At 47.8% G+C, this 115,343-nt stretch carries 102 protein-coding genes (2 of these 102 cut by a window edge); 41 read left to right on the top strand and 61 right to left on the bottom strand.

Annotated features, from left to right (window positions below):
* On the bottom strand, positions 1-593 hold the 5' portion of the coding sequence (locus OEU88_RS07915) for a CPBP family intramembrane glutamic endopeptidase (RefSeq protein ID WP_262694610.1). The gene continues 115 nt to the left of window position 1, outside the view; the window shows 593 of its 708 coding nt (coding positions 1-593); it begins with the start codon at positions 591-593; its stop codon lies beyond the left edge, outside the window.
* A 739-nt stretch (positions 594-1,332) separates the two neighbouring features.
* Here OEU88_RS07915 and OEU88_RS07910 point away from each other — a divergent pair.
* Positions 1,333-1,848 carry a hypothetical protein gene (locus tag OEU88_RS07910; protein WP_262694609.1) on the top strand — a complete coding sequence of 172 codons (516 nt, stop codon included), beginning with the start codon at positions 1,333-1,335 and terminating at the stop codon, positions 1,846-1,848.
* 41 nt (positions 1,849-1,889) lie between these two features.
* Entirely contained in the window at positions 1,890-2,204 is a 315-nt protein-coding gene (locus tag OEU88_RS07905; RefSeq protein WP_262694608.1) for a hypothetical protein, read from the top strand.
* A 227-nt stretch (positions 2,205-2,431) separates the two neighbouring features.
* Here the strand turns inward: OEU88_RS07905 and OEU88_RS07900 are convergent, their stop codons facing one another.
* Positions 2,432-3,094, bottom strand: coding sequence for a hypothetical protein (locus OEU88_RS07900; protein WP_262694607.1), 663 nt, complete (start codon positions 3,092-3,094; stop codon positions 2,432-2,434).
* Between the two features lie 384 nt (positions 3,095-3,478).
* Between OEU88_RS07900 and OEU88_RS07895 the strand changes: the two genes are divergently transcribed.
* The 3 genes from OEU88_RS07895 to ychF all read left to right on the top strand — a co-directional run bounded on the left by OEU88_RS07895 (position 3,479) and on the right by ychF (position 6,060).
* On the top strand, positions 3,479-4,144 hold the full coding sequence (locus OEU88_RS07895) for a 50S ribosomal protein L25/general stress protein Ctc (RefSeq protein ID WP_262694606.1): 666 nt from the start codon (positions 3,479-3,481) through the stop codon (positions 4,142-4,144).
* Between the two features lie 93 nt (positions 4,145-4,237).
* A complete protein-coding gene (pth, locus tag OEU88_RS07890) occupies positions 4,238-4,957 on the top strand; it encodes an aminoacyl-tRNA hydrolase (RefSeq protein ID WP_262694605.1) in 720 nt (239 codons plus the stop codon).
* Entirely contained in the window at positions 4,957-6,060 is a 1,104-nt protein-coding gene (gene ychF, locus OEU88_RS07885; RefSeq protein ID WP_262694604.1) for a redox-regulated ATPase YchF, read from the top strand. The genes pth and ychF overlap by 1 nt, the downstream gene beginning before the upstream one ends.
* Positions 6,061-6,084: 24 nt before the next feature.
* Here ychF and OEU88_RS07880 read toward each other — a convergent pair whose 3' ends face one another.
* The 8 genes from OEU88_RS07880 to OEU88_RS07845 all read right to left on the bottom strand — a co-directional run bounded on the left by OEU88_RS07880 (position 6,085) and on the right by OEU88_RS07845 (position 13,359).
* Positions 6,085-7,485 (bottom strand): MATE family efflux transporter, encoded by a 1,401-nt coding sequence (locus tag OEU88_RS07880; RefSeq protein WP_262694603.1) that lies wholly within the window; start codon positions 7,483-7,485, stop codon positions 6,085-6,087.
* 106 nt (positions 7,486-7,591) lie between these two features.
* Complete coding sequence (locus OEU88_RS07875) at positions 7,592-8,215, bottom strand: hypothetical protein (protein WP_262694602.1); 624 nt, start codon at positions 8,213-8,215, stop codon at positions 7,592-7,594.
* Between the two features lie 189 nt (positions 8,216-8,404).
* Positions 8,405-9,007, bottom strand: a complete 603-nt coding sequence (locus OEU88_RS07870; protein WP_262694601.1) for a hypothetical protein — start codon at positions 9,005-9,007, stop codon at positions 8,405-8,407.
* Positions 8,994-9,623, bottom strand: coding sequence for a hypothetical protein (locus OEU88_RS07865; protein ID WP_262694600.1), 630 nt, complete (start codon positions 9,621-9,623; stop codon positions 8,994-8,996). The genes OEU88_RS07870 and OEU88_RS07865 overlap by 14 nt, the downstream gene beginning before the upstream one ends.
* Before the next feature lie 72 nt (positions 9,624-9,695).
* The gene (locus OEU88_RS07860) at positions 9,696-11,006 is read right to left on the bottom strand and encodes a metal-dependent hydrolase family protein (RefSeq protein WP_262694599.1); all 1,311 of its coding nucleotides are present in this window, start codon (positions 11,004-11,006) and stop codon (positions 9,696-9,698) included.
* A gap of 326 nt (positions 11,007-11,332) precedes the next feature.
* Positions 11,333-12,259 (bottom strand): DUF3108 domain-containing protein, encoded by a 927-nt coding sequence (locus OEU88_RS07855; RefSeq protein ID WP_262694598.1) that lies wholly within the window; start codon positions 12,257-12,259, stop codon positions 11,333-11,335.
* A 40-nt stretch (positions 12,260-12,299) separates the two neighbouring features.
* Entirely contained in the window at positions 12,300-12,980 is a 681-nt protein-coding gene (locus OEU88_RS07850; RefSeq protein WP_262694597.1) for an LrgB family protein, read from the bottom strand.
* On the bottom strand, positions 12,973-13,359 hold the full coding sequence (locus OEU88_RS07845) for a CidA/LrgA family protein (RefSeq protein ID WP_262694596.1): 387 nt from the start codon (positions 13,357-13,359) through the stop codon (positions 12,973-12,975). The genes OEU88_RS07850 and OEU88_RS07845 overlap by 8 nt, the downstream gene beginning before the upstream one ends.
* 120 nt (positions 13,360-13,479) lie before the next feature.
* Here OEU88_RS07845 and OEU88_RS07840 point away from each other — a divergent pair, with 120 nt between their 5' ends.
* Positions 13,480-13,932 (top strand): MaoC family dehydratase, encoded by a 453-nt coding sequence (locus tag OEU88_RS07840; RefSeq protein ID WP_262694595.1) that lies wholly within the window; start codon positions 13,480-13,482, stop codon positions 13,930-13,932.
* On the opposite strand, the gene OEU88_RS07835 is transcribed toward OEU88_RS07840, so the two are convergent.
* Positions 13,929-14,567: a protein-methionine-sulfoxide reductase heme-binding subunit MsrQ gene (locus tag OEU88_RS07835; protein WP_262694594.1), complete on the bottom strand. Its 639-nt coding sequence runs from the start codon at positions 14,565-14,567 to the stop codon at positions 13,929-13,931. The genes OEU88_RS07840 and OEU88_RS07835 overlap by 4 nt on opposite strands.
* A gap of 45 nt (positions 14,568-14,612) precedes the next feature.
* Entirely contained in the window at positions 14,613-15,560 is a 948-nt protein-coding gene (gene msrP, locus OEU88_RS07830; protein ID WP_394805244.1) for a protein-methionine-sulfoxide reductase catalytic subunit MsrP, read from the bottom strand.
* A gap of 207 nt (positions 15,561-15,767) precedes the next feature.
* Here msrP and OEU88_RS07825 point away from each other — a divergent pair, with 207 nt between their 5' ends.
* Positions 15,768-16,334 carry a PAS domain-containing protein gene (locus OEU88_RS07825; RefSeq protein WP_262694592.1) on the top strand — a complete coding sequence of 189 codons (567 nt, stop codon included), beginning with the start codon at positions 15,768-15,770 and terminating at the stop codon, positions 16,332-16,334.
* A 49-nt stretch (positions 16,335-16,383) separates the two neighbouring features.
* Here the strand turns inward: OEU88_RS07825 and astB are convergent, their stop codons facing one another.
* From astB to OEU88_RS07805, 4 genes are all read right to left on the bottom strand, one after another.
* The gene (astB, locus tag OEU88_RS07820) at positions 16,384-17,718 is read right to left on the bottom strand and encodes an N-succinylarginine dihydrolase (RefSeq protein WP_262694591.1); all 1,335 of its coding nucleotides are present in this window, start codon (positions 17,716-17,718) and stop codon (positions 16,384-16,386) included.
* A complete protein-coding gene (gene astD / locus OEU88_RS07815) occupies positions 17,715-19,193 on the bottom strand; it encodes a succinylglutamate-semialdehyde dehydrogenase (protein ID WP_262694590.1) in 1,479 nt (492 codons plus the stop codon). Before astD ends, astB begins: the two co-directional genes overlap by 4 nt.
* Entirely contained in the window at positions 19,190-20,263 is a 1,074-nt protein-coding gene (locus OEU88_RS07810; protein WP_262694589.1) for an arginine N-succinyltransferase, read from the bottom strand. Before OEU88_RS07810 ends, astD begins: the two co-directional genes overlap by 4 nt.
* A 90-nt stretch (positions 20,264-20,353) precedes the next feature.
* Positions 20,354-21,625 (bottom strand): hydrolase, encoded by a 1,272-nt coding sequence (locus tag OEU88_RS07805; RefSeq protein ID WP_262694588.1) that lies wholly within the window; start codon positions 21,623-21,625, stop codon positions 20,354-20,356.
* 407 nt (positions 21,626-22,032) lie between these two features.
* On the opposite strand from OEU88_RS07805, the gene OEU88_RS07800 reads away from it, so the two are divergent.
* The 4 genes from OEU88_RS07800 to OEU88_RS07785 all read left to right on the top strand — a co-directional run bounded on the left by OEU88_RS07800 (position 22,033) and on the right by OEU88_RS07785 (position 24,194).
* Complete coding sequence (locus tag OEU88_RS07800) at positions 22,033-22,755, top strand: response regulator transcription factor (protein ID WP_262694587.1); 723 nt, start codon at positions 22,033-22,035, stop codon at positions 22,753-22,755.
* Positions 22,756-22,925: 170 nt separating this feature from the next.
* Entirely contained in the window at positions 22,926-23,273 is a 348-nt protein-coding gene (locus tag OEU88_RS07795) for an ArsR/SmtB family transcription factor (protein ID WP_262694586.1), read from the top strand.
* 14 nt (positions 23,274-23,287) lie between these two features.
* The gene (locus OEU88_RS07790; RefSeq protein ID WP_262694585.1) at positions 23,288-23,764 is read left to right on the top strand and encodes an SRPBCC family protein; all 477 of its coding nucleotides are present in this window, start codon (positions 23,288-23,290) and stop codon (positions 23,762-23,764) included.
* Between the two features lie 40 nt (positions 23,765-23,804).
* The gene (locus tag OEU88_RS07785; RefSeq protein WP_262694584.1) at positions 23,805-24,194 is read left to right on the top strand and encodes a hypothetical protein; all 390 of its coding nucleotides are present in this window, start codon (positions 23,805-23,807) and stop codon (positions 24,192-24,194) included.
* A 2-nt stretch (positions 24,195-24,196) separates the two neighbouring features.
* On the opposite strand, the gene OEU88_RS07780 is transcribed toward OEU88_RS07785, so the two are convergent.
* The 6 genes from OEU88_RS07780 to OEU88_RS07755 all read right to left on the bottom strand — a co-directional run bounded on the left by OEU88_RS07780 (position 24,197) and on the right by OEU88_RS07755 (position 32,365).
* Positions 24,197-24,637 (bottom strand): SRPBCC family protein, encoded by a 441-nt coding sequence (locus tag OEU88_RS07780; RefSeq protein ID WP_262694583.1) that lies wholly within the window; start codon positions 24,635-24,637, stop codon positions 24,197-24,199.
* Positions 24,638-24,693: 56 nt separating this feature from the next.
* Complete coding sequence (gene mmsB, locus OEU88_RS07775) at positions 24,694-25,575, bottom strand: 3-hydroxyisobutyrate dehydrogenase (protein ID WP_262694582.1); 882 nt, start codon at positions 25,573-25,575, stop codon at positions 24,694-24,696.
* 28 nt (positions 25,576-25,603) lie between these two features.
* Positions 25,604-26,671, bottom strand: coding sequence for an enoyl-CoA hydratase/isomerase family protein (locus tag OEU88_RS07770; protein ID WP_262694581.1), 1,068 nt, complete (start codon positions 26,669-26,671; stop codon positions 25,604-25,606).
* A gap of 3 nt (positions 26,672-26,674) precedes the next feature.
* Positions 26,675-27,814 (bottom strand): acyl-CoA dehydrogenase family protein, encoded by a 1,140-nt coding sequence (locus OEU88_RS07765; protein ID WP_262694580.1) that lies wholly within the window; start codon positions 27,812-27,814, stop codon positions 26,675-26,677.
* A gap of 104 nt (positions 27,815-27,918) precedes the next feature.
* Entirely contained in the window at positions 27,919-30,708 is a 2,790-nt protein-coding gene (locus tag OEU88_RS07760) for a M16 family metallopeptidase (RefSeq protein WP_262694579.1), read from the bottom strand.
* Positions 30,709-30,859: 151 nt separating this feature from the next.
* Complete coding sequence (locus OEU88_RS07755) at positions 30,860-32,365, bottom strand: CoA-acylating methylmalonate-semialdehyde dehydrogenase (RefSeq protein WP_262694578.1); 1,506 nt, start codon at positions 32,363-32,365, stop codon at positions 30,860-30,862.
* 186 nt (positions 32,366-32,551) lie between these two features.
* On the opposite strand from OEU88_RS07755, the gene OEU88_RS07750 reads away from it, so the two are divergent.
* Positions 32,552-33,448, top strand: coding sequence for a LysR family transcriptional regulator (locus tag OEU88_RS07750; RefSeq protein ID WP_262694577.1), 897 nt, complete (start codon positions 32,552-32,554; stop codon positions 33,446-33,448).
* Positions 33,449-33,518: 70 nt separating this feature from the next.
* Positions 33,519-35,045 carry a S10 family peptidase gene (locus OEU88_RS07745; RefSeq protein ID WP_262694576.1) on the top strand — a complete coding sequence of 509 codons (1,527 nt, stop codon included), beginning with the start codon at positions 33,519-33,521 and terminating at the stop codon, positions 35,043-35,045.
* A gap of 81 nt (positions 35,046-35,126) precedes the next feature.
* Here the strand turns inward: OEU88_RS07745 and OEU88_RS07740 are convergent, their stop codons facing one another.
* A complete protein-coding gene (locus tag OEU88_RS07740; RefSeq protein ID WP_262694575.1) occupies positions 35,127-36,296 on the bottom strand; it encodes a sensor histidine kinase in 1,170 nt (389 codons plus the stop codon).
* Between the two features lie 499 nt (positions 36,297-36,795).
* Between OEU88_RS07740 and OEU88_RS07735 the strand changes: the two genes are divergently transcribed.
* The 3 genes from OEU88_RS07735 to glmS all read left to right on the top strand — a co-directional run bounded on the left by OEU88_RS07735 (position 36,796) and on the right by glmS (position 41,175).
* Entirely contained in the window at positions 36,796-37,842 is a 1,047-nt protein-coding gene (locus OEU88_RS07735) for a phytanoyl-CoA dioxygenase family protein (protein ID WP_262694574.1), read from the top strand.
* A 144-nt stretch (positions 37,843-37,986) separates the two neighbouring features.
* Positions 37,987-39,354, top strand: a complete 1,368-nt coding sequence (gene glmU, locus OEU88_RS07730; protein WP_262694573.1) for a bifunctional UDP-N-acetylglucosamine diphosphorylase/glucosamine-1-phosphate N-acetyltransferase GlmU — start codon at positions 37,987-37,989, stop codon at positions 39,352-39,354.
* 3 nt (positions 39,355-39,357) lie between these two features.
* The gene (glmS, locus tag OEU88_RS07725) at positions 39,358-41,175 is read left to right on the top strand and encodes a glutamine--fructose-6-phosphate transaminase (isomerizing) (RefSeq protein WP_262694572.1); all 1,818 of its coding nucleotides are present in this window, start codon (positions 39,358-39,360) and stop codon (positions 41,173-41,175) included.
* Between the two features lie 48 nt (positions 41,176-41,223).
* Here the strand turns inward: glmS and OEU88_RS07720 are convergent, their stop codons facing one another.
* On the bottom strand, positions 41,224-42,156 hold the full coding sequence (locus OEU88_RS07720) for an alpha/beta fold hydrolase (protein WP_262694570.1): 933 nt from the start codon (positions 42,154-42,156) through the stop codon (positions 41,224-41,226).
* Entirely contained in the window at positions 42,153-43,382 is a 1,230-nt protein-coding gene (locus OEU88_RS07715) for a serine hydrolase domain-containing protein (protein WP_262694569.1), read from the bottom strand. Before OEU88_RS07715 ends, OEU88_RS07720 begins: the two co-directional genes overlap by 4 nt.
* Before the next feature lie 307 nt (positions 43,383-43,689).
* On the opposite strand from OEU88_RS07715, the gene OEU88_RS07710 reads away from it, so the two are divergent.
* Entirely contained in the window at positions 43,690-45,153 is a 1,464-nt protein-coding gene (locus OEU88_RS07710; RefSeq protein ID WP_262694568.1) for a serine hydrolase domain-containing protein, read from the top strand.
* Between the two features lie 42 nt (positions 45,154-45,195).
* On the opposite strand, the gene OEU88_RS07705 is transcribed toward OEU88_RS07710, so the two are convergent.
* Positions 45,196-45,561: a YHS domain-containing (seleno)protein gene (locus OEU88_RS07705; RefSeq protein ID WP_262694567.1), complete on the bottom strand. Its 366-nt coding sequence runs from the start codon at positions 45,559-45,561 to the stop codon at positions 45,196-45,198.
* A gap of 562 nt (positions 45,562-46,123) precedes the next feature.
* On the opposite strand from OEU88_RS07705, the gene OEU88_RS07700 reads away from it, so the two are divergent.
* From OEU88_RS07700 to OEU88_RS07680, 5 genes are all read left to right on the top strand, one after another.
* Positions 46,124-46,555: a hypothetical protein gene (locus tag OEU88_RS07700; protein ID WP_262694566.1), complete on the top strand. Its 432-nt coding sequence runs from the start codon at positions 46,124-46,126 to the stop codon at positions 46,553-46,555.
* 130 nt (positions 46,556-46,685) lie between these two features.
* Complete coding sequence (locus OEU88_RS07695) at positions 46,686-48,257, top strand: phytoene desaturase family protein (protein ID WP_262694565.1); 1,572 nt, start codon at positions 46,686-46,688, stop codon at positions 48,255-48,257.
* A gap of 333 nt (positions 48,258-48,590) precedes the next feature.
* Positions 48,591-49,361, top strand: a complete 771-nt coding sequence (locus tag OEU88_RS07690) for a hypothetical protein (RefSeq protein ID WP_262694564.1) — start codon at positions 48,591-48,593, stop codon at positions 49,359-49,361.
* A gap of 85 nt (positions 49,362-49,446) precedes the next feature.
* Complete coding sequence (locus OEU88_RS07685; protein ID WP_262694563.1) at positions 49,447-50,436, top strand: amidohydrolase family protein; 990 nt, start codon at positions 49,447-49,449, stop codon at positions 50,434-50,436.
* Between the two features lie 15 nt (positions 50,437-50,451).
* The gene (locus OEU88_RS07680; RefSeq protein WP_262694562.1) at positions 50,452-50,850 is read left to right on the top strand and encodes a hypothetical protein; all 399 of its coding nucleotides are present in this window, start codon (positions 50,452-50,454) and stop codon (positions 50,848-50,850) included.
* Between the two features lie 5 nt (positions 50,851-50,855).
* Here OEU88_RS07680 and OEU88_RS07675 read toward each other — a convergent pair whose 3' ends face one another.
* Complete coding sequence (locus OEU88_RS07675; protein ID WP_262694561.1) at positions 50,856-50,996, bottom strand: hypothetical protein; 141 nt, start codon at positions 50,994-50,996, stop codon at positions 50,856-50,858.
* A gap of 51 nt (positions 50,997-51,047) precedes the next feature.
* Here OEU88_RS07675 and OEU88_RS07670 point away from each other — a divergent pair, with 51 nt between their 5' ends.
* Positions 51,048-52,571, top strand: a complete 1,524-nt coding sequence (locus tag OEU88_RS07670; RefSeq protein WP_262694560.1) for a DEAD/DEAH box helicase — start codon at positions 51,048-51,050, stop codon at positions 52,569-52,571.
* A gap of 62 nt (positions 52,572-52,633) precedes the next feature.
* Here OEU88_RS07670 and OEU88_RS07665 read toward each other — a convergent pair whose 3' ends face one another.
* On the bottom strand, positions 52,634-54,346 hold the full coding sequence (locus OEU88_RS07665) for a Type 1 glutamine amidotransferase-like domain-containing protein (protein ID WP_262694559.1): 1,713 nt from the start codon (positions 54,344-54,346) through the stop codon (positions 52,634-52,636).
* Between the two features lie 214 nt (positions 54,347-54,560).
* On the opposite strand from OEU88_RS07665, the gene OEU88_RS07660 reads away from it, so the two are divergent.
* Both OEU88_RS07660 and OEU88_RS07655 read left to right on the top strand, forming a co-directional pair.
* Positions 54,561-55,292, top strand: a complete 732-nt coding sequence (locus tag OEU88_RS07660; protein WP_262694558.1) for an alpha/beta hydrolase — start codon at positions 54,561-54,563, stop codon at positions 55,290-55,292.
* 228 nt (positions 55,293-55,520) lie between these two features.
* Positions 55,521-57,077, top strand: coding sequence for an MATE family efflux transporter (locus OEU88_RS07655; protein WP_262694557.1), 1,557 nt, complete (start codon positions 55,521-55,523; stop codon positions 57,075-57,077).
* Here the strand turns inward: OEU88_RS07655 and OEU88_RS07650 are convergent.
* Positions 57,074-57,658, bottom strand: a complete 585-nt coding sequence (locus OEU88_RS07650) for a methyltransferase family protein (protein ID WP_262694556.1) — start codon at positions 57,656-57,658, stop codon at positions 57,074-57,076. The two genes, OEU88_RS07655 and OEU88_RS07650, sit on opposite strands and share 4 nt — an antisense overlap.
* Before the next feature lie 62 nt (positions 57,659-57,720).
* Entirely contained in the window at positions 57,721-58,176 is a 456-nt protein-coding gene (locus OEU88_RS07645) for a hypothetical protein (protein WP_262694555.1), read from the bottom strand.
* Between the two features lie 335 nt (positions 58,177-58,511).
* On the opposite strand from OEU88_RS07645, the gene OEU88_RS07640 reads away from it, so the two are divergent.
* The 4 genes from OEU88_RS07640 (at position 58,512) to OEU88_RS07625 (ending at position 62,082) form a co-directional block, all read left to right on the top strand.
* Entirely contained in the window at positions 58,512-59,171 is a 660-nt protein-coding gene (locus OEU88_RS07640; RefSeq protein ID WP_262694554.1) for a 2OG-Fe(II) oxygenase, read from the top strand.
* A 139-nt stretch (positions 59,172-59,310) separates the two neighbouring features.
* Entirely contained in the window at positions 59,311-60,606 is a 1,296-nt protein-coding gene (locus OEU88_RS07635) for a hypothetical protein (protein ID WP_262694553.1), read from the top strand.
* Positions 60,606-61,472, top strand: coding sequence for a UTP--glucose-1-phosphate uridylyltransferase GalU (gene galU, locus OEU88_RS07630; protein WP_262694552.1), 867 nt, complete (start codon positions 60,606-60,608; stop codon positions 61,470-61,472). Before OEU88_RS07635 ends, galU begins: the two co-directional genes overlap by 1 nt.
* Before the next feature lie 46 nt (positions 61,473-61,518).
* The gene (locus tag OEU88_RS07625) at positions 61,519-62,082 is read left to right on the top strand and encodes a hypothetical protein (protein ID WP_262694551.1); all 564 of its coding nucleotides are present in this window, start codon (positions 61,519-61,521) and stop codon (positions 62,080-62,082) included.
* A 13-nt stretch (positions 62,083-62,095) separates the two neighbouring features.
* Here OEU88_RS07625 and OEU88_RS07620 read toward each other — a convergent pair whose 3' ends face one another.
* From OEU88_RS07620 to OEU88_RS07605, 4 genes are all read right to left on the bottom strand, one after another.
* Positions 62,096-62,539, bottom strand: a complete 444-nt coding sequence (locus tag OEU88_RS07620) for a VOC family protein (RefSeq protein WP_262694550.1) — start codon at positions 62,537-62,539, stop codon at positions 62,096-62,098.
* Positions 62,540-62,561: 22 nt separating this feature from the next.
* Positions 62,562-63,995 (bottom strand): mannose-1-phosphate guanylyltransferase/mannose-6-phosphate isomerase, encoded by a 1,434-nt coding sequence (locus tag OEU88_RS07615; RefSeq protein ID WP_262694549.1) that lies wholly within the window; start codon positions 63,993-63,995, stop codon positions 62,562-62,564.
* 96 nt (positions 63,996-64,091) lie between these two features.
* Entirely contained in the window at positions 64,092-65,141 is a 1,050-nt protein-coding gene (locus tag OEU88_RS07610) for a hypothetical protein (protein ID WP_262694548.1), read from the bottom strand.
* Positions 65,138-66,280, bottom strand: coding sequence for a glycosyltransferase (locus tag OEU88_RS07605; RefSeq protein ID WP_262694547.1), 1,143 nt, complete (start codon positions 66,278-66,280; stop codon positions 65,138-65,140). Before OEU88_RS07605 ends, OEU88_RS07610 begins: the two co-directional genes overlap by 4 nt.
* A gap of 137 nt (positions 66,281-66,417) precedes the next feature.
* On the opposite strand from OEU88_RS07605, the gene rfbC reads away from it, so the two are divergent.
* From rfbC to OEU88_RS07575, 6 genes are all read left to right on the top strand, one after another.
* Positions 66,418-66,990, top strand: a complete 573-nt coding sequence (gene rfbC / locus OEU88_RS07600; RefSeq protein ID WP_262694546.1) for a dTDP-4-dehydrorhamnose 3,5-epimerase — start codon at positions 66,418-66,420, stop codon at positions 66,988-66,990.
* A complete protein-coding gene (gene rfbB / locus OEU88_RS07595; RefSeq protein ID WP_262694545.1) occupies positions 66,990-68,036 on the top strand; it encodes a dTDP-glucose 4,6-dehydratase in 1,047 nt (348 codons plus the stop codon). Before rfbC ends, rfbB begins: the two co-directional genes overlap by 1 nt.
* Entirely contained in the window at positions 68,033-68,947 is a 915-nt protein-coding gene (rfbD, locus tag OEU88_RS07590; protein WP_262694544.1) for a dTDP-4-dehydrorhamnose reductase, read from the top strand. The genes rfbB and rfbD overlap by 4 nt, the downstream gene beginning before the upstream one ends.
* Before the next feature lie 55 nt (positions 68,948-69,002).
* Positions 69,003-69,881, top strand: coding sequence for a glucose-1-phosphate thymidylyltransferase RfbA (rfbA, locus tag OEU88_RS07585; RefSeq protein ID WP_262694543.1), 879 nt, complete (start codon positions 69,003-69,005; stop codon positions 69,879-69,881).
* Between the two features lie 108 nt (positions 69,882-69,989).
* The gene (locus OEU88_RS07580; RefSeq protein ID WP_262694542.1) at positions 69,990-72,242 is read left to right on the top strand and encodes a glycosyltransferase; all 2,253 of its coding nucleotides are present in this window, start codon (positions 69,990-69,992) and stop codon (positions 72,240-72,242) included.
* Between the two features lie 123 nt (positions 72,243-72,365).
* Positions 72,366-75,299: a rhamnosyltransferase WsaF family glycosyltransferase gene (locus OEU88_RS07575; protein WP_262694541.1), complete on the top strand. Its 2,934-nt coding sequence runs from the start codon at positions 72,366-72,368 to the stop codon at positions 75,297-75,299.
* 13 nt (positions 75,300-75,312) lie between these two features.
* Here the strand turns inward: OEU88_RS07575 and OEU88_RS07570 are convergent, their stop codons facing one another.
* From OEU88_RS07570 to OEU88_RS07530, 7 genes are all read right to left on the bottom strand, one after another.
* Positions 75,313-75,993, bottom strand: coding sequence for a sulfotransferase (locus OEU88_RS07570; RefSeq protein WP_262694540.1), 681 nt, complete (start codon positions 75,991-75,993; stop codon positions 75,313-75,315).
* Positions 75,990-77,987 carry a glycosyltransferase family 2 protein gene (locus tag OEU88_RS07565; RefSeq protein WP_262694539.1) on the bottom strand — a complete coding sequence of 666 codons (1,998 nt, stop codon included), beginning with the start codon at positions 77,985-77,987 and terminating at the stop codon, positions 75,990-75,992. The genes OEU88_RS07570 and OEU88_RS07565 overlap by 4 nt, the downstream gene beginning before the upstream one ends.
* Positions 77,984-80,140, bottom strand: coding sequence for a DUF6212 domain-containing protein (locus tag OEU88_RS07560; RefSeq protein ID WP_262694538.1), 2,157 nt, complete (start codon positions 80,138-80,140; stop codon positions 77,984-77,986). The genes OEU88_RS07565 and OEU88_RS07560 overlap by 4 nt, the downstream gene beginning before the upstream one ends.
* Before the next feature lie 31 nt (positions 80,141-80,171).
* On the bottom strand, positions 80,172-81,545 hold the full coding sequence (locus tag OEU88_RS07555) for an HlyD family type I secretion periplasmic adaptor subunit (protein ID WP_262694537.1): 1,374 nt from the start codon (positions 81,543-81,545) through the stop codon (positions 80,172-80,174).
* A complete protein-coding gene (locus tag OEU88_RS07550) occupies positions 81,545-83,326 on the bottom strand; it encodes a type I secretion system permease/ATPase (protein ID WP_262694536.1) in 1,782 nt (593 codons plus the stop codon). The genes OEU88_RS07555 and OEU88_RS07550 overlap by 1 nt, the downstream gene beginning before the upstream one ends.
* A gap of 215 nt (positions 83,327-83,541) precedes the next feature.
* Entirely contained in the window at positions 83,542-87,138 is a 3,597-nt protein-coding gene (locus OEU88_RS07535; protein ID WP_317279129.1) for a beta strand repeat-containing protein, read from the bottom strand.
* 235 nt (positions 87,139-87,373) lie between these two features.
* A complete protein-coding gene (locus tag OEU88_RS07530) occupies positions 87,374-88,615 on the bottom strand; it encodes a glycosyltransferase (protein ID WP_262694535.1) in 1,242 nt (413 codons plus the stop codon).
* Between the two features lie 156 nt (positions 88,616-88,771).
* On the opposite strand from OEU88_RS07530, the gene galE reads away from it, so the two are divergent.
* Genes galE through OEU88_RS07510 form a run of 4 tightly spaced genes read left to right on the top strand, consistent with a single transcriptional unit; the run spans position 88,772 to position 93,411 of the window.
* Positions 88,772-89,770 carry a UDP-glucose 4-epimerase GalE gene (galE, locus tag OEU88_RS07525; protein ID WP_262694534.1) on the top strand — a complete coding sequence of 333 codons (999 nt, stop codon included), beginning with the start codon at positions 88,772-88,774 and terminating at the stop codon, positions 89,768-89,770.
* A 35-nt stretch (positions 89,771-89,805) separates the two neighbouring features.
* Entirely contained in the window at positions 89,806-90,957 is a 1,152-nt protein-coding gene (locus tag OEU88_RS07520; protein WP_262694533.1) for a glycosyltransferase, read from the top strand.
* On the top strand, positions 90,954-92,837 hold the full coding sequence (locus OEU88_RS07515; RefSeq protein ID WP_262694532.1) for a hypothetical protein: 1,884 nt from the start codon (positions 90,954-90,956) through the stop codon (positions 92,835-92,837). The genes OEU88_RS07520 and OEU88_RS07515 overlap by 4 nt, the downstream gene beginning before the upstream one ends.
* Entirely contained in the window at positions 92,830-93,411 is a 582-nt protein-coding gene (locus OEU88_RS07510) for a hypothetical protein (protein ID WP_262694531.1), read from the top strand. The genes OEU88_RS07515 and OEU88_RS07510 overlap by 8 nt, the downstream gene beginning before the upstream one ends.
* Here OEU88_RS07510 and OEU88_RS07505 read toward each other — a convergent pair.
* The 13 genes from OEU88_RS07505 to OEU88_RS07445 form a co-directional block, all read right to left on the bottom strand.
* Entirely contained in the window at positions 93,408-94,529 is a 1,122-nt protein-coding gene (locus OEU88_RS07505) for a hypothetical protein (protein ID WP_262694530.1), read from the bottom strand. The genes OEU88_RS07510 and OEU88_RS07505 overlap by 4 nt on opposite strands.
* On the bottom strand, positions 94,530-95,561 hold the full coding sequence (locus tag OEU88_RS07500) for a glycosyltransferase family 2 protein (RefSeq protein WP_262694529.1): 1,032 nt from the start codon (positions 95,559-95,561) through the stop codon (positions 94,530-94,532).
* 13 nt (positions 95,562-95,574) lie between these two features.
* Positions 95,575-97,239, bottom strand: a complete 1,665-nt coding sequence (locus OEU88_RS07495; RefSeq protein ID WP_262694528.1) for a polysaccharide biosynthesis/export family protein — start codon at positions 97,237-97,239, stop codon at positions 95,575-95,577.
* Positions 97,232-98,389, bottom strand: coding sequence for a hypothetical protein (locus OEU88_RS07490; RefSeq protein ID WP_262694527.1), 1,158 nt, complete (start codon positions 98,387-98,389; stop codon positions 97,232-97,234). The genes OEU88_RS07495 and OEU88_RS07490 overlap by 8 nt, the downstream gene beginning before the upstream one ends.
* 39 nt (positions 98,390-98,428) lie before the next feature.
* On the bottom strand, positions 98,429-99,079 hold the full coding sequence (locus OEU88_RS07485) for an ABC transporter ATP-binding protein (RefSeq protein WP_262694526.1): 651 nt from the start codon (positions 99,077-99,079) through the stop codon (positions 98,429-98,431).
* Complete coding sequence (locus OEU88_RS07480; protein ID WP_262694525.1) at positions 99,076-99,858, bottom strand: ABC transporter permease; 783 nt, start codon at positions 99,856-99,858, stop codon at positions 99,076-99,078. The genes OEU88_RS07485 and OEU88_RS07480 overlap by 4 nt, the downstream gene beginning before the upstream one ends.
* A 50-nt stretch (positions 99,859-99,908) precedes the next feature.
* Entirely contained in the window at positions 99,909-100,928 is a 1,020-nt protein-coding gene (locus OEU88_RS07475) for a KpsF/GutQ family sugar-phosphate isomerase (RefSeq protein ID WP_262694524.1), read from the bottom strand.
* 414 nt (positions 100,929-101,342) lie between these two features.
* Complete coding sequence (locus OEU88_RS07470; protein ID WP_262694523.1) at positions 101,343-102,539, bottom strand: capsular biosynthesis protein; 1,197 nt, start codon at positions 102,537-102,539, stop codon at positions 101,343-101,345.
* A gap of 267 nt (positions 102,540-102,806) precedes the next feature.
* A complete protein-coding gene (locus OEU88_RS07465) occupies positions 102,807-103,448 on the bottom strand; it encodes a hypothetical protein (protein ID WP_262694522.1) in 642 nt (213 codons plus the stop codon).
* A gap of 121 nt (positions 103,449-103,569) precedes the next feature.
* Positions 103,570-104,286, bottom strand: a complete 717-nt coding sequence (locus OEU88_RS07460; protein WP_262694521.1) for a LytR/AlgR family response regulator transcription factor — start codon at positions 104,284-104,286, stop codon at positions 103,570-103,572.
* Positions 104,283-105,392: a sensor histidine kinase gene (locus tag OEU88_RS07455; protein WP_262694520.1), complete on the bottom strand. Its 1,110-nt coding sequence runs from the start codon at positions 105,390-105,392 to the stop codon at positions 104,283-104,285. Before OEU88_RS07455 ends, OEU88_RS07460 begins: the two co-directional genes overlap by 4 nt.
* A gap of 432 nt (positions 105,393-105,824) precedes the next feature.
* Positions 105,825-106,310 (bottom strand): YybH family protein, encoded by a 486-nt coding sequence (locus OEU88_RS07450; protein WP_262694519.1) that lies wholly within the window; start codon positions 106,308-106,310, stop codon positions 105,825-105,827.
* A 30-nt stretch (positions 106,311-106,340) separates the two neighbouring features.
* Complete coding sequence (locus OEU88_RS07445) at positions 106,341-106,769, bottom strand: DUF805 domain-containing protein (protein WP_262694518.1); 429 nt, start codon at positions 106,767-106,769, stop codon at positions 106,341-106,343.
* A gap of 174 nt (positions 106,770-106,943) precedes the next feature.
* Here OEU88_RS07445 and OEU88_RS07440 point away from each other — a divergent pair, with 174 nt between their 5' ends.
* Positions 106,944-108,035, top strand: coding sequence for a serine hydrolase domain-containing protein (locus tag OEU88_RS07440; RefSeq protein ID WP_262694517.1), 1,092 nt, complete (start codon positions 106,944-106,946; stop codon positions 108,033-108,035).
* A 6-nt stretch (positions 108,036-108,041) separates the two neighbouring features.
* On the opposite strand, the gene OEU88_RS07435 is transcribed toward OEU88_RS07440, so the two are convergent.
* From OEU88_RS07435 to OEU88_RS17730, 6 genes are all read right to left on the bottom strand, one after another.
* Positions 108,042-108,905 carry an N-acyl homoserine lactonase family protein gene (locus OEU88_RS07435; RefSeq protein ID WP_262694516.1) on the bottom strand — a complete coding sequence of 288 codons (864 nt, stop codon included), beginning with the start codon at positions 108,903-108,905 and terminating at the stop codon, positions 108,042-108,044.
* Between the two features lie 116 nt (positions 108,906-109,021).
* Positions 109,022-109,378 carry a DUF805 domain-containing protein gene (locus tag OEU88_RS07430; protein WP_262694515.1) on the bottom strand — a complete coding sequence of 119 codons (357 nt, stop codon included), beginning with the start codon at positions 109,376-109,378 and terminating at the stop codon, positions 109,022-109,024.
* 117 nt (positions 109,379-109,495) lie between these two features.
* The gene (locus OEU88_RS07425) at positions 109,496-110,137 is read right to left on the bottom strand and encodes a peroxiredoxin-like family protein (RefSeq protein WP_262694514.1); all 642 of its coding nucleotides are present in this window, start codon (positions 110,135-110,137) and stop codon (positions 109,496-109,498) included.
* Positions 110,138-110,299: 162 nt separating this feature from the next.
* Positions 110,300-110,881 (bottom strand): DUF805 domain-containing protein, encoded by a 582-nt coding sequence (locus OEU88_RS07420; protein ID WP_262694513.1) that lies wholly within the window; start codon positions 110,879-110,881, stop codon positions 110,300-110,302.
* Between the two features lie 157 nt (positions 110,882-111,038).
* Positions 111,039-111,329, bottom strand: coding sequence for a hypothetical protein (locus OEU88_RS07415; protein WP_262694512.1), 291 nt, complete (start codon positions 111,327-111,329; stop codon positions 111,039-111,041).
* 3 nt (positions 111,330-111,332) lie between these two features.
* Positions 111,333-111,608, bottom strand: a complete 276-nt coding sequence (locus OEU88_RS17730; protein WP_449543912.1) for a DUF805 domain-containing protein — start codon at positions 111,606-111,608, stop codon at positions 111,333-111,335.
* A 284-nt stretch (positions 111,609-111,892) separates the two neighbouring features.
* On the opposite strand from OEU88_RS17730, the gene OEU88_RS07410 reads away from it, so the two are divergent.
* Complete coding sequence (locus OEU88_RS07410) at positions 111,893-113,440, top strand: class I SAM-dependent methyltransferase (RefSeq protein ID WP_262694511.1); 1,548 nt, start codon at positions 111,893-111,895, stop codon at positions 113,438-113,440.
* Between the two features lie 53 nt (positions 113,441-113,493).
* Here OEU88_RS07410 and cysN read toward each other — a convergent pair whose 3' ends face one another.
* Positions 113,494-115,343 carry the 3' portion of a sulfate adenylyltransferase subunit CysN gene (gene cysN / locus OEU88_RS07405; protein WP_262694510.1) on the bottom strand. 55 nt of this gene lie beyond the right edge of the window, so the window shows 1,850 of its 1,905 coding nt (coding positions 56-1,905); the start codon falls outside the window, past its right edge; the stop codon is at positions 113,494-113,496.

The raw sequence follows: 115,343 nt of genomic DNA, 5'->3' as shown, positions 1-115,343 counted from the left end.
ATCAAACCAATAACACCTGTCACAACAAACCCGAACGGGCCTTGGTAATAGGCATGCCTGTACCCGAAAAACACTGCTGCCAGCGCAACAGACAAGGCGGTTGCCCACATTTCACCGCCTAAAAAGCTTTCAAAACGGTTGATGATAAAAGCACGAAACAGCATCTCTTCAAAAAACGAACCATGTGTCCAGATCAGTACAAGCCAGACGGCAAACATGGGCACATCACCCTTAAGGTCGCCGAAGCGATCAGCGACATAGGCCCTGTCAAAAAAGAGCTCGGCAATCTCGCTACCTACGGCGCCGGCCAGCACAATAGCGGCGAACACACCGCCAGACAGCAGTAATGTTTTCAGAATATTGTCGGGCTTCCTGAACCCCAGCTCAGCCCATGACATGCCCGCGGCACGCAACCGCCATGTGGCAAAGGCCATCGCGGTGAACGTGGAAATGGGGCCAGCATATTTGATGGTGTACAGCAGAAAGAACTGCTTTACCGCCACAAGTACAATGATGATGAGCGCGGCGTCGCCGAATGCGCGCCAGTTAAGCGAACGGGGTTTGCCCGTTTCAGCAGAAGTGTTATTATTCATTTTTTCCTCACGTCGGACAGTGACCTGCCACTCATTATATACGGGCAATTTTTTGCCACTTGTTGTGCAAGAAATGTAGGAAACTCAACGCGGTTTTTCAATCCGCTTTGGTAAGTTAAAATCAAAGTTTCATGCATATTCATTTATTGAACGCACGGCTATGATAGCCGTCACATTGACATTTTCGCATAAAGTGTAATAATAACGCGAAATAGTTGTGTAAGCAGAATTTTATAGAGCTAATCAAATGCATTTTCTTATTCTCGTAGCTATTACTCCGTTCTCCTTTCCAACTACGTCGCAATCAAATATTTGGCAGTGGTTGATTAATGCGCCTGAAAACTAACACCGATATTTACCCATTACTTAGGAAGTTAAGAAAAAATACGAACTAATCGTTGATAAACTAGAGGCGGATGCTGTTGAGGTTATCATTTCAAACTGTCAGTCCACATACATGGTTTTTCACTAGTTGAATAAAACCACACAGTTTGAACGCTTATGTGAAGAAATTGACTCCTATGAGAAGTGGTCTGGGAATACTTTCAAATCCATGAAGATCATTAGCCCGCAAAAAATGGCTGCTATGAGGCTATCACGTAATGGATTAGCAAAGTCATTTACTCGCGGAGAGCTATGGTTGCGCCTGCTGAGTATTGGCTTTGATCTTTCCTATATACTTTGGGGGAATAGGACCCTTAAATAAACCACCAAGGAGATTAAACTAGTGTATTGGGGCATGGATATAGGAGACTGGTTAACTCTGCTTGTTGCTGTTTGTGCGTTAACTCTAACGATGCTGCAAGCTTTCTGGCAGAGGCGGCATGACAGAGGTGCGGTTAGACCTCTGTTAAAGATACACTTAAATTATCAAAATAAAGTTGAGAGTAATCGTGCGTCCATTGAAATTACAGTAACGAATCTGGGATTGGGGCCAGCTATTATAACTTCTTCCATACTCACTAAGGCCAAAAAAGAAACAACATTCAAAGCTATGGCTGAACAAGTTCTTGTAGGAAGAAAAGGGTCAATTATAGATTTTTTTGACATGGATGGAACTAGAGAAGCCATAATAGCTGGTGATACACTCGTCTTATTAAACATGGATTTTCCAGTAGCCGAAGATAAGAGGTTTATTGAGGTTATAGAACAAATGTATGATTTCAACTTGCGTATAAAATACACCTCCATTCTTGGTGATAAGTACAAATCCATCGTTGAAGATGGAGCATCGCTGAGAAAACGTTTCACATAATCTCAATCAATTAAGAAATAAGTCACATGGGAGACACTATAATGAGATTATTAATGCTGTTAACTGTCGTGTTTAGCATAGGCACCGCACACGCCCTTGCCCAAAGCGAGGTAGAAACTCATGACAATCAAATATTAAAAAGCCAAAATGGTCGCTTTGTGTTCGGTCAAATATCAAGATTCAGGCGAGACCAATACATGCTAGATACTCATACTGGTAGGTTATGGCAAATTGTTGAAGATAAACAAAAACAGACATACTTGTCTGAAGTATCCTACCAAGTTTGGGGGGGCGCATTCACAAGCATACCTACTGATGCACAAACAGACAAATCCATAAGAAATATGCTTATATAAAATGCTCTCGATGCTCAAAATCAAGAACCGGCAAAGAAATAGTTAAAAAAACTAATAGTCTACAAGTTCAGACGAATTGTCTCCACTCGAAGTCTTATGCGTCAGAAACATTGGAATCGAAGGTTTCCTCAAGCGCTTTTGCAAGTCCGCGTGAACAATGATCAAAGGCCTAAGCCGAAGCTGAAGCCTTTGATCGCCCAAAGTTTATCCATGTGCCTGATGCCTGTTTAGTTCCGGCGGCGCAGAAAGATTGGGCCCGGCACATCTGCGTCCGGATACAGGTCTTCCATACCCTTCTCAAGGAAGGATGCCAGCATTGGCCCAACGCGCACATTCATCATGTCACGCAGGTATGCGTATTCTTCGCCGTCATAACGGATCACGCTGGAAAACTTTGGCAACAGCGCGGTTACAACCCGCTCGCTGCGCACCACCCTGCCATTTGCGTCAATAATGCTCATGGTGCCTTTCATCCGTGTCGGCCCTTGAGAGTATCGCGCCAGTGAATAATTGCTGACATTGAAATCATCAATTTCAACACGCAGCGTGTGCGCAGGGTTATGGCTCTCAATTTTCGAGAGGTTATATGCCACCATGGCATTTGCCAGCGCCTGAACGGAATAATCATCCACTTCGGGGATCAGCTTTTCATGCGCGAACTTAACGTTCTTGAAATACACCTGATCAGCACGGCCCGGGCGAAAACGCCGCGACCCTTCCTGACGGTACTTGCGGAAAAATTCCTCGCGACGCACCTCAAGCTGGTTCAGGCGGTCCATGTCGCCTTCGATTTGCTCACTAAACACCACTTCCACATCGGCAGACGCCGGCACAGCCAGCATCATTGGCAACGCAGTGGCAGCAACCATCATAAATTTTATCATCTTCATTGGGCCTCTCCTTGAGATCACAGCGCCTATCCCGCTCTTTATAGCTTTTACACATAATAGTTTCTACCTGAACCAACTATGAACAGATACATAAACCAAAGTTTAATATGATATGGCTATCTACCACGTCAAAGCAACAGTTTGGGAGTGCTTTGCCATGCAGGTTTCGCTATGAACATGCGTACATAAAATTCGTTGTTTACTGACACACTTAAAAAGCAGTGAGAACAAGCGCAAAAACCTTGCATTTCCGTCATATTCGGGCTAAACCCCGCCGACTCGTATGAGATCGCTCATATGGGCAACCCGTCCTTGCATCCCTGGAGGAAGAGACGGTCGGTAAATGGATGAGCCATTTAACCGCACAAAGTTTGGAGAAAGTGAATGGCTGACGTCATCACCATCGAAGCAGAAGCACGTGAGCGGATCGGCAAGGGAGCTAGCCGCGCAGCACGTCGCGAAGGCTTCGTACCTGCCGTAATTTACGGTGATAAAAAAGACCCTGAATCAATTCAGATCAAACGCAACGAAGTTGTTCGTCTGTTAAACCGTGGCGGTTTCATGTCACACACATACGACATCAAAGTTGGTGGCAAGAAAACAACTGTTCTGCCACGTGATCTGCAACTGCACCCGGTAACTGACATTCCGATGCACATTGACTTCCTACGCCTTGGTAAAGGCACAATGATTACACTGGCTGTGCCTGTGCATGTTATTGGTGAAGATGTTGCACCTGGTATCAAGCGCGGCGGTGTGATCAACCACACTCGTCACGACGTTGAATTGAACGTTCCTGCGGATGCAATTCCAGAGCATATCGAAGTTGATATTTCTGACCTTGACCTTAACGGCGCAGTTAAAATTTCTGATATCACGCTTCCTAAAGGCGCGACACCAGCAATTACTGACCGTGACTTCACCATCCTTGCCATCGTTGCACCAAGCGGCCTGAAATCTGCTGGTACTGGCGACGACGAAGAAGAAGGTGCTGAAGGCGCTGAAGGCGAAGAGGGTGCAGCAGCTGAAGGCGAAAGCACCGAAGAATAATAGCGACCGGAGCGCGCCCCGCGCTCCGTCTTGCTTCTGTGCCTGAGTTTAACACTCACATAATGGGGCTTGCACCCAAACAAGGGGGTTTTCATGCGACTTTTTGTTGGTCTAGGTAATCCGGGCAGCAAATATGAAAACAACCGGCACAACATCGGATTTATGGCGGTGGACGAGATCGTGCGCCGCCATAATTTTTTGCCCGGCGTTAACGAAGGCAAAAAGCGCTGGCAGTCTCTGACCCACGAAGGACGGCTGGGCAGTGAAAAGATTATTCTGATCAAACCACAAACATTTATGAATGAAAGCGGCCGCGCTGTTGGCGAAGCCATGCGTTTCTTCAAACTTAGCCCTGCAGACATTGTGGTTTTTTACGACGAGCTTGATATTGCCTTTGGCAAAGTGAAAGCCAAAGTTGGCGGCGGTGCTGCTGGCCATAACGGCATCCGCTCCATGATCGCTCATATCGGCGCAGACTTCATGCGGGTGCGCCTTGGTATTGGCCACCCTGGTGATAAGGCACGAGTACACGGCCATGTGTTGGGTGATTTTGCCAAAGCCGAACACGGCGCGCTGGATGATATGATCAACGCAGTTGCGGCTGAAGCAGCATATATTGCAGACGGCGATAGCGCACGGTTCCTGACCGAAGTTGCACGGCGCATTAATCCGCAGCGCCCCAACGGCGACGCCAAAGCTGCGAAAGCAAAAACAAAACAATCTGCTGCACCTGCAGCAATTAAGAAACAACCAGACGGCCCAATGGCCGCTGCGCTCAAAGCGCTTAAAGATAAAATTAAAGGTGACTCATAATGGGATTCAAGTGCGGCATCGTTGGCCTACCGAACGTTGGCAAATCAACGCTATTTAATGCTCTTACCAATACGGCAAGTGCTGCAGCAGAAAACTATCCCTTCTGCACCATTGAGCCCAATGTCGGCAATGTGCCTGTGCCAGATGATCGCTTGTTCAAGCTTGCTGAACTTGCCAGCTCAAAAGCAATTCTGCCAACGCAGTTATCGTTTGTTGATATCGCCGGTCTTGTACGCGGCGCGTCGAAAGGTGAAGGATTGGGCAACCAGTTTCTGGCTAACATCCGTGAAACAGATGCCATCTGCCATGTGCTGCGCTGCTTTGAAGATGATGACATTACCCATGTGGATGGCCGTGTTGACCCTGTTTCGGACGCAGAAACCATTGAACTTGAACTTGTTTTTGCTGATCAGGACAGCTTAGAGGGACGCATCCACGGTCTTGGGCGCAAGGTACGCGGCGGTGACAAAGAAGCCATTCTGACCATGAAAATGATCGACAAGGTATTGCCGCTTCTTAAGGAAGGCATACCGGCACGTAAGGTCAGTATTGATAACGAAGACGAAGCACGCGCCTTCAAGGAGCTGCAACTGCTAACTTCTAAACCCATTCTTTATATCTGCAATGTTGACGAAGACAGCGCAGCAACCGGCAATGAATTTTCAGCTACGGTTGAGAAAATGGCCGCAAGCGTCGACGCCGGGTGTGTTGTTATTTCAGCGGCAGTGGAAGCTGAAATTGCCCAACTGGATGACGAAGAAGAAAAAGGTGAATTTCTTGAGAGCCTCGGCCTCGGTCAAACGGGCCTCGCACGCGTTATTCGCGCAGGTTATGACTTATTGCACCTTGTGACATACTTCACTGTTGGTCCCAAGGAAGCACGGGCATGGACCATTACAACCGGCACAAAAGCACCGCAAGCAGCTGGTGTGATCCACACGGACTTTGAAAAAGGCTTTATCCGCGCTGAAACAATCGCATATGACGAGTATGTTGGTAATAGCGGTGAGCAAGGCGCCAAAGACGCAGGTAAGATGCGCCTTGAAGGTAAAGAATATGTTGTCGTTGATGGTGACGTGTTGCACTTCCGCTTCGCGAACTAGGCAACAACCTAGCAGCCACCACGTCTATGGTTTGATAAACAAGCCATAGGCAGCACCTGTGCGCCGAGCATTCACAACCAGCACAAAAATAGCAACGCACACCATTGCTACTTCGCTTAACGGTGACGCATACCAAATGCCTGGTTCAGCCATGAAATGCGGCAAAATCAGTGTCAGGGGAATGGTAAATAAATATGTTTTACCAAGGCCGAAGATAGCAGCACGCTTTGCATCTCCACACGCCTGAAAGTAACCAGCCAGAATAAGAAGCTGCGCAAATGCCACTAGCATAAGCGTGAAGATAGGTAAGATACGCCCCACTTCGGCAATCACCATTGTATCTTCAGTGAAAAGCGCTCCTATGGGTTCTGCTGCCACAAACAGAATGAGTTGCATCACCGCGCTGTATACAAACGCAGCCAGCAAGGCAATTTTAAGTGCGCTGTTGGAGCGGCCATACATTTTAGCGCCCATATTATTACCAACAATACTTTGGGCTGCTAAGTTGAAACCAAGCAACGGCAAGTAAACAAAAGTAAACACACGCGTTATAATACCGTATGCGGCGACAGTTGTGGCATAAGCGTCACCCGCAAATATTTGAAGCACAGAAATAATAACGGCTGACATAACGCTGACACCGATAAAATTCAGTGAACTGGGGATGCCAAGCGCAATCATCTCTCGCCAACTGGTTGTTATATTGGCAAGCTTGGCTAAAAGCTTTAACCGCGTGAAACCTGATAACCGCGCCCACACCACCACAACAGACGAGATACCTTGTGCCAAAATAGTACCTAAAGCAGATCCGAACACACCGTATTCAAGAACAGCGATCAACAGATAATTCAGAGCCACATTCAACAATGTTGAGCCAACAGCAATACCGGCCAGAAACTGGTTCTTTCCTTCGCTGCGCAGACTGTCACTCTGCAGCCCCAGCATGAATGTAATAGGCGAGAAATAGATAAGTAACGCAATGTAATCATGCCCCATTTGCGCAAGAACAATATCTTGGTTGGCAAGGCTTAGGATCAATGCATTGCCAAACAGTAAAAACAGTATGATAAGAAGCCCGCTCATAACAACAGACAGCACATGAGCAGACATCAAGGTTTGATTTGCCCCGTCAATGTCATCAGCACCTAACTGGCGCGCTATGACACTTGCCATGCCGTTACCTACCAATGTTGAAAGTGCAATAATTAGCATAAACATAGGGAACATTAACGTTACGGCTGTGAGCGCATCCGCACCGACAAAAATACCTAAGAATAATGCGTCAACGACAGTGAACAGGCCATTCACCAACATAATGACGATGATCGGCGTTGCCATTTTCACGTATAACCGTGGGATCGCACCGGATAAATAGGGGTTTTTGGTCGCAACCGGCAACTCTTCATCCATTTTGAAATCGCCCATCAGGATAAATTTTCATTATATATTTTGTAAGCGTGTCTATCACTCGAACAGCAATACACTTTTTACGTTGATGCGAAAGCTTTTAAAGGAAGAAAGTCACTGAACGTTATGCATAATTTTCAACAGACTTTAAACCGAGTGCTTCGAAAACATACGGCATCGAGCCCTGCGAAAACAACATGATCGGCATGATGATGAACCACGTGTTGGCACCAACGATTAAATCAATCGAAACACAGCTAATAAATATGATTGTCGGCGCATAAAATACCAGCCGTTCACGGTTTGAATATGTTGGCTTGGGCGAAATGCGGTACGCTTCTATCTGCCTGTAAACATATAAACTTATAATCAAATGAACTGTCGCAAAAATAAGGATAACAACAAAGATGCCTACACCTGGCAAGACTTCAAACCAATCCTGGAATACTGCCGCCAACCCAACCAATGTCGGTGTCAATGACGCAAACACAGAAAGCCAAAGTCGGGTCATTTGCAGCGTGCGCAGGCGCCCTCGCTCACGTGTCACACGATCACTATAGCTATACCAAATCATTCCGGCACTGAGCAGTTGCAGGTTAAGGACAATTTCCCACCAAATACGTGATTTAACAAAAGCAGTTCCCGCTGCCTGCGATGCAAAATACTGATCGAACATCAGCGCGAGTATGCCGCCAGCAATAAGCCTTGAAAGCACACCCATAACAGCGCGCGCATCGTGAATTACCAAGCTCCTTCTATGCTTTTCAGCATTATTTAGCATAACGGCTATCCAGACCAGCAAACATAATCATACAAGCTACACGAATTAACCTCGCACTGAAAGTAGAATAAGCCTTTGTTTTTTCACGCTATCGATGTGTCCTGACCACTACACATCTATTATAGCCGATAAAAATCAATGCCATCATCAGTCATTTCACGAACGTAGACCAAACGCCTTCACAATAAACGGCATGGCACCTTGTATGTATGTAAGCACTGGTATCGCATACAGCCAGAAAACACCGCCCTGAGGCGCATCAAATACAGAAATCAATAACAACAGTATTATGGGTGAATAAGTGGCTGCATAAAAAAGTCCGGATGCAGGCCTGTTGGGGTTGCTGCGTTTCTTTTGCACACGCATATGAACCCACAAACCGAGCAGCCAATATAAAAACACCGCTGCACAAAACAAAGAGATCAGCAATGGTGAAGGTTCATACTCAAACCAATTGAACCCAACACCCGCAACACCGAAAAAAGTGGGCAACAGCACTGTAACAATTGTAAACCAAAGCCGAATAATTTGCAGACGTTTAACAGCGCCTGTGGAATTTTCTATACGATCGCTGTAGCAAAACCACATCATTGCGGCACTGAGAATTTGTACATTTAGAACAATTTCCCACCAAAGACGTGATCGACTAAGCGCGCCCTCCACAACATTAAGATATTGATAAAGCATCGTCGCCAAAATGATGCCTGTAATGATCAGTGCAATGGCGCCAAACAATGAACGAACATCATGCAGGCTCATGTGGCACTCTCCTCAATGACCGCCTCAAATACGGTAATGCGACTTGAAGATAGCCAAAAAACGGCGTCAGTACATAGACAAAATCATAATCTGTCAAAGCACCAAAACCCAGCAAGGCAAACAAAATGATAGCCGGCCAGAATTTCAAAATTAGTTTCTGCACGGTTATATTCAGTGTCTTTTCACCTGTATTACTGAACCTTCGCGCAAGAAAGATCAAGCATGTGGTAATTAGCCATGTACCTGAGAAGACATAGTGCACTGCTATTATGTTGGGCCTTATGGTGGGTTGCCTGAACCAATCAACGTAAGCGCCAAGAATTAACAAGGCAGCAAGTGCAAGCACAGCGATCATCTCTGTGCAAAATTGCATAATGACCATCCGTTTTTTAACATCGCTTGCCATCATGATGCGATCGCTGTGCGCATACCACATTAAAACAAGACATAAAATTTGGAAGTTAAGCGTGATTTCCCACCACCAGTGAGACATAAAAATGTCATCACCAAAGTAATCACGGTAAAAATAAAATGCATTAGCAAGAGAAATTAGAAAGCCAACAATAAGGAGTGCAATGGCGCCGAAAAAAGATCTGGTGTCTTTTATGAACTCCATTCTTGCACTGGCCCCTCAATCATATCGACTGTGACAACCAGAGACCGGAAACCCGGTCTCTGGTTATTTCATTTATTCGTTCTTAAAAACGTTACCCGCCTTCATTACAAAACTTACATCCGTCAATGCCGTAATGTCATCAAGTGGGTTTTTATCCATGGCGATAATGTCAGCATGCTTGCCCTCAGATATTGTGCCAAGGCTGTCACTCATGCCTGCAAGATCAGCTGCAACAACCGTTGCAGATTTGATCACATCCATCTCCGGCATGCCAGCTTGGTTCATTAACACGGCTTCCTGTGCGTTAATGCCATGCTTCGATACACCGCTGTCTGTACCAAAAGCAATCTTCACACCACCGCGATACGCATTCCCAAAATTTTCAATAAGGTCTGCGCCAACACGAAGTGCTTTTGCACTTATTGCAGCAGAGCTGATTTGACCAGCTTTTGCCATTTGGACAACCGTATCGCCTGCCAGTAAGGTCGGCACAAGGTATGAACCATTTTCTTTGAACAAACGAATTGACTCGTCGTCGGCATATGTGCCGTGCTCAATACTGTCAACACCAGCTCTCAATGCAGCATTAATACCACCAGCAGCATGTGCGTGCGCTGCCACTTTGCGGCCCAAGCCATGCGCGGTTTCAACAATAGTTCCCATTTCGGCATCAGTCATTTGCTGAGCAGTACCTGTCGTTGTATCAGACAGCACACCACCAGTTGCCGTAATTTTAATAACATCAGCACCGTACTTCACCGCTTCTCGCACAGCACGCAAGCAATCGTCACCACCGTTACACATTGTGCTCGATGTATACTTTTCCAACAAATCGTGACGCATGCCGTCAATATCGCCGTGGCCGCCTGTTGCTGCAATCATACGACCAGCAATTATGCGGGGGCCTTCAATCCAGCCCTTTTCAACGCCGTCGCGCAATGCGTTCAAGTGTGTGAACTCATTACCCATATCTCGCACAGTGGTGAAACCTGCGTGCAATAATTTACGCGCGAAGCCAACACTTTGCATACCAATATCAGCACTTGATAGACGTACTTTTTCACTATCGTTTTGCGGGCCTAGCTCCATTTGAATATGAACATGCATGTCCATCATGCCAGGCATCACAAACTGATCTTTGAGATCAATAACTGATGCGTCATCACCGAACTCACTGGCTGCAAGATAACCATTGTGCACAGATACAATACGCCCGTCCTCGATAACAACCGTCTGCTCGGACTTTGGTGCTTCACCCGGCGTTGCAAGCAATTGGCCTGCATGAATAACACGCAGATCTGCCGCCTGCACAGATAGCGTCCCCAATGCTGCAACTGCTGCAAATATTGCAGTAGAAACAACTGATTTTGTTACTCGTTTCATGTTTACTCCCCAGTTATCAGTTGAAATACTGATTTTGTGACAAGCCCCGTGGTGAACAAATATGTGACCCCGCGCTTTCGCAGCTACGAGATCAGCGTTGTTCTCGTCCACCTCCCAGAGACTACTCTCAAGGCTGTTTTCCCAAACAAACAACCTTTGTATAAATGAGTGTGGCATAGCCGGCGGAAATGTCAAACAAACCAGCTAAAGAACAGGCCTTATAACTGATATAAGCACAGCGCCCTACATGCAGTGTTTGTATCTCACGTTACCAAGTTATTTTGGATCGGTTATTGAGCCAATACAAACGTTAATCCCTGCCAGCATTAACGCGATTCGGCTTTGTCAGCATTGGCCGTACCAGACAGAAGGTCTTGCTCATGAGGCAATTCTTCGTTGGTCAGATCCAGATTTTTCAAATACATGACAATACGCCCCATACTTGAAGACACTTCCGCACGAACAGGAAGCATATATCGTCCTTCTGCAAAGGACTGCACCCATATTTTGGGCGGCATACTTTCATCTTCTTTACCAGCAGCGCGGCGTTTTTCTGCTTTCTTGCGACGTTTCTCAGCTTTTTTCTTCTGTTTTTCGGTCAAGATACGCTTGCCTGCGACAAGTTCATTGGAAAAACCGCATTCGTGGGCCGCTCCAGCGTAAGGCGATTTACCGCTTTCATCCAAAGTAGATGGCTCTGGTAAACACGAAAACTGCCACTCAAAAACGCTGTCACCATCAAACGAGCGCGCTGAAACAGGTGTGCCGTCAGCGGCTGTTTCCAACGGTGTTGTAATTAACTGGATTAACACAGATGCTGGGTCAGGCCCTACCTGCATGTCTTCTGGGATTGGTTCTCGTTTAGATTCTTCCAGCCATTTTTTGGGCCAATCCAGCTTCTGCTCAACAAGTGCGCCGTTTGCATCAAACGTCATCACTTTCGCATAATCTTTGCCGTCCCATCGGCCCTCAGAAGAATACAGAGAAGGTACCGGTATCCCGTCATCACCTAATTTACCTCGTGCCACCAATGCACTGCGACCGTTGGCAAATAATTTGGCAATACCCCGCATACGGAAATTGATCGACAGATCATATGCGTCATCACCAACCAAAGCACCGGTTTCTGCTGAGGCAACCAAAATACCTTTCCAGTAAAATCCATACTCGGCTTTTAAATTCTCAGCCGCATTGAGCGGGCTGAAACCAAGTATCGCCATAATGCTTAAAGTCAGTATTGTCCGGGGTGCCATCAGTGTATTGCCTTTTCTTTTATTCTTTGTACGACATGTTTCACGTAAAATATGGCCAGATCAAGGGCAAAATTAATGCGGTCAGCAAACCGTTGCTCGCCATAGCAAAGCCGCTGGCAGCACCGATCACTTCACTTTTGCGAAATGCTTCAGCTGTCGCTATGGCATGTCCAGCAGTGCCAAGCACCACTCCTATGCCGACAGAGTCTGTAAATGCCATGCGGCGTAAAATGGGCGGGCCAGCCACAGCCGTTACGATACCGGACAAAACAACTATTGCTGCCGCGATCGACATATGTCCGCCAATTGCATTTGTCGTTGTCACAGCAAGCGGTGTTGTAATTGACTTAACTGCAACGGTGGCCAGCATTGCATCGGGGGCACCAATAACTATACCAACAATAACAGCGCAACCCACACCCGTTACCGAACCAGCGACAATTGCAGCCACAACCGCTGATACGTTATCGCGCACCACCGCCAAATGACGTACAATTGGCAGCGCCAAAGCCACAACAGCCAGTTCCAGAAAATATTCAAAAGGACGCACGCTTTCCAAATAAATAGCAAACGGAACATGAAGCAGCTTTAAAGCAACAATAATGATAACAGTCGGCAGCAAAATTGGATGCAACCATAACTTACCATCACTGCGCTCATACAGCTCAACTGCACCTATATAAAGCGCAATTGTCACGATAAACCAGACAAGATCAATCATTGGCCTGCCCTTGACTATGCACTGTGCTGACAGTTGGCCGCCCAGCAAAAAGGCGATAAGCAAACATGGCACTCATTAGCCCGGCAAGTGTTGCACCAATTACGGTGAAAACAATGAGTACCCATTGCTCTGCAAGTAAGTTTTCTTGCACAGTAACACCGACCAAAACCGGAATGAAGAATAAGGGCATATATTGAATAAGGGTGCCGCAACCTGGCTCCAATAAATCAGCAATAGTTCGGAAAACCACTACTAAAACTGTCAAAACGGCCAGCGCAACAATTGCCGCGGGTAAACCATAAAAGCCAACAAACACCAGTGTATAACGTGTTGTCATTAACAAGCCCCACAGCACGGCAATTCCAATTAATGCTTTCATACAAGCCCTTTCGTTACTTGCACCTTACCGCGAACTATATCGCATGTACAAAAACCTTTCTTTGCTTGAACATGTACATAAATGCGCCAAATTGTCTGATAGATCAAACAAGGAGAAACCATGTTCAAAGTATTCTATGAAGACCTGAAAATCGGCGAAACAGAAGAATTTGGCTCTTACGTTGTGACGCGCGAGGAAGTGGTTGACTTTGCATCTAAATATGACCCGCAGCCGTTTCATCTGGACGAAGGGCTTGCAAAGAATTCAGTGTTTGGTGATTTGTGCGCAAGCGGTTGGCACACTGGCGCCATGATGATGCGCATGATTGTAGACAGGTCTATCGACACGGGCTTTGCCAGTATGGGGTCTCCGGGGCTTGACAAAGTTGAATGGAGAAAACCTGTGTTTCCCGGCGATACATTGTCCCTTCGCGGTAAAATTGTTGAGATGCGCGAAAGCCAATCACGGCCAAATTTAGGGCTACTTAAATCCGAATATGAAGTGTTGAACCAAAAAGATGAAACTGTCATGCGGGTGATTGCCAACAGCATGATGTTAAAACGCCCCACTTAGGCACGGCCCAACAAGGCACGCACACGCTTAACTCTCAGTAGATAAAGCGTTGCAAGTATCCCGGCATATATCAGTGGTTCAGCCTGAAAACCTTTACGCATCATAATGAAATGAACAATTACCAAGACACCGATAACATATACGCTTCGGTGCAGTGTTTGCCAGCGGCGTGCTGATAATCGTTTTATCCACCCTTTAGTGCTGGTAACCGCCAGTGGAATGAATAGAAGAAACGCAGCAAAACCAACTGTTATATATAGCCGCTTCATTACATCAGCCCAAAGCTCGACCCAATCAAACAACATATCGAGCCAAACATAACTGGTGATGTGCAAGCAAACATAAAAGAAAGCGAAAAGGCCAACCATGCGGCGAAATAAAATCGGCTTTGGTGATTTTATCAATTTGGCAAGCGGTGAAAGTGCAAGCGACATCAACAAAATCCGCATAGCCCAATCACCAGTGAAGCGATTGGATGTTTCTTGCGGATTAAAGCCCAAGCCATTTGGCTGATATTGAAATGCCAACCACCAGTTCCAAGTCAGCCATATGGCAGGCACCAATAGCGCCAGAAACACTATTGGCTTGCCATACCGGCGCAACTGATTGGTCGTGATACTAGTAACTGTATTCATCCCTTCAGGCATTCAAAACAGCAAACATCGAAATTTAGTCAGGTCTTAAAAGTTTCTGGCTAAATCCATACCAGCATACATATCAGCAACAAGTTCGCCGTATCCATTAAACATTTCTGTAGGACGACGACCAAACTCGCCAATGCGTCTTTCACGCGCTTGGCTCCAACGTGGGTGGCTAACCTCAGGGTTCACATTGGAATAAAAACCATATTCACGCGGAGCAGAAGCCTGCCAAGTCGTCACCGGCTGTTCTTCAGTCAATGAAATGCGCACGATAGATTTCACATGTTTAAAACCATACTTCCATGGCACCGCCAAGCGTACTGGCGCACCATTCTGGTTAGGTAACTCTTTGCCATACAAACCCACTACCAGGAATGAAAGGTCATTCATAGCTTCGTCCATACGTAGCGCCTCAGTGTAAGGCCAGTCTAATACGGGCCAGCGCAGGCCGGGCATTTGCTCTTTATCCGCCAAGGTTTCAAAGCGCACGTATTTTGCACCTGATTGTACACCAATTTTTTTAAGCACAGATGATAGCGGCACACCAATCCACGGCATCACCATCGACCATGCCTCAACACAGCGGTGGCGATAAATGCGCTCCTCAAGGGCGTTAAAGTCAATCAAGTCTTCTATGCCGTATGTCGCAGGCTTATCAACAAGTCCGTCAACCTGAATTGACCATGGTTTTGGCTGAAGTCTCCAGGCGTTTTGGGCAGGGTCACTTTTGCCCGTTCCAAACTCATAATAGTTGTTATATTGCGTAATCGCTTCTTCGGGTGAAGGTGATTCGCCGGGGCTATAGTCTGTTTTGCGCGCGGACAAGGCATTTAGCTTGCGTTGTGGCTGAGCTAAAACAGAAGGAATTATTGTTGCAGCGCCAGCTGCCGCCGCTCCGAGCAATATATTACGGCGGTTCAGGTAAGCATTTTCACCAGTTACGGAATTTTCGCTTTCCTGCCACTTTTCTTTACGCTTGATCAACATGATTTTATCCTCTCGCTTCTTAAATAAGATTTGTACGCAGTAACGTCCAATCACGAGTTTGTTGCCAAGCGTTACTTGGTGCGTTATGCCCCAGCACATTAAGCGACGCGCCGTGTTGGACCAGATGCCAGTTTCTACAGCCATGCACGGATACGAAGCTGATTGTTTTGAGTATGTTTTGAGTTAGGTCTATTTAAGATGACTTCCATGTTAAAGGACTTGCGCTTTTGCGATAGCGCCAGCGTCCTTCTGGATTATTGGTTATCCATCAAAGCGGATGATCAATTATGCCCGCTGAAGCGAGATTTTTCGCCGATGCAATTAAAAGCGGCTCTGCCTGATTTGTTTTTGGCAGAACAACACAATGATAATTACGCAGAACTGCGGGTTGTTGGATCAAACATTGTTGAAATTACTGGCTCGGATAAAACCAGAGCCAATGTATATGATATCTGTAGGCCCGAACATGCACCAACTATCAAGCAGATATACGGCGAGATTCGTTCAGGTACTGTTGCTGCTGTCAGCGAGCATATCATAAACAATCAATACGGACAGCGCGTTGCAAAATCATTACACCTGCCGCTACGGTCTAATGACAATGACGTGCGGTTTGTTGTTGGTGTCGCTAAGGCGCTGCCGATTGCTTCAGACCATCATGAAATTATCGGCAGCTCAACGCACTCAGTGATTGGACAGTCAATCATAAACCGCTCTCTAATGGACATGTCTGTGAGTTATGTGCCTTTAACGCAGGCATACACCCCGCTTTAGATAAAAAGCCGGGTAAATAACCCGGCTTTCAAGTGCTACACGGCAGTTTCTACTTTTGAAAATCGTAGACGCTACCCAGCTTCAAGATTTGCGTTAACTCATCAAGTGCAGCGAAACATTCTTCCATTAGTGCCACATCACCCAAATCTTCAGGGCGCACACGGTCCCGGTAATGCCTGCTTGCCCAATCCCTTAGTGTTGCAACCAGATCATCATTGAGCAAGCAATTCGCCCCCATCGCTGTGCGGTCAGCTTCTGACGTAACAACCCGCAAGCGTAAGCATGCCGGGCCACCACCATTACGCATACTTTGCCGAACATCTAAAAAGTCCGCTGCACCTATTGGCCCATTGGAAGCAAGCAAGCCATCAATGTATGCTTTTGTGCTAGGCGTCTCAGCTACTTCGATCGGTAAAATAAGACGCATACGATCGTCATCAGGCGGTGATATCAACTGACTATTGAACAAGTACGAAGAAACAGCATCGCACAATGGCACAGCACCTTCAGGCACTTCAACAAATTGATAATCAATATCCGGCGCAGCCGCACGCAGCATATTCTGCATGGCAGATGGATCTTCAAACGCTTTTTCATGGTAGAAAAATACATTCTTGTTTGACACTGCGACCACATCGTTATGAAACGCGCCAGCATTAATTGCCTCAGGGTTCTGGCGGATAAACACTGTTTTATCACCAGGTGTGCCATGCTGACGCGCAATCGCTTCACTTGCTTCAAGTGTTTGGCGGCCAGGGTACGTTAAGTCTTTCGCACCATCGAATGCACTACGGCCATAAACATAAAGTGCGACACCTGTGTCACCGTAACCACTACAAAACCGGTTATGGTTGGCCGCACCTTCATCACCCATATGCGTTCCACCGGGTAATCCAGGGTGATGTGCAAAACGATCACCTTCAGGGAAGATTGCCTTCAAAACACGGCCTGTGGTCTCATGCTCGATGGAGCGATGATACATCGCCGCCAAATTCGCAGGCGTGAAATGCATACGGCCATCTTTTGTGTCCGGTGACGGCGAAACAGTAGACGCATTTGCAGTCCACATAGTCGCAGAGGACATTAAGTTCCTTACAAGTGCAGGGCTGCCTGTCCATGCAGCGGTCAACATTTCGGCGTCGCTGCCTGTGAACCCGAGCGAGCGCAGCGTAGACAAATGTGGCCTGTCATGTGGTGGCAAAACGCCTTGTGTCATACCAAGGCTGCGCAGATGCTGCGCTTTATCAAGGCCCTGCAAAACACCTTCGCGTGGGTTTGCGATAAGGCCTTCATTTTTAGCAGACGCAACATTACCGTACGAAAGGCCGGCATAGTTATGCGTTGGGCCCACAATACCGTCAAAATTAACTTCTAGCCAATTCATGATGCATCTCCTGCGGCAGTAATGCCTTGCGGCGTAGCGGGCGCTGCCACCTTACCTTCAGCCTGCTCCATTGTCGCAACAGCATAAGAACAATAGTCTGCAGCATAATACGCGCTTGGTCGGTGATTGCCCGACCAGCCAATGCCACCAAACGGCGCCGTTGACGCAGCACCTGTTAACTGCTGGTTCCAGTTAACAATACCTGCACGAGACCTTGGGTAGAAATAATCATATAGTGCACGGCTATCTGAAATCAGACCCGAAGCAAGTCCGTATTTAGTGTTATTGGCTTCCGCAATCGCAGCGTCAAAATCAGCGACACGGATAACCTGTAACATAGGACCAAATACTTCTTCGTCTTCACGGTCAGTAACTGCTGTTACGTCAATCAGACCTGCAGACAAGAACGCCTTTCCTTGCGGCAACCGTTCTACACGGCGCAGCACCTTGCCACCGGCAGCTTCAAGCTTATCCTGCGCTGCCAGAACATGTGTGGCAGCATGCCCGCTTATAACCGGTCCCATGAATGGAGCCGGGTCACTATCACCTGCACCAACAGTTATTCGGTCAATCAAGTTTGTTAATGTTTCAATGAATGCGTCACCTTCAGTGCCATCAGGCACAATCAAACGCCTCGCACATGTGCAACGTTGACCAGAACTAACATAAGCGGACAATACGGTCATCATTGCTGCGGCAGCGTGGTCTTCAGCTTCGTGAACAATCAGTGGGTTGTTTCCGCCCATTTCAAGCGCTTGAATAACATGCGGGCGATCAAGGAGTTGCCGCGCAATGGAAAATCCAGTGTTTGCACTTCCGGTAAATAGCAAACCATCGATCTCGTCGCACTCAACCAATGCCGCACCTGTATCGCGCGCACCTTGAACCAAATTCAGCACACCAGCCGGTAGGCCAGCCTGTTCCCATAGCTTAACCATCATCTCAGCAACGGCTGGTACCAGTTCGCTAGGTTTGAAAACAATCGTGTTGCCAGCGATCAACGCAGGAACGATGTGGCCATTAGGCAGATGTCCCGGGAAATTATATGGTCCAAACACTGCCATAACGCCGTGAGGACGATGCGATAGTTTTGACCGCACAGCGCCGTTGACTGCTTCGCGCGTTCCTGTTCGATCCTCATAGGCCTTCAGTGAAATACCAATCTTGTTGGCCATCGCTGTTGCTTCACCGGTGGCATCCCATAAGGCTTTGCCTGCTTCTGCTGTAATAAGTGCCGCAAGCGCTGCTTTGTTTTCAGCGACGAGTTCGCTATAGCGCTGAATAATCTGCATACGCTCTTCAAGCGTGGTCATTGACCATGTTGAAAAAGCATTTCGTGCAGCTGCACCAGCGGCCATCACATCACCGCGAGAAGCACTGTTACCAGTCCAGACAACATCATCATTTGCCGGATTGAACGATTGAAAGACCTCACCGGAACCAGCTTGCCATATTCCATCTATATAATGTGTCATGACTTCACTCCCCAGCGGCTTTTGCCGCCTCCGCCAAGCTCAAGGTCGACATAAAGGATATCGTCACCCACCTTTGTTTCCAGCGCCTTGGCTGCTGTTTCTGGCAACCACAACCCTGTTCCCGCTTCAACCACATTTGTTACGGTAACACGGAACGTATCTAACGACGGATTAGCAGCAAGATGCTGATGCTGATCAGTCCCGCCCTCAACCGTGCCGCCAAGAACGCCTGTTTTACTAGAACGTACGGTTGTTATCGTATCAATAGGTGCATCAAGTAGAGGCCCTGCATCAAAAATATCAACAGCACCGGAAAAACGAAAACCTTCTTTCTCCAATAACCGCGCTGCAGGAACAGCGCCGTCATTCGGGCGCGAGATCACTGCTTTGGCTGCATCGGGCAAAAGCGCGGTATAAATTGGGGATTTGGGCATCAAGTCCGCAATAAACTGGCTATTGCCCTGTCCGTTAATATCATCTGCCTCATGAAAAGGTATCTGGAAGAAGTGGCGACCGATAGCATCCCAAAATGGTGAGTTATGATCATCATCAACCCAACCACGAATCTCGGCCACTGCTTTCTCGGGGAACCGTTCCCGGTGTGCAGCCATCAACAAATAGCGCGACTTGGCCAATAACTTACCAAGTTTGGCATTTTTATACTCTTCAGTACGGTAGTCAGGACTGAGAAACAGTGTTGCAACCTCGGCAGCGCCGACAAAATCGTTCGATAGCTGCAACAATTCAGTATCAACGCGTACAGGTGGGTCTACGCTTTCTTGCGTGTGATGCAATATACGATAGCTGTAAAATGGCTTATCAAGACCAATACCAACGATGATGGCACTAGTGCCTGCAATCGCTCCGGTTTTCATGTCTTCCAGCAACAATAGATAACTGGTTTTCTGTCCAAAATCAGCGGCGCCCGAAAAGGCAGAAACTGAATCTTCCAATTTGTCTTTAAGCTGCTCCCGTGATTTCGGGAACGTTGTCATACCAAATGCTTTTTTCTCTGCAAGCTCAACGAGCGCGTCAAGATCATTCAGTCGTGCTGGTCGCACTACAAACATGGGAATGTCCTTCTTTTGTATTCCGGGCAACTGAAGGGCCCCGGTCGCCTGCGGCTTATCTTTAAAGCCTGAGGTCTGGCATAGCGCCTGCTATGCCGCCGTATTTGATTTCGCAGCGAGCACATCATCAAGTGCCCCGGCCGCAAAAGCCAAAAGAATCAGCGCTGATAGTTTGGCGCGCTCAGTGAAACTGTCAACCATAACAAACTCATTAGCTGAATGAATAAGGCCGCCACGCACACCAAGTGTGTCAACATTAGGCAAACCAGCCGCAGCAAGGTTGTTACCTTCGCAGCATCCTCCCGTTGCAACGTACGATACATTTAACCCAAGCTCAGCGCCGCATGCAGCAATTGCATCCATTAACTTCTGGTTAGCTGGTGATATTGCTTTGGGCGGGCGGTTAATGCCTCCGTGTAGTGCAACACTAAAGCCATCCCGCGTATTAAAGTCTGCAACTATTTTATCAAGTTGCGCCTCGAACCAACCAGCATCCTCTGGTTCTTCCAGTCGCACATTAAACCGGCAAACGGCCGTGTCTGGCACCACATTTGGCGCCACACCGCCAGTTACAACTGCAGGGTTGACTGTCAGACCCGGTTTGCCATTCGTGAGAGCAGCCAAAGCAGCGATAATTTCTGAAAGCAAAACCACCGCATTACGGCCCTCAAAAAACTCACGCCCGGCATGAGCTGCCTTACCTTTGACAACCATGGAATAGTTACCGCTACCTTTACGCGCGCCAGCCAAGGTACCATCTGCAAGCGCTGGCTCATACGTAAGGCCGATATCGGCTGCTTTAGCACGTTCAGTTAAAACGTTACGCGATTCCAAAGACCCGGTTTCCTCATCCGGTGACAAGATGACTTCCCAGCCAACAGAGCCTGCGTTTGGTGAAGCCTCAAAAGCCTTCAGTGCTTCAAGCATGACGAGGATGCCACCTTTCATGTCAGCAACACCCGGGCCATTGATTGTGTTTTCATCCTGCCACACAGGTTCCTGAAAAGGGTGGTCTGTGGCAAAAACCGTATCGAAATGCCCTGTCATTAAAACGCGGCGGTTCGCATCAGGACGCTTAAACAAACGCAAACAACGACCGTTTGGCATAACTTCAACATCACCGGCATTGGTAACAATTTCACCGTCTGGCAAATCAATGATTTCTACTTCTGGGTCAAGTACAGCAAATGCATCCAGAATAATCTGCTCCATACGAGCAAGACCACCCATATTGCGGCTACCACTATTTACTCTCGACCATGCGATCACGGTATCGATCATGGCTTGGTGTTGTCCGTCAATTGCCGCAAGCAGTGGCGCGATAGACGGATCGTTTGCAAGTAAAGATGGTATCGGCTTCATGGGTATTCCCAGTATATAATGATTTAATTTTGAATGCTGTACTCGCTGCACAGATCAAGTCAATTCTTATATGGTTTTTTTCGTCGCCAAAGATCAACTCAAGTGATTCGATTAGCAAATTATTACTATAACGAAAGTTATAGACTCATGGTTATATGAATATAACATTAGTTCCGCTAACACTTGTAAATCTGCCAAAAAAAGACCATTTCTTTGCTTGCGGCGAACGGTTAATCTCATGTATTTAGCTGAGATAAACGGTTTGTCCCTTAGGACTCACTATTTGTCTCATATGCAAACGAAAGGAGCATGTCACTGAACTATGATCATAAACAGAGGTAAATAAAAATGAACTTTCCAGCCTGAAAAAGAGCCAAAAGGCCACGGGCAAAATCAGCGAGGATAAAATGAAAGCTCTTATACTAGACGGCGAAGAACTGTTCCGCCTTTCAATGCGGGAAGTAATATTGGTCGCCGCTAAGATCGATACAATTATTGAAGCAGGAAGCGAAACCGACTTCCTTGCAAAGATGGCAACACACGATGACATTGATCTGGTTGTGCTGCATCCAGCATCACTCAACCCCACCGATCCACATAGCGCGATCCAGGAAGGCAAAAACTGCCTGAAGATACTACAGAAGCTGTATCCTAATATTGCTGTAGTAATCATTACTGAGAGTGCGCACGATTCAGATGAGATTTGGTCAGGTACAACAACAGTAACGCGTAGCAGTAGCGTTACAATGATGGTCAACAACATTCGCCGCGCCATGCGCCTGCCTGTTGAAACCAGCAATGCGTTCAACACAGTTGCAACACCAGAGATTCGCTCGATCGCAGGCATTACCGGCCGGTCTTTCGACGATCATGCAAACGGTGAAGTTAAAAATGGTTATGTAGATCTGGACAGGCTTTCCTTCAGACAGCGCCAGATACTGGCTATGGCAGCTGACGGCTTGCCTAATAAAGAGATTGCGGCGCGCCTGACAATCGCAGAAGGCACCGTGAAAGCACATATGCATGCTATCTTTAAGGTTCTGGATGTGTCTAACCGTACACAAGCAGTTATCAAGTTTGGCGCTGTGCAAGCCAAACCCTTGCAGGCAGGACATTATACTGCGCTCTAGCGCGACCCCTTCGCTGATGGCGTTTAAAGGCTGCGACAATACAGTTGTCGCAGCCTTTAATTTGTCCGGCACTAAACACTAATTCGCATACAGCCTTCAACAATTGCCTGATGACATTATCAGTTTGCCTGTTGACTTTTCTTGTTTGTTAAATATATAACCATTTGGTTATGAATGAACAAAACCTAGATCTAGTCTTTGGCGCACTTTCTGATGCAACACGGCGCGGCATGCTCGCGCAGCTGTCTCAAGGTGAAGCCAACATCACCGCGCTGGCCGCACCCTATGACATGTCACAGCCTGCCATATCAAAGCACCTACGTGTGCTTGAACGCGCAGGATTGATTGAGCGCATTAAGCGCGGCCGCGAACATTATATTAAGGCCAATGCTGGCCCTGCGGAACAAGCTGGTGGGTGGATTACTTATTACGCACAGTTTTGGCGACAGCAATTCGATGCCGTGGAAGCATATCTGCAAGAACATGCAGAAAAGAAAACACCCGAGGGCAAAGTATAGAGAGAGGACCACCAATGACGACGCAAACAGATTATGACGGCAATGGCACGTTGGTAGTAACACGCACATACGATGCACCAATAGAAGCAGTTTTTGATGCGTGGGTGCAAACCAGCAAGGTGCAGCAATGGTTTGGCTGCGCAGATACAACCAATGTTAATTCAACCATCGAGCCCAAGGTTGGTGGTAGTTACACCCATGAAATGACCATCCGCGACGAACATGTTGTACCAGGCGTTGCCTACTTTACAGAATATGATCCACCGTATGTACTGGCGTACTCACCGCCGCGTCCTGACGAAATGCCTGAAGGCGCTGGTTTTGACATGGGTGTTCGGGTTGAGTTCACCGCGCTCAGTTACAATAAAACTGAAATCAAACTCACACACACCGGCATTCCGCACGAATTCAGTACGTTCATTATCGATGGTTGGGGCGCTGCATTCGGCAAACTCTACCGGTTTTTGGTGACAGAGGCTCACGCCGCATAACAAAGAATATAGTCTTTCAAATCAGCGAGAGAGAACAGCTGTGTCTGCAAAAAAGAAACTGGCGAAAGCAAAGAATTTTGTGACAGACACGGCTGTTCTTGCTGCCTACAAAAAGATGATTGACGGCGTGCCTGAGGTAGAATGGAAAGGTGCCACTCGTCCTTATACTTCTTGGCAAGGCAATATGTTTTCCCACATCAACCGCGACAATATCATTGGCCTACGATTATCAAAAACCGACCTGAAGATATTTATGGAAGAATACGATGCGGGCTTGTTCGAGGGCTACCCTGGTTTCTTCCAGAAAGAATATGTCGCAATGCCACCCGCCATATACGACAATGTGCGCATTATGCGAAAGTGGTTCCGAAAAGCATTTGCAAACGTTAGTGCATTAAAGCCAAAACCGACAAACAAACCGAAAAAATAGAGCTATTTCTGCGAGAGGCGTGCCATACGCTTTTCATGTCGTTCTTCATAAATTTTCTTGAACATTGGTGCAATAATCGATGTGAAAATGCCAGCATCCACATCAAGCGTATCTGTATAACGACATGTTTCCTGACCTGTCGGAACAACCTCTAACCGGTGGCGATAGCATTTCACAAACCCGCCGTGTTCTTCACTTTCGAGGATATAATTTTCGCTATCCAAACGGACAACTTTCATTGTCCATTTCCCCATGGGCAGCCACCCCCATCTTTTAAGCTTAACAACAATCACCTGCCCTTCATATACAGGTTCGGTTGGCAAGCCTTCATACGTCACAGCACCTTTCATCGAGTCTGCAAGTGCCGTAGGATCAAGAATGTCTGCCCACAGAGTATCAATGTTGACGGGATACTCTCGCGTAATCTTATGTGGCTTACTCATAGGTATTTCACTGCTACTCGGTTACAAAATCACCAATTTTAGCTCTATGATAGCGGCTACAAATCGCCAGCCAAACGTTTCAGCACACCGGAGAAATCAACACCGCCATGACCCGCGTCGTTCATCTCGGCATAAATATCAGCAGCATGCTTGCCAAGCGGTGAGTTTGCATCGACAGACGCAACTGCTTCCATTGCCAAGCCCAAATCTTTATGCATCAACGCGGTTGCAAAACCCGGCTGGTAATCATTGTTTGCAGGCGATGTAGGCACAGGCCCTGGCACCGGGCAGTAGCTTGTCAGTGACCAGCACTGACCAGACGCATTGGCTGCTACATCATAAAATGTCTGGTCATCAAGGCCTAGTTTCCGTCCAAGGTTAAACGCTTCAGACACACCAATCATAGAGATCGCAAGCAACATGTTGTTACAAATTTTTGCCGCCTGACCATTGCCGCTATCCCCGCAGTGCACAATCTTGGCGCCCATCGGGTCAAGTATTGGCTCAGCGGCAGCAAATGCATCGGCTGTACCCCCAACCATAAAGGCGAGCGTGCCTGCTGCAGCACCGCCAACACCGCCAGACACAGGCGCATCAACCATAGAGAAACCCTTTGCTGTTGCTTCAGCCGACACCTTACGCGCCGTTGCAACATCAATTGTAGAGCTGTCAATCATCAGTGTACCTGCCGCGGCCGCTTTAAATACATCTGCGTAAACCACTTCAACAATCTTGCCTGACGGCAGCATGGAAACCACAACATCAGCACCTGTAACGGCATCGGCAACACTATCAAACGCAGCGCCGCCAGCACCTTCAAGCGCACCGCGCGCATCTGAACTGAGGTCAAACCCGCGCACAGAATGGTTCGCGCCGATAAGGTTTTTCGCCATTGGCAAACCCATGTTGCCAAGTCCGATAAATGCAATTGTTGTCATCGAAGTTCTCCCAAAATACTCAAAAGTGCTAGAGCGCAAGCTCTTGGCTGCCTAAATTGTCGAAATGTGCGTCAATATCACTGTCTTTAACATCGTCCAATGTCGCAGGGCTCCATACCGGCGTATTGTCTTTGTCGATCAGAATGGCGCGTACACCTTCAAAAAAGTCATTGCCCTTCATTACGTTGCACACGGCACGAAATTCCATCCGCATGTTATCGCGAAAGTTTTCCATCGCGCCGCCACGTTTTAGCTGCGCAAACGTTAGCTTAAGGCTGGTCGGCGACTTACTGTTCAGGATAGACAATTGTTTTTGCGCCCACTCACCGTTATCAGCCGCTAGTGAGGACATAATTTCCTCAATCGTTACGCCGTCGAAATGATCGTCGATATCATCAAAATTACCCGCAAGTTTTGCTGGTGCAGGGTCATTGTGGAACTGCGCAAGAACGTCAGCCGCATCTGCATTATCCTTTATCTCAGCTGCAGCTAAAGCCGTAATAACGTTATCCACTTTATCCGAAGCAATCACATGACTAGCGATACCGAGTGCATAAAGGTCATCTGCTTTTACACGTCCACCAGTCAGTGCCAGATACATACCTGTTTCACCAGGGAGGCGCGGCAAGAACCAACCACCACCCACATCAGGGAACAGGCCAAGGCCAGTTTCAGGCATAGCAAAAAGCGTTTTTTCAGTCGCGACCCAGAAATCACCAGGGATAGAAACCCCAACACCGCCGCCCATGGTGATGCCATCAACCAGTGCGATGTATGGTTTTGGGAATTCGTCAATCGCCACATTCATGCGGTATTCCTCATGGAAGAACCCGCGCCATTCATCAGTGCCAGCCTTATATGATTTGGCAACCTTCACCACGTCACCGCCTGCACAAAATGCCTTATCACCAGCACCGACAACAACAACAGCATGTACAGCAGGCGTTACGGCCCACAGATCAAGCTGCCGCTTAATCTCAACGCACATGTTTTCTGTCAGGCTATTGAGCGCGCGCGGGCGGTTCAGTGTAATCAGGCCGATGTTACCGCGTTCTTCAAACAATACTTCTGGTTCTGCAGCTTCTGTATTTGTCATGGTTTAATCTTTCAACAGATCGCGGGCGATAACCACACGCATGATCTCATTTGTACCTTCAAGAATTTGGTGTACGCGCAGGTCACGCAAAATCCGTTCAATCGGGTAATCCTGCAAATAGCCATAGCCGCCGTGCAGTTGCAGTGCCGCGTTAGTGACATCAAAGCCCGTGTCTGTTGCAAGGCGCTTTGCCATTGCTGCAGCAGCGGCCGCGTCAGGCGCGCCCTTACTCACTTTATCTGCTGCCGCATAGATCAACAAACGCGCAGCTTCCAGTTCCGTTGCCATATCGGCAAGCTTGAATTGTGTTGCCTGAAAATCAGAAATGGACTTACCAAATTGCTTACGATCCTTGGTGTAAGTGATCGCTTCATCCAGCGCACGCTGTGCACCACCAATGGAACATGCACCGATGTTAAGGCGGCCACCATCAAGTCCCATCATAGCAATTTTGAAACCCTGCCCTCCAGCACCCACAAGATTGGATGCAGGAATACGGCAATCATCAAACATAACGGCGCAGGTAGGTTGGCTGTGCCAACCAAGCTTCTTTTCCTGTGCGCCGAAAGACAAGCCCAGCGTACCTTTTTCAACGATGAAGCAGCTAATACCACGCGCGCCGTCATCAGAGGTGCGCGCCATCACCACATAAACATCAGAAGTGCCACCACCAGAAATAAACGCCTTGGCGCCGTTAAGTACATAGTCATCGCCGTCACGCACTGCTTTGGTTTTAAGGCCTGCAGCGTCAGACCCTGCCCCCGGTTCTGTCAGGCAATAGCTTGCCATTTTATCAAGTGTTGCCAAATCACCCACAAAACGGCCTCGTTGCTCATCGTTACCGAACTTGTCGATCATCCACGCTGCCATATTGTGGATAGATATCATTGCCGCGGTTGATGGACACCCCTGAGCCAATTGTTCAAAGATAAGCACGCTTTCAACGCGGCTAAGACCGCAACCGCCCGCTTCTTCCGAGACATAGATACTGCCAAAGCCCAAATCACCGGCTGCTTTTGCAACCTCTGAAGGCCAAATCTTTTCCTCGTCCCATTTTTCCGCGTGCGGCGTGATCATATCCGCCGTGAAAGAACGCGCCATATCCTGAATAGCGCGCTGGTCTTCATTAAGTGAGAAATCCACGAACCGTTCCCTAACCCATATTATAATTCAGACGACTTGTGTTTCAGGCGCTCGGCAATCACCAAGCGCCTATTATTTATCCGGTTAAGCCGGAGTGTATAGACCTAGTCCAGTTTGTTACCGTTGATATCCCAAACCTCAACAGAACCTAAACCAAGTGAGCGCACTTTGTCTTCAATCTCGGCACGATCACCAACGATAACCCACGTCAGTTTTGTTGGATCAATGCCAGCTTGCGCTTGTGCTTGAACATCCCCAATCGTTAGCCCCTCGTAGCGACCTTTGAGGTTCGGCACATAATCATTGCCGCGCCCAAATCTATCGTTTGACAATAAGCTGCCCAGCACAGAATTTGCCGTTTCAAATTGCCCCGGAAGGCTGCTGATACGGTTGCGCACGATACGGTCCAATTCCTGCTGAGTTGCAGGGTTGTCACCAATGAAACCTGAAATTTCGCGGTTCAGCTCCGCGAGAGATTCCATAGTTTTGTCAGTTTGAACCGGAGCGTAAGCAAGCCACATGCGCTGACCGCGGGCATCTGTTGTGAAAGTGAATGCACCGTAAGCCCAGCCTTTGTCTTCACGCAGGTTCATGTTTACACGCGACGTAAATTCACCACCCAATATGTCCGTTGCCATCTCATCAGCAAGATAGGCATCAGCACCTGTTGACGGGAACAAGTGCCCGGCAAGAATAAGCGACTGCGGCGAACCTGGCTTGTCCATGATGATCACACGGCCTTGCTCTGGCAGTGATGCCTCGGCAATATTTTTGGTTGGCACTGTTGATGACGGCGCTTGCCAGTCACCAAATGCTGTTTCCAGTGAAGCCATTGCTTCATCCAGCGTGATATCACCAACCATAAAGATGGTCGCGTTATCAGGCCTGATCCAGTCATTATGGAACTTGGTCAGGTCATCACGTGTCATGCCTTCAATGGCAGCGACCGTGCCTGACCCCGTCAGAGGCACACTATATGAATGGCCATCACCGTATAGCAGTGGCGGCAATGTGCGCAGCGCAAGCTGAACAGGTTGTGCTTTCTCTTGAGCGATAGTCTGTACCCACCTGCTTTTCAATCGATCAATCTCATCCTGAGCAAATGCCGGATTACGAACAACATCGGCGGCAAGCGCCAGTGACGCATCAAGGTTTGGCTTAAGCGCAGACAAGTTCACTGTGCTCATGTCAAGATTTGAACCGGTTGAAAGGTTAGCACCCAAGCGCTCTGTTTCTGCTGCAATTTCAAGTGCTGTTTTGCTTGCCGTCCCCTCATCCAGCATGGCCAGTGCGAAACTTGCCGTGCCAAGCGGGCGACCTGCATCTGCAGCATAACCTGCATCAAACTGAAGCGCGGTTGAAACAACAGGTACAGTTGGACGATTTGCCACAACCACCTTCATGCCGTTAGCAAGCGTGCCTTCTTCAATCGCAGGGAAAGTGAGGTCAGGCAAACTACCCACTTGCGGTATACCTGTGCTACGATCAACCGTTGATGTTGTTGTTTGGTATTTAGGATACGGGCGCACAGTAAGCTGGTAGTAGCCCTGCTCCAGCCAGTTATTTGCAGCAGCCTGGATATCATCTGCAGGCGCATTATTTATCCAGTCAATTGATTTCGCGTAATGGCCAGCATCACCTGCATACAGCTCTGCCTGCGCAAGAGCTGTTGCCTTGCCACCAAAACCACCAATTTGTTCTATACCACGCACTTGGCTCGCAATAATGCCTGTTTTGGCGCGCTGTAGCTCGTCAACAGTTGGCCCTTCTGCCAAAAATTCTGCCATAACCAAGTTGACCAATTCTTCCACTTTGGCTTCATCAACGCCCGGCTGCAATGTCACTTCAACATTGAACAGACTTGCCAACTCGAACGGCTGCATTTGAACAGTCACATTCACTGCAAGCGGATTTTGGTAAACAAGTGCCTGATACATGCGTGAGTTTTTACCGCCGCCAAGAACTTCTGCTGCAACATTCAACATCGCTGCGTCATATGTTGTGCGCGGTGCCACCGCCCAACTGCGGTACAAGCGAACTTGCGGCGCAGATTGGTCAACCATATCTTCAACAGTGTTGCTCGTGCGTGTTGGCACCCACGCCTTATGACGTGTGAGTGCAGGCCCGGCATCAATATCACCGAAGTATTTTTCCATTAACGGCTTAGCCGTTTCAGCGTCAATGTCGCCAGCAAGCACAATCACTGTGTTTGCGGCGCCGTAATATTGACGGAACCAGTTTTTCACATCTTCAAGTGATGCGTTCGAGAGGTCTTCCATCGAACCAATAGTTGAGTGACGGTATGGATGCCCGACAGGGAACAAGCCTTCAAGTTGGCTATATTCAACCATGCCGTATGGTGCGTTATCGCCTTGGCGTTTCTCGTTTTGTACAACACCGATCTGGTTATCCAGTTTTTCCTGTGTCACGGCACCAAGCAAATGGCCCATACGATCCGATTCCATCCACAGCGCCATATCAAGCGCAGGTGTTGGTACGTTGGCGAAATAGTTTGTACGGTCAAACCATGTAGTACCGTTCAGGTTAGTAGCGCCAACAGCTTCAAACGGGCCAAAGAACTCATCGTCGTAGTTTTCAGAACCATTGAACATCAGGTGTTCAAACAGATGTGCAAAACCTGTTTTACCTTCAGGCTCATCCTTAGAGCCAACATGGTACCAAACACTGACAGCAACAACTGGCGCTTTGCGGTCTTCGTGGACAACTACGCGCAAGCCGTTATCCAGCGTGAACTTCTCAAACGGCACATGCACTTCGATATCAAGGCCAGTTTCAGCTTCCGGCTCTATATTACCTTCTTCGCTTACCTGCACATCACATGCTGAAAGTGCAGCGAACGCTGCAATACCGGCTACATAATTTCTAATTTTCATACGATCCTCTCCTCACTGACCGGTGTGGTCGTTCACACCGCATATTATCCGGCCTCTGCCCCGTAAAGTTGCCCCTTCACTTTTTGCAAGCCAGATCATTAATAGCTATTGAACCCGCCACCGTATCGGCAGCAGGTTCAATAAAAACACTTTAACTGTTTAATGTCGGAATGACAAACTCTGCACCAGAGCGAATACCGGTTGGCCAGCGCGACGTAACTGTTTTGGTTTTAGTATAAAAACGCATGCCTTCCATACCGTGTTGGTTAATGTCTCCAAACGCAGAACTTTTCCATCCACCAAATGTATGGAACGCAAGTGGCACAGGGATCGGCACATTAATACCAACCATGCCAACTTCAACACGGTTAGCGTATTCGCGCGCCGTGTCACCGTCACGTGTGAAGATTGTTGTACCGTTACCAAACTCATGAACTGTCGGTAGCTCTGCTGCTTCGTCAAAGCTTTTTGTACGGATAATTTGCAGCGTTGGGCCAAATATCTCTTCTTTGTATGTACGCATGTCTGGCGTGACATTGTCATATAGTGAACCACCGAGATAATATCCGTTTTCAAAGCCGGGCTGGTCGTTTTTAAAGTTACGACCGTCCACAACAATAGTTGCACCTTCTTGCTCAGCAAGGTCAAGATAGCCTGACACTTTCGCCATATGGTCAGCGGTAACCAGTGGACCCATTTCAGCTTCTGGATCCATTGAGTGACCAATTTTAAGTGCCTCAACACGTGGCTTCAACATTTCAACTAGTTTGTCAGCCACTTCATCACCAACACACACAGCCACAGAGATCGCCATGCAGCGCTCTCCAGCAGAGCCGTATGCAGCACCGATAAGTGCATCAGCAACCTGGTTGAGATCAGCATCAGGCATAATAACCATGTGGTTCTTCGCGCCGCCCATCGCCTGACAACGCTTTCCGTTTGCTGTTGATGTTGCATAAACATACTGCGCGATCGGCGTTGACCCTACGAAGGATACAGCTTTCACACGTGGGTCTGTGCATACTGTGTCTACGGCTTCCTTATCACCGTTGATCACGTTAAACACACCGTCCGGCAAGCCAGCTTCTTTCCAACATGCTGCAAACATTAGCGGTACTGTTGGATCTTTTTCAGATGGCTTCAACACATATGTATTACCGCACGCAATCGCCATGCAGCTCATCCACAGCGGGATCATTGCTGGGAAATTGAACGGCGTGATCCCGGCAACAACACCGAGCGGTTTGCGCATAGAATACATATCAATGCCGCCACCAACATTGTCTGAATATTCGCCTTTAAGAAGATGCGGGATACCTTGTGCAAATTCTGCAACTTCAAGGCCGCGTTGCACATCACCTTGCGCATCGGAAAATACCTTGCCGTGCTCGCTTGATAACGCTTCAGCAAGTGCATCTTTTTCACGGTAAAGAATCTGCACAAGGTTCTGCAACACCCGCGCACGCTTAACGACTGATGTGCCAGACCATGCCGGAAACGCAGCTTCTGCAGCAGCAATGGCGCTTTCAACTTCAGCCTTGCTCGCCAGCGCAACCTTGCCTTGCTGTTCGCCTTTTGAAGGGTTGAAGATAGGCCCAAACCGACCTGATGTGCCTTCAACGTCTTTGCCTGCGATATAATGATGGCGTTCGTACATGTGCTTTCTCCGCGAAATGCACGCCTCGCCTGTATAGTCAGCAACACGTGCTTTGAATAATGTCTACCGGAAGAATCATTAACCCCCAGCGCTGACGCGGACCATACAACAAGCAATATTGCACGTCACTGAGAAGTATTGCATAGTTCTTTGTGCAAAAATGCACAAACGAAGAATGAGTAAAATATGTTCGATTGGAACGATCTCAGATACTTTTTAGAGTTGGCGCGTCGCGGCAAACTATCTGCGGCAGCCTTGCGCTTGGGCGTGGATCACACCACGGTTGCGCGCCGCATCGCTGCACTGGAACGCGAACTGGGTATCACATTATTTGATCGAACAAACAGAAGCTACCGCCTGACAGCTGATGGTCAGCGCCTGCTATCGCACGCAGAAACAATGGAACACGGCGCCGGTGACTTGATGGAAGCAATCACGCCCACAGTAACTGGCCCTAAAGGCACTGTGAGGCTAGCAACACCGGAAGCATTTGGCAGTCAGTTTCTTGCGCAGCAAGCCGGTAGCTTTCATAGCTACAACCCAGGCATTCAGCTGGAGCTTGTTGCTGAAACACGCATGATGTCGCTGACCAAGCGCGAGGCGGACGCAGCCATTAGCCTATCCAAAGTAGATCGTGGCCGCGTTGTATCAGAAAAAATTGGCGATTATCGTCTACGGCTATACGCAGCACCCAGCTACCTTCAACGCCACCCGCCAATTGTACGCACCGCAAACCTGAAAGATCACCAGTTTATCTGGTATGTCGATGACCTGCTACCACTGCCACAGCTGCAAATGCTGGACAAGAAGATTGGCGCACCTCATGTGGTATTTCGCACCACTAATGTTACCGGTCAGGCAAACGCAGCAGCCACAGGGTTGGGTCTCGCTCTGTTACCCTGCTTCGTAGGTGATATGATGCCTGTGCTTACGACCGTTTTGCCGCGAGAAATATCTGTGATTCGTGAACTATGGTTAACCGTTCACGCCGATATGGTACATGAGCCCCATATGGAACGCCTGATACAATTCCTGAAAACCGTTGTTGCATCAGAGCGCCGCACACTTGTTGGTGAGCGTTAGAGCACACCCCTTTACAACCTTGTTGATCACTGCTCAGATAGCTTAAGTTTCGATTGAGGGAGGGGATGATATGAGAAACATAGTCGCAGGCATCGCAGCCGCACTTATCGTCAGTGCAACCAGTTGGGCAATGCAATCTGACAAATATGGTAATCCGGAAATTGATACGGATGAGCCAATTCAATTTGTTACCAAAAAATCAGGCCGCTTTGACGGAAATAGCGTTAGTTACCGCACCGTTGCAGGTGATACGTTTCTGCGTGGCAGTGACGGTGAACCTGAAGCAGCCTATTTCTCAATGGCTTACATCAAGGAAGGCGTAACAGACCCAACAACGCGTCCGGTTACTTTCATCTTTAACGGTGGGCCAAGCTCTGCATCCATGTGGCTGCATATGGGCGTGTTCGGGCCAAAGCGTGTGGTTATTCCTTCTGACCCAGATGATGACGGCGCGCCACCATATGATGTTGTGAATAACCCAGAGACCATTCTGGATGTATCTGATCTCGTTTTCATTGATCCCATAGGTACAGGCCTTAGTCGTTCAATCGACGATAATGACCCTCGCAAACATTGGGGCGTGCTGGAAGACGCAGAGTCAGTTGCAAAATTTGTTCGACAATGGATCGTGGATAATAACCGGTGGAATAGCCCCAAATTTATAGCGGGTGAAAGTTACGGCACAGTGCGTGCTTCCATCATGGCTGACGAGCTAACCAACAAACACAATATTGGGCTGAACGGGATCATGCTGATCTCTGCTGTTCTGGACTACCAAAACAGCCGAATTCAGGATGGTAGCATCATGGGCTATGTCTCATTCTTGCCAAGCTTTGCAGCAACAGCGTGGTATCATAACAAGCTACCAAACAAACCAGAAAATTTGGAAACATTTCTTGATGAAGTCCGGACGTTTGCGCGCACTGAATATGCAACTGCACTGATTGAAGGCACGAGAATGGATGATGCACGCCAAGCTGCCATCATTGATAAGTTGCATAATTATACCGGATTGAAGAAGTCATACCTTAAAGCCGCAAACATGCGAGTGCATGTGTTTCGTTTCTTCAAAGAGCTGATGCGCGATGAAGGTAAAGTTGTTGGCCGGTTGGACAGTCGTTATTTGGGCGAAGAACCAGACGCTGCTGGCGAATTCTTTATGGGCGACCCTTTTTCATACGCATCCGGCAATGCATTTAACGTGGCAATCAACGATCATTTGCGCAACTTCATGGATGTGGAAATTGAAAACCGCGAATACAATATGTCTGCGCGTGCTGCAAAACGTTTCAAATGGAACTGGAACGTTTGGGGCAAAGATTTGCCAAACGGCGGGCGCTTTATCAACGTGATCCCGTACCTTGGTAAAACGATGCGCCGCAACAAAGACATGCGTGTTCTTGTTACCCAAGGCTACTATGATTTTGCGACGCCGTTTTTCGGAGCGGAAAACGCACTAGCAGAAGTTGATATTGTGAAAGAGCGTGTTGAGTTCACATATTATGAAGCTGGGCACATGATGTATGTTCATGAGCCATCAAGATTACAATTTCTGAAAGATATTCGCACCTTCATTCAGGAAAACGACAAGCAGTAGTGCACTGTCGATACAGCATAAAAAAGCGCTGCACATTATGTGCGGCGCTTTCTTTAGGAGACAACCTGCGTTATTAAGTGATTAGTTCATGGCCACATTGCCAGCATCAAGCTGTTCAGTAACAGCCTCTTCACTTTCTTCATCTGCTTGTGCTGATTGTTCATCAGTCAGTGCGCGATGTGTTGGAAACTTAACGGTAACCAATGTGCCGGCGCCGCGTTTGGAGTCGATCATCAATATGCCTTCATGCAATTCAACAAACGTATTCACAAGCGACAGACCAAGCGCAGCCCTTTCGTGGGAGCGCGTAATCAAACTATCGCCATGGCCAAATGGCATCGTGGCGCGCTCAATATCAGCACTGGTCATACCATTTCCATTATCTTCCACAAGCATCACTACCTGATGATCTTTGGTCACGTGCGCTGACATCCTGATATGCTGCCCGGCCTCGCTATGACTGATGGCATTAGTTAACAGATTAAGCGTTACCTGACGGATCATCCGCGTATCTGCAATAAGGCTGATGCGATGGTTACATGAGACGCTAATTTTAACTGATTTTTTGCTCGCTTCTTCGTGCTTAAGTGCTGCGCATTGCTGCAAAATATTGACCAGATCCACATTTTCTTCACGCAGGATCATGCGGCCAGCCTGTATCTTACTGAGGTCAAGCAAATCACCGATCACATCCAGAAGCTGCTGCCCACTTTCATTAACAATGTTCAGATATTCTTTATACTCGGGCGCACCCAGCTTGCCAAAAGCCTCAGCTTCCATCAGCTCAGTAAAACCGATAATGGCATTTAATGGTGTACGCAGCTCATGACTCATGTTTGCAAGGAAATCACTTTTGTCCTGATTAGCCTTGGCTGCTTCGTCTGCTGTCTTCTTAAGTTTTTGCGTTAAGTGCCGCAGTTCTGTTTCCGCAGTTTTGCGGCGCGCAACTTCGTCTGATAAACCAGACGTAAGCTTTATCCAGCGCATTACGCCCATGGCAATCAGGATTGATCCTGGAAGAAAGCCAAGAGCCATAATAGCTATACGACCATATACTGATTGAAGAGCATCCCACGCCAAAGCATGTGCCGCGAAATCGAGGCCTGTAGACATAGCAAGTAACCCACAACCGCAAAGCATGTGGATATGTTTACGCACCAGAGCTTTATTCCCACCGCATTCAACAATGATCGCAACTGGCGTGAAGACCAATAGCGCAAAGAAAAAAAGCTCAGCATACCAATATGGCATATATGTCCCCCAACGAGAGAACGCAGGTCGCCAATTCTTTTGACTGTTCTGCTACGTTCCGTATTGTCCCGTCGATTTACTTTGCATTTTTATGGATAAAAAATGTTGACCCAAATAAAGCAAAAAATCTCAGTCTTAATACCAACTCCGTGCACACTCCAAACTCAACCATGCGATGACAAATGTCCTGTCACACTACTTAAGAATGTACGTAACTCCCCCTAATGTAGCAAATAAAACGCTTAACGGGTATAAAATAGTTGATTCATCGGTACGTTTACACCTTTGGATAGTAAGTGAGTCAAATACACAAGCCTCATAAAATCAGGCAATTGGCTACATTTTACCTGAAATTATTTTTTGAATTTTCTTGCTAAGATTTCGGTATATTTTGAACGACTGCTGCGATAAAACGCACTTAATTAAGTTCGATTTCACATAATAATAACGATATACTAGATCAGTATTTGTTACAGTATTTAAGAAGAAGGACAAGCCATTGCCAAAGCCAAAATACAGAATAATAAAATTCTGGATGTGGCCAATATGGATACTTGCCTTGCTGACCACTGCAAAGTCCTTCAAAGACAATCCCGTTATAGGCGCCAAACTTCTCAATCGTCTAGGTTTACATATCAGCCGTGTCTTCATCGCCAGAGGGATAACATGGTTACGCTGGTGGTTGCTGTCCCCTTTGCTTAAACGCTCTTATCGAAAAGACTTTCACACAAATGGCTTTGTCATCATTCCAGACTTTCTGGACACATCAGTTGTGCAAGCCATTCGTGAGGAAATAAAAACCCACGCCAGGGAAACCCGCGCAATGACACAGGGCAATACTGACACGCAGCGCATCCTACTTGATACCAGTGCGCTGCACGGCAAACCGATGTTGAAAAATCTTTGCTACTCCAACGCGCTCATTAATGCGCTCCGCTACGGTGCCGCAACATTTTCCATACCTTTGCTTTACGTTCAGCGTATCCGCAACGGCTTCCACGCTGGAAAACAAGATCCACAAAAGACCATGCACGCCGACACATTTCACCCCACAATGAAAGCGTGGCTTTTTCTTGAGGATGTAACGCCTGAGAAAGGACCATTTACTTATGTGCCTGGTTCACAGCGCTTAACAACGAAGCGGATAAAGTGGGAGTATCAACGATCTTGTAGTGCCGCATCAAACCCTGATGGTTACTCTGAAAAAGGATCATTCAGAGCCAGCGCCGAAGACCTGAAGGCAATGGGGCTTCCCGACTCAACAGGTGTGTGCGTATCTGCAGGCACACTCGTTATTGCCAACACAAACGGCTTTCATGGCCGAGGCATGGCTGAAAGCGGCTCTTCTCGTCTCGAAATATGGGCCTACAACAGACCGAACCCGTTTAATCCGTTTCCTGGATTGCCATTCAGGTTCGTTGCTCACTTAAAAAACCACGCCTTAAAAACCTTCTGGCGGCGAAAGGACAAAGTTGCAAAACACAAGGGCAGCAAATCAAGCTGGCACCTGATAAAGGCAAGCGAAATGACCGATTTTGATGCTTGAACCAAAAGTCTATGTGCCTGAATACGCATAAAAATATCAACAATTCTATTTGAAATGCTGCTGAAAACGCTATGGTGGCACACATGCGGTGGCACATGGTCGTAACCGGCGTACAGGTATAAACACCACGATGAGGTGAAATTTATGGCTAGCACCCCTCTTGCGGCAATTGTTCTTGCAGCTGGCAAGGGCACACGCATGCGCTCCAACTTGCACAAGGTTTTACACCCGATCGCAGGCAAGCCGATGATCATGCATTTGCTTGATACGGTTGACGCACTTGCCCCGTCCAAGAAAATCCTCGTGGTCGGCGACCGCGCGGAACAACTGCGGTCTGCCATTGATGATGTTGAGTTTGCCTTACAAACAGAACAGTTTGGTACAGGCCATGCCGTGCAGATGGCGCTACCTGCACTCAACGGCTTTTCTGGTGATTTGCTTGTACTATACGGCGATGTTCCCTTTGTGCCACTTTCTGTGATGGAAGCTATGCAGGCTGCAAGAGAGAGTGCTTCTTTGGTTGTGCTCGGCTTTGAAGCGAGTGTTCCGGGCGCCTATGGTCGCTTGATCACTGATGAAGATGGTTCCTTGGCCAGAATCGTTGAGTTTAAAGATGCAAATGAAACTGAACGTGCTGTTACACTCTGCAACTCGGGCATGATGCTTATTGCTGGTGACAAAGCCGCAACATGGCTCGAGGCACTAGATAACAATAACGCGGCTGGCGAGTATTATCTGACAGATTTAGTTGAAATTGCCCGCGATGACGGCGCAACCAGCACTGTCGTGACAGCAGCAGAGCACGACGTTATGGGTGTGAACAGCCGTATCGACCTCGCCGCTGCAGAAGCCGCATTTCAGGCACTGGCACGCATAAACGCAATGGAGAGCGGTGTCACACTTATGGCGCCGGAAACGGTGTTCTTCAGCCATGACACAGTCATTGGTCGTGATGTGACAATTGAACCTAGTGTAGTATTTGGCCCCGGTGTCACTGTGGCTGACGGTGTTACCATAAAAGCATTTACCCACCTTGAGGGTGCAACCATTCATGAAGATGCCAGTGTCGGCCCATATGCTCGCTTGCGCCCTGGCGCAGACATTGGTGCAGGCTCAAAAATCGGTAACTTTGTTGAGATCAAGAAAGCGAAGCTTGATCGCGGTGTGAAAGTTAGCCATCTCACATATATAGGCGATGCAACGGTCGGCGCAGAGGCCAATATCGGCGCAGGTACAATCACCTGCAACTATGATGGTTTCTTGAAATACCAAACAAATATAGGCGCTGGCGCATTCATTGGCTCAAACAGCGCCCTAGTTGCACCTGTCAATATTGGCGCAGGTGTTATTGTTGGTGCTGGCAGCGTCATTACAAAAGACGTACCTTCTGACGCGCTTGCCGTGTCTCGTGCCAAGCAGCGTGACATAAAAGGGTATGCAGCTAAATTCCGATCTGAAAAAGCAGCGGAAAAGGCGGAAAAGAATAACACCAGTGACAAGAAAGAGGGCTAAGCTATGTGCGGCATCATTGGCATTCTAGGTAATAGTCCTGCAGTTCCACGATTAATGGAAAGCCTGCGCAGGCTAGAATACCGCGGTTACGATTCCGCAGGTGTTGCAACACTTGATGACGGAATTCTGGATCGGCGGCGTGCGCCTGGCAAATTGTCTGCACTGGATGCTGCGCTTGCAAGTGAACCGCTGGCTGGCAACAGCGGCATTGGTCATACCCGCTGGGCAACACACGGGCAACCTACTGTCACCAATGCGCACCCCCACATGACAGACACCGTGGCTGTTGTGCACAACGGCATCATCGAAAATTTCAAATCATTGAAGGCTGAGCTAACAGCCAAAGCTGTTTCCTTTGAAGGCGAAACTGACACTGAAGTGGTGACCCGCTTAATCACCCAGTATTTGGCTGAAGGCCTAAGCCCGCGCGATGCTTTTCAAACCACGCTTGGCCGTTTGCAAGGCGCATTTGCTCTTTGTGTACTGATCAGCGGCAATGATGACCTGATGTTTGGTGCGCGCGAGGGCAGCCCCCTCGTTGTTGGGCTTGGCACAGGTGAGAATTACCTTGGTTCAGATGCGATGGCACTTGCAAGTCTGTCAAACCGGTTGATCTATCTGGAAGAAGGTGACTGGGTTGAAGTAACCCGGAATGAAGTAAAGACCTTCGACCGCAACAACAACCCTGTCAAACGCGCGGGAACCATCAGCCAGGTAGCGGCAACCATGATTGACAAGGGCAATCACCGCCACTTCATGCAGAAGGAAATTTTTGAACAACCAACCGTGGTGGCACAGGTTCTGGGGCGCTATCTGGACCCCAACGCAGGCACCATCAACCTGCCTGACATGCCGTTTGATTTAGCTACAGTGCCTAAAATTACACTTGTTGCATGCGGCACCAGCTTTTACGCGGCACAGGTGGCGCGTTACTGGATTGAGAAAATAGCACGTGTGCCTGTTGAGGTAGATATTGCAAGCGAATTTCGCTACCGTGATCCGGTTTATCAGGACGGTGGGCTTGCAATCTTCATATCGCAATCCGGCGAAACGATGGACACACTTGCCGCACTTAGACACGCGAAAGACGCAGGCCAGCACATCGCCGTTATCGTTAACGTAACGGGCTCGTCAATGGCACGCGAAGCCGACCTTGTTATGCCTATTCACGCTGGACCTGAAATTGGGGTGGCCAGCACAAAGGCATTTACGTGCCAGCTCGCCGTTTTGGCCGCCTTCTCGGTTGCTCTCGCTAAAGCAAAAGGGCAAATTGATGATGATGCCGTAACAGCCTATGTAAGCGAGCTTGAACGCACACCAAAGCTGATGGCGCAAATTCTGGCTGGCGACGAGGAAATTGCAGCCATAGCTGCCAAAATTTCAAATGCACGCGACATATTGTTTGTTGGGCGCGGCATTCATTTCCCTATCGCAATGGAAGGCGCGCTGAAACTGAAAGAAATCAGCTATATTCACGCTGAAGGCTATGCCGCAGGCGAGTTAAAACACGGCCCAATCGCGCTGATTGATGAAAACGTACCAGTTATTGGTATTGCCCCCAACGACGCATTAGCTGAAAAAACCGTATCCAATCTGCAGGAAATCATGGCGCGCAAAGGAAAAGTGGTGCTGTTCTCGGACGATGCTGCCGCAAACCATGAAGGCATGCTGGCACACTTTACCATGCCGTCAGGCGGTGATTTGATCACGCCCATTCTCTATGCTTTGCCTGTACAATTATTATCGTACCACGCAGCGGTAGAAAAAGGCACTGACGTTGATATGCCGCGCAACCTCGCCAAATCCGTAACTGTAGAATAGAAAACCTAACACACAGACAGATGTTATCCGTGCGTTAGGTTCTTGAGTTTATTTAGCTACACGGCTAGCTGGATCACGTAACTCATTGCGTGTTTGCGATTGAAACAACCAGTGACGTCTGTCGATTCTGACTTTGCTAGTTGGCGTATCATAGCGCTCATCGACCAGTTTACGGATTGCTTTGCTGAACATTAGCTCGCGTTGCCAAGGTATCTCATGACCCAATCCCTTAATGGCAACGGTCTCTCTTTGAGGTGCATTTGTTATATGTTTCTCCATATAAGCCACATTCCCAAAAGGCACCAAAACATCAGCCGTCCCGTGCATAATTATAGTCGGAGCCTGGATGTTACTGAGCATCGGCCTCATCGCCTCCAGCTGTTCTGGCAGTGAAAGTAGCTCTTTGTTGATAATCTTCAGGTCCTTCGGCACAAACCATGAAATAACAGGCGCATTGCCAAGCTTTTGTACAAAAAGTGGCTCAGGCTCTAACGCTGGGTCAACCGATGACGATGCCAGAAGCAAACCGCCGATCTTATCTCCGTGTCGTATAGCCACCATTGCAGCAATAGGGCCACCAGAAGAATGGCCGACAACAATTGGTTTTTGACCATTCTTCTCAGTTAGCAAAGGTGCTACCGCATCAGCCTGAGCCTCAAGTGAAGCAACAAGCTTATACGGTGTTGTCTCCCCGTACCCGGGACGGTCAACTACAAGATATTCGATGTCATTTGGTGCGTTCCGCAAAAACCGGTAATAATCAACCGCAGCACCAGGTGTCCCGTGTATGATAATCACACGGCGGCCACCACTTTGTGAACTGAGGTAAGACACGTTAAACGTACCTTCTGTGGTGTCAGCAACAACACTGTTACGCTTCACAAAATCATTACCTGCAAAGTAATTCTTATCGCCAGATGCGCACGAGGCCAATGCCAGTAGCGCAACGATTGGAATACATATTTTTTTAAGCTTATTCATCGTTGCTCCTCCTCATTCCGGCTTAAGACTGGTTGAGAGTGAGGTGTATAATCTTGCTCGAGAAGAAGGCGGATCAACGGATAAAACGAGTCATAAAAATCGGCATCTAACGGTGTGTTACTTGCAAAAATTACCACGGTATTATCATCGGGAAAATAATTATACCCCACTTCAAAAACGGGCAATCCGTTGCTAGCGTTGAATAAACCAACGTTCAACAACCACGGTGTACCTGACCATGTTTCTGTAATACTGATCCCGTACCCTTGGTCGATATCAGCCTCAAATCGTTCGGTCAGCCCTATGTGCCGCATGTCAAGGAGCTGAACCAAATCCGACGACAGTATTTTGCCATCCCGAAGAGCCAGATGCCATTGGTATAAATCACTAACCGTAGACGACAGCCCTAAACTGCCTTTCAGGTAAGGCGGCAAACTGGCATTCTTTGATAAAAGCTCAACCAAGTTTCCTTGAGACTTACCTTCATCGCCAGCATAAGCATTGGCAAGCTGTTCAGGCTTCCAATCTGGTAGCATATAACCAGTGTTTTTTATGTTCGCTGGCTCAAAAAGGTACTCATTCAAAAATGCTTCAAAAGATTGCCCTGAGCGTTTTTCAACAATCAGCGCAAGCAAATTATACCCAAGGTTAAAAGTGATACTGCGTTCACCCGGTTGGAACGCAAAGGTTGGCAAATAAACAGCCGGAGAAATACTATCTTCCTGTGAAAAAACATCCTTCAGAAATGCTTCTTCACTGGCGACCTCCAGAACATCAAGTTTATCATCTTCAAACAGGCCAGGTGTATGAGTAAGTAGATGATGCACCGTAATATTTTGCTTATTTTCTGGCACATTATCGAAGAAATTTGGGAGCGTATCATCAAGGTTCAACTTACCTTGTTCAACCAGCTTCAAGACAGCCGTAGCAGTGAAATACTGAGTAAGCCCTCCTATTTCGAAGACTGTATCCAAGCCGTTTGGTATATTATCCTCTCGATTTGCGAGGCCGTATCCTTGCCCATGGATTATCTCGCCATCCTGGGCAATCAAAAGTGCCCCGGAGAACTTATCACTTATATTTTCGGTTAAAAATCGCTCTACTTTATCGGCAGATGACACGTTGTACAGAGCTGCTGCGCCTGAGGCTGCTGTGGAAGCAGTCAACAGACCTACTGTTATCCCTATACTCATTATCTGACCGATATGTGCTCTCAAAGTAGCCATATCGTATTCCTCTTTTGTCGTATTTTATCGTTTTTATAGTTGTGAAATGAGCTTAAAAACTCCTCTCAACTTTGTCACATCACTTATTATTGATACAATAATCTGTCGTTAAAGGACGTAACCCCTTGAAATAATGCAGCTAGTATTAACGGCGAGCTATTGGCGGCATTAACGGTAAAACCAAAAATTGTCATACCAGCATCCAGCGTATCTTCGAGACAAAACCAGACATACTTACCTGAAATGTTGACTCTGTTGTAAAAAACGCAACCATAAGCCCTGCTTTATGCTTGTCGGGAGGGACTTGATGCACATTTCCACTACGAAAATACCATCAACATTAGTTTACGCGATTACCTGCATAGTCATTAGTGCACAAGCTTTTGCTACAACCGTAGATGAAGCCAGGCAAATCGCAGTAGATTTGCAACCTCGCATCCGCATTGAAGGCCATCCGCCTGAGTTAAGTACGCTCAAAGAACGCATGGCTCATTATAATGTGCCCGGTGTTTCGATTGCCTTTATGAAAAACCATAAAGTTGCATGGACCTACACCGAGGGGGTTATTGATAAAGTCACCAACAGACCAGTTGATGAACACACGGTTTTTCAGGCTGCCAGTATTTCAAAGCCTGTCTTTGCTACAACATTAATGCGTTACCGCGCTGAACACGGTTTGGACCTTGACGCAGACGTCAACACATTGCTGACAAGCTGGAAGTTACCTGAGCATAAATGGCAAGCTTCATCGCCTGTTACACTGCGCCGTTTGCTTAGTCACTCAGCAGGCACAACAGTGCATGGCTTCCGCGGATACACTGCAGGTGAAAATGTACCAACATTAACTGGCGTGTTAAACGGCACGCCTCCCGCTAACTCAGCGGCGGTTGTCGTTGATATTGAGCCTGGCACAAAGTTCCGCTACTCAGGCGGCGGCACCACGCTTGCTCAACTCGCTCTGCAGGATGTGTCCGGCGAAGCCTTGGCAAGTATGGCAAAAAGATACATCTTTGAGCCCCTGAACATGCGCCGCAGCGCATACGCACAACCACTGAACGCTGATCTTAGCGCCAATGCTGCCGTGCCTTACAACAGTTCAGGTGAACCTGTTCCCGGCGGTGCGCATACATATGCAACAATGGCGGCAGCCGGACTGTGGACCACCCCGTCTGATTTGCTGCGCTTAGCAGGAGCTATCCAGCGCGCACATAACGGCTCTGATCAATCGTTCCTGAGCCAAACTACAACATCTGAAATATTAACCCGGCAGTCAGATCAGGTTGGTGTTGGCTTCTTCCTGAATAACAAAGGGGAAGTAACCTCTTTCTCCCACGGCGGTGCTAACGAAGGGTTTCGCGCTAATCTTTTCGCCCACACAGAAACAGGCGACGGGGTCGCCGTAATGACGAACGGTGATAATGGGGGGGCGCTTATTGCCGAAATACTTACTCGCATCAGTGAACTGTATAATTGGCAAGAACGAAAACCTGTTATTAAAACCCTTGTTGAACTCACCAGCGAACAACTGACAAGCCTGGCGGGCACATATATTACAGACGATAGTGACAGCCATGAGATTATCGTGACAACTGAAGGTGAAACAATTGTTGTAAACATCGGTGAGTTTGTTGTGGACCAAGTGTTTTACCCGGAAGGTGAAACCGCGTTTTTCACAATGAAAGGAGCATCACTTACTTTCCGCCACAATACTGATAGCAAGGTAATTTCCCTGAACTACAATGGCTTTGTGGATGCAAACAAAGTTAAATAACAGGCAGATATTCATTTCAATACCCACCTGTTGTCTTAGCTACTATGCAGAAAAATTAGCGTCAGCCTTAGCAATTAGGTCAGCTTCGTTTTCTTTATTCCATAACTCTAATGCATCGGTGTCATCATTTTTCAAAAACAAAAATAGACGACCGTCGGACACTTTGTAATTAGTAGGGTCAATTGGGAAATTTTCCTTGATGGACATGCCAAATGCACAAGCACCGCCATAAGCAGGTACGTATTTAGTGGGTTCTGCATCAAACATGGCTTTTGCATCAGCACTTACCAAATGATAAATTACATCATCGTGAGTTGAGGCAAATTCAGCACTACCTTTTAAAGGGCCATCTGCAACAAAATAAGCAACAGGGCAGTAACCGTCGAGTGCAGGTTGATCGTTATTCATGTCTTTTCTCCATTTTTTTTAAGATAATGGACCCTATAATCGCCACTCCTTAACTAACTCAAGAAAAACATGGCCAACCGTACGATCAGTCATTTTTTAAATACGATCTAATATAATTCGTAGCAAATATAGGAAAAATCAGAACGATCTGAATAAAAAGGCAACATAAAAATAGTTCAAAAATGATGAAATTTAATTATTTGCATTTCTAAAGAGAAAACATCACATAACCTTACAAAGGTTGCTACATTAGGATAGAAAATCCAACACACAGAAATTTTGTATGTGTTGGTGGATAAAACACGGCGATGTTGAATAGTGAAAACTAGCTAACAACTATCACCTGCTTGTCTTTGTGACCATTTCTTCATATAAGAGAAGCATGCATGATCACGCACATACTTTACAGCAACAGGCCACCTTCATAGAGGTGTGTCAGGCTGGATCACGCATATAACCCTGAAGTTATAATTCAGGATTGATTTGAAAAAGCCTCGCCGCCACAAGCGGGGTTTTCTTTGTGCGGCTCCGCATATGAGCGAGCCAGACAAAGGATATAGAAATGTCTTTTCACAGTGACGCAGAAATAGACCGCATTGCCGAAGGCATTAAGAGCCTGACTTTACCCAAAAGAGAATGGACACATGCCGCACATTTCGCCGCTGCCGTGTGGTTTACTGAAAACCCTGATTATAATGCGCAGCGTGACATGCCTAGCATTATATGGCGGTACAATGAAGCAACGGGTGTAGAGAATACCGACACGGGCGGCTACCACGAAACCATCACACAAGCATCCCTTCTAGCGACAAGCCACATGGTTGCTAGGGTGGATAGTAGTTTACCACTTTATGAAAAGGTGAACCGGATAATTGCTTCGCCTTTCGGCAAGCCAGATTGGCTGCTTGCCTACTGGTCTAAAGATGTGCTGTTTTCCGTGCAGGCGCGGCGCGTTTGGGTCGGGCCTGACATAAAGCCGCTTGTGTTTTCTTAAAGATTAAGGTGCGCCTTCCACCCGAGGCATGATAGCCTCGGGATTGTATCTATGACGGAGGCACACAATGTCGACATTATACTGTTTGTGTATGCAGGAACCAGCATTCTTGCCGCACCACGCGCATTAAATGGCACGCAACGCAATAATTATTGGCGGCGGGCACAACGGTCTGGTGTGTGCCTTTTATCTGGCACGTGCAGGACTGAATGTTCGCGTGCTTGAGCGCAGAGGTGTTGTTGGCGGTGCTGCTGTTACAGAAGAATTTCACCCCGGTTTTAGGAACTCGGTCGCGTCCTATACAGTCAGCCTTTTAAACCCCAAGGTCATCAACGATATGAACCTTCACGGCCACGGACTGAAGGTTCTGGAGCGCCGCGTTAACAACATGTGGCCACATGAGGACGGCAATTTCCTGTCGTTTCCTGTTGGTAGTGAAAAACTTCATGCTGAAATAGCCCTGTTTTCCAGGAATGACGCAGCGGCACTTGACCGCTATTTCCGCGATATCGAGATGGTCGCAGACTTGATGCGCAGTCTGCTGCTGGAAACGCCGCCTAATGCCGGAGGCGGCCTGCTTGAGCTTTTCAAAGTTGCAAAGCAAGGCAATCTCTTTCGCAAATTATCAGTTGATGACAAGCAAACCGTGATGGACGTTTTCACCAAAAGTGTCGCTGACTTTCTCGATATGTACTTTGAAAATGACCATGTGAAGGCTGCTTTTGCATTTGATGGTGTCGTTGGCACCTACGCCAGCACAAAAACCCCCGGCACAGCCTATGTCCTATTGCATCATGCCTTCGGTGAAGTGAACGGCAAAAAAGGAGTGTGGGGACATGCGGTTGGCGGCATGGGTGCCATTACACAAGCAATGGCACACGCCGTAGAAGCACAAGGCGGCGTCATTGAAACCAATGCACCTGTAAGCAAGGTGTTGATTGAAAATGGCAAAGCTGTCGGTGTGCAGCAAGAAAACGGCACAGAGTTGCTGGCCGATATTGTCGTCGCGAATGTAAACCCCAGTTTACTCTATAGCCAAATGCTGGATGCAGAGCATTTACCTGAAGGCTTCAACCGCAGGATAAAACACTATAAGAACGGCTCTGGCACATTCCGTATGAATGTAGCCTTGAACAAGTTGCCGCAGTTTACATGTCTACATAAGCAAAGCAGAGCAACAGAGGATCATTTAACCGGCGGTATCATCATCGCGCCTACCACTGATTATATTAACAAAGCCTACTATGACGCAGTAGAGCACGGCTGGTCCCGTGCGCCGATTGTTGAAATGCTGATACCATCAACGCTTGATAATACATTGGCGCCCAAAAACATGCATGTAGCTAGTCTTTTCTGCCAGCAGTTTGACCCTGACATTGATTGGGATGTACACCGTGAAAGTGCTGCTGACCTGATCATTGACACCGTTGAGCGCCATGCCCCCGGTTTCAAAGGCAGCATCCTTGGCCGGCAAATTCTAAGCCCGCTTGACCTTGAACGCACCTTTGGCTTGACCAAGGGCGACATTATGCACGGGAACCTCAGCCTCAACCAGATGTTCAGTGCACGCCCTTTGCTTGGTCACGGCAATTACCGTGGCCCATTAAAGGGGCTTTATATGTGTGGTTCAGGCACCCATCCGGGCGGCGGTGTAACGGGTGCACCCGGCCATAATGCAGCGCATGAGATACTGCGTGATTAACACGAGCAACCGCAAACCCTCATTGCTCACAGTACAGTCGGGCTCACAGTGCAGTCAGGTAAGCAAATCTGGACCAAGACATTTCTCAGTATACAAACTAACGGCAGGAACTACTCAGTAAAGCGTATCTAATCCGCACGATTAGTGCCATAAAGGTGTTTCTGCATATACTGCGCTTTCAAAATTATCCGCTTAACGGTTTTGTTGCACATTGATGATGTCGCAACTGGATAGCGCATTCGATATTTATTCAGAAAAGATAAAGCCCTTTCATGCATGTGCATGAATAGTGGTTACAGGTATGCCGGGACACTTCGGCAAAAAGGAAAAGTTATGCTTACCGAGCCGAAGAAACCAACCATATCGATTGCTGTATCCCTTATATTGTCACTATGTATGCTGAGCACATCAGCGACAGCACAATCTGCCATACCAGACAACGCCAGAGCCAAAAGTTACGGCGCAGGGTGGGAGTGTGTACCGGGCTTTCGTATCAACGGTGAACAATGTGACGCCATCAACATGCCTGAAAATTCATACCCCACAGGACGCAGTTATGGCAGGGGTTGGGAATGCATTCGTGGGTTTGCTGAAGAACAACAGGCATGTACGCCTATCACAATACCCGAGAATGGCTTTCTGGGCGCTAACGGCAGCCGCATTAAATGTAATCGGGGCTACAAGCTCAGCAGCGGTGACACACTGTGCAAAGCTGTTGTTGTTCCAGCCAATGCATATTTGGACAAGCAAGGCGATGGATGGGAATGTGCAAGACAATTCCGTAAATATAACGAAACATGTGAAAGTATCGAAACACCCGCCAATGCATATCGAACCTCTTCCAGTTATGGCAGTGGGTGGGCATGTGAACGCGGTTACATAGCAACCGATGATATGTGCAAACCTATTCAGGTTCCCGCGAACGCTTACCTGACAGGTGAACAAACTGGCAGTGGGTGGCGATGTGAACGGGGATACAGTGCAACTCGAACAGCATGTCTGGTTATACGATTACCCAAGAATGCACACATTGATTATTCCGGCAATGCATGGCAGTGCGACCTGCCATTCAGAAAAGACAACAATAGCTGTGTCTTGTCATAGTCGTTGTTAACCCTTTGCTTGAAAACCATTGTGAAACAGGCAACGATACTCTCCAGGGTTTAGATAAACTGGAGAGGGCATTGGCATGTTTAACAATGATGCATGGCTGGATCAGGTAACAGAAACAACCATTGATCCAGCGCGGGAAATTATCGATCCGCACCATCACTTGTGGCAAATCCCAGAATTACTGTATGATCTGAAAGACCTGCAGGCGGACACTGGTGCCGGTCACAACATCATTAAAACCGTATTCATGGAATGCGGCTCCAGCTATCGCTCAGATGGCCCAGAGCACATGAAGTGTGTGGGTGAAACTGAATATATCGCGGCCCGTGCCGCGCAATCAAACGCTGCTGACAACATCGAAATTGCCGGTATCATAGCTCATGCAGATTTGACAAACCCTGCGCTTGACGATGTGCTTGATGCTCACCTAGAGGCCAGCAATGGCCTGCTTCGCGGTATCCGGCACGCTGGTGCATGGAGCCCTCATCCTGAAGCACTAACAATTCCGCCGCCTGCCCCGCAGAACCTGTATGCGCAGGAAAATTTCCGCGAAGGCGTTGCAAGACTGGGCGAACGCGGTCTCACATACGACACATGGCATTATCATCCGCAAAACCTTGAATTTCAGGATTTGGCAAAAGCCGTTCCCGGTACAACTATGGTTCTGGACCACTTTGGCACACCACTTGGTGTTGGACCATATGCAGGAAAACGAGAAGAAATATTCGCGCAATGGAAAGATGATATCGCAGCCATTGCAGCCTGTCCTAATGTGGTGGCCAAACTGGGTGGCCTTGCCATGCCCGATAATGGCTTTGGCTGGATGGGACGCGAGCTGCCCCCAACGTCAGACGAGTTTGTCGAAGCACAGGCACGCTACTATCATCATGCAATCAGTTGCTTTGGCGCGGATCGCTGCATGTTTGAAAGCAACTTTCCGGTAGATCGTCTGTCAATCAACTATAATGTGCTATGGAATGGCTTGAAGAAAATCGCGAGCGGGTACAGCGAAACGGAACAAGAGATGATGTTCAAAGGTACAGCTGCCCGCGTATACCGATTATAAGGGAAAGTAACAATCATGAGCATCCTCAAATATATCGTTACATTGCTGTTTGTTATCGTCGGCTTTATTAACTTCGCTCCGTTGATGGGCGTGTTAGGACAAGCCAGACTTGAGACCCTGTATGGAGTAGAGATCAATTCACCTGACATGTTGCTGCTGCTGCGCCACCGCGCCGTTTTGTTCGGTATTGTTGGTGGGTATATTATTCTGTCCGCATTCAAACCAACGCTGCGCAAAACAGCAACAATTTTTGGTTTTTTATCCATGATCAGCTTCGTTTGGCTTTATCCGTCAAATTCACCATCAAACGCCTTACTAGACCGCGTCTTACAGATTGATGTTATAGCTATTGTCTTGCTAGCGGTTGGTTATGGTATGCATAACTTCTTTGAACGCAGCAAAACAAACACATAAGCGAATTAGTTTGCTATTGCCTGTGAACTATGATCAAAGGCGGGCATACACATCGCGCGAAGATAACGGTAACCCCGTTGGCGGCGTGTGTTTGGCGCAGCTTCAAAAGAAAACCCGCGCCCCTGGATGCCCAAGGCATCAGACATTCGGTGGCTTATCTTTGCAAGCTTCTCAGATACAAAAAGAGTTTTGAACACGTGCACAATAGGCGCGGCGGCTCTCTTGAAAGTAATTCTTTGACACAATTTAACGACCTCGGCTTATCCGAGGCTTTGCTGCGCGCGCTGACAGGCGCTGGCTACAGCACCCCTACTCCGATTCAGGAAAAAACCATACCTGTAATGCTGAAGGGACAAGACCTCATTGGTATCGCACAAACCGGCACCGGCAAAACCGCGGCTTTCGTATTGCCGATACTACAAAAAATCGGGCAGGAAACAATCAACCTGTCTGGCAAACATTGTCAGGCTTTGATTTTGGCACCAACACGCGAGCTTGCCGCTCAAATTCATGATGCTATCAAAACATACGGCGAGCATATGTATTTCACGTCTACCTTGATAACAGGGGGTGTGAAACCAGCGCCGCAGATCAGAGCAATGGCTCGCGGTGTTAACATCTTGGTTGCCACTCCTGGTCGCCTTGAAGATCATATGCAGCAAGGCGTGATTAATCTGGCTGAAACACGCACAGTCGTGTTGGACGAAGCAGACCAAATGCTGGATATGGGCTTTATTCCGGCCATTCGCCGGATCATGGCCAAGCTGCCTAAGAAGCGCCAAACTGTGCTGTTGTCTGCAACAATGCCAAAGCAAATTCGCAGCCTTTCGCATGACTTTCTGAAAAGCCCTGTTGAAATCGCCGTTGCACCAGCTTCCAAGCCAATTGAGCGTATTGAACAGAAAATTTTGTTCATGCCAAAATCAGACAAACGCGATGCCTTGATTAAGGTGCTCAATAACGAAAAGTTTGACCGCGCTATTGTCTTTACGCGCACCAAACACGGTGCCAACAAGGTTACGCGCTTTATTGAACAAGCGGGCCATACAGCTGCTGCAATCCACGGCAACAAAAGCCAAGGCGCACGTACAAAAGCGCTCAATGGCTTCAAGTCAGGTGATATCGCTGTGATGGTCGCAACCGATATAGCTGCACGCGGCATCGACATTGACGATGTATCGCTTGTGATCAACTTTGAACTACCAAACGTTCCAGAGGTATATGTGCACCGCATCGGCCGAACCGCGCGAGCAGGTAAAAGCGGTATGGCAATTTCTTTTTGTGATCCGGAAGAGCGGGAATACCTGACAGATATTGAAAAATTGACAGGCAAAGCGCTGGCTGACCGGCCTGCACTAACTGACGCGGAAAAAGTAGCCGTTGCTGCTGCCGCCAAGAAACCAGCTGGCGGACGTGGCGGACGCGGTGGCGGCGGCCGAGGTCGCGGCCAAGGTGGTCAGCGCCAAAACGAGCAAACTGGCCCCAATGCAAACGCTGCTAAGCAAGCCAACCGCAGACGTCGTCGCAATAAGTCGGCACAGGCTGATGGTGCAAACAGCAACAGTTCTGCTGGCAACCCAAATGCCTCAAATAATAATAGCAATCAGAATAAAACGAAGCGCAAGCCTCAATCCAACAGGCCTCACGGCGAGAATGCTGATCTTGCTGGACTACAGCGTTTTGTCGGCGCAAATGCCAATGCGCGCAAGCGTTCAGCGTAGGGCACACATAAAAAGACCTGCACGATTGTGCAGGTCTTTTCCTTGACAGACAAACCTATGTCTTATTGTGGCAAGCGACCAATACCACGGGCCTCAACTTTACGCGTGCGCATGTTAAAGACATCTCCAGCCTGAAGTACAAAATAAGGTTTTTCCCAAGGCTGATATTGCCGCGTATTGTCATGCACGGCAACTTTCCACGCCCCCATGACCTCAAATCGATCACCAGTTACAATAATAGCTGTACGCTCCGACAGGCCAATGCCAAGCAGATCAGGTCGGGCTTCCATAACTGGTATTATATCATCCCAGCGCACACGGGTGTTGATATGTTGATCAATGGCGGAACGACGCAAAAACTCAAACCCCTTCTGGTGATTAACTTCATCAGTCATCACGATGTTTGAGCCCTTGGTATCACCGCGCACCAAGTATTCGCCTTGAATACTTGCACCTGCTGAACTGCCGCCGACAACACCACCTCGCGCAAGCACCGCATGAAATGCGTCATACGTTTTAGTACCAGCATAGCTATCAACAATATTCCATTGACGCCCACCATTGAACCAGACAGCCGTTGCACTGCGCAGGTTTTCTATAAACGCATCAGTATCCGCTACGGCGGGGTCATGCGTGTGCAGCATAGTAACGTTTTTCAGGCCGCGTTCGCGCCAGCGCTTCAGTATATCATCTTCATTAAACACCCGAACGGAATCATCCGCATCTCGGTTTCCACCTGCCGTTGGAACAATGACAAACCGCCCATTGTCTTTGCCGCCACCAAGCGAGATAAACTTGTCCATGATTTTTGTGCCCGCAGTACCACCGCCGCCAACAATAACCAACGCGCCCTTTTGCGGACCGTAATGTGTTTTGACTGCGGCAATATCTGCCAGGTTTTCAGGCAAATCAACGCTGTACAGGTCATCATCGCCAGCTTCAGAGTTTGGCAAGTCAGCACTGAAATATAATATGCTTCCATCGTTGCTGATATAAGGTGCAAACTCAGCGTGTTCTATCGTGTTAATAGATGCATCAAATGCTTGAAAAGCTGACCAGATGCCCGCTTCTCTTACTGTGTAATAAAGATCAGGTCCTTTACCGTTCATAGTACCGGCTGCAACAATCAAATTACCGCTAGGGGCAATGGCCGGATTACTGACACGCAAGCCAGTCGGTGCAACAGGGATTTGTGATATATCGCCAAACCCGCCAGCACTGCGCTGTACCATCATCAGGTTTGCAGGGCGTGCACGCCCTTGGCCTTCACCAAAACGGGTAAAAACAGCTAGACCAGTGTCACTCTCTGAGAAGAATGTTTCAGATGCAGCGCTATTAATATCATCCGCCACATATTGCGGGGCCGACCAGTTTTCCCCAACCCGCGCAGAAAACCATGTATTGTTATCTGGTCTTGGCTCAAGGTTTTCGTCGTATGGAAGAGGCCGGTCACTACTAAAATAAAGACGATCACCGGACCTGCTGAGGAAAGGGTCAACATCACTATAGCGATCACTTGAAAAGGGCAATGGACGCGCTTCGCGCCATTCATCGTTTACTTTACGTGACATCCATATACGCCAGACACCATCTTCAGATGCCCGATTGAAATATATAGCATTGCCATCAGCACTAACCGTGGTTGCAAACTCGCGTGCAGGCGTCGAAACCACCCCCGCACCAACTATTGTTGGCACTTGCTGTGCAGACACACTAACAACCGCTAACACCCCAATAGTAATTGCCAAAGAAATGTTTCTCGCGGCACGTTTCATGATTTCCCCCTGTAATAACCTAGTATTTTCTATGCGTTGCTTGGTGAAATTACCAAACACATTTCCGTAAACACGAACTGAAGCATCAGAGTTCAACCCGACATTCGGCGCAAAGCTACTCGCTTGTATACATTATGTAATAGTGTTACATTTCTGATCAATAATGGGTTTAATGCAAAAACACAATTTTGAGTGAAAAACAGGAAAGAAAACCATGCTTTCAAACATGCTCAGGACATTAGTTGCAATTATCATAATATGTGCCGCATCATCTACCACTTTCGCCCAAGGCGAAGAACGCGTTGTCATTGATAGTGATGGTTGGAAAATAATTGGTGATCTTCATATTCCCGAAAGTAGTTCCCCGCCCCCAGTTGTCATTTTACTGCACACAATGTGGCGCGGTAACAGGCGCGTTTATGATGATTTGGCAGTTACACTCGGTGAAGCAGGTATCGCATCGCTACGCATTGATTTACGCGGTCACGGCGAAAGTATAAACAAGCGCAAGCTTCCATATGGTGAAGTTGACAATGAATTGGTATTTGACGCATGGCCGGACGTAAACGCGGCGCGAAAATTTCTACACAATCGCACTGACGTAAACACAGAAAATCTTGGTATTATTGCAGCCAGCTATAGCGGCAACCTTGCAAGCAAAGCTGGTGTGGTAGATGGTTTTGCTAGCTTTTATGTCATATTGGCTTCAGGTATTATTAGCCCCGAGTCAATGATCCGCATGCAGATGGCGGAGGTGCCATTATTGTTCGTTTGGGCCGAAGACGATCACACATGGGCGCCTAAAGCCGCTGCATTTCTAAAAATGCGCAAGTACGGCGAGATATGGACTTACCCTGAGGGCGGGCATGCAACAGCACTTTTGACATCGCAGCCCACACTTCCTGATCGTTTGATCACATGGATTTCTGGTCAGGTTTCACGTTAATTTAAGCTAAACCATCAAGGAATTACTCACCCCTAACCTCATGCTGAATTCACACTTAAAGTGTCATACATAAACTTATAGCGCCATCACAAAACTGTTGTTTGACTTTGCCCCGTCAAACCTGTCTTTTGTCACAAGTAAGTGGCCTGCCAACAGTGTAACTCGATAGAGAAACCTCAAACGGACCGAACGAAAACACTAAACGCCGAATTGAGGCTGGAGACGCGTATGGCGGAGGCGCCCAAACCTTCTGCAAAAAACAGCACAGGAACAACGTCGTCAACCATTGATGCGCCGTTTACACAAGGGTCGGTGTTTCGACATGTGATTGTCATGACGCTTACAGGCGCTGTTGGACTGATGTCTGTTTTTGCCGTTGACCTGATGGATATGTATTTTCTGAGCTTGCTCGGTGAGGCAGAACTGGCTGCTGCAATCGGCTTTGCTGGCACTATCCTGTTTTTTACTGCGTCTATTTGTATTGGTTTATCGATCGCAACAGGCGCCTTAACAGCGCGCGCTGTGGGTGCACGTGACCGAGCCAAAACCGGCTGCATTGTATTTAACACCATGGCTTTTACTGTCATGGTAACTTTCGCAGTGATGCTTATTATCTATCCGTTACTGCCAAATATTTTGACATTAATCGGTGCAAATGGCCGCACACACGAACTTGCGCTGTCCTATATGCATATTATCTTGCCAACCTTACCCTTTATGGGGCTAGGCATGGCGGCTGGTGGTGTGCTGCGGGCGCTCGGAGATGCCCGCCGCGCCATGATGGTAATGGTTACAGCGGCAGTAGTTAATGGCATTCTGGACCCGATACTGATCTTTGGTTTTGAACTTGGTCTGGAAGGCGCTGCCTACGCCTCGGCAGCTGCACGGATCGCAATGTTTGCAGCGGGCGCACGCGCCATATTCGGCGTGCACGGCCTGCGCACACGGATATGCGTTTCAGATTTTGTAGACACGCTCCGCCCTATGCTCAAGATCGCAATGCCCGCGACCATAACAAACGTAGCGACACCAATCGGAAACGCATATGTCGTGGCACTCATCGCACAGTACGGTGACAGCGTTGTGGCAGGCAATACCATTGTTGCCCGCATAACACCGGTTGCCTTTGCGCTGTTTTTCTCCATGTCGGGTTCTATCGGACCAGTGATTGGTCAAAACCTCGGTGCGCATAAATACGACCGCGTTCATGAGACGATAGCAAGCTCCCTTCGGTTTATTGCGGGCTATACAGTCGTTTTGTGGGCCGTATTTTTGCTGTGCCAGGAAATGATTGTCTCAACCTTCAGTGCAACTGGCCCGTCTGCTGATATGATCCGTACATTCTGCATCTGGGTGGTGCCACTTACTGCTTTCCTTGGCGCTCTTTTCGTCGCCAATGCGACATTTAATAATTTAGGTTATCCAGTAAGAGCCACTATTTTTAATGTCACGAAAGCCACTGCTGGCACAGTCCCATTTGCAATTGCTGGCGCCGCCATTGACGGGCCCGAAGGTGTCCTTATCGGCCAAGCTGTTGGCTCCATGATTGTTGGCATTATTGCCGTGTATGTTTGCTTTAACACAATTCAAAAAGTGGCAGACCAAGCAAATATATCGCGTGACGAGGAAGTAGCGGAGGAAGATGCAAAAGCCGCAACAGCTTCCACACCCATGATGCCGTATTCATCTGCACGGGCATTTCATGCGTCAGGTGTGCAGTGCGACACAGAAGCTGTTGACGACCCAACAGCAGATAATACTGAAGGCCTAAATAAGAAAACTTAAAACCATCTGCGTACTCTTTGGCAGTAATCTGTATACTCCTGACCAAAGCTTTTCTGCATGAAGGCTTCTTCAGATTTGATAAGTGTATTGGTTAAGCTGGCGCTCAGAGTGAAAACTATCACCGTTAATGGCCCAGGCAGCAACAATAACGTCCCCAACAAAAACAGCATGAGGCCAAGATAGATTGGGTTACGGCTAAACCGAAACGGCCCGGATTGAACAACGTGTTGCCCATCTTCACGCTCGGTTGGCACACCGATCCGCCATGCATGCCCCATATATGCCTGACAGATTATCATCAAAGCGATGCCCATTGTCATAACCACCAAACCGAACGCCTGAGGAATGAAAGCGACCACATATATGTTTTGATCAATCGCGGGATAAACAGGACGCAAAATCAAATATATATCCACAACAAGGCCAAGCACGGCAAGGCTGCGCTCCTGAAGCGTTTGTGGACGAGAAAGAAAAGACAATACTTTAACACCGTTAGCACGGTGCATATAAAAGATGCGCGCAATACCCCATAAAACAGCAACACAGATGAGGAAAACCGGCCACCATAAAGCGATGGCCATTACCAGCATCCCCAATTAAATAAGCAATAAGCGCACACGATCATATTAACCGTGTACACATCTTAATTGTTGCGCGGCGTAACGGTTAACCTGATGGTCGTCGAACGGCTACTACGCTCAATGAGAACCACCGCGACACGTGTTGGTTTATCATATGTTAGTGTTGTGTCATCAGCCTGAAATTCGCTGATTAAAGACCAGCCTTCATTTGGCATATTATCTTTAAAGAACTTAACAACCAGCTGGCTATCAGCCCGCACATCACCAATCAATTTACCATACGTGTTTTCACCCGCACCGAGGATAATGGAGCGCTTTTGATCAATCTCGGTACCTTCAGGAAAACGCACATCTCCAATAGCATCGCCTAACAACAACAACAATTCTTGCGGCGGTTCAGCACCTGTTCCCTGATAGCCCGCGACAGTTTCTGCTGCAGGCTCCTCGTTTTTATTAAATGTCTCACACCCCGAAAGCATAAAGCCGGCGCATACTATCAAAATTGACTTTAAGTTCATTTTTCGCTCTCCAATACCGGGTTTATGCACTGTATTTCCGTACATAAAACAGCGGTGCAGTTACATTCGTATTTTTCCCATATCTAGTATCAGATGTCCACAATACTCATGATGTTGTGGCAAAATTTTGTTTTTATATCACCAAACTATCACTATCGTTTATATGTATATCATAAAACACATAACCTCCTGACGGGCTTATGCTGGCGACTAACCAATATTAAAATCTCTTCATTTAGTTGATTTTTCTGCTGCTTTATACAACAACAGATATAGGACATATGTGTCTATGGGTGGTGCATGCGTAATGGAAATTTACATAGGGATAATTGGCAATGAAACGTGCCATAATCGACCTCCACCTTGAACCACGTGTTTATACGATTAACAACTTTATGTCGTCGATCGAATGCAAGAGTATTATTGCTCGTGCTAAAGCATCAAACATGGAACGTGCTGTTGTGTCAGCCGTTGGCAAAGGCGTTGTCTCGGAAGCGCGTACCAACGATGTATGTTGGGTTGAACACTATTACGATGCCGGCTTCAAACGGATTGCACAGCGTATTGCTGGTTTGGTAGGTATGCCGCTTTCCCACGCAGAGAGTTTTCAGGTTATTCGCTACGATGTCGGGACACAGTACCGCGCACATTTTGACGCTTTCGACCCAACCACAGAGTCAGGCGCTGGCAACTGGGCTTGCGGGGGCCAGCGGTTAATCACCGCTTTGGGCTACCTGAACAACGTCGAAAAAGGCGGCGATACAAGTTTCCCCAAATTAAAAACAGATATTGCACCTGAAATGGGCAAGCTGTTGGTTTTTCATAATTGCAAACCAGGTACGTTGCTGCGACATCCACTTTCGCTGCATGCTGGCACACCCGTGGAAGCTGGTGAAAAATGGGCATTCAATCTTTGGTTTCGCTCACGTAGCAGGCTTGAGCCCCCTGTGCCGCCAACGGCAAGAGAGATGGCCGAATTTGAGGCAAAGCCATGAAATCGGTCACATTTAATTCACACTGCCAAACTAGTGTGCGCACCAATAGCACTGTTTGAGTAACCACAGCGATTAGATTGACAGAACACACCCCTCTTCTTAGGGTACCGACCAAACTACACCAAAAGGCAAGTACTTCATGTTTAAGGTAAATTTCGGCAATACAGACTTGCTGACACAGCTTGATGAACGCGGATTATCGCTCAGGTTTCAAGACAACTTGGCACGCGCAACCGCTTTCGCGCAAGAAATGGTGGCAAATGGCCTACCAGCTTTTGCAAGTCAATCTGCATCATCAATTGACCTTGATGAAATGGACAGATTGGCAGACCGTATACGATCGAGCTTCAAACATTTAATCGTGCTTGGCACAGGTGGTTCAAGCCTTGGTGCCCAAGCTGCTATCGCTATTGCACGCTATTTGCCCGAGAATATCTCTGGTCAAAACACACAAATTCATACACCGGACAGCGTGTGCCCGTTTGAAATGGATCGATTGTTTGCAGGCCTAAATCCGGCGCAAACACACATTCTTGCCGTATCTAAATCAGGCACAACAGCGGAAACACTGGCGCAGCTTCTTTGTTGCCGCAGTTGGATTGAACGCGTGGGCACAAATCGTCAGATCGCTGATCATTTCACCTTTATAACTGAGCCCGGAAAACGAGCTTTAAGATCATATGCCGAAACTATCGGCGCACCCGTTATGGATCATCCAACAGATGTAGGTGGGCGTTTTAGCGTACTAACCAATGTAGGTTTGTTACCTGTTGCAGTATCCGGTCTATCAACTCGCGCTATCCGGCAAGGTGCCACGAGTGCCGTTAACGCATTTTCTACAGACTCACAAACATCTGCCGCCGTTGTTGGGGCGGCCTGCCTTTACACACTAAACCAGCATGCAGGCATCAACCAAACGCTCCTCATGCCATATGCAGAAGCGCTTCGTGCTTTCACACGCTGGCACGGCCAGCTTTGGGGTGAAAGCCTCGGCAAAGACGGCATGGGTACGACACCCATACGCGCTATTGGTCCGGTTGATCAACACAGTCAGTTGCAATTGTGGCTGGATGGTCCCAACGATAAATTTTGCACCTTCATTACGGCCCCGAGTTACGGTGCCGGGCCGCGTATTGATGCTGCTGAAGCGCATGCATACGGCCTTGATTATATGGCAGGCCTTACTATTGGCGATACTGTTACGTGCCAATCCAAAGCTACGCAGGAAACGCTTCGCAAAAAGGGACGGATGGTGCGCGAATTTGTTGTCGATGGTCTAACAGAAGAAAATATAGGTGCATTATTTGTGTCATTTATGCTGGAAACAGTGCTGACCGCCAACCTGATGGGTGTTGATGCCTACGACCAACCTGCCGTTGAAGAAGGTAAGGTTTTGACCCGCGAATATCTCGCTAAACTCGGAGACAAAGACTAATGGCACGCGCAGTAAAAAAGATTATTCTACCTGTTGCAGGTCTTGGCACACGGTTTTTGCCGGCAACCAAAGCCATCCCCAAGGAAATGCTACCTGTTTTGGACAAACCTTTAATCCAGTATGCTGTAGAAGAAGCAGTTGCGGCAGGTATCGAAGACATTATTTTGGTAACAGGTCGTAATAAACAGGTGATGGAAGATCATTTCGACCATGCTTACGAGCTTGAAAAAATCCTGCAGGAGAAAGGTAAAGACGAGGCCTTGGATATCTCCCGCTCTATGTTGCTGGAAGAAGGCCGTATTTCCTATGTCCGCCAGATGCGCCCACTTGGGTTAGGCCATGCTATTTGGTGCGCACGAAAACTGGTCGGTGATGCGCCGTTTGCTGTTGCTTTACCTGATGACTTGATCATTGGAAAACCTGGCACACTAAAACAAATGGTAGATGCCTATGATGATCTGGGCGGAAACATTATTGCAACTATGGATGTAGCGCGGGAAGACACATCAAAATACGGTGTGATTACACCTGGCGCACGCTCTGGAAACCGCGTTGCTGTAGAAGGGTTAGTTGAGAAGCCTCACCCGAATGATGCACCTTCAACGCAGGCGGTTGTTGGCCGCTATATTCTGCAACCGGAAGTGATGGAACACCTGAACAAAAAAGCGATTGGTGCTGGCGGTGAAATTCAACTGACCGACGCTATGGCAGAACTTATCGGCAATCAGCCGTTTCATGCTTTGGAATTTGAAGGGCAACGTTTTGATTGCGGCAGCAAATTTGGCTGGCTGACTGCAAACCTGACAATGGCTACTCAAGATCCCGTCATGGCAGATCAGGTACGTAAATTTATTAATTCGCAATAATGCAATGAAGGAAAATCCATTCAGATAACTAAAGCGTATAAAACTCATGACAGGGGCCGCAACGCATATTCGCGAGTTACACCAGAGTTTTTATGACTTCTGGCTAGAAAACCGCACGCCAGATGGGCGTGTGGAGGATAAAAAGATTGAGCTATCGGTTCTCAGGTCCATCGCCCCAAATATCGTAAAGATCGCCAAAACTCCCGAAGGTCCCAAATATACTATCATTGGCACAAAGGTTGTTGAGGAATATAAACAGAACTTTACAGGCCTTCTTGTGTCTGAACACCCACACGAAGTGTGCCGAAAAACATACCTTTCGATGATCAACCAGATGGAACAACAATCATCGCTTATCAATTGTCACGGCTATTTCTGTTATCCTAGCAAAAATTATCTCCGCACAATGGAAACGGCTTTTGCTTTGACAAAAGATGCAGAAATATCGGGCTATCTGGTTCTGGTAACAGTTGATCACACCAATTATGACGGTAACATGTATTTGCCGCGTGAGCCTTCAGATGTCATTGCCCATGAAGTACAGATTGAAACCCAGCAAGACTTTGACGGTATGATGAAGTCGTACCGTCAACTTTCAAAAGATGGCTAACTCAAAACGGGTACTATGACCCGTTTTCCAGAATCGGCTTCATGCGGCGTTCAACCTCTTCAGCAGAAACGTCTTCGATGTGTGTTGCAATCCACCAGCTATTCCCATCAGGATCACTAACACCACCGTGGCGATCGCCGTAAGGCATATCGGCAGGCTCCATAATACTGGAACCACCAGCAGCTAACGCTTGGGCGTAAACGGCATCAGCATCTTCAACATATATATAAAATGAACATGAGCTTATGTCCTCCTCAGAAGGTGGCTGCCCGATCATTATCATGGATGTGCCAACTTGCAGTTCAGCATTAAGAAGCCGGCCATCCGGTGCGTTCACGCGCGTTTTCACAGTCGCATCAAAAGCCTGCTCAAGGAACATAATAACCGCGCCCGAATTACGCGCCATCAGATAAGGCGTTACCGTCCCGTAGCCATCTGGAATAGGTTTAACAGTCATGATACCAGTCCTTCAGTTGATACTATTTATCTTTCTCACGGTTAAAGTCATCTTCCAAACGCACAATGTCATCTTCACCCAGGTATGAACCAGATTGAACTTCAATAAGCTTCAAGGGTATTTTACCTGGATTTTCCAACCTATGAACGGCGCCAAGCGGCAAATAAACAGACTCGTTTTCACTCATAAGAATACGTTCGTCATTGCGTGTCACAATCGCAGACCCTTCCACAATCACCCAATGCTCAGCACGGTGATGATGCTTTTGCAAGGAAAGGCGCTTACCGGGATACACTTCGATTGACTTGACCTGAAATCGCTCACCCAGCGCAAGCGTGGAATAATTGCCCCACGGCCGGTAAACAGTTGAGTGAAAATCAGCCTCCGGCCGTTTTTCCTTTTTTAAACGATCAACAATTTTCTTGATATCCTGATCGCGTTCTTTAGGTGCAACCATCACTGCATCATCAGTTGTGATAACTATAAGGTCACGTAGCCCGATACCGGCTACCAAATCCCCCTCACTACGGATAAAGCAGTTATCACTGTCTTCCAGCATCACATCACCGATAGCAACATTTCCGCGATCATCAGGCGTTTGAACATCCGCAAGTGCGGAGAAACTACCAACATCCGACCAACCAAATTCTGCAGGTACAACTGCAGCACTTTCAGTCTTTTCCATAATGGCATAATCAATCGAGTCTGCCGGAACGGCAGCAAACTCATCTTCCTGCATACGCAGGAAATTCAAATCAGGTGTCGCACCATCAAGTGCTGTGCGGCAAGCAGTAAGTATCTCTGGCTGCAAACGCTCAAATTCTTCGATAATCTTGGATGCTTTAAACATAAACATACCACTGTTCCAGCTGTATGCGCCTGCAGCCAAGTATGTTTCAGCCGTTTCAGCATCAGGTTTTTCACGGAACCCATCAATCTTGAATGCACCGTCTACACCACTTATCGCTGCACTTGACGCTATATATCCATACCCCGTGTCAGGCCGCGTTGGTGTCATGCCAAAACAACACAGATAACCAGCTTCTGCAGTTGCGGCAGCCACCTGCACAGCTTTATGAAAGCCAGGCATATCCATTATTACATGATCAGAAGGCAAAAACAGTAAAAGCTGCTCAGGGTCAGTTTCTGCGGCTCTAAGCGCCGCGACAGCAACAGCTGGCGCAGTGTTACGGCCCACCGGCTCCAAGACAACACTATCGGTGATAACACCTGCCTTTTCAGCCTGTTCATTGACGATAAAACGATGATGTTCGTTCGCAACGATTAATGCAGGTAAAAAGCCGTAAGCTTCCCCAACACGCTCCAACGTCTGAGTAAAGAGGCTTTTAGTACCAAGCATGGGAAGAAACTGTTTCGGATATTTGGAACGTGACATAGGCCACAACCGCGAGCCAGAACCACCCGACAAAATAACTGGTTTAATCGCATGTGTCATAAATCGCCATCCTTTGTCATGCGCAATCACCGCGACCCCATCACAGTTTTCACCCAACACTATAAGTAATTATTGTTTACAGGTATATTTCTATTCTCATGTTTTGAAATAACCAGTGTATGCCCGCACTTCATCCGCAGTGCCCCACGGAATATCAGTAACTTTTTCCGCGTCAATTTCGTGAGCAAGCACTGCACCAGCAAAAGCCGCCGCCATCAGCCTTAGAGAAAAATAGGGACCATCAGGCACGTTTAACGTATCAGCAGTAAGTGCCGCATTTAAACGCTGTGCCTCGACCATCAGCCATTTCGATAGTGGATAACAACCACCATACGGTGGCAGCATTAGCTGCGCGTAATCAAAAGCCATATCTGTCTTTTGCAGTTTGATATTATGAGCTGAGCATGGGCGTAATATCAACTCATCAATATCAGTAATAATTTTCAGTGTTTGTTCATCTTCAGGTTTACGCCACAAGAAAATCAGGCGCGCCAACAACTGCTTGGCCTTTACACGGTCTGAAAAAGCAAACGCAGCATCCAGTTGCAAACGCAATTGCACATCATCGCGAGAAACCAATGCTTCCTCAAATGGAATAACTGGTTCAGCCCTATATGGTTTAGGTCGCAAACTGCCATGCACCGCGATGCGGCGTTCAGTGGTGTTTCGGCTCATCGTCAGCCGAATCCAAAACGCCCCCTTAGGCGAAATAAAATAACAGGGTTGATCAACAGTATTATCCGCTGGATCTGCGAAAAGATTGTGAGTGTGGTCATTACTATCGGCAATTAGCTCACGACCAAACAAAGTGTAATACTGCGCAGATACGGTTACCGCACCCCGCTCCGAATAAGAATGCTGTGTGATCACTTGCAGTGAAATTGAGAGCACCGCAGCCTCGTCTGGGGCGCGCGTCATCAGCTTGAAGGGGCGCTTAGTCAGCAAAAGTGTTGTTTTCCTGAAAAAATCAAAAACCTGCAATCTGGCCAAAAGCAATTTCACACGCGGTAATGACTTAACATCTGAAGACAACCCCAAATCATCTGACGCCAACAATTCCTCTTTATCAAGAGAATGAGCAGGTATCACACTATCCTCTGTTGGAAGCTGGCTATTCGCTGTTTTGTTATTTGTCGCTAAAGTCACGACCGATCTCTTAATGCTCTGAAAAACGCCTGAGATATTACATGTGGCTGATTAACCTCAGCCCACTTTGCAAGCGCGGACGGCGTTGTTGCGTTATCACCAGCTTCAAGCGCACGCATGACCGCCTGTCCTATACTTGATCGGTCTTTAGGGTTAAAACCAATCACACCGGCTTCGGCCCCGCTCATCGCAGGGACCAGAATATCCGGGACAACCGACGGACAGCCAAAGGTGGCAGCGGTCGCCGCAACACCAGAATTTAGCCCAACATCATAGGGACAAACGGCAACATCCACGGCGCGAAATAATATGGGCACAAGCTGATCATCGATGTGGCTATCAAGCAAAGTAACCATTGGGTTTTTAGCAACACGCTCGTAAACCTCTTCCATATACGCTGCGTGGGCCGGTGCACCTGTAATAAACACGCGCAAGCGTTCCCCAACAGCCGCTTCTATAGCGCTCAATTCATCAAGCAATTGATTGGTACCCTTTTGTGGCCCCATCGAGCCAAACAACAGCAATACCTTTTCACTAGGCGAAATACCCAGCTTAAATCGCGCCTGACGTCGCGACATAAAATCACCGTAAACACCCCTGTAGGAAGGGTGTGGCACCATAAAAACCTTTTTGCTCTCTATAGGGTAATACTGCGCGCACACTTCGCGGGTTGCCGGGTTCATAATATGCACATGGTCTGCACGTGCGCTCAGTCCCGCTCGCAATTCTATTTCCTCTTCAGGGAACCTGCTCTCATGGGAAATCAAATTATGCACAGTCCATATGGTCTGAATGCCGGCTTCTTTTTGTGCGTCGATAGTTGCCAGAAACTGCTTGGCAGCATTAGAAGCCTCACTTCGATCTTCCGCACCGTCAAATGCACGGTGCACCCAGTGATAATGCACATAAAGAGGTGTATCATCAAAAGTTTGCACCACTTCATCCTGTGAGCGCACAGGGAAACAGGCAAAGCCCTGATCAAGACCTGCTGTATACAACATATCCTGAAACGGATTGCGCTGCACTTGCGGGTAAAACCCCAATATGCGCGCATCAGCATCCGCAACACCTGCTGCATGCAACGCAAGCTGCGCATCAATACATGATTCTTCAAAAGAACGCATTACTGGATGCTTCATATGAGCCTGTTTTTGCAAACTAGTATTTCCCCTATTACGCACCCTACAAAAGATATAAACACGGCTTTCAAATACTGCGTTCTTTTAATATAAAAGACAAAGACGGCGTTACCAGTTCTAATTTACCGGAATTATTGATGAAAATCGAAGAGTTGCCACTGCAAGGCGCATATATCCTGACACCTCAGCGTTTTGGCGATGAGCGTGGTTTCTTTTCTGAGACATACAATAAAGCTGCTTTCGACGAAGTTGTGCCAGATATTGAATTTGTTCAAGACAATCACTCTATGTCACGTGATGTTGGCGTTTTACGTGGCTTGCACTTTCAATTACCACCCGACGGGCAAGGCAAATTGGTGCGTGTGCCACGTGGTCGTGTGCTTGATGTTATTGTTGATCTACGTGTAGGTTCGCCCACATACGGTGACCACGCTGCAGTAGAACTTAGTGGTGAAAACTGGTCGCAGCTATGGGTGCCGGTTGGTTTTGCTCATGGTTTTTGTACATTGGAACCTAATACTGAATTTTGCTATAAGGTCACCTCATTATATGCCCCGCAATCCGATAGCGGTATTGCATTCAATGACGCAGACTTGGGCATCAAGTGGCCACTTCCGGAAAATGAGCTAATTCTGTCTGACAAAGACAAGGCGCAACAGAATTTCAAAGACTTCAAGTCACCATTCAAATACGAAAAAGGCATATCCTGATGAAAATACTTGTTACAGGCGGTGCTGGATTTATCGGCTCGGCAGTATGTCGGTATCTCGTTAAAGAGCTCGGTCACACGGCTATTAATGTCGACAAGCTCACATATGCCGGCAATTTGGAGACACTGAAAGAGATTGAAGACAGCCCTCATTATCATTTTGAGAAAGTTGATATCTGTGACCGTACCGCGCTTGATGCGGTTTTTGCCAAACACAATCCCGATGGTGTCATGCACTTGGCAGCCGAGAGCCATGTTGATCGCTCTATCACCGGTGCTGGCGAATTTATTCAAACCAATATTGTCGGTACGTTCCATATGCTCGAGGCAGCGCGTGCTTACTGGCTATCGCTTGAAAACAGCGCTAAGGAAGCTTTCAGGTTCCTGCATGTTTCTACTGACGAAGTATATGGCTCACTGGGTGCAGAAGGGCTTTTCCACGAAACAACAGCATATGACCCAAGCTCGCCCTATTCTGCCTCCAAAGCATCCGCAGACCATCTGGCATGCGCATGGGTTGAAACATATGGCTTCCCTGCGGTTATTTCCAATTGCTCTAACAATTACGGGCCATACCATCTGCCGGAGAAACTGATCCCGCTCATGATCCTTAATGCACTTGATGGCAAACCATTGCCTGTTTACGGCGATGGGTCCAATGTACGTGACTGGCTTTATGTTGACGACCATGCAAAGGCGCTTTTCACGATCTTAACCAAAGGGCGTATCGGTGAAAAATACAACGTAGGTGGCAGAAACGAACGCACAAACCTTGAAGTCGTTGAACGTATTTGCACCATTCTTGACGAGCTGCGCCCGACAGACAAGCCATACAAAGATCAGATCACTTACGTTACGGACAGGCCTGGTCATGATGCGCGGTATGCGATTGATGCAACAAAGCTTGAAGATGAGCTCGGCTGGAAAGCTGAAGAAAACTTTGAAAGTGGTATCCGTAAAACTATCGAGTGGTATCTGGACAATGCCTGGTGGTGGCAACCGCTTCGCCAACACGCAGAAGAACGCAAGGGCGTGTTAAAGTCTTGAATGGTAGCAACCAAAAATCAGCAATCTTTGTGGCCGGTAACAATGGTCAAGTTGCACTTTCACTGAAAGAAGCCGCTAAAGCACGCAACTTGCCGCTTGAAACACATGGTCGGCCTGAATTTGATCTTAGTAAGACAGCCGCACTGACAGGTCTTATTGCAGAGCAAAACCCCGCCGCTATCGTTAATGCCGCCGCATACACGGCTGTTGATAACGCTGAAAACGAAGAAGAGCTTGCCTTTGCAATAAACGCGGCTGGCGCAGAAGCTCTGGCTGCCATCGCATACAAGCTTGATATTCCGTTCATCCACATATCAACCGACTATGTTTTTGATGGCTTGAAAATAGCGCCTTATAATGAAGACGATGTGACAGAACCAACAGGTGCTTACGGCCGGTCCAAGCTTGAAGGCGAACGGCTTGTTATGGCTGCAAATCCAAACGCCGTTATTCTGCGCACCGCTTGGGTATACAGTCCTTTTGGCAAGAATTTTCTTAAAACCATGCTATCGCTTGCAAGCCGTGAAAGTCTCGGCGTCGTTGCAGACCAAATCGGCAACCCAACCTATGCGCCGGATATCGCCACCGCAGTTCTTGATATATTGCAAATGATACAAAGCCTGGATGATCCATCATCGCTTGGCGGCATATACCATATGACAGGCACAGGCAGCACAAGTTGGCATGGTTTTGCAGTGGCTATTTTTGACACAATATCTGCTATAGGTCTGGCAAAACCAGTGGTTAACGCCATTACAACTGCAGACTATCCAACGCCGGCCGAGAGGCCTGCAAATTCAAGGCTGGACTGCAGCAAGCTGGAAGCAACTTTCTCGGTAAAGTTACCTGACTGGAAAACCAGCACAGCAATATGTGTCAAACGACTTTCAGAAATGAACCAGCTAGGCTAATCTGCCACAAAGAATACTGAACAAAATTCAACAAAGCATACGGACGGGAACTTTCATGAAAGGCATTATTCTAGCAGGCGGACTTGGCACGCGGCTTTACCCTATTACCAAATCTATCTCGAAACAGTTATTACCGGTGTATGATAAGCCGATGATATACTACCCGCTTACCACCTTAATGTTGGCAGGTATTCGTGAAATTCTAATCATCAGCTCCCCGCACCACCTGCCGCTTTATCAAGACCTTCTGGGTGACGGATCGCAGTGGGGAATTGAGCTTCAGTATGCAGAACAGCCCGAACCTGGTGGATTAGCGCAAGCCTTCCTGATCGGGGAGCAATTTATTGCGGGCGAACCCTGTGCGCTGGCACTTGGCGATAATATTTTCTATGCCGCTGGTTTCACGCAGTATCTGCAACAAGCAGGTAATGTGACAGACGGTGCCTATGTATTCGCTTATCCCGTTGGCAACCCAACTGATTTCGGTGTTGTAGAAATGGACAAGCAAGGCCGTGCAATTTCGATCGAAGAGAAACCCACGGAACCCAAAAGTAATCTGGCTGTAACAGGCTTATATTTCTATGACCGTGACGTTGTCGATATCGCAAAATCGATTAAACCATCTGCGCGCGGCGAGCTTGAAATTACAACAGTGAATGATGTGTATCTGCAGCGCGGCACATTGAATGTGATCAAGTTACTGCGCGGCACCGCATGGCTTGACACTGGAACAGTAGACAGCTTGTTGCAGGCAAGCCAGTTTGTACAAACGGTTGAAGCGCGACAAGCCGTTAAAATTGCATGCCCTGAAGAGGTTGCATGGCGATCTGGATACATCACAGCAGATGCACTTGCTGCAATGGCTGACAGCTACAAAAACAGCTACGGCGAATACCTGACATCTGTACTGAAATACGGAGACAGCGGCAGTTAATCTGCCGCTTACCATTCAATGGCCTTCTGGTTTCGCAAGAAAAAACAACAATGCTCTGGCACCGATGCTCGGTTCCTGATCTTGCTTTGCCTTGGCCGCGAACCATACATGGACGCAGAGTGCGACGTATATACGGACATGAGCGTGTTTGGGGCAACGAAACGCCTGTTTGCCAGCCGCCCTTTCGGACAAACATTGTTTGATGTATTTGCGCTTAATAAAGGCACGATGTGCACTGCATTAAGCGACGAGCAAACACGTGTCATCTCATCAGGCCTTGCTCATCATTTCGGTATCAACCAAATGGGCAAAGCCGCCAAGCGCTGGCCAGACTGCCTGCAGTTGGCACTCTCTAATCGTCGTGTTCAAAAGGCTTTTTTATCCGAACACAGTCCCGACCGGCTTCAGTTTCTGCAAGATCAGCTAGAGCGTTTCACAAGTAACAGTGAAAGTACTTTTATAGGCGCAGTGCACCAAACAACAGGGCCGCAGGTGCGCGGAATAGCATTGCGTAACGGCGACAGTACTCCGCTAAAACTGGATTTCTACATAAACGGTATTGCAGCAGGCTGTGCACTGGCAGATCAGATAAACCGTGAAGTTGGTGAACATACATCATCTAGCGGTCTGGTTGCCTTTGAGCATACGCTTGATATCGCTGAAGCAATGGACAACCTGAAAGACGCTGTTCTGCATGTGTTTGACCACCACACAGGCACGCTGGTTTGTCCACCAAAAGAGATATGCCTCAAACCGCAATACGGCGCGGCATTGCTGGCCCGAACGGCTCATATTGTTGAAGAACTGCAAAATGCGGCTCAAACCAGTGACAACACAGAGATTTTGCCGGCTCTTAATGCATTAAGAAATCGGTTGCCTGCGCTGGAGCAATTATCAACATTCTCACTTGACCAATATGATCTTTACCAACAGATCTATTCAGTTGGCATGCCCCCTGCCCGCACACAAAACCATGATGTAAATATTGGTATCATCATTGAAGACAATGACCCGAATACCGCAAATCAGATCCGTGCCAGCCTTACTGCACAAAGCCATAAAAAATTTACTGTGCTTAACGCTGCTCCAAAAAACCCTACAAGCTTTGATTTACTGATCACACTCACGGCAGGTGATATACTCGACCCAAATGCGCTTGCGTGGTTTGCTGCCACATCAAATGCCCACCCTGATGCGATGATTATTCGCGCAAGCTCTGATGTGATAGATGCTGAGGGTACACATAGTAATCCTCATTTTATCTGGCAATTTGACCCATTACTTTTAGCGCAAAACCCTGCATACGCTCATGCATTCGCCGTCAAACCCGGTGCACTGGGCGACGAAACCATCAAACCAGCAACATTATGGCAAAAAGTGTACGACACATTTGGTGACAAAGGGTTTGCCGTCATTGATGCGCCGATCTGGTCACATGCAACAGCACCGGAAGACATAATAAACCCACTTCCGCTAAAGGCGCCTTTAGCGGGTAATAAACTAGCCATCATCATTCCAACCAAAGATGCTTTAGAGCTGCTTAAACCTTGCGTTGAAAGCTTGCTGAACACACTGGCACACACGGTTGATACTGAAATTATCATTGTTGATAACAACAGTGAGGCAAGTGAGACCAAGCAATGGTTTGCAGAAATAGAACAAAACGCCAGCAAAATGGCACCAACCATAAGGGTTGTTGAAGACACGCAACCTTTTAACTGGGCTAGCATAAACAACAACGCCGCAGCACAAACAGATGCCGATTACTTATTGTTTTTAAACAACGACACCCTTGCAATAGACAAGGGCTGGGACAGCAGCCTGCGCAGCCTACTTGAGATGGATGGCACCGGCATTGTTGGTGCCAAGCTTCTGTATGAAGATGATACCATTCAACATGCAGGCGTAATCCTGGAGAACAACGGTTTGGCTGTACACGAAGGTGCAGGCGAAACCTCAACTGATACTGGTTATGCAAACCGCAACAAACTGACACGGCGCTGTAGTGCCGTGACAGGTGCATTCCTTGCTTGCACAAAAGAAAACTTTGACGCCGTTGGTGGGTACGACGGCGAAAAGTTCGCTGTTACCTTCAACGATATTGATTTTTGCCTCACAATGAATGCCGCAGGACACCAATGTATCTACAGTCCGCTAATAACCTTCTATCATCTGGAGTCTAAAACACGTGGGTATGACGGTGTTTCAACGGAAAAAGCGGCGCGTGCCAAAGCGGAGCACGAAACACTGCGAACAAAGTGGCAAGCCACCATTCCTGATGATCCATGGTACCCTGCTGTTTTTAACGACACTGAAGGTAAACCTTTTACATTGCTGCGCACACCAAAACGCAACCAGTAAATCAGATAATATAAAGTAAACGGTGCCTCTTGCGATTGACAGCGCTGATCCATATAAGAATGACGCATGCTGGCAATCTAAAGATCACAACAAACAAGCACACTAAAGCAGATATTTGTAACCATGAAAAAGCTCAAGAACATTGCCAAAGCTGCACCGGGTGCTGAAAAACGCCTTCGCAGAGCAGTAATGGACACGGGGCTGTTTTTACCAGAATGGTACAAGAGCAAATATCCCGATGTCGTCCATGCAGGCATGGATCCACTTGAGCATTATATCAAATACGGCGATAAAGCCGGTCGATTACCAAACCCGTATTTTGAGCCCAACTATTATCGCCGTGTCGCACCGGGTGCTGCCAAAAGCAATGAACCCGCATTATTACATTATGCAGCACGTGGCTGGATGAATGGGCGCAACCCATCACCGCAATTTTCATTGAAACTATACCGCGTGCATTATAGCGATACATGTGCTGTAAATTCTGATCCCTTGCTGCATTATCTATCGCAAGGGCAATATGTTGGCCGTGTGCCATTTGCTGTTGCGCTGGAGGCTGAAGACAAAGCCACACTCGTAAACGATATGGTGATCATTAACCAAAGTGGCCTGTTTAAAGGTGACTGGTACAAAAGCCAATATGCAGACTTGTGGCAAACCAGCATGGAGCCACTTTATCATTTTGTGCGTCATGGCTGGCGCGAAAACAGAAAGCCAAATCCGGCCTTCGATACCAAATGGTATAAAGATACATACTTTGAGCAACTAAAGGGTGCTAACCCACTTGTGCATTACATCACGCAAGGTGTTGCGCTTGGTAATGATCCGTCAAAAACTTTCAGTGTTCAAAAATACCGCGAACAACATGCCGAACTGGCTGACAAAGATGCAGACCCTTTGCTGCATTATTTAAATGACGGCATAACACGCGGCGAAAAACCACCGCGCGACATGCAAGGCAACATCGGCAAAGTGGTTGCTGGCAGCAAGCTGCCCGTCTCGCCTAACATGCGCACCATTTCAAAGTTTCAGTCCGTTAAGCTGTCACCGGTTTCATCTGACTTTGACCCTGAACATCTGAACATTCACTGGATTATTCCTGACTTTACCGCTGGCGGCGGCGGTCATATGACTATTTTCCGTATGATCCACTTTCTTGAGGTGGCAGGTCACCGGCAAACGATATGGATCAACAATCCGAGCCTACATAAAACGCCGAATGAAGCTTATGAAACCATCCTCAAACATTTCCAGCATTTTGCAGGCGACGTGCGCTTCATAGACGACAGCTTCAAAGATATTCAAGGCGACGCTGTGATAGCAACAGACTGCTGGACTGTTGCGCCTGCACTTGCTGTTGCTGGCGTTCATCGCAGATTTTACTTCGTGCAGGACTATGAGCCCAGCTTTCATGCCATGGGCGCAAATTATCTTGTTGCAGAACAAACCTACCACGAAGACCTGGACTGTATATGTGCCGGCCCCTGGCTTTCTCAATTAATGACAGAAAAATTTGATCGCTGGGCGCGCCACTTCTGGCTCGCTGCTGACACACGTATCTACAACACGGAGAATGCTAACCGGGACAATAAGGTGCCTCGTATCGCCGTGTATGCGCGCCATTTCACAGAACGCCGCGCCGTAGAGCTTGCGTTTCTCGCACTCGAAACTCTAGCAAATAATGGGCATACCTTTGCTGTTGATTTCTTCGGTGCACCATTGTCGTTTTCATCTGCACCGTTTGAATTTATTGACCACGGTGTGGCAAGCTCTCAAGAGCTAGCTGCCATATTCAATAGCGCCGATATCGGCCTTGTGTTTTCTGCCACTAATTATTCTTTAGTGCCGCAAGAAATGATGGCAAGTGGTTTACCGATTGTAGAATTGGACGGTGAAAGCACACGCGCGATCTTCCCTGAAGATACGGTTACGTTTGCCAAACCCCATCCGGACCATATTGCTAATGCAATCGCGGAGCTGCTTGGCTCAGCCGAGCTGCGCGCAAATCAAGCTACTGCTGCGGCAGAATGGGTGAAAGGTTTTTCATGGGCAAACTCCGCACGTCTCGTTGAAGAAGCACTGGTTGAAAGCCTGAACGAGCACGCTACACCGCGCAAACGTGAAGCCGAAGATACTAGCACATTCAAAGCCTCTGTCGTTATACCGACCTATAACGCTGGGGTCGGTTTCAAAGCTGTGCTTGATGCCGTTCTCGCACAAAAATGCCCATGGCCCTTCGAAGTGTTAGTGATCGATAGCGGTTCCACCGATGAAACGCTGGATATCGTGTGTGCTATCCCCTCTGTGAAGCTTCATCAAATTGATAGTAAAACATTTGATCACGGCGAGACGCGCAACCTCGGTGTGTCGCTGACAAGCGGTGAATTTATTGCGTTCCTGACCCACGATGCACTGCCATTTAATGATCGCTGGCTACATAATCTGGTAACAGCGGTTGAACGCAGGCCAGATGCCGCTGGTGCTTTTGGCAAGCACCTAGCTTACAATCAAGCCTCACCTTTTACTAAGCGTGACCTTAACGCACATTTCGAACAATTTATGCATCAACAGCTTTATGTTGGCGCCGCAACTGATCAAAAACGTTATGACAGCGGTGATGAACAATGGCGTCAAATGTTGCATTTCTACAGCGACAACAACAGCTGCATGCGCCGAAGCGTATGGGAGAAAATTCCATACAGAAAAACTGCATTCGGTGAAGACCAGCTATGGGCTGACGACATCATCAAAGCGGGATACACCAAAGCATACGCACCGCAAGCAACCGTGTTCCATTCTCATGATTATGACACAGAAGAAACCTTTGAACGCTGCAAAACAGAAAGTGCATTCTTCAAACATTTCTTTGGATATATCCTTATCAAGGACGAAGACACACTTGCTCAAACAATTGCAGATGTGAACCGCGCGGATACAGACTGGGCCAAGGAAAACGGTGTTGCCGAAGAAGATTTAGCGATCAGGCTTTCACTTAATGAAGCGCGACTAAAAGGTTACCTGGCAGGTGCGGCCTGCGACACCAGCGAGATGTTTTAGATTAACCACTAGACTAAACGCCAGAGTGCCCAAGGCGGCGGCCAGCAATTTCGCTTACTTTCTTCAGGTCAAAATCTTCACCTAAAAATTCAAACAACGGCTGAAACGCAGCAGGGTCTTCACGTGTTTGTTCATGGCATAATAATATGCCGCGTTCAGGATATTTTGTCAGATAGTCATGGTACATTTGATCAGCACCACGAATGATCTCTTCAACGCGTTCAGGTCGCTGGTTTTGCCACCAACCAGAGCGCACAATTTCACGCCATCCGCGCGTGTTGAACACGAACTTACACGGCGAAAAATGCTGATGCATAAAGTTTAGAAAGCTCTCAAAGTTTTCGGCACCCACTTCATGAAACCGTATCTCTTTGAAACCTGCAACACGTGCATCCGCAGGTGGGCGCATAATTTCGTCTTCAAAAGCACGGACAAGTCTGGCACCAAACTGATCCGGATCAATATGGTTAGCACCAAACCACGGATCAATCGCATCATGATCATTTTTCCCGTGCTGAAAACGTGCTGTTGTTGCAAGCTGAACGGCACTATAGAGCGCTGACAGGCAGTTAAAGTTCTCGCCAGTAATGTGATATCCGGGAATGGATTGCAGCAACGTTTGCAAGGTCGTGGAACCAGAACGCCCATAGGTAACAATGAAAACATAACTTCGGTTAACGGCATTCTTGCTCATGATACGTCACCTTCATGAAGAACTGCCATGCCGTCGAATTTCTCATTTGGAAAACCGTATGAAACCAAACGGTTACGCTGTGTCATACTTTCTGAAACAACCGCAACTACCGCATGTTCATAGGCCATAAGCTTGTGGATATCATGCGACTTATCACAATCAAATTCAGGCTCTAACAGCACATAACCTTTGGTGCCATAGCGTCGTGCATCACCAAATATTTCGATGCCAGATGTCACGCCCAAAGATATGATTTTGTTGCATGTGCGGGCAACAATGGTTGCATCATTGAAGTTATCAGTTCCCAGTTTTTTCTCAAATTGACCGCCGAGATACATCGCATAGCCCAAGTCATTTTTCGGCACTGAAAGCGGCACGATAGCAGACACTAAATTCGACAATTGTGTTCTGACATCATGTGCTAACGAGGTGTTATCCATGTCTTCAATCAGCAGAATTATTTCATGAGGATCGCCGTGCAATGATCTCAATATATCCATCACTTTTTTATGGGCATTAAAGCTGGCAAGGAGCTTTGCATTTACCACAACCAGCGTTCGCTCTGCGCATGTTCCAGCAGGAAAAGGCTGGCGACCATCTACTGCACATATCTCGGGAACCAATATTTCCCTAACAGTTTGTACATGAGGGCCAGAAAACAGCTTAGATGTATGAGTGGCACGTTCAGGTATTGGCAGCAACTGGTCAGCTAGTTCCTCAAAAACAGCTTCAAGCGACGCATCTAAACGGGAATTTTGTGCACCTGATAATTCATCATCCTGAAATGGCAGTGATAGTGTTGCCCAATACGGCGAACGTTCCATACGCTTATCTGGGCTTTGGCCGTATGCGCGTTCCCACAAAAGCGATGTTTGCACACAGAAAATATCTGCAATTGCATCAAGGTCTTCGTGCCCGAACGCGAGAAAATCCAGATCAATATCCGTTGATGAGCGAAGGCTTACACACTGCTTGATATTCTCGCACTCACGCATATTCCACATAAACCAACGAAGAAAGGCATGTTGTTGTTTCAAGAGCGCAAGCACGGTTGCGGGCATTACCATCAAATGGGTCGGGAAAAAGTGCTCATGGTAACTAGCCGCCCATTCATGAAAGCGTCTTTTAAAATCCGGAAGCGATAACACCTCTCCATCAGCAGCAAGGTCGCTTGTCAGGAGTATGCTATCATCATCAGTAACATATACCGCAAAAACAGGTGCTTCTTCGTGTTCCCAACGTAAAATATTGGCCGGCGCATAAAGCTTTTTGTGTTTGGTGCGTATTTTTTGAACAAGGCCATCAACTTCACGCTGCGATTCTGACAGCATGCTTTCAGGGCGCACACGATACATAAATCCCGCATGCGGCGTATGCACCCCTTCAAACCCGGCATCCAGTGCTGCCAGCCAAAACTCCCAGTCCTCAAAGCCAGACGTCATGGTTTCGTCAAAGAAAACACCTGCGTGAAAAACGCTGGTGCGCACCATTGACCCAGCCTCTGATATGTTGCTCACAAGATGCTTTAACTTGCTGTATTCACGCGCTGTTTCTCGTGTTTCGAAGCCTTCCTGCGCAGCCGTTAAACCAAAGAAATTTATATCAGGATAAGCCCACGCCTTATCTGGTTTTTTGACCAGCGTTTGCCAAAACATATGCAGACTTGCAGGCGACAGACGATTGTCCGCATCCAGAAAGAAAATAGCGTCCATTTCAGGCTCAAGATTCAACAAAAAGCGGATGCCTGTGTTACGAGCACCTGGCAAACGTGTATTTTCCTGCCTTACGTAAAAAAGCTTACCGGGGTAGGTATTCATCAGGGCACGCACTGTATCTGCGGTTTCTTGAAAACGGCACCCATCGTCCACCACAACAACATGAACAGAGTGTTCCGTTTCCTGTTCACAGGCGCTAACAATAGCTTCCGCTAAAAACTTGGGATGTCCAAAGGCTGGTATCACAACCCCCAGCGATATGTCAGGTTGCAAAGTCATGCTGTTTGCGGTGTAGCTGCCATTTGCAGTTTATCACCCGGTGTACCCGTTTCGATAGCAAGCGAATACCACCGGCACCATCCAAAGCTCGTATCACCACTTGCCGGAATCGCGCAAAAGAACGGGATGTCCCCCGCTTTGATTGATGCAGGCAATTCAAGTGCAAGCTGCTGTTTAGCAAGCGCTGGTAACGTAACACTGTTCCAGACAGCTCCTTCCTGTTCACCGGTTGGGTTGTCATCAGCAACAGAAGAAACGATGCTTTCAATAATACTTTGGCGGTCATCACTGCTTTGCGGCACAACCCCAAGAATGTAAGTAAACCGAGCCCCTTGCGCATGCGCAGTACCAACTTCGCAAGCGATACGCAGCGCATTATCAGGCAAGCCACCCGTCAATTCTGCAGCGCATATTCCGTCTTTGAGAGGGTTAGTTTGCATTGCAGAAAATTCATTGTGAATCTGAATAGGCATAAAGCCCAGATCGAGCCGCAGTTTATTGTGAACATAACGGCCACGATAAAAATTGATCCGGTCGGCGATTTCAGGGAAAGTTGCAACACGCATCCGGTGCATCATATCATCAGACACCGAGGGTGCGGGATTAACGGAAGCCGTATCATCAATAGCATAACCAATGGTTAGTTCCTGCCAGCGACACCAGCCAAAATCGGCCTTTCCTTCGTGCAATGGTTTGGCAAGCAAGATCAAATCCTGCGTGGTGCTTCCATCAAACTCAAGCTGCAAGCTCGTTTGTTGTTCAGCATACAAAACCGCGGCAGACCAGCTCACACCGCTTTTCGTACCATTGGCAACGAGAGGCTCGTCTGAGCCAAGGGCCACCAGAAACTTTCGTGTCGTATCAGCATTGGCAATTTCAGGGTCAATTGACACCATCATAACAATACACGGCGCGGCTTTAGGATGGCTTAAACGAACCCCGACACTGGCTTGACCGACTGCTCGGCCAAATGCTGACGGTACATGAAATGCCGAGAGGTTTTCAGTTAGCAAATGCGTCTGCAACCAGCCGTGTTGTTCATCAGCTGACAAAACAGGCCAGCCATTGCGTTCATTTATTTTTGCTTCAAGCTCGGCGCCACCATAAAACGTACCGCGGGCAAACAGCGAACTTGCGGTAATATTAACGCTGGCATGACCAGCCCCCATTACAGCATCCAGTTTTTTTGGTGCAGATATCGTTGCATCAGCAGACTGAATATGTGCCAAGCCTTTTTCGATCCGAACAGCAAGGGCACCGTTCTGACCGTCACCAAATCGATCTGCAACCAACGATGTTTTAGCAAAATGCGGGCCGCCCTGGCCGGACCATGAAAGATGCAGTTCAGCTTCACCACCAAACGCCGTTAGTGGCTCAGGCATAGTAAAAAGATGCCAACCTTTGTGGAACTCGCCGAAAGATGTCAGGCATGAAAATACAGCTTTCTTATCAGCCGCGCGGCGTATAACCAGCAACAGCTCACCTTTACCATTACCTTCATCAGCGGGGGTATCGACATAAAGTGACAACCCGGACAACCCCATAAGGTCAACGGGTAATTCCTGACAGTATGCGTGTTGCTGAGCCTGCGGTGAAGGTCCTTCGGTTTGTGCACCAACCGGCAGATCATAAACAACCGCGCGCGTACCATAGCCGATACCGCGCATCATTCGGATCGCCTTCTCCAACATGGTTTTCGATTTTTCATAATCTGTGCGCAGCACTGCCAATTGTTGCTGGGTGCCTGCAGCCGTTTGCATATCGGAATTGATACGTTTGGCTAACATTTCACTCACAAAACCAGCTATTTTTGCGCGCTTCCCAAAACCATCTACGATATGAATTTCAGGTAAAAAAGCAGGCGTATGGATTGCGGCATAAGCTCTCAAACTGTCAGCATGATCTTTCTGTGAAGGTGGTACGACAATACCCAGCAAACCTGCTGGCATTCCAATGAATGAAAGAGGGCCTGAACAATCAGATAATGTTTCATTCTCTGTGGTAACAACATTTGATGCATGCAGCACAAGTAATTGAATAGCTTCAGGAATAGCAGACCTGTATTTGACAGCAATCTGTTCACCAACAATAAGGCTGCACGGCGCCGCATAAAGCGCTTTCGTCGCGGCATGTGTTAACCTTATGTCTGTCACATGGCTTCCCCAAATTTCCTTACGCTCAGGATTACCCTTTGAAAGCCCGAAATGCAAAGCGTGTGATAGGTTCAGAGATAATTTGCAAAAATGTTTTTGGCTCAGTTTGAATATAAACGTCTGCCAAATTGCCCGGTTGAAAATGTTCCGGGCTGGTATTCGAAGGCACTTCAACACGAATAACATATGAGCCAACAGGATTCTGCTCACTGGTTATGGTATCAGCCGACACATAAATTAAACGACCGTCTACCGGTTCTTCTTGTTGTTTATCAGATGGGAAAACAACACGAACTGTTTGCCCCAAGTAAACCTGATTTCTATCAGTTGGCTGAAGCTGCGCTTCAATAGTTAAAGCATCATTATCTGGGAACATAAGCATAACAGTATCACCGGGTTTTATTATCTCCCCAATAGTACGCTTGGCTATTCGAAAGACCGTTCCATCTACAGGCGATCTTACAACTGAACGTACAACACGGTCTTCAAGACGCTCCACACGAGATTGAAAATCATTCAGGAGCTTCTGTGTTTCTAGTAACCGCGCGTTTGCTTGAGCCAGAAAATCAGAGCGCCTCTGGCGTTTTTCAGTTTCTAGGTTGATGATATCGTTGCGAGCCTTTTGTATGTCAATGTGCACGTTGGCAATCTGAGCAACCAATTCTACAACCTGACGTTCCGTTGCATTCACACGCGTAATAGCAATATGACCCTTCTCGAAAAGCCCTCGAAAAGCCTCCAACTCCGCTTCAAAAAGTTCGCGTTGCCTATTTAACGCAATTAGAACTTCTTCACGGCCTTCGACGTCACCTTTCAAGCCTAAAATCTGATTATCAATAATTTCGCGACTACTATTGCGAAACTCTAGGCCAAAGATGAATTCATCAAGTTGTGTGTCCAATGCTTCTTGAACGCGCGACGTATTTGCAACTGCAGGCTCAATATCTGTCGGGAACGACACTTCTGATTGTTCTCGAACTTCAGCACGCAAACGTGCTAACTCAATACGTGAAAGAGCCTTTTGCAACCGTGACACCTGAAGCTGCGACTCAAGATCCAGAGTATCCAATTCAGCAAGAATATCTCCCTGTTTAACCTGATCACCTTCACGCACGGTTAACTTACTAAGTATACCACCTTCCAAGTGTTGTACGAGGCGGTTTTGCCCCACGGCAATAACCTTACCGCTACCAACAACAGCACCACCTAGTGGCGCAGTGATAGACCATAAACCTCCAAAGCCAAATAAAATCAGGAGAACAAAACCCGCAACTTTCAACAAGCTACGACTATCGCTATCAACATCCTTTGACCATGAACTCAAGGCATCCCTACGGAACCGCATATCATCCAGAGTTTGAACAGCCTCTGTGTTAGTAGTTTTATCACCAGCAAGCTTAGTCATTAGGCACCTTTCTTAGTTGTGGAAATGTTAATATCCGCAACATTAGGCGTTTGGTTTTGCTGCCCACTCGCAGTCTGAGCTTGTGCTTTGGTTTGTTGTTGGGCAACCTGTTGTTGAGAACCTCCAACAACGCCACCATTTACAACTTTGTCTCGATCATCATATTGAGTAACCAATCCATTTTCCAAGACCATCACTTTATCAGTGAAACGCAGGGCGCTAGGACGTTGTGTCACCATAATGACTGTCATTCCCAAACGTTTTGCTGTGCCAAGTGCCTTGTGAAATATAACTTCACCACTACTATCAAGTGATGCGTTTGGTTCATCCAAGATTACCACTGCAGGTTTTCGATAAAATGCCCTAGCTAGTGCAATCAATTGCGATTGCCCCCCAGATGGTCGATAACCCTGCGATGAAATCTCGGTGTCATACCCTTTTGGTAATTGCAAAATCATTTCATGAACACCAGCTAACTGTGCAGCTTCAACTGCAAACTCTGGCGGATCATTCTTACGAAGTCGTGCGATATTTTCACGTACTGTCGCGTCAAAGAACGTAACTTGCTGCGGCATATACCCTACATAGAGCCCGCGAGACGTAGGATCCCAAGCTTTGATGTCTTGACCATCCAACAAAATACGCCCAGCATTCGGTTCAATACTACCGGCAAGCAATCTGACAAAAGTAGATTTTCCCGCGCCTGACGGTCCAATAATAGCAACGCTCTCGCCTGCTTTAATAACACCGGAGATGCCCCTAATAATAGGTGTGGCACCAGGCGCTGGAACATAACCTATGCGATCAACACTTATTTCACCTTTTGGTCGTGGCAATGGTGTTTTGTTATCAGGGAGTGATAACTCTTCTAGGCGAGCGACAAGGCGCTTATATGTTGTCATACCCTGTTTGAGATTACGCCAGTTACCCACAATCTGCTCAATAGGAGCAAGTGCGCGCCCACCAATAATAGATGCACCAAATATAACACCTGCAGTAGCTTGATCTGACAAAACGAGCAATGCACCACCACCAATGACAGCTATTTGTAATATTTGTCGCGCGGCTTTCGAAGCCGACGAATAACCAGTCATACGGACAAAACTACGCAAATGGTTTGTCAATGCGTTGCCTTGATTAACACCCCATTCCCGCACTACTTCATTATACATACCTTGCGCTCTTACTATTTCTTGAGACCGCATAAACATTTCAAGGTTTTGATGGGTTTTGATATTTGCGTCCATAAATGCATCTGAGTGAGGAGCAACCTTGCGATCTGCAGTCAAAGCCAACACAACAAGTATACCGCCACCAACCAATACGATGCCTCCAAGCAATGGGTGAACCAGAAACAACAAAATCATGAATACGGGTATCACCGGTACATCAAAAAGTGCTGCAAACCCTGCTGTTGAAACGATTTGTCTTATAGCGGCAACATCTCTGATTGTCTGTGTCGTACTGTCTGTTTGCCTCATGAGCTCACCAGCGAGAATTTGCCCAGAAACTGCAGACTCAAATTTAGCCGAGTTTTTTCCGAGCAAATGCATGCGTACAGCATCAAAGAAACCAAAAGCGAGTAAAATAATCACGCCGAAAATCGTTAACGCTAGTAGCGTTTCCATACTGCGCGATACTAAAACCATTTCATATACAAGCGATAAGTATATCGGCATGCCAAGCATACATATACTGGATGCAAAGGAATAAAGACCAACTGACCGCAATGAACGCTTAAATTCAGCTTCGCTAGATTTAAAGTCTTCAAGTAAAGACATTTCTGTCACATTCCTTCACATGCCGTATTCAATTATTAATCGATACTAGATCCCAAGAATATATCGGGCTAATTGCCATCATTGCAAGGTATCGATCCTAAGTGTGTTCTTAAGCTAATGCGGAGAATCTGGCAAGGCTGATCTAAAGTGGAATATGTGTAAAAAAAAAGAGGCCCGGAGGCCTCTTTCCCAAAGATTGTATATCTAAGTTCGTATTATACGAGAACTTGACCGTTATTGAAGATGGCAGTCAACTCACCAACTGTATCAAACTGAGCACCAGCCAGGAAGATACTGTCGTTGTCACCAACTGCAATCCGTGCACCAGCGCCTGTACCTGTAACGAACGTTGCAGAAGCAAGAAGGCCGTTCAGTGTTAGGCCACCGATTTCAGACAGATCAAGTACATCAGTGTTGGTATTAGCAGTTGTACCGAAGTTATTGATTGTATCAGAACCAAAACCAGTCACGAAGCTAAAGGTATCGTTACCAGCACCACCGTCAATGACGTCATTACCAGCACCACCGAAGATAGTGTCATTACCAGCACCACCAGTGATATTGTCGACGCCGTCACCACCGAAGAGGCTATCATCGCCAGAGCCGCCGTCAACTGTATCGTTGCCACCGTTGGCGAAGATCGTATCGTTACCAGTACCACCTGAAAGGTTGTCTGTACCAGTTCCAGTACCACCGAAGATCGTATCGTTACCAGCACCACCGTTAACAACGTCGTTACCGACACCACCACCGAGTACATCGTTACCGTTATCACCGTCTACAGTATCGTTACCAGCACCAGCAAACGCAGTGTTAGCAGCTGTACCAGTGTTTACAACAGTATTTGAAGCGCTATCGAATGAACCAACAACGATGCGATCGTTTCCGTCGCCACCGAACAGTGTATCACTGCCCGCAGTTGTAACAGTTGCCACATCGATATTAGCAGCAAAGTCACCGCCCACGAGTACGTCATTACCAGCACCGCCACCAATGCGGTCGTTACCGTCGTTACCGTCTACAGTATCGTTACCGGCATCAGTTGCACCAGCAAATGACGTATCATTACCAGCACCACCAGAAACACGGTCATTACCAGCATCACCGCGAAGGTTATCATCGCCAGCACCGCCGTTAAGCGTATCGTTGCCGCCAGCACCGCGGAAGACATCAACACCAACGTTACCGTTGAATGTTTCAGCAGCCGCGCCACCAGTAACTTCACCGCCACCAGCACCAGTAGAGAACACACCGTCAGTTGTGTCATTAACGTTTACTGTTTGTGTCAATGAAGTCGTACCGTTTGTCAACGTCAAGGCGAACGACTGTGAAGTACTTGCAGTGTTGTTCTGCGTGCCATCAGCATGCGTAAACGTGAAGGTTCGGCTGTCAGCAGAGACTGTTACTGTTGCACCAGATGCAAGTGTAACAACATCACCACCAGAAACCGCTTCGCCAGCAACTTCAGAGATCGTAAAGCCTGTACCTGCAGCTTCAATAATTGCATTAGCATTAAGAGCAGCACCACCTGTACCAGCTGTATTAACCGCATTTTGTGCAGTGTTAACAGCAGCAGTCGCTATAGCAGTTGCACTTTCAGCCTGTGTATCAGCGTTATTTGCATTGGTAAGAGCCGTGCCAGCCAAGCCCGTTGTGCTTGCAGCTGCATTAGAGACACCTCTAATGTCAGCAGCAACAGCATCAGCTGTGTCAGAGGACTCAACCGCAGTTGCCAGATCAGCAATCGCTGTATTATTCAAAGCAGTCTGAGATGCCAAAGCAGCTGTTGAGTTCAACTTCAGAGCAGCCAAAGAATCGCCTGCTGTATTAGCAGCCGTTACAACAGTTTGAATTGCCTTGTTACCAACAAGCTGTGCAGCAGCAACCGCAGCTTCTTGCGTCTGTGTAGCAGAAGCAGCAACCGCAGCAGCATTTGTCACAGCAGCTGTAGCGTTATCACCAGCAGTATTGATGTCGTCATCAGCACCATCACCAGCATCACGAATTGCCGCAGCATCAGTAACAGCTTGGTCACGGAATTCTGTGATAACAGCCAAAATTGCAGCAGCATTTGAGCCAGCCGCAAGAGCCGCGTTTGCAGCAGCAGCAGCAGATGTGCCAGCAGCGGCAGCAGCAGCGTTAGCTGCAGTAATACCAACAGCACCAGCATTAGTAACAGCCGTGTTCAATCCTGCAACAACCGCCTGAACAGCTGTATCAACTGACAGAGCCGTCGCACCAGTCAGTGCAGCAGCAGAAGCTGCAGCAGCAGCAACAGCAGCAGAAGCAACAGATTGATTTGACTGTGTCGCAGAAGCAGTCGTTGCAGCAGTTACCTGACCATCAACAGCTGTTTTCGCAGCAGCAACAGAACCCGCACCCTGAACCGAACCGTCTGACGCAGTTGCAGAAGCAAGTTGAGCATCAGAAGCAAGCTTACTATTATTCGAAGTAGTTTGCGCGTTAGTGAAAGCAGTAGTCGCAGCTTCAGCAGCGTCAGCAATGCTATCAGATGTTGCACCAGCAGTAGCTTGCGCCTTCACAGCCGCAGCGTTTACAGCATCAGCTGCCACTTGGTTCGCAGCAACCTGAGTAGCATTTGCACCAGTAGCTACTTCCGTAACAGCCTTAGCAGCACCAGCCGCAACAGTAGCAGCAAGCAGGCTTGTCTGAACACCATCATTCACACTGTCAAGTGCAGCAGCAAATGATGAAAGATTACCAGAAACATCGGCGGCTTTCGCACCTGCAACACCAGCAGCAGTACCTGCCCGCGCTGTTGCAGCAGCAGAACCAGCCACATAAGCATCAACAGCTGCCTCTACAGAGGCGATAGACGCACCAGCAACTTTAGACGCTGCAGTAGCAACGTTGATGACTGAAGTTTCAGTAGCAGATGTCGCACCGCCACTTGCCGCAGCTGCAGCAGTAAGCTTAGTTACAACATCAGCGGCATCAACAGCGCCCGCGGAAGCGGCAGGAGCACCTAATGCAATGATCTCGGCATCAGCTGCATCGACAGCAGCTTTAACCGTAGCAGCTGTTGAGTTAGCAGCGGCTGCAGCAGTAGCAGCAACACCTGAAATCACGCCTGCAGCCGTTTGACCCGCACGAACATTTGCCAGCGTATCGTCAGCAGCATTCGTTGTTGTCGCAGCAGCAACCGCGTTAGTCACCGTAGCAGCATCTTGAGTTAAAGTAGTCGCCGCCTCAGCAGCCTTAGCGGTAGCAAGCTCAGCCGTCTTAGTCGCAAGCGTTGCATTCAAACCATCAAGCACTGTACCAGGCGTCAAATCAATAACACCAACCTGTGCCGTTGCAGACTGCCCAGCAGCCGTAACACCGTTTGTTGTCGCAATCGTAATATCTGACGTAAAGAATGTATTTGTTGTCGTGTCAGTCAGATCAATCGTCACGTTAGCAAACTGAAGCGTCTCAACGCCATCCACCGTATAAGTAGTGTTGCCACCTGTAACCACACGCTGAAGGGTGAAATCGTTAAACGAGCCTGTTGAACCAAAGCCCGTCGCTGCAGTAAACTCATCAGCAACAGTTAATTGACTGCCAAAAACAACCGCATCCGTGCCTTCACCGCCATCAATACGGTCAGCTTGTTTACTTGTGTTGCCACCAGCAATGATAGTATCATCACCAGAGCCACCCTCAACATCATCAGAACCTTCACCAGGTGTGATCGTGTCATTACCAGCCGCGCCGTTGATGGTATCATTACCACCGCCTGCCCGGATAATATCATCTTCATCTGTACCGCCGATAGTCTCACCAGCTAGGGTACCATTAAACGTTGCCATAGTGAAATCCTCCTGAAAAGCAACCAAATATCATCATACGAGGCACGAACGAGTCGATCTTATAGCCCCCTTGGCACCCTCCATACAAAGAGAATACCATTTGTGTCAATCGCATAATTATCGCCAACCACTTATTAGTCAAGGTCTTAAAACACCTTTTCTAATAGAGATTGAGGATAGAACAGCATTGTTAGTGTGTCATTTCAATGTCAGAAAACACATCGAGGCAATAATTTTAAGCCTCGCGGTGTTCTTGTGACCTATTTGCAACAGTTTCTATAAGCTGACGATACCGTGGCAGCAAATCACGCGTCGCATACTTCTCTACAATAATTTTGCGTGCGTTATCACGCAAATGCGCAACTGCATCTGAATTTTCTAACACATGGACGATTTGTTCTACCTGCGCATCAACATCAAAGAACGGAACGATTAGTCCATTTTCATTGTGGGTCACCACTTCTTTCACTGGTGCAGTGTCTGAACCAATGATGAGCGCACCGGCCCCCATGGCTTCCATCATCGACCACGATAGAACAAATGGCACCGTCAGATAAATATGCGCTTTGGTGATGCGCATCATATCGCGGAAGTAACCAAGCGGCTGTAACCCCATGAAATGTATGCGCGTGAGGTCTAGCTCAAAAGTTTCGAGCGCCCATTCCTTATATGTTTTACCATCTTTGCGGTTTGCACCGTAAGCCACCCTGTCATTACCCAGCACAACCACATGCAGATTGGGGCGCAGCTTCTGCAGCTTGGACACCGCCTCCATAAACTGCGGGAAACCACGATATTCTTCCATGCCGCGTGCAACATAAGTGATGACCTCATCATCCGCTGACAAAGTTTTACCGTCAGTTACTTTAATCTGCGTTTTATCATTCTCGCCTGCAGGCGAGAAATAGTCCACATCCACACCGTCATGCAACACACTCATGCGGTCATGAAAAATGTCTGGAAACATACTACGCTGGAAATACGTGGGACACTGCCCCCAATCCATCGCTGCCAAATCATGAAGAATAGATGTATTCTTCATGCGAATACGCATTTCAGCATTCGCATCATATGGCTCATCGCGCAGGAATTCACCATCACCACCGTGGCAATGATAATACCATTCAAAGTAACTCATCAATTTGGCGTCAGGAAAAATATCCTTCAGGAAAAGCGAGGCTCCCCACCCTGAGTGAGACAGAATAATGTCTGGCGAAGGACTTTTCTTTTTCATGTCAATAAACTGACTATATGCGGCCTGCCCCATAATCACAGCACGTTCAGTTGCAACAAGGCTTGGGTGAATTTTCTCCGTTGGCTCCCTATGTGGTTTATAGCCAACCTTAAGCCACTCAGATTTCTGCTCATTGGATGCGAGCGAAGCCGCTGCCATTTCATATTCAGGAAATTGACTTAAATACTTTGTGATCCGGCGGTACTGGCCCGGGAAATTATTATGGACAAAAAGAATACGCATAAGGCTCGTCCTCAAAAAATATCAGAACTAAAAACATGACAGCAAAAATATATAGCAAGCAGTTACCTAAATTGAACGCGCCTGACAACAGCTGCTTGCACACAGAAGCAAACAATCGTAAGCCCAAACACATAAAACCTCTAATGGGCGAACGTTATGAAAAAGATACTTGTTGCAGGCGGCGCTGGATTTATCGGCTCCCATACATTGCTGGCATTGCAAGCGGCAGGGTATGCACCTGTCACGTATGACAATTTCTCCAACGGGCACAGAGACAGCGTGCTTGTAGGCGATGTAGTTGAGGGTGATGTGCGAGACCGCGCGCGTTTGACTGCAACCATGAAAGAGCATAATATTGATGCCGTTGTGCATTTCGCGGCACTTATTGAAGCAGGTGAAAGCGTTAAAGACCCGCAGGCTTTTTATAATGTGAACACAGGTGGCAGCCTTGCACTGTTGCAAGCAATGCAGGATGCCGGCGTTGCGCGAATCGTCTTCTCATCCACTGCTGCTGTATACGGACAACCTGCAGACAACGCGCCGTTAAAAGAATCACTGCTAAAGTTGCCGATCAACCCATACGGTCACTCCAAATGGATGGTTGAATGCATGCTGCGCGACACAGCACACGCGCACGGCCTGCAAGCTATTGCGCTGCGGTACTTCAACGCCGCGGGCGCTGACCCTGAGGGCAGGTTGGGCGAAAGACACGACCCTGAAACACATCTTATACCGCTTGTGCTGCAAGCCGCATCTGGCGCACGCGACAATATTAAAATGTTTGGCACAGATTACGATACGCCGGACGGCACCTGCATCCGCGATTATATCCATGTGCATGATCTGGCCGCTGCACATGTGAAAGCGCTTGATAAGCTATTTGAAATGCCTGACTCTGCGGGAAGCAGCAAAAGCGGTTTTTACGATGCGTTCAATCTGGGTACAGGCAGCGGGTTTTCTGTGCGCGAGGTTGTGCAAGCAGCCAAGAATGTTACTGGTATCGACTTTAATGTAATTGAAGAAGAACGCCGCCCCGGCGACCCAGCATACCTTGTTGCGGATGCCACGCGGGCCAAATCCACATTTGACTGGACCCCCGCATACCCTAACCTTGAAGATATGATTGAACACGCGTGGCAGTTTGCCAACAAATAGATTTGCGCGCGTTAAAAATGGAAACTGCCAGCTAAATGCATGTTCTTGTCACATCACCAATTCCTTCGCATCCGCAAAACCACGGCAATCGTGCGCGGGTGTTTTCGGTGTGCAAGGCATTGCAGGCGCGCGGTTATATCGTTCATTTTGTCTACGGCGGGCTGGAAGGTTTGTCGGGCGAGCAAGAAACAGCGATGCGACGCACGTGGGATCATACCTATGTGCTGCCTGGTGGTCATGAGTTAAAGAAAAAATCCCACAAGAAGTATCACTTGATAGACGATTGGTATAACAGCGAGCTTACAGCACTGACACAGCGCATTATGCGGATATGGGATATTAAAGCATGCTTCGCAAACTATGTGTGGTTCAGCCGCTGGCTTGAAGACGTGCCCGCAGGCATACCGAAAATCATTGATACACATGATATATTCGCGGACCGTGACACGCGCCTGAAAAATGATGGCATTGATGCCAGCTGGTTTTCCACTATTGCAAGTGAAGAAGCGAAAGCACTGTGCCGCGCAGACACTGTGCTCGCAATTCAAGACATTGAGGCCGCGCATTTTGTGGCACTTGGTCATACTGACACCCGTGTCCTTGGTCATTTGACGGAACCAAACTTTGAGACAAAGTCTACAATAAAGAAAAGGCCAGCCAGGAAAGCGGACGAGAAGATGAATGTCGGTTATCTTGCAAGCGACAATCCCATTAATCAGCATTCGCTCAAGCTACTCGCTGAAGAAGTCATAAAGAACCCAGCATTAAGCGAAGCATGCAACTTTCACATTGCAGGCGCTCTGAGCAGAACGCGCACTGCAGAACATTCCTTTTTCAACAATCATGGCTTTGTAGATGACGCACAGGCGTTTCATCATGATATGGATCTGATCATTAATCCGAACATTGGCGGTACAGGCCTGAAGATTAAATCTATAGACGCTCTAAGTTATGGTGTGCCGCTGCTTGCCACGAAGGACGCCATGGTCGGCATTGAAACAGATCACCCTTTCCATCAATGTAAAACTGTTACAGACCTATGCGAAGCCCTGCTTCAACTTAAATACTCAGACGACAGCCGCAATGACCTTGCACTAAGCGGACAAAATACATTCACACGGTATCAAACCGCACAGCAGACCACGTTGAACAGCTTGTTCCCCGCAATAGAGGAACAACCACGGTGAGCCAATCAGATAAATACCTGATCATTGCTGCATTTGCACCGTCACATGACCCTGCAGCTGCTACGGCGATGGCCATTGCAAACGCCCTGTCTCAAAATGGATCTATCACATGCGTGATTGATGATCTTTCTGCCGATATGCCGCATACAAGCAACTTGACGGTGATTCGCCGCAGTGCATTTGAGCATAATCTTGTCGACTATCAACAGCACAAGCGTATCTATTGTTTAGGAAACAGTTTTGAAAGCTTGTTTGTGCTGGAACTATTGCACTTATACCCAGGTGTTGTGGTCACCCACGATGGATCATATCATGATCTGATCCTCAGCTTTTTCCAGTCGCAGAAACTCTGGCCTGAAAATTACACCAATTGGCTCACGAGAACGCTCGGTGACAATGGTCGCACAATAAGCAATGCATTGCTGCAACATCGCAGGCTTTCCAAATCACTTGGCAGTGAGGTTTTAGATCGCACTCCAATGGGCCTTGATAAATACAGGCAAATAGTACTCGCTAAAGATAGCCTGTTTCCATATGCCGCGCGCGTTACACCGTCAGACAGCGAACACGCAGAACCTTCAACCGTGCTGTGCATCAATATGCCCGCTGAAACAATAGATGCTGCAAACAGTGACCTCGAAAACCTTGGCAAAGCTATACGCTTACAGTCATGCCATGCTGGCAATCCATCATTGGCTGAACACATAGGCAAAGCCAGTATTATAGTTCTAGGTAGCGCAGGCGTCCCGTCACCTGCACTTTCGTACAGTCTTCAGTTGGGCAAAGCGATTATTGTAGCAGGTCAGGCTTGGTCCGGTTTGTTGCCGGGAGAATGTCATCTACGAATCGACAATGCATATGCACGCCATCAATTAATTGCAGCCATTGGAGCGATCTCACTCGATCCTGCCCTTAAATCCAGTCTGGAAAATGCTGCTCAAAAACAGTGGTCGCAGGATACACAAAATACAAAGCTGGATGAGCTCATCAGGTTAACAGAGCAACAAGCCACACTCGCATTAGCCACACAGGTAAAGAAAAAGAAGCCAACGCCATCCAATAAGATCAGCCACACTAAAACCGCTCCGGTATCTGACATTTTGCTGGATGAAAAAGCATCTGTACCCACAGCGCTTATCGGCAGTGTGCCTGCTACCCATCTTGTCCAGAAAATATTGCCCGGCATTGATCCACATAGCAGCCCACGCTTTGCAACACCGGCTCTTGCCAGCGCACTTTCTATCTTTGACCATGGCGATATCCATTCGCTGCTGGCCAACCTCGGCTTTGAGACACCGGTCATCAACATCGAGCACGATACAGAACGCAATACCCAGAAAGATATAAAGCATCTTTATGATTGGCCTGACGTACGGTCAGGATTGCGTAATTCAGACCATGTCGTTGCCTTCAATGCACAAATAACAAACGTTCCAGCTGTCCAACACATGGATACCAACCTTCTTTTAGATCGTTACGGAACAGAAATGACCTTTAGCGATTCGTTGTCACCTTTTCTGAAACAGAAGGCTGTGCCGTTACTTGATCGCGTAATGGGGCATCTGGATGGCCCTGGGCTTTTTTGGGAACTGGATAAAGCAAAGTGCTGTGTTAAATGTATAATGATTGTTGGCATTACAGGCCGGTATACCTTGCAGAATTTGAGTAAGGTAAGTTCAATCGCATTCATCATATCAAATAACGATGAAACCAGTGAGCTCGGCAACAATTCCATAACACTGAAGGCAAACGAGGAAGGTGTTCTTAATTTTTCGGTGCGCGCGATCGACATCAACACCAGAGCAACACTTGACAGCATGTTTTTGTTGAAATCACTTGCCGAAGTACACTTGAAACTGGGATGGTCATCTCATGAATAAATCTGACAAAACATCAGAAACGCTACCTTTCAGCGCTAACAAGCATGAACCGCGCTTATCAAAAGCAGCCGCAGATTATGCTGATGCGCTGCTTGCTGTTCAGCGCGAACGTTTTGAGCGTGAAACTGCCTGCAATGCGGATACTCAGTTATCCGCCGACACCTCACTACCTTCTTCACTGCATATGTTCGCTGATTCGGACCAGTTTATCGGGGCCGGATGGACCAAAGTTGGCCAGAATCGCAAAGGCATGTCATTTCGCTGGATGGGGCGAATCGGAAGCTTGCTGTTACCAGTGGATTTAAGCGCTGAAAGACAACTGACCATCAATGGCTGTGGCTATACAAAACGACAGTTTCTCAAAGAATGCACGCTATGGATCGAAGACACCGAAATTAATTTTTCAATAGCAAGGCGTGGCTTCAACCGCTGGACGTTAACGGCCACTATACCTGCCATGCCCAAAAGGCCGTATTACCTCATGCGATTACAATCATCAGGCTTAGCGCGTCTGGCTGAAGGCATTGATGCATATGCAAGCCTTGCCGTAAGCGAAATACGTATCACCAGCTAAGCGTCTAATAGTTGATTAGTGAGTGACGTAAACGAGCCTTCAGCGCTTACATGCAGCCCAAGAGAATGAATAAGTCGTTCGTTATGCTGTTTGATTTGTGCATCAAGCGCCGCGTGCGAATCAATCGCCTGAACAATTGGTTTATAGTCCCGTTTTTTGCGTACGCCGCGCTTAAAAAAGTCACCAACATCAGGCAGCACATTATCTGGCGCACCCAATAAATCCTCATATGTCACATTCTTAAGTGTAGCAACCGATGTCATCGCTTTTTCGATCGTAATTTCAAGCCTGAGCAACGCCTCAACCCATGCATCAATCACGACAGCTTCATCCGCAGCTTTCACATTCAAAGCGCTTGATTGCCCTCCCAGGAGTAAAGCAGAAGGAGCACCTCTCTTTTGTGTCAACTCAATTGCCTGTGCAATTTTAGCCCGACGAGTAAAATACAAGACCCGAAAATTAAGGCCGCTAGCTGGCACAAAAAGCTTTTCCCAAGGCACGTTGGTTTTCTTTACGACTTCGATCAACACGTCTGTTTCCAGAAATAGATCCACAGTCGTTTCACTGAAGCATCCGCGCACACCGCGCAAGTATCTTAAAGGTTGAAAGTCTGCCTGTTCCCTAACCCAGTATGCCAGTGCGTGGGTCATAAACTTTTGCGGCGCACAAACCTTGTTTACCTTAAGCAATTCAATCAAATCTTCAGCACCAGCCAACGGTCCGGATATGATCAAATTAAAATTTCTACTCTGAAGGGCGGGTTTGAATTGCCCACGTTCAAAACGACCGCTCAAAACACCGAGTGGAAGATAATCATATGTCGCCGACGAAACAATTACATCAGGGTAGCGAGCTGCCATTTTACGCGCCTGAATGCGCTCAAATTGACGACAAAAGAAAATAACTTCTTTCACGCCTTCAACAGGCATATCCGTATGTGCGCCTATTTCAACTATTTTGCAGCCCTGCTCACCCATTTCTGCATCAAGGCTTTTTGCAATATCAGCGTCTGTGACAAATACTGTTCCAGCACTACGTGCCCGCAAGCCATCCAGCCAGCCCCATTGCTGAAAGCATTGTATGATGTTGCCATTTACATGTGTATCAGCAGCCATCATCTAACCGGCCTTTTGCTTTGCTTCAGGCAACGGGTTATCGTTACCGCTGCATTCCACCACTTTGGAAATATCCATGTCGTTGCAGTTTTTGCACATTCCTTCCGGTGCGTGAAACGGCCTTTCAGCTTGTGGAAAAGCCACTTGTAACACATCCGGGTTATCCAGGTTACCATCATGCCATTCATGAAAGAGGCGATGATACTCTGCGCGGTCCCCTGATAATTCACGCTTAAACGAACGCCCTGCAGCATCAGGGTTCCAGCTAAATCCTGACCCAACCGCTGTTGTAAGCGATCCATCACGCAGCAAGCCGATATAAAGAACCTGCCGCATATGCACCATGTTCTTCTTACCAAATACTTGTGTGATGCGCGTTATAAACTCGGTATCGGCAGATATCCGCACACAGTCAAAAAAGCCCGTATTTTTCAACACTTTTTCGCGGCGGATCATCAGACTGATGGCCGCCATGCGTTCACTTAAACCATCAATGGTTAGTGCATTACCATCATCATCAACACGCCGCCACCGCGCAGTGGCCGCCGCCGCGTTCTGGTTGGCAACCATGGCGCCAAGCTGGGTTTGTAACCGTTTTGGTTCAGACACGTCATCACTGTCATGAAAAGCAACAAACTCACTATCAGCATGCGCCAAACACCAGTTCTTTGACCAGTATGTGCCGTGATTGTCAGGCGAATGGAAAACACGCACACGCTCATCTTCGCGTGCGAGCGCTTTCAGCACATCAAGCGTGTCGTCTGTGCTGGCGTCATCAATGATCATCAGCTCTAGGTTTTTATGTGTTTGTGCCAACACAGAGCGCACAGCTTTTTCAACCAGATGACTGGTATTAAAAGCCGTCATCACAACCGTGATCTTGCGATCAGCATGCGCGGCACCCAAGCGTTCATAACGCGCGGTTTGCTTTAAAAACAAATGCTGGCCATAGCGACGCAATAACTCCAGCTTCGCATCCAGGCAGAACGCAATAGGGTCGCGCCGCAACTTACGTAATTTCCGATACAAAGACACAATCGTCGCCGGATCAGAGCCGTAGTACCACACCAGCCGAAAGCGCGAGCTGATAAAAAATCGTAATTATATCTTGCGCCAACTGGAAGCTTTTCGTCTGAACACGAGGTAACACGAATATTTCGTCACCAGGTTTCAGGATAACATTACCATTCCCTACCTCGCGTTTACTCAACCGCCTAAACGAACCATCACGGTGCAGCAACAGCACATTGGCTGCACTTGCGCTTTGCGTGAACCCGCCCGCTTGTTCAATGTAATGACGGGCAGTTTGGTCTCCCTGATATGCCATGGCGCTTGGGAACAGAACATCGCCGTGCACCATCACCAAATTGCTAGTGCGTGGAATGCGAATGATGTCACCCTGCTCCAATAGAATATCATCAGCAGAAGCTGAACCTGCCAGTGAAACTTGACCTTTGGTTTCAACATCGCGCGCGCGTTCAACCCATTGCAAAATCAGTTCTGCTTCACGCTGGCGCAGATCAGCCTCAGCAGCCGTTTTTGAACGCGCTGTCAGTACACTTGCTTCAAGGGCGCGAAGTTGTGCCTGCAATGTTTCTTTTTGCCGCTGTTTAACACTTTCACGCAGCAACTGAACTGCATCTTTCTGGGCGTTTGGACCAAACCGCACCTGCGACAGCAACTCACCAAGTGTTGCGCCGTATGGTACCACAAGCTCCTGTGCGCCAGTGTGTTCCCCTTCAACACGTACGCTGATAGTGCCTTGGTTCTTATCGCTGGTTACATCAACGACATCACCTGGGAGAACATCCAGATCAATAGCGTCTTCAATGCGCATGTATTGCACTTCGATTTTCTGGCTATTGTTACGGCTGATACGCACGTGCGTTGATTGAGCATACGGGCGGGCCATATCAAGCAAAGTCGATAACTTTACTGTCGCACCTTCAAACTCGAACAAATTCTTGTTCTGCACGCCGCCGAACACACCAGCCTGTGACAAAACAGGACTTACAATAACTGTGTCGCCGTCTGCGATCTGAAACTGTGATAGACTGCCGGACAAGATGAAATCATAGAGATTGATGGACTTATATTCCTGACCACCGCGCAACACGCGCACATTCAGGAACGAACCACGCTGTGGGTCAATACCGCCAGCCTTATCAAGGAAAAACAGTACACTGTCAGACGCGTGTCCTGCATACAAACCTGGTTGCTGCACAAAGCCTGTTACAAAAACCTTCACTGGTTCGGCAGCACCGAGATTTGCGTAAACACCAACATTTTTGCGGAAAACGCGCTTCACCGCTTCACTCACAACAACATTCAGGTCTTTGTTTTGCACACCGATAACGGCAACAGGCCCCACTTTAGGCACAAAAATATTGCCCTGAGCATCGACAGTTAGCTCACCGGCAAAATCGTATCCACCCCAAAGCTGCAGGCTAATTTTATCGCCTGTACTGATCTCGTATGTAGGGTTAAAACCAATGAATGACTGATTGGCAAATTCACCGCCAAAGATCCATGCACCAAACGGCGCATCGTTCTGGTCAATGGTGTTAACTGTTTCATCAGTAGATATCTGCGGGGTAGCATCTTGCGCAGCTGATGCTGTTTGCGCTGTTGCTGCAAACGATACAATTGCCTGACCTAAAAACACAGCAGCCAGTATACCGGCATATTTTTTCATACGGCGAAGATTAAACATCGCGGTGCTCCCGAATGGTTGCCAGGATCATGGTAATAATTCCATACGCCAACGTCAGCGCAATAAACAGTGTCGTCAAATGATACAGTTTGCGCGGCAAAATAGCAGAATCTGGTAATTGCGGTGACTGCACAACCACCAAATGCTTCAGCTTGCGAAAGCTTTCGATCCGCGCGCGCTCAAGTGCCACAAGAGCCGCTTTATAAAGATCCGTTGCGAACTTCAGTTCCAGCTCCAGATTACGCGCCTCGGCGTTGATGTCGTTTGCTGAAACACCGTCCGTGCTCGCCAGCTTAACACGCTCCAGTTTCAATTGAGATGTAAGGGCTGCAATGCGACTGCGCACCGCAACCACTTCGGCCGCCCCAGGGTTGAGGTAGCTTGTCAGCGCTTTCTCTTCTGTCTGGAGGCGAACAAGATCATTTTCCATTTCCAGCACAAGTGCTTGCATGCTTTCACCGGTTGCGTCAGCGCTTAGGATGCCGTTGTCATTTTGGAACTGAACCAGATTTGATTGTGCGCTACCAACACTTGTACGGGCGCGCTCCAGCTCTGTTTCAACAAACCCTATTTCTTCAGTTGCAATCTTGTGACCAACATCATTGATGTATGCCTCGGCAGCGGCCAGTGCAGTTTGTACAACCTGCAATGAAAACTCAGGCGTATAGCCTTGTCCGCGCAGTGTGATAATACCGGTATCCGGGTTAAGCGATGCGCTAAAACGGCTACGAAAATACTTGAGGCGGTCTTCTGCGCTCGCATCTGCATCAAGGCGTGAATAGAAATCGTGATCCGATGATGCAAAATGCTCGGTAAAACCGATATCGCGGTCCATTATTTCCATCAAGTCACGTGAGCGCAAAAATGCTTGTACAAGCAATGCGTCACTACTTTCGCCGCCACCGCCTGGCAAGAACTGCACTTGCGCAGCAACGGGTTGTTGATCTGTTGATTTAACATAAACCTGCGCATCAGAGACATACATGTCAGATGCCAGCAGCGCATAATAGATTGCTACAATTGCAACAACCGCCAATACCCAACGATAACTGCTGAACGACATGGTACGGGAATGCACATCTGCAATGACCGGGCCTGTATGCCTTTCGCGCGCGACGGCTTCTCTGAGTTTTACAAGTATTTTATCCATGCGGTCCTTGCCATATGGTCACCCAAAAAGGTAATCATCCTATAAATTTTGATACCGGTACAAAGCGCGGTCAACACTTTCGTAAAATTCTGCCCTGCCATATGCAAGTAAAATTGCGGCATCACATTGTTGTCTTATCAGACCTTCGTCATGAGATACGAGGATAATATTCGAAGAGCTGCGTTTATTCTGTAGTGCTTCTGCACATTTCTTTCTGAAACTTGCATCACCTACAGCCATAATTTCATCAAGCAAATAGGTATCAAAATCAAACCCCATAGATACAGCAAAGCCGTATTTGGACCGCATGCCCGAAGAATAACTACCAACCGGCAGTTCAAAATGCTGACCAAGCTCAGAGAAGTCTTTCACAAACTCCTCAATTTCATGCGTTTCGCGTACACCGTGAATACGGCACACAAACCTTACGTTTTCGCGCCCAGACATAATGCCCTGAAAACCACTGGAAAGCGCCAGCGGCCATGAAATAAATCTTTTGGTTTCAATCGCGCCCGAAGATGGAAAATCAATACCACCAATAAGGCGCAGCAAGGTTGACTTGCCGGCACCGTTTTGCCCCAAAATCGCAATATCCCTGTCACCAGGCAGCGTAATGTTGAGGTTGCGCAGCACATACTTGGGGCCAAACCGTGTAGGGTAATATTTCGAGACCTGATTAAGTTTGATCATCGGGCAATCATTCGCTGCCAACGCAGGCGGTAACTGGCAAGTGCTAACGCCATGGTTATGCCCATCCATGTAATCAAATACCCAATGTCTGCAACCGGGCTGCTATAAAGCGGGAACCATGCTTCGCGGATCAGCTCATTGGCATGCACAAGCGGGTTAACTGCTAGTGCCTTCTGCAGTTTCACCGGCACAATGCTCATCGGATACAGCACAGCAGAAATGAACAAAAGCGGCAAGGTCATGAGGCTAACGATTTTTTCGATCTCGCGGGCAAAGCTTGAAACAACACACATAAGCAAACCAAACGAAGCCGCAAACAGCCAGAAAATAACGCAGTAATAAAACAGCTTAAGCGGGTCACCCGGCACAGCATTGAAGCCAAGCCACTCCATAATCACCACAAGAATTGTTGCGACCACAACAAACAACCCGCCCTCAACAAGGGTACGCGCCAGCGAAAGATCAAACATGCGTACCTGACGAAAACCCATCAAACCGCGTGCGCCGCTAAGCACAGAGATGTTCTTGCGCATTGTTCCTTGCCACAACAACTTGAAGGGCAAATAAGCTGCCATAATAAAAATGGGGGGTTCAGCATAGCCAAAGTTACCACTGCCACGCAGACCAAAAAGGATGACAAACATGCCCATCATCACGAGAGGTTCAAGCAATATCCATATATTACCAAAGGTATAGGTACTAAAGCGCGCATTCATCTCTCGCACAAAAATGGCGAAGATGACATCCCGCTGGATGGAAAGTGCCGATCTGGCTTGCATGTTATGGTACCAAAATCAGTTCAACGCACCAAGCTAAGCTGAAGAAGCAACTATGCTTCTTCGTGCTTGTACACGCCTACATAGCGGCCCTCAGCGTCAACGACAACCAGAAACTTAACTTCATCACTACGCATCATCGACTCTGCATCGTCAACAATACGCTCACCGTTGATGGTTGAAAAGTCTTTACTCATACATTGCTGGGCTGTTACTTCACGTACACGGCGTGTTACACGCAGCGCCACACCAAGCTGGCCTTTAGTAACCACGCCAACCGGCTTGTCTTCAGCATTAACCACAACGGCAATGCCCGCAGGGCCACCCGCCATTTCTGCAGCTAATTCAAGCAGCACCGTGTTAGGCGGCACAACTGGCACAGAGTTTTTGAGCATGATGTCTTCGACTTTATACAGCAAACGCCGGCCCAGCGAACCACCAGGGTGGTAACGGGCAAAATCCTGTGCATGAAAGTTACGCAATGACATGAGTGAAATAGCAATCGCGTCGCCAATAGCAACTGTCACCACAATAGATGTTGTTGGTGCCAAATTGATCGGGCAAACCTCTTCAGCGACCGGAATTTCAAGAACCACATCAGCCGCGCGACCAATTGAAGATGATTTCGCACCCGTAATAGCAATAATGCGATTACCAAAAGCGTTAAGCGAAGGCAGCAACTGAACAATTTCCTGCGTTTCACCAGAATATGAAATAAGCAACAAAGTATCGCCAGGCGTCACCATGCCAAGATCGCCGTGTGATGCTTCTGCAGGGTGAAGGAAGAAGCTCGGCGTGCCTGTAGATGCCAGCGTCGCAGATATTTTACGCGCCACATGGCCTGACTTGCCCATACCAATTACGATAATGTGACCAGTCGTTTGTAACGCAAGCATAATTGCTTGGCGGTATGCTTCGTTGTCATATGTCTGAGATAGACGCTCAAGCGCCTGGCCCTGCTTCAGAAAACTGGAACCAATGGTGGTAAGAGTGTCGCCAAGGTCTGCTTTAAGACTACTCGGCAGCTCAAGGACATTTTCGAGCGTATCACTCTCGTCCGTGGAGTTTTGCATAAAAATCCCCAATAGATTCTTCTTTTTGTTTACCCAATCGCCAATCTAAGAGGTTGTTCGTGAACAACTTTACTCAATACAGTTTTAAACTGGCTCCCCTTGGCACCACCTGACGGCGCAAATTTGCGGCACGCTATCACAGGCGCTAGCCATACTCAACAAACCAATAGCATTTGAACTAAAGCGGCTTGGCGAGAACTCCCTTATCAAATATCAAACCTGAACCATAGCTTAACCACTGAAGCTAATGGTAAATTCGCGTTATCCCTAATCTACGCGAACCATATCGTCAACTCCACACAGACTAAAAATGCGATTTTTAATATCAACTGTAATTGTTTTGAAATAAAAATGTGTTCGTGATGTGGGCAAATTTTGGCAATTCTGGAGAAATATATAACTATTTGGAAAATATCATTTTTTCCTTAATATCTTCACGATTTTAATAGCGATTTCATGGGCTGCAATATCTCTGTCACAATAAAACGAGCCCGTTGTTTGTGTGTGTGTAATCAAAGCATTTTTAAATTGCTGAATTTGCAACACATTGACAGAAGGCACCTTCCGCCAAAAGACATCAAGTGCGCATACCGCGGTTAGCCCTGCTGCTTGCAGCATGCTTTTACCAAGTGTAACTGTCGGCACACCAGCTTCCAAGGCCTGAGAGGCAACCGTTGAATTCACCGTTACACACCCAGCGGCATTCTCCAAGAGCACACCGAGATCCACATCAAAAGCATATGTCACCCGACTTTCACAATTTAATGCTGTAGATAGTTTTGTAATGACGCGCCCATAATGATTAAACCCCCGATCCATTGGATGGTGCTTGATCACCAAATGCGCGTCAGCCGGAGCGTGCGCCGCGAAAGATCTCATTACTTCCGTGATAAAGTCTTCAACACTATCAAAGCGCGAATGGTAAATCATCTGGGTATCAACAGCCACCTGCAACGGCACAACAAACAGGTTACCCGCATGCCGTTGAACCAAACGATCAGTTAGTCCCTTTTCAGCAAAACGCGTAATAAACTGCTTACGAAAACCAGCACGCAGCCAGGCCATCATCTCACTGGCCCAGTTGCCGCTTCGGTGATGCTTATAATGCCGGAAACCATGCAGCTTCCAGTCCTTGACGATATAATAAATCGTCGCGAACCAAAATTGATGCTTGAATATTTGTTGGATTTTTGCAGGCGAAGGCTTCTTTTGTCCAGATAAAGTGCCGGCGCGGAACTTGGCAGGAAACAGGCTGTTGGCGTTGTTGCCAGCTTCCTCAAACGTCACAAACCCGGGCCTTACATACCCTTCCTCGCAGGCAAAAAACTTTATGTTTTCTGCGTCACATACGCCGCGTGCTAGTCGGTGGTAATGCCTGCTGTCGCCGTAACACACAACGGCCTGCACATCATGTTTAGCGGCATACGCGGTGAACCACTCAGGCCACGTATCTGCACCTTCGGTATAGTTTACGACATGGTCCGCTTTGGCATAGTGCCAATCACCTTTATTGAAGCATATGCGGTGCACCACCATACCTTGCTGTGCCAATGCATCAGCCAGGTCAGCAAAAAAAGGCCCCAGTGGTCCCTGTAACAGTACGATATTCACAGCAGTATCAGCCCCAACTTCACATCACAGCCTTGGGTTATGCAGAATACGAGCGATGCTAACAAGCCCCCTAAATTGTACAAGCAGTAAATATGCGCATCATTCAGCACCTTAAATCTTGCCCACAAACTTTAAGGTAAGCATAAAATGAGGGCCAGCAAAGTGCTGACCCTCTCGTTAGCGCGCGCCCGGCATCATCCAGAACCACCTGAAAGATAACGCCAAAATGCGGCCAGAAACCAATGCATCAAAAAAGCGATGTAATCTTTATTCTTCAGGCTTCTTCAAAACAAACGAAGAACCGCCTTTGACTGATCGATGATACGTAATGTCAAAATATTTGGTCTTCTTACCGTCTTCAGAATCGCGCTGGAGAAAACCCCAGTTATGAATGGTGCCATCAGGCATAGGTTTCCAATGCCAGATATTACGAAAATCAACAGGGTTACCTGCCTGATCTTTCGCCGTGATCCACTCTGAAGTTAGCACCATCACGCCGTCTTCATCCAAGCCGCCTGTTAATACAAAATTGCTGCCGGATGTATCGGTCCAAACTTGTCGCCATTTGCCTGTGGCGTCGATGCCTGTAAGACTTGTGCCGCGCAACCTGTTCGGTGAGCCTTGCGCACTAAACAGGTCATCCATCTGGGTCCAGTGCTGTTCAATAACACAGCCATCCAGCGTCATTTTGACGTCATCTACACTGCGCAACTCGCCGCTTTCAGTTGCAACAACCTGCCAATCACCAAGCCAGAAATCAAAATCTTCGTATGTTGCATCGCTGTCCACAAATGTGAACTGGCCCTTACATCCATCGTATTCCTCATCCACCGCATAGCCTGTAGTTGCCAAAGCACACGCTGCTCCCGCAAATGCTGCAGCCTTTATTGTTGTTTTGATTGCCTTCATATCGCTGTCTCCCTCCGTTAACCAACAACGCAAAGTCAAACGAAATATTGATGACAACAACGGCCAGGACGCGCCTATGTGACGAAAAACAAAGCAACAGGGATAAAGTCAGGATTATAGCCTAACTGGCGGTGTATAAATCTTTCACAGCATTGCGGTATGCTGCCCCAACAGGCACGCTGTGCCCTGTCACCAGCTGTAATTTAGTGAGAACACCGTTTGCGCGCACCATGGATTTTATCAAATCATGCCTTACAAGAAACGACCGGTGGCAGCGCATGAAACCCTTTGATGACAAGGCTTGCTCAATATCAACAATTGTAGCGCGGTAAAGATATTCGCGTTCTTCGCAAACAAGCGCCACATAATTGCGCTCTGCACGCACGAAAGTCACATCAGATGCGGGTACAATATCGACACGCCCAAACGAGCGAACAACAAACTTCTGCTCGTCGGTTATTGCTGTTTCGGCGGCCTCTTTATGTCGCTGCTCCACGCGCGCGCATGCTTCTGCCAAAACGCTTCGCGCAACCGGCTTCAGGATATAATCTACTGCTGAAACACGAAAAGCACCCACTGCATATTCAGGATAAGCAGTCACAAAAATTACATCGGTATAGGGAAAATCACGTTTCAAGTTGTGCGCAAGTTCAACACCGTTAAAGCCCGGCATCTCGATATCAAGAAATAGTACCTGTACGGAGCCACCTTTTAACAGCGCAAGCGCTTCCTCGAAAGTTGTTGTAGCTTCTGCGCACCAACCACTACGTGCATTCAATTGATGCGCCACATCTGCCGCAATAATCGCTTCATCATCAAGAACTACCGCCTTAATCACAGAGGCTCCTCACCGTTCTGGATAAATGGTAAATTCAGTGTAACAGCATACCAGCCATCAATGTATGAACGGTCTATCGTTACCGGCTCCTCAATTAATGACCTCAACCTTAACGTGGTTAACGTCATGCCTTCGCCTTTGCTTAAGGTGTCTGCCGCTTTGGCTATACTATTATTGGCAACGGTTATCACCATACGGTCTTTTTTGAGACGAGCCGTAATCACCAAAGTGGCAATTTTAGGCAAGCTTGCATGTTTAAATACATTTTCAAGTAAGGGCTGTAAAAGCTGACTTGGCACCTGTGCATTCAATGCACTTGGCTCAACATCAAAACTGCTGGTTAGGGATGGGTAGCGTATGCGCTGAAATGCCAGATATTTTTCTGCCAATGTCACTTCGGTTGATAAGGGTACAAGGTTGCCTGTGTCGTCTGAAGTCATACCCCGCAGTATGTCACTCAGCAAAATAGTGGCATCTTCGGCGCGCGCGGTATCACCAAGGCGAACAAGCCCCAGCACATTACTAAGCGCGTTCATAACAAAGTGGCTGCCAAGCCTGCCCCGCAAATATGTTGCTTCAAATGCGTTTTTTTTGGCTTGCTCCTGCGCCAGGCTTGATTGCAGATGTGCCGCTGTGAGCGCCGATTGCTGCGCCCGCTGCACGACGGCAAAAACATACCCCAGCAACAATACAATAATAAACAGGAACATATCGCCCAGCCACTCTACTACGCGCTGAACCTTAAAGAAATCCAATGGTTCGTAACCCCAATGAGGAGCGGCGAAAAAAGACACATATATTAACATGACTGCAAGGGCAAAAACCGCGGCAAGGATAAAATATAACAGCTTCCACCACCCACGTGCCTCCACAAAGCGTGCACTGCTGGCAAAGGCAAACAGAACAGGCCCAATGAATGCCCAAACACCAAACCCATACCCAGTATCAACAAAGTGTTTCTGGTAAGGCATATATTGATCCAGCCGGATCGCATCAATGTAGCTTGAAACTGAAAAGATCAGTGTGAGCGTGATCCACAACACAAACCCACCTGCAGCCAGCATAGCCAGTTTGCGCGCGCGCTTTGTCACATTCAACCGTTGCATATTCTCTCGCAATTACACTTTACACACCATATTGGCGGTGCGGAATATAACATATTAACCTCGAAACGAAGGTGTTCAATAACCACCTGCCGAACAGCCACCAAATTAAAAGCGCTGTTGAGGGACAAATGTCATGCCAGCCATGACAAAACACCAACCACATATAGCACGCGGCATTATAGGTTGGTGCATAAGCACATGCTAAAGCCACGCACCCGCGTTAACAAAAAATTTAGACATGATAGGCACGATGTCCAGCCTGTGATTATATGATTTTGATAAGCACCACCTTGCAGGTCTTAAGGAAGCATCTGTCGAGGCAGTGTAAAACATTACATAAACCAAGTATCCAAAGTTGGTCGTTCGAGGTGGTGGCAATTATCATTGCCGCTGCCTCGGTTACTTCGTCAGTTAAAAGCTGGCGTCAATGGATTACGAACCCGGCCCAACCTGACCAGAAGCTATGCGCCAACCGTTTACGCGCCGCGTCATCGCAGCTGTCATCCAACCGTCAAATGAGAATTGCGGCGTGCCATCAGGGTTAGCCATAGCAAAAGTGAAATGCGCGGTGATCAGCACAGCACCGTCTGAAAGGGTGGCCGCCATCATTTCATCCACAGTCATGCTGGCTGTACCCGTTTGGCCACTGAAGCTACGCAGCGATGCTGCCGCTTCCGCGCCAGAGGCATATTGCACGCCGCCACGCTCGATCCAGTGAAAATCAGGACCATCATCGTAAATTTCAGCGGCAGCTTCATAGTCACCAGCATTAAGGTTTGTGACATAGGCGTTGAAGGCGTCCATGGCGTCCTGTTTTTGTGCCGCCAAGTCGGGCGCAGCCTCAGTACAGGCCATCAAACACAGTACCGCACAAGCTGCTAACAGCGACCGTAAGGCCGCCAAATAATGGTCTCTCATATGCTGTCCTTTCGCGACAGTAGTGAACATTTAAGCGGCAACTGTAGGCGTATCTGCCTCAGGCGCAGGGCCATATACATTGTCGCCTGCGTCGCCTTCGCGCACTAGCCAGATCAGCATGAACAGCCAGCCAATAGGCGGGATAAAACCAAAATATATCCAGAAACCGGACCGGCCAATATCATGCAGGCGGCGCGTACTCACTGACACCCAGGGGATGATCATCAGGGCTGCAAACACACTGGCAATCGGCCCAAGGAATATTGATATACCAACCGCAAACAACGGCCCTGCCTCTGGCAGGTCACCCGCGTGGAAGATAACACCTTCCAGCACTGTGATGATATTGCCAGCCACCAACGCAAAGATGATGAACGCCCAAAATTCAAGGCGGGATGCACGGCCGGAAAAATTCAAATAGTTACGAAACGCAGACTTGATCGCGTCAATAAAGTTCATTTTCGCCTCCACTAAACGTGTATGGGAAAACAGAGTGTACCGCGAAACATGGCAAACCCCAAATCACATGCGAGGGCAGCAACAAAATACGCACAACTGCCACGGTTATCTCTTATCATTTTACAAATATACAAATTGCCCTTATTGTTACAACATAACACTAAGGGGATAGATATGTTTACTTGCGTGAATGCTGCCAGTCATATGATGCGCGCATGTGTGGTTATTTGCTTAACTTATACGCCCTCATACGCGGACGATACAGATGTTGTGCGCGAACTTGATGCCTTCATCACGCAGGAAACAGAACGCGACGCCTTCTCCGGCACTGTGCTGTTGGCAAAAGGTGATGAGGTGATTTACAGCACTGCGCGCGGCCTTGCGAGCAAACGCTTCGGTGTACCAAATAACCTGCAAACAAAGTTTGGCCTGGGCTCTCTCAACAAAACCTTCACGGCCTTTTCGGTTATGCAACTGGTTGAAAGTGGCCAGATCAAACTGACAGACACGCTTGATCAGTTTCTGGATGAAACATGGCTGGCTCACAATGCCAGAGGTCAAATCCAGATCCAGCATTTACTGACGCACGCATCAGGCCTTGGCAGTTATTTCACCGATGCTTTCTTTGCATCGTCCAAAAACAACTTTCGCACGCTTGCGGACTTTAAACCGCTTGTAGTGAACGACACGCCCGAGTTCCCCCCTGGCACCAGCTATCGTTACAGCAACAACGGCATGTTTCTCCTGGGTGCAGTTATCGAAGCCGTAACCGGCAGCAGTTACTTTGATTATATCGAAGCTCACATCATCCAACCTGCAGGCATGGCAAACACCGGCTGTTTTGAAATGGACGAACCTGTGCCCAACTTAGCCATCGGTTACACACCTGCCCCTGAAAACAAAAGCGGATGGCGCACCAATATTATCATCAAGCCCGTGAAAGGTGGCCCTGCAGGTGGCTGTTATTCAACCGTGGAAGACCTGCATAGGTTTGCACGTGCGCTCACCAGTTTTCAGTTCCTGAACCAGTTAAACACCCAGATGCTGTACACACCAAAACCCGCCTTCCACAGCGAACCCTATGGTTTTGGCTTTAAGGTTGCTGGCACAGAACACAACCGCATTGTGGGCCACACAGGTGGCTTCGTCGGCATCAGTGCCTTCATGGATATATACCTCGACAAAGGCTATGTCGCAGTTGCGCTTGCGAACTACGGCGGCGCCACACGACCAGTTGCCGCCAAGATCAGGGAGCTGCTGGAGTAGTAACGTCTACTTCAAATATGCCGGGAAGCGTGGCAGGCTTTTAAAATCATCAAGATCATGCTGGATAACCACGCGCGCACCTTTGGCTTTCGCCAGTGCCTCAAACTGGTCCATAGAACGTAACAAGTCAGTTTTGCTTGCGGCGAATGTAGGCACCGAACGCGCCGCACGGCCCGCGCCGTAAACGTACAAATCCCCAGTGAACAGCAGCGTGCCTGCCTGCGGCAAGTTCAACTCAAGCACGCTGTGCCCCACCGTATGGCCAGGCGCAGAATGAATAACGGCTGTGCCATCACCGAACACATCATGTGTGCCCGAAAACAATGTGGTTTTGGCGTTCTCAAGCGGGGCGAACAGCGCGAAAGTTTCTGCGTCACTGCGTACAGCATCCGAAAAGATGAAGGCATGCTCTGCTTCATGAGCAATGAAGGTGCTGTCTGCAAACAAAGCCGCGTTGCCAGAATGGTCAGGGTGCCAATGCGAGAAGGCCATATAGTCAATGTCAGTTGGTGCAAGCCCAAGTGTGGCAAGCTGGTCTGTCAGTTTGGATTGCATGGCGGTTGCGTGCACTTGGTACGTAATGCCGCCTTCCACGTCTGCCAGCGACTGCTCCAGCCCGGTGTCCCACAGGAAGTCCCCTTCGGGGTGACGGATAAGATAACACGGATCAGCCAGCGTAATTTGCTGACCGTTCAGGCTGCCATCATCAGCGAAGCCTGCCATATCGAGCATATCGATTGCGCCGCAATCCAGCGTGTAAAGTTTAATGTCTGGTGAAGGTTCTGCTTGCGTTTGCGCAATTACCGAACCGAAAATGACTGCAAGGGATGCAGCAAATACGTTTCTTATTTTTATCATAGATGCGGTCATATACAGGCTGCCTGGCATATTCCAGTGCTATTGGACGCAAAACTGTGCACCAACATAAAGAAAGACCGCGTCTGTTACTTAACAAACACAGCCTTTACCTTTGTGATTAGCTCAGCCTAATGTGCCACAAGCGGATCAGGGCCATATTCATTGTCACCAACATCACCTTCCTGCACAGCCCAATAAACTATCACAACCCAACCAATAAGTGGAACCAACCACAGTAAAATCCACCAGCCTGACTTGCCGATGTCATGCAATCGGCGCACACTAACCGAAATGTCCGGAATAAGTACAATCAGAGAGAAAAGACTAGAAAGCAAAGTACCACCGATGCTTCCGTTAAATATATTAAGCGCAATATTTACCAGAAAAACAAACAGCATCCACCACCAGTATTCTGACCGGATAGACCGACCTTCAAAATCTAAATACCGGCGAAAACCAGTTTTAACCGCAGTTCCAAAATCCACGCCACTTCCCCCATTGGACGTTAAGAGCAAAGCCTAACCGTGAGACAAGGATTATGTCAAACAAGCAAAAAGCCCCTCCGCCGCTAGACAGAAGGGCTTTTGTTATGGTTGCTGACCTTATGCTTTCAACGCGGCAATCGCATCCAGCGGGTCGAGGCGCTCGGTATAATTCACATCAACATGATGGCGGATAACCGTACCGTCCTGACCAATCACATACGCCGCTGGAATCGGCAAGCGCCACGCATCGTCTGCGTTGGTTTCAGGCACGTTCAGGCCAAACCCTTCATAGATTTTCTGTAAGGCTGGCGGGAAGCTGAACGTCAGACCAAAGGCGTCAGACGCTGCAAAGCCTGTGTCGCTTAGCACATCATACGACAGTTCGTTTTTCTCAGCCGTTGTCAGGCTGTTGTCCGGACTTTCGGGTGTGATGGCAATCAGGCTTGCACCCAAGCCTTTGATCGCTTCAAGTTCCTGCTCGTAGGCGTACAGCTCCATGTTACAATACGGGCACCACCCACCACGGTAAAAGATGATAACAACCGGGCCTTCCTTGAGGCGTTCAGACAAAGTCACGGTTTCACCGCGTGTGTTTTTCAGGCTGAAGTCAGGGGCTTTATCACCGGTTTTAATGGCTGTGCCTTCAATGCCTGTTGCGATAATTTCCTTGTTGGCGTCCAGCATCACTTCGCGCACCTCGGCAGGGATGCGAGCAGCAGAACCAGCGACGGCTTCGGCAAGAGTTTCAGTGAGGGTCATGAGCAGGGTCTCCAATACATTAAACAAAAAGTTTCAACGCATTAGATAGGATGCTTTGCCAAAGTTAAAATTCACGTTTGAGTGAGCGATGTGCGATCATCAAGCGGGAGACTAAACCTTCACAAAAGGAATTTTTGGCTAAACAGAGATCTAAGGCAGATATCAAGCTTTGCGCGCATCCACAATCACACGAGGCACGCAACCTTCATCTCTGATGAAACCTATATAGCGCTCTATGTTGGCATCCGAGAGGTTCAAAGTTCCTAAAATAGCCTCACATGTTGCGGCGTCAGTTTTTTCGTATGCATCAACAAAACTTTTAACCAAATCTTGCTTGATCAAAGCAGTAGTTATGGCTTCATCAAACGCCTGAAATTCTGTTTCTGGCACTACAAAATCAAGATCAGGGTTAAGCGGATCTGTGCCAAATTGATTTTTACCGTACGTACCTCGCGTTACAGCCCAGTATAATAAAACAAAGGGACCAAATGGTACAAAAGCAAGCAAACACCACCACCCGCTACGGTCAATATCGTGAAGGCGCCGAACCTCCAATGCCAATGTTAATGGCAATAGCATAACCAGCATCATATCCATTAAAACATAGGGGACATCCATCCAGAGCAGCAGAAACATCAACAACAAAATAAATAACTGGAACCACCAGAACTCGGATCGACTTGATCGAGAGTTAAAATCTAAAACCCGTACAAACCCAGATTTAACAGCCTCTAAAAACCCCATGACCCCTCCGACAAGTTAATGGGATACACTAGGCTCAGCATTTCGATCATGTCAAATAAACAAAAAGGCTGGGAATATCCCAGCCTTTTTCGAAAGAAACTTCAAGTGTTTCATTACACTTCAGCTAAGCACCACATCAACATAGTGGAATTGTCGGTTAAGTCTTATTATCAATGCCGGCATTACTTGCATCGATGATCGAATACGGGATATGGTCATCATCTGTCATGCCATGGATAAAGACATAAACTTCTGCCTTGTCGATGCCTACATCTAGTAGTATTTGCCAAAATATCTGATCATCTGCTGCTTCATAAGCATTGTGAAACTCAATAATTTTTTCCTGCTGAGCAAGTAACCCCGCTGCGTTCGCGTCAATTGCATAAAAATCACCTACAGTGATGCTCGGCTTTCCCGGCTTTTCTTTAGCAACCCAAACTGGTTGCATACCTTATCTGTTGGGGCCACGCATTTCCGGTACAAGGCCAATAATAATGCTGGCAAACACTGTCAAGGTAAAGCCAATTTTCGGCACAAACACGTTAAAAATAATTAAAAGGGTGACCCAAAATCTGCTAACCCTAAAGTCCTGCATGCGTCGAGCATAAAGTGATATATTAGGCAGAGCTGACAATAGCCAATAGCTATCCATCCAAAATGGGGAGACAAATAGATACTCAGTGGAACGAAAATAACTTCGACCAGAATGATAGAAAACTGGAACCACCAGAACTCGGGTCGACTTGACCGAGAGTTAAAGCCTAAAAATCGTATAAATCCAGATTTAACGGCAGCGATAAAACCCATACTTCCCACCGATAGGCTGATAGAGAGAACATTAAACACGGCACTCTGATCACGTCAAATAAACAAAAAGGCCGCTTGTCGAATACCTTTATAATCGATTCTTCCTACTACACAGATAAGTCACAATAACATTAATAAACAAAAATAGTGATTGACCCAGGCCTCTATGGTTCAGTAGATGAATGCAAAAATCGGAGATGATGAATGACCAATCAACAAGCGGCATGGACAGAAGGATACCGAGCAGAAAGTGAATACCCGTCAGGTGTTTACCCTGAACTTAATCCCGATACGCTTTTACTGACACTTGCACTGCAAGGCATTAAACCCGCAGCAGAGATTGTTGCCAATAGCGAAAACAAGCGAAGCCTCGTGTATTGCGAGTTAGGTTGCGGTCAAGGTATGACACTTAATTTGATGGCTGCCAGAGATCCAAACGGCCAATACTTCGGCGTTGACTACAATGCCAACCAAGTACGCAATGCTCGCGAATACGCCAAAGACATTGGTAACGAGAATGTTCATTTTTCTGAAGATTCATTCGCAGATCTCGATAAATATGACATTCCCGACTGTGACATCATTGTTTTACATGGCATCTGGAGCTGGATCAGCAAGAGTATGCAAGATTGTATCGTTGCTTTCATACGTAGAAAACTCAAACCAGGCGGCATTGTTTACAATAGTTACAATTGTGCAGTAGGTTTTTCAGCAATGCATCCTATGCGCAAATTATTAATGGCAGCAGAACGTACAACATCTGAAACAGAATGGGGAAATCAACTAACTGATAGCTTAGGGTTGTCATTACAAATGGCTGAAGCTGGTGCAAAGTATTTCGCGGCAAATCCAAGTGCTGTTGAGCAAATAAAGAAAGTACCCAGCTATGATCCTGCATACGTAAAACAAGAATATTTCAACAGTGCATGGCAATTGTTCTTTCACGATGAAATGGCAAATCAAATGGCAGAAGCAAAACTTAACTTTGCAGGCTCAGCAACACTAATCAACAACCGGCCTGAACTTGCCTTACCTGCCGAAGCTGCAGCTTTTTCTCAAAGACTATCGTCTCAGTCCGATATCGAACTCTTAAAAGACATTTGGACAAACAATACATTTAGAAAAGACATCTATGTGCGAGGCATTCAAACAATGACAGACGCACAAACTAACACACAGCTGTATCCTTTGCTATTTAGACTAAGCCGCCCGCATAACGAATGTAAGTTAAAAGTACAAATCCCTGTTGGTTTAGCAACACTGCCAGAGAAACCATATCAAGCTATCTTCGATGCAATGAATGAAAGACCAATTACAGGGAAGGAAATAGCCGACATCGTTAATCAAAACGACGTCACGGCACCACTGTCTCTTCTTATAAGTACTCTAATTGCTATTGGTTTTATTCATTTAGTGCCAGCCTCATCAGAGGCCGAAAGACTGAAGAGTGCAATTGAACGTATTGAATCAGCTAATAAAAAGAATTTTACTAGTGATAAGAATAGTTCTTTTGGCGTCTTGCCCGGCATGCATAGTGTCCTCAACCTGAATGCTTTGCAATTCTTCTTTTGGCAAGCTAACCGTGAAGGCGTTAAAGACAAAAGAGCGTGGGTAGCAAGGCGTCTCAATGAAACAGGCCGCTCGCTCGTACAAAAAGGCGTTGTTGTCACTGACGAAAAAGAAGCAATAGAAATTCTGAAAAACTCAGAAGAAGAATTCGATAAAAATATAAAACCAAAAATGTCTATTTAAACAATATCACCTAAACATAAAGGCTCGATACATATATGTATCGAGCCTTTATGTTATGCGTTCAGGTACCCGTGTTCTTCAAGATACGCGATGATCTTGTCCGCGCATTCTTCCACGTTTTGTTTGTCCGTGTTCACGTGAATGTCGGCGCGCTCTGGCTCTTCGTACGGGCTGTCATAGCCTGTGAAGTTTTTAATCTCTCCGGCTTTGGCTTTCTTGTACAAGCCCTTGGGGTCGCGCGCGGCACACACCTCGATGGGCGTGTCCACATACACTTCAATGAACTCGCCGTCGTCCATCAGGTCATGCACCATGCGGCGCTCTGCCCGGAAGGGGGAGATGAAGCTGGTCATCACCACAAGGCCTGCGTCTACCATTAGCTTGGCAACTTCACCCACACGGCGGATGTTTTCCACGCGGTCAGCGTCCGTGAAGCCAAGGTCCTGGTTCAGGCCGTGGCGCACATTGTCACCGTCAAGAATGTAAGTGTGGCGGCCGCGTGCAAACAGGCGCTGCTCCACCACGTTCGCGATGGTGGATTTACCGGACCCCGAAAGCCCCGTGAACCACAGCACCGCAGGGCGCTGGTTTTTCATCTCGGCACGAACGGTTTTGTCCACATCCAGTGCTTGCCAGTGAATGTTCGATGCACGGCGTAGCGCAAACGAGATCATGCCCACACCAACCGTGCTGTTGGTCAGCCGGTCAACGATGATGAAGCTACCGAGCTCGGGCACATCACCGTAAGCCTCAAACGCGATGCGTTTATCGAGGCTGATGTTACACACGCCGATCTCGTTCAGTGCCAATGACTTGGCCGCTGTGCGTTCCAGTGTGTTTACGTTCACTTTGTGTTTCAGGTCGGTGATTTGCCCGGGTACGGTCTGGTTACCTGTTTTGATCAGGTAAGGCCTGCCCGGCAGCAATGCGTCTTCTGCCATCCAGATGATGTTGGCTTCAAACTGGTCAGCCACCTCTGGTGGGTGGTCTTTGCCGGCAATGATATCACCGCGCGAGATGTCCACCTCGTCGTTCAGCGTGATTGTTACGGCCTCACCGGCCACCGCCATGTCCAGTTCGCCGTCATAAGTGACGATAGATTTCACTGTGCTTTCACGCGCGCTTGGCAGCACCTTTATGGCGTCACCCGGGCGCACCGTGCCGCTGGCGATGGTGCCGGAAAAACCACGAAAATCGAGGTTCGGGCGGTTCACCCACTGCACGCTCATGCGGAAATTACCGCTTTGCGCCGCATCTTCAACCTGCACACTTTCCAAGTGTTGCATCAGCGACGGACCCGTATACCACGGCGTGCTGTCACTATTTGTGAGGATATTGTCACCCTTCAGCGCAGACAACGGAATACTGGTGATGTCGGTAAAACCGAAATCCTTCGCGAATTCGCGGTACTCAGCTTCAATGCTGTTCAGTACAGCCTCATCATAACCAACAAGGTCCATCTTGTTCACGGCAAGCACCACATGCTTAATGCCCAGCAAACTTGCGATAAAGCTGTGGCGGCGCGTTTGGGTCAGCACACCCTTGCGTGCATCAATCAACAAAATGGCGAGGTCAGCTGTGGACGCGCCCGTTGCCATGTTGCGTGTGTATTGCTCGTGGCCCGGCGTGTCAGCAACAATGAACTTGCGCTTATCGGTCGAGAAATAGCGGTACGCCACGTCAATGGTGATGCCCTGCTCACGCTCTGCGGCCAATCCGTCTACGAGCAGCGCGAAGTCAATTTCCTGACCCTGCGTACCCATTTTTTTGCTGTCTGCCTCAAGCGCGCCGAGCTGATCTTCAAAGATCATTTTGCTGTCATACAGCAGGCGGCCAATAAGCGTGGACTTGCCGTCATCAACACTGCCGCACGTGATGAAGCGCAGCATGGATTTTTCTTCCT

The organism is Kordiimonas aquimaris, assembly GCF_025574485.1.
In the GTDB taxonomy this organism is placed as follows: Bacteria; Pseudomonadota; Alphaproteobacteria; order Sphingomonadales; family Kordiimonadaceae; genus Kordiimonas; species Kordiimonas aquimaris.
Note: the sequence above shows the minus strand (reverse complement) of the source record. Positions and strands in the feature narration are given on the sequence as shown.

Coding starts and splice junctions, on each gene's coding strand:
- OEU88_RS07910 (WP_262694609.1), top strand. CDS start 1,333: ATGGATATAGGAGACTGGTTAACTCTGCTTGTTGCTGTTTGTGCGTTA.
- OEU88_RS07905 (WP_262694608.1), top strand. CDS start 1,890: ATGAGATTATTAATGCTGTTAACTGTCGTGTTTAGCATAGGCACCGCA.
- OEU88_RS07900 (WP_262694607.1), bottom strand. CDS start 3,094: ATGAAGATGATAAAATTTATGATGGTTGCTGCCACTGCGTTGCCAATG.
- OEU88_RS07895 (WP_262694606.1), top strand. CDS start 3,479: ATGGCTGACGTCATCACCATCGAAGCAGAAGCACGTGAGCGGATCGGC.
- pth (WP_262694605.1), top strand. CDS start 4,238: ATGCGACTTTTTGTTGGTCTAGGTAATCCGGGCAGCAAATATGAAAAC.
- ychF (WP_262694604.1), top strand. CDS start 4,957: ATGGGATTCAAGTGCGGCATCGTTGGCCTACCGAACGTTGGCAAATCA.
- OEU88_RS07880 (WP_262694603.1), bottom strand. CDS start 7,485: ATGGGCGATTTCAAAATGGATGAAGAGTTGCCGGTTGCGACCAAAAAC.
- OEU88_RS07870 (WP_262694601.1), bottom strand. CDS start 9,007: ATGAGCCTGCATGATGTTCGTTCATTGTTTGGCGCCATTGCACTGATC.
- OEU88_RS07865 (WP_262694600.1), bottom strand. CDS start 9,623: ATGGAGTTCATAAAAGACACCAGATCTTTTTTCGGCGCCATTGCACTC.
- OEU88_RS07860 (WP_262694599.1), bottom strand. CDS start 11,006: ATGAAACGAGTAACAAAATCAGTTGTTTCTACTGCAATATTTGCAGCA.
- OEU88_RS07855 (WP_262694598.1), bottom strand. CDS start 12,259: ATGGCACCCCGGACAATACTGACTTTAAGCATTATGGCGATACTTGGT.
- OEU88_RS07850 (WP_262694597.1), bottom strand. CDS start 12,980: ATGATTGATCTTGTCTGGTTTATCGTGACAATTGCGCTTTATATAGGT.
- OEU88_RS07845 (WP_262694596.1), bottom strand. CDS start 13,359: ATGAAAGCATTAATTGGAATTGCCGTGCTGTGGGGCTTGTTAATGACA.
- OEU88_RS07840 (WP_262694595.1), top strand. CDS start 13,480: ATGTTCAAAGTATTCTATGAAGACCTGAAAATCGGCGAAACAGAAGAA.
- OEU88_RS07835 (WP_262694594.1), bottom strand. CDS start 14,567: ATGAATACAGTTACTAGTATCACGACCAATCAGTTGCGCCGGTATGGC.
- msrP (WP_394805244.1), bottom strand. CDS start 15,560: ATGTTGATCAAGCGTAAAGAAAAGTGGCAGGAAAGCGAAAATTCCGTA.
- OEU88_RS07825 (WP_262694592.1), top strand. CDS start 15,768: ATGTTAAAGGACTTGCGCTTTTGCGATAGCGCCAGCGTCCTTCTGGAT.
- astB (WP_262694591.1), bottom strand. CDS start 17,718: ATGAATTGGCTAGAAGTTAATTTTGACGGTATTGTGGGCCCAACGCAT.
- astD (WP_262694590.1), bottom strand. CDS start 19,193: ATGACACATTATATAGATGGAATATGGCAAGCTGGTTCCGGTGAGGTC.
- OEU88_RS07810 (WP_262694589.1), bottom strand. CDS start 20,263: ATGTTTGTAGTGCGACCAGCACGACTGAATGATCTTGACGCGCTCGTT.
- OEU88_RS07805 (WP_262694588.1), bottom strand. CDS start 21,625: ATGAAGCCGATACCATCTTTACTTGCAAACGATCCGTCTATCGCGCCA.
- OEU88_RS07800 (WP_262694587.1), top strand. CDS start 22,033: ATGAAAGCTCTTATACTAGACGGCGAAGAACTGTTCCGCCTTTCAATG.
- OEU88_RS07795 (WP_262694586.1), top strand. CDS start 22,926: ATGAATGAACAAAACCTAGATCTAGTCTTTGGCGCACTTTCTGATGCA.
- OEU88_RS07790 (WP_262694585.1), top strand. CDS start 23,288: ATGACGACGCAAACAGATTATGACGGCAATGGCACGTTGGTAGTAACA.
- OEU88_RS07780 (WP_262694583.1), bottom strand. CDS start 24,637: ATGAGTAAGCCACATAAGATTACGCGAGAGTATCCCGTCAACATTGAT.
- mmsB (WP_262694582.1), bottom strand. CDS start 25,575: ATGACAACAATTGCATTTATCGGACTTGGCAACATGGGTTTGCCAATG.
- OEU88_RS07770 (WP_262694581.1), bottom strand. CDS start 26,671: ATGACAAATACAGAAGCTGCAGAACCAGAAGTATTGTTTGAAGAACGC.
- OEU88_RS07760 (WP_262694579.1), bottom strand. CDS start 30,708: ATGAAAATTAGAAATTATGTAGCCGGTATTGCAGCGTTCGCTGCACTT.
- OEU88_RS07755 (WP_262694578.1), bottom strand. CDS start 32,365: ATGTACGAACGCCATCATTATATCGCAGGCAAAGACGTTGAAGGCACA.
- OEU88_RS07750 (WP_262694577.1), top strand. CDS start 32,552: ATGTTCGATTGGAACGATCTCAGATACTTTTTAGAGTTGGCGCGTCGC.
- OEU88_RS07745 (WP_262694576.1), top strand. CDS start 33,519: ATGAGAAACATAGTCGCAGGCATCGCAGCCGCACTTATCGTCAGTGCA.
- OEU88_RS07740 (WP_262694575.1), bottom strand. CDS start 36,296: ATGCCATATTGGTATGCTGAGCTTTTTTTCTTTGCGCTATTGGTCTTC.
- glmU (WP_262694573.1), top strand. CDS start 37,987: ATGGCTAGCACCCCTCTTGCGGCAATTGTTCTTGCAGCTGGCAAGGGC.
- glmS (WP_262694572.1), top strand. CDS start 39,358: ATGTGCGGCATCATTGGCATTCTAGGTAATAGTCCTGCAGTTCCACGA.
- OEU88_RS07720 (WP_262694570.1), bottom strand. CDS start 42,156: ATGAATAAGCTTAAAAAAATATGTATTCCAATCGTTGCGCTACTGGCA.
- OEU88_RS07715 (WP_262694569.1), bottom strand. CDS start 43,382: ATGGCTACTTTGAGAGCACATATCGGTCAGATAATGAGTATAGGGATA.
- OEU88_RS07710 (WP_262694568.1), top strand. CDS start 43,690: ATGCACATTTCCACTACGAAAATACCATCAACATTAGTTTACGCGATT.
- OEU88_RS07705 (WP_262694567.1), bottom strand. CDS start 45,561: ATGAATAACGATCAACCTGCACTCGACGGTTACTGCCCTGTTGCTTAT.
- OEU88_RS07700 (WP_262694566.1), top strand. CDS start 46,124: ATGTCTTTTCACAGTGACGCAGAAATAGACCGCATTGCCGAAGGCATT.
- OEU88_RS07695 (WP_262694565.1), top strand. CDS start 46,686: ATGGCACGCAACGCAATAATTATTGGCGGCGGGCACAACGGTCTGGTG.
- OEU88_RS07690 (WP_262694564.1), top strand. CDS start 48,591: ATGCTTACCGAGCCGAAGAAACCAACCATATCGATTGCTGTATCCCTT.
- OEU88_RS07685 (WP_262694563.1), top strand. CDS start 49,447: ATGTTTAACAATGATGCATGGCTGGATCAGGTAACAGAAACAACCATT.
- OEU88_RS07680 (WP_262694562.1), top strand. CDS start 50,452: ATGAGCATCCTCAAATATATCGTTACATTGCTGTTTGTTATCGTCGGC.
- OEU88_RS07675 (WP_262694561.1), bottom strand. CDS start 50,996: ATGTCTGATGCCTTGGGCATCCAGGGGCGCGGGTTTTCTTTTGAAGCT.
- OEU88_RS07665 (WP_262694559.1), bottom strand. CDS start 54,346: ATGAAACGTGCCGCGAGAAACATTTCTTTGGCAATTACTATTGGGGTG.
- OEU88_RS07660 (WP_262694558.1), top strand. CDS start 54,561: ATGCTTTCAAACATGCTCAGGACATTAGTTGCAATTATCATAATATGT.
- OEU88_RS07655 (WP_262694557.1), top strand. CDS start 55,521: ATGGCGGAGGCGCCCAAACCTTCTGCAAAAAACAGCACAGGAACAACG.
- OEU88_RS07650 (WP_262694556.1), bottom strand. CDS start 57,658: ATGGCCATCGCTTTATGGTGGCCGGTTTTCCTCATCTGTGTTGCTGTT.
- OEU88_RS07645 (WP_262694555.1), bottom strand. CDS start 58,176: ATGAACTTAAAGTCAATTTTGATAGTATGCGCCGGCTTTATGCTTTCG.
- OEU88_RS07640 (WP_262694554.1), top strand. CDS start 58,512: ATGAAACGTGCCATAATCGACCTCCACCTTGAACCACGTGTTTATACG.
- OEU88_RS07635 (WP_262694553.1), top strand. CDS start 59,311: ATGTTTAAGGTAAATTTCGGCAATACAGACTTGCTGACACAGCTTGAT.
- galU (WP_262694552.1), top strand. CDS start 60,606: ATGGCACGCGCAGTAAAAAAGATTATTCTACCTGTTGCAGGTCTTGGC.
- OEU88_RS07625 (WP_262694551.1), top strand. CDS start 61,519: ATGACAGGGGCCGCAACGCATATTCGCGAGTTACACCAGAGTTTTTAT.
- OEU88_RS07620 (WP_262694550.1), bottom strand. CDS start 62,539: ATGACTGTTAAACCTATTCCAGATGGCTACGGGACGGTAACGCCTTAT.
- OEU88_RS07615 (WP_262694549.1), bottom strand. CDS start 63,995: ATGACACATGCGATTAAACCAGTTATTTTGTCGGGTGGTTCTGGCTCG.
- OEU88_RS07605 (WP_262694547.1), bottom strand. CDS start 66,280: ATGAAGCATCCAGTAATGCGTTCTTTTGAAGAATCATGTATTGATGCG.
- rfbC (WP_262694546.1), top strand. CDS start 66,418: ATGAAAATCGAAGAGTTGCCACTGCAAGGCGCATATATCCTGACACCT.
- rfbB (WP_262694545.1), top strand. CDS start 66,990: ATGAAAATACTTGTTACAGGCGGTGCTGGATTTATCGGCTCGGCAGTA.
- rfbA (WP_262694543.1), top strand. CDS start 69,003: ATGAAAGGCATTATTCTAGCAGGCGGACTTGGCACGCGGCTTTACCCT.
- OEU88_RS07580 (WP_262694542.1), top strand. CDS start 69,990: ATGGACGCAGAGTGCGACGTATATACGGACATGAGCGTGTTTGGGGCA.
- OEU88_RS07575 (WP_262694541.1), top strand. CDS start 72,366: ATGAAAAAGCTCAAGAACATTGCCAAAGCTGCACCGGGTGCTGAAAAA.
- OEU88_RS07570 (WP_262694540.1), bottom strand. CDS start 75,993: ATGAGCAAGAATGCCGTTAACCGAAGTTATGTTTTCATTGTTACCTAT.
- OEU88_RS07565 (WP_262694539.1), bottom strand. CDS start 77,987: ATGACTTTGCAACCTGACATATCGCTGGGGGTTGTGATACCAGCCTTT.
- OEU88_RS07555 (WP_262694537.1), bottom strand. CDS start 81,545: ATGACTAAGCTTGCTGGTGATAAAACTACTAACACAGAGGCTGTTCAA.
- OEU88_RS07550 (WP_262694536.1), bottom strand. CDS start 83,326: ATGTCTTTACTTGAAGACTTTAAATCTAGCGAAGCTGAATTTAAGCGT.
- OEU88_RS07535 (WP_317279129.1), bottom strand. CDS start 87,138: ATGGCAACGTTTAATGGTACCCTAGCTGGTGAGACTATCGGCGGTACA.
- OEU88_RS07530 (WP_262694535.1), bottom strand. CDS start 88,615: ATGCGTATTCTTTTTGTCCATAATAATTTCCCGGGCCAGTACCGCCGG.
- galE (WP_262694534.1), top strand. CDS start 88,772: ATGAAAAAGATACTTGTTGCAGGCGGCGCTGGATTTATCGGCTCCCAT.
- OEU88_RS07520 (WP_262694533.1), top strand. CDS start 89,806: ATGCATGTTCTTGTCACATCACCAATTCCTTCGCATCCGCAAAACCAC.
- OEU88_RS07510 (WP_262694531.1), top strand. CDS start 92,830: ATGAATAAATCTGACAAAACATCAGAAACGCTACCTTTCAGCGCTAAC.
- OEU88_RS07505 (WP_262694530.1), bottom strand. CDS start 94,529: ATGATGGCTGCTGATACACATGTAAATGGCAACATCATACAATGCTTT.
- OEU88_RS07495 (WP_262694528.1), bottom strand. CDS start 97,239: ATGTTTAATCTTCGCCGTATGAAAAAATATGCCGGTATACTGGCTGCT.
- OEU88_RS07490 (WP_262694527.1), bottom strand. CDS start 98,389: ATGGATAAAATACTTGTAAAACTCAGAGAAGCCGTCGCGCGCGAAAGG.
- OEU88_RS07485 (WP_262694526.1), bottom strand. CDS start 99,079: ATGATCAAACTTAATCAGGTCTCGAAATATTACCCTACACGGTTTGGC.
- OEU88_RS07480 (WP_262694525.1), bottom strand. CDS start 99,858: ATGCAAGCCAGATCGGCACTTTCCATCCAGCGGGATGTCATCTTCGCC.
- OEU88_RS07475 (WP_262694524.1), bottom strand. CDS start 100,928: ATGCAAAACTCCACGGACGAGAGTGATACGCTCGAAAATGTCCTTGAG.
- OEU88_RS07465 (WP_262694522.1), bottom strand. CDS start 103,448: ATGAAGGCAATCAAAACAACAATAAAGGCTGCAGCATTTGCGGGAGCA.
- OEU88_RS07455 (WP_262694520.1), bottom strand. CDS start 105,392: ATGCAACGGTTGAATGTGACAAAGCGCGCGCGCAAACTGGCTATGCTG.
- OEU88_RS07450 (WP_262694519.1), bottom strand. CDS start 106,310: ATGAGAGACCATTATTTGGCGGCCTTACGGTCGCTGTTAGCAGCTTGT.
- OEU88_RS07445 (WP_262694518.1), bottom strand. CDS start 106,769: ATGAACTTTATTGACGCGATCAAGTCTGCGTTTCGTAACTATTTGAAT.
- OEU88_RS07440 (WP_262694517.1), top strand. CDS start 106,944: ATGTTTACTTGCGTGAATGCTGCCAGTCATATGATGCGCGCATGTGTG.
- OEU88_RS07435 (WP_262694516.1), bottom strand. CDS start 108,905: ATGACCGCATCTATGATAAAAATAAGAAACGTATTTGCTGCATCCCTT.
- OEU88_RS07425 (WP_262694514.1), bottom strand. CDS start 110,137: ATGACCCTCACTGAAACTCTTGCCGAAGCCGTCGCTGGTTCTGCTGCT.
- OEU88_RS07420 (WP_262694513.1), bottom strand. CDS start 110,881: ATGGGGTTTTTAGAGGCTGTTAAATCTGGGTTTGTACGGGTTTTAGAT.
- OEU88_RS07415 (WP_262694512.1), bottom strand. CDS start 111,329: ATGCAACCAGTTTGGGTTGCTAAAGAAAAGCCGGGAAAGCCGAGCATC.
- OEU88_RS07410 (WP_262694511.1), top strand. CDS start 111,893: ATGACCAATCAACAAGCGGCATGGACAGAAGGATACCGAGCAGAAAGT.